The sequence below is a fragment of the Guptibacillus hwajinpoensis genome, assembly GCF_020171785.1.
Classification (GTDB): domain Bacteria; phylum Bacillota; class Bacilli; order Bacillales; family Guptibacillaceae; genus Guptibacillus; species Guptibacillus sedimenti.
Map to the genome: position 1 here is coordinate 115343 of NZ_JAIVAE010000002.1, position 115343 is coordinate 230685.

The window sequence follows — 115343 nt, forward strand, 5'->3', positions numbered from 1 at the left end:
AGGTAGTTCATCTTCTGGTGGTAAACAATCAATGTCTGCTAAATTATTAGGCCAACCATTTGGTCAGTGGGTTATTGGATTTATCGGCTTATGTTTTATAGGTTTTGGCGTTTATCAAGTAATTAGAGGGTATAAGAAATCATTTATGAAACAACTAAAGCAGTATGAAATGCATAACCAAGAAGAATGGTGGGGTAAGCGAGCTGGACAAATTGGTCTTGCAGCTCGAGGCGTTGTTTTTACTATGATGGGTGTGTTCTTTATTCAAACAGCAATTACAGCTAACCCTGATAAAACAAAAGGGCTTGATGGCGCACTGTCAGAACTAGCGAAACAACCATACGGCGCTATTCTGCTAGGATTAGTAGCTATTGGATTTATTGCTTACGGCATCTTTATGTTCGTTAAAGGGAAGAATAGAAGAATGAATTTTTCATAATCGCAACGATGTAAGAAGGTGATGGAACTGAAAAACGTTACACTTGAAGAAACAAAAGAAGGAATTGAGCAGAATCGCCTGTACTTTTTGTACTTATATGGTACGAATTGTTCCGTGTGTCATGCACTGTTGCCTCAAGTAGAGGAAGTACTAAAGGATTTCCCACAAATTACGCGGGAAAAGCTCAATGTTCATGAAATTCCTGAAGCCGCTGGAGCTTTTTCGGTTTTTACAATCCCTGTTCTTTTGTTGTATGTTAATGGAAAAGAAAGCATTAGAGAAGCTAGGTTTGTTAACATCGAATCTTTTCGTTCTTCGCTTAATCGAATCGTAACATTGTTGGACTAGAATCACTCATTTAGTGGTGCACCCCGAAAGTTAGAGTTGAAGACTAACTTTAGGGGTGTTTTTTGTTTGAAAAAACATATACACTCGAATGGAAAATTCAGTATACTGAACATAACTCTTTTGGAAAGGAATTATGTGACAGTAGAATGAATCACGCGAAACAATTAACTTCAACCTCTGAAACTTCTCTTTTTATTATTTTATTAGTATTTAGTATTCTCACGTATATTTTCTTGTTTTTTTCTGTTATTGGAATCGTGATTATCGCACTATTATGGTTGATTTCCTTTTTTAGCCATGGTCTTTTTCTTGGTCAAATTAGAAGTAATGGAGTGAAGATAACTGACAGCCAGTACCCTCAAATCCACCAAAAGGTTTGTGATCTATGTAAGGAAATGAATATTATTAAAATTCCAAGTGTTTATGTGGTGGAATCGGCAGGGATCTTAAATGCATTTGCGACGCGTTTGTTAGGTCGTAATTTTGTTGTACTCTATTCAGATATCTTTGAACTGATTGAAGAAGGTGCTGAGGATGAAGTGACATTTATTCTTGCTCATGAGCTCGCTCATATTAAACGAAATCACATTTTAAAGCAAATCCTGCTTTTACCAGGTAATGTCGTTCCATTTCTAGGTTCAGCCTATTCTAGAGCATGTGAATATACATGTGATCGAATGGGCGCGTATTTCATAGAAAATGGAGAGCGTGCAGGGAACGGATTAATGATTCTTGCGGTAGGAAAGCGCTTATACCAAAGTGTGAACAAAGATGCTTACATCGTGCAACTCCAAACTGAGAGAAGTTTTTTTGTGTGGTTAAGTGAACTGCTGTCGACGCATCCATCGCTACCTAAACGAATAGCTGCAGTAGAGACATTTATGAATATGCGGGAAGAAACGCATTTTCCTGCTCCTCGAAAGAAAATAGTTATTCTTTCACTAATCATTTTTCTTTTCTTTGTAGGTGGAGTTGGATCAGCGGTAGTTGCATCGGAAGTGATTATTCCGTCCCTTTCCTCAGTATTTGAGGAGGAAAGCGTGTTTGATGATGGGGAGGTTACCGACATTACCCCACTTATGGAAGCCATTATGTCAGAAGGTGAAGTGGAATTTCAGTCGCTAATCTCAACCGTCAATCTGGAGGCAACGGATGCTGACGGTTGGAATGCACTTCATTATGCTGCAGAATATCCGGAAGATGAAAAAATGCTTGAGACACTTCTGGAGCTTGGAATGAATCCTGATATAAAGGATGATTATGGTATGACCCCGCTCATGGTAGCAAGTCAAAATGGCTTTGTTTCTAAAGTTGAGCTTCTACTCGGGGCTGGAGCAGATCCAAATCTTGAAGATCAGGAAGGGTGGACCCCGCTTATTTATACCGCTTACATGGAGCCAACCAATCGATACAATCTTTATAAAGTGCTTCTTGCAGCTGGTGGGGACCCTTTAAAGAAAGATGAAGCAGGTTATACTGCAATTGACTATGCACGAGATGCAGGAAATGAAGCAGACGTTAAGTTGTTATCTCAATAATGGAAAAGTCACAGGGTGTTGACCCCTTTTTATGAAGTGACACTAATAGGAGAGGTGGAAGTAGAATGGATGATTCTCAAGTGTTAAATCAATATACGTTTTGGCGCTATCGTACGATTCAAGCGCTGGATGCTGTCACAGAAGAACAAGCTGATTGTCTGCCGGAAGGTTTTACGAATACGGTTCGTTGGAATTTAGGGCATATTCTTGTGACGGCTGAATTTGCTTTAGACCGCTTTACAGATAAGGAAAAAAGCCTGCCTGGAAATTACTCTCCGTTATTTAAAGCGGGAACTCGCCCACAGCAATGGGCGGAATCACCGCCTTCACTTGCAGAGATAAAATACTACTTATTAGAGCAAATTAACTGTATAAAGGAATTGGAAGGTAAACTTCACGATCCGCTTCAACATGAATTTTCAATAGGCTCTTATTTGGAACTCGAGACAATTGGAGAACTTTTATTATTTCTTATGAATCATGAAAATCTTCATCTTGGAACAATTAGTGGCATAAAACGAGCCCAAGGTATAAAAGAACTTTGGAAAAAAGCATCTGTATGAGTACAGTCAAAAACGCGTGTGTTTCACGCGTTTTTTTGTTTGGTTACAAAAAACGTCTTCTAAGGCAAGCTAAGACGCTAGGTATTTGTAAAAAACACAGGAATTTTAAATTTTCTAAAAAAAGGTTGAACACTTTTGAAAAGTTGTTATATAATACTAACAAATAAAACAAATTGTATTATAACAGATGGAGGGATTCAAAAATGGATTGTTACACTTGTTATGGAAATGGTGAACTTGAATGTCCGCACTGTCATGGGAAAGAAAGAAAAAATGAAGGTTGTCACCACTGTGAGGGAGAAGGATGCGTTGGATGTCACCGCTGTAATAGTAGCGGTAGGCTTGAATAGGAGGGAAAGCTGTGCTTGATGAAATTGTTGAAAGCGCTAACGTTCAAGGAAGTGACTTACTAACACATGAAGCGATGATGTTTCTAGAGAAGCTTCATCGTCGCTTTCATCAAGATCTACATCAGTTAGAAGAACAGCAAATATCGAATGGTCAACTTCTAATGGTAACAAAGGATATCAGAGAAGCTAGTTGGGAAGTAAAAGCTGTTCGTAAAGACCTTCAAGAGAGACGCGTCGTTCTCAAGAATTCGTCCTCTCCATTAGAGTCGTTACCTCAAAAATCTGGCGCCAATCTTTTTATAGCTGATTACTTTACAGAATCGCTTTCTTTCACTGATCGTTTGATTGCACAGGAAAATCTGAAGTTGTTTATTCAAAAGAATTTTTTTCACACGGTTCAAAAACCAATTGCTGTAATGATTACACCTTCTGACTGGAGAAGGAAAGATACGATTAATGGTTTGCAAATGTCAGCTAGTCTAGTAGATTTTGGTCTTTATGTTTTTCATCATACTGAGACTTTAAAAAGAAATGGTTCAGCTCCATACCTTTGCTTAAAAGGGCTAGCGACTTACGAGGAAGCGAAGTGGTGGAATAACGTTCTTACTTATTTAGAAAGAGAAATGAATTTGACAGAAGGCACAATGAAAGCAACAATCACGATCACAATGGAAAATGTTCATCAAACAGAAGAAATGCTTTATGAACTACGTAACCATTGTGCGGGGATTCACTTGATAGAAGGAAACAGGGGGATAACGGACGTAGCAAGATCTGTTATTAGTATTGGACACAAGCGAAAAACCCACGTCATTAGTGAGGGTAGTGAAAAGAAAAGACAGGCGGATCTTTTCGAAACACTCACTCGAGAAGCGGTAGAAGGATTTGATGGTAAATGCGTCACAGACGCTAGTTTGATACAGATGATAAAAGGCATTTGGAATCATTATATGCCTGAACCAAATCAAATCTGGAAAAAGCGAAATGAATATTTAAGTATATTGGCTGATTTGAACCAAACAAAAATTGTCTAACTTAAAAAAATTAGGGGGAATTAATTATGACAAAGCAAACGGCAGCATCACTTCAAGAAAATTGGAAGCAAGAACGTTTTAAAGGAATCGAACGCCCATATTCACCTGAGGAAGTGTTGAGGTTGCAGGGATCCATTCAAATTGAGTACACCCTTGCAAAGAGAGGGTCAGAAAGATTATGGAAGCTCGTTAACGAAGAGGATTTTGTTAACGCGCTAGGTGCTCTTACTGGTAACCAGGCAGTTCAGCAGGTGAAAGCTGGCTTAAAAGCCATATACTTAAGCGGTTGGCAAGTAGCCGCAGATGCGAATGTATCAGGTCAAATGTATCCGGACCAAAGTTTGTATCCTGTAAACAGCGTACCACAAGTTGTGAAACGAATTAATCAAGCGCTCCAACGAGCGGATCAAATTGAACATTCAGAGGGTATTCACGATCGGGATTGGTTTGTGCCAATTGTGGCAGATGCTGAAGCTGGTTTTGGTGGGGCGCTAAATGTTTTTGAACTTATGAAGTCCATGATTGAAGCCGGTGCAGCTGCTGTCCACTTTGAGGATCAACTTTCTTCAGAGAAGAAATGTGGTCACCTTGGAGGAAAGGTTCTTCTTCCAACACAGCAGGCGGTGAAAAACTTAATTTCAGCACGTTTAGCAGCAGATGTGATGGGCGTACCAACCTTAATCATTGCGCGGACGGATGCGAATGCAGCCAACTTAATTACGAGCGATGTTGATAAATATGATGGTGAATTTTTAACAGGTGAACGCACACCTGAAGGCTTTTTCTACACGAAACCAGGTCTTGATCAGGCGATTGCAAGAGGCCTTGCTTATGCGCCGTACGCTGATCTTATCTGGTGTGAAACGTCTGAACCTAATTTGGAAGAAGCTCAGAAATTCGCAAATGCTATACATGAGCGTTTCCCTGGAAAATTGCTAGCTTACAACTGTTCGCCTTCTTTTAACTGGAAAAAGAAGTTGGATGATGAAACGATCGCTAAATTCCAACGCGAATTAGGTAAGATGGGCTATAAGTTCCAATTTGTTACACTTGCTGGTTTCCATGCGCTCAATCATAGCATGTTCGAACTTGCACGAGACTATAAGGATAATGGAATGGCAGCTTACTCAAGACTTCAGCAAGCAGAATTTGCTAGTGAGGCAGATGGTTACTCTGCTACAAGACACCAGCGTGAGGTTGGAACAGGTTACTTTGATGCTGTATCACAGGTTATTACAGGAGGAACGTCTTCTACGACTGCTTTAAAAGGTTCAACGGAAGAAGAGCAGTTTACTTCAACGAAATAAGAGAAAAAACCGGCTGAAATTCAGCCGGTTTTTGTGTGGAACGCGTTTAAATAGAGAAAGCGGACTAGAAAACGGAAGGGTAATGAGGAAAAAACACTTATTTCCGCGATCGTTCCAAGAATTCCGCGAAACGTGCTCATAATTCCGCTAAATTTCGAATATATCCGCGAAAATAGAATTAATTCCGCGAAATTGGTTTTGGATCTCTCAGGGACGGCTTCCGCTTTTCTTGTCTAGCTGCGCGGGCCAAATCCTCCGGCTGTTTCGCCCTTTCGATTGAGACAAAAAGCGTCTCATTCGAAAGGGCTCCAACATCCTGCGGATTTAGGCAGGCCCGCTCCGCTTTTCGTGAGATCCAGCTACGACTCGCAGAAACTGCGATATTTCACTCTTTCACCAGAACACAAAGGGCGTGTTCTAGTTCAAGCGCTCCAATATCTCCGTTTCTAAACGCTCGTCTCCGCTTTTCGTGTCTAGCTGCAGCGCCCAGACACTCGGTCACTTCACCTTTTCATCCGAACACAAAGACCGTGTTCAAATGAAAAGGCTCCAGTGCCTGCCGTGTCTAAACGGGCGCTTCCGCTTTTCATTATTTAAACTTAATTCCTGATTCTTCTACGTTTCCGCCTTCTTTGGCTTCGACTAGGGTGTCGAGGGCTTTGTTTAGGACTTGTTTGTGTTGTTCTTTGTTGTTAGGTTGTCCTACGGCGCTGCCGAATGGGAAGCGGTTATATAGGGAGCGAGGTACGTTAACTTGTTCGCTGATTTCTTTAGACATTGTTAATGTGATTGTTGGTATGCCGTTTTCTTCAAGTACGCGTGCGACCAGACCGGCCGACTGTTGACAGACTGGTCAGGAAGGCACCAACAAAGCGAAGTCTACGTTTTCCTTAAGTAACTTTTGCGCCACCTCTTGAGCTGTCACATTTTTTAGTGGGTGAGGTGTTGGGATATATCCCATAAAGCTATAGTGCGTTTCGGCAAGTTCACCAATACGTCCTTCTTCTTGAAGTTCTTTCATGACATCAAGAGGGAAGAGGACGTTTGCATCTTGCCTCGCATTTGTTTGATCATAGTGCTCATGAGAGATAGAAAGATCTTTTAATGAAGTTGAAACAGGGATCTCACGATAAGATGGGTCACCAAGTCCATAGTTATCATTAAAAGGTGTTTGTCCTTTTACATAAAAGCCACCAGTTGAGATCAAAGCACCTTTGGCATTACTTAAGTCTTTATTAAAAGGTGTAAAGGGACTCGTTTCATTCTTTTCGTAACGAAAAGAGGGTACCCAATTTTGTTGAACGGCTTGTTCGACTTTTTCAATCATAAATTCTCCTCCTTCATATAAAATTTATGTTACCTGTTTGTTTTAGCATGTATGCAAAAAAAACAAAAGTAAAACGTCTTGACCAGCATAAACGGCTTCCTTATGAAATAGGATGAATAGTAAAAGAGCAAGGAGGGACAGGCCGCTATGATAAAGAGAAGAAACGCCATAATCAAATGATCATTCGCTTCTTCACTTTCTTAATCGGATTTGGTCTCTCCGTTGCGGGCGGTGTTACGTTAATTCTTCAACTAAATTTAATTATTATTGGACATAGCTTGTTTGAATATTTTGCGTATATATCACAAACTACGGAACTTTATTTATTTGTGTCGGGGGTTATCGTCGTTTGGTTTAGTGTTTATTGGCCGAGGTTGTAGCTCTTAAGAATTCGAATATCTCCGCTAATGCCCCTTCCCGAATAAGAAACCTCTCATACCCTATACTGTAGGCAACCATCATTATAGCCGACAGGAAAGGGAGGAGACCTATGGACAATTATCTCCCCTCACAGGGGAATTTCTTTCAATACCCAGAAACAAGATTGACTCATGAAATGAGACAATATGCTTACCAGCGACCATATCCCTTTATTGGTGGGTTTGCAGGAGGGCTCGCTGGAGGACTTGCAGGGGGCTTATTAGGTGCTTTTTTAATTCCAGGATTATATGGTGGTGGATATGGCTACCCTCCGCCGCGACCAGGATATGGTTACCCAGGTCCTGGCTATGGTAATTATCCGGGATATCCAGGAAATCCTGGAGGACGCCCCCCTTATGGATATGGACCGTACTGATCATAATCGGAATAAAAAGCAAAGGATTTCCTTTGCTTTTTATTTTGTCATTTTAAAAAGGCTTCCATGTTAATTGACGAGCTTTCGCAAATCGCTTGTTAACTTCATTCCAATTAACAATACTCCACCAGTTCTCAATATATTGCTTTCGTTTATTTTCGTACTGTAAATAATAAGCGTGCTCCCATACGTCGATGGCAAGTAGGGGAACGACATCCCATTGGCTCAAATTTTGATGTTTCTCTGCCTGAAGAATTTCAAGTCTTCTTGATACAGGAGACCAAACTAAGATTGCCCAGCCGGAACCTTCTACTTTATTCGCAGCATTCGTAAACTGTTGTTTAAATTGATTAAAGGAGCCAAAACTCTTTTGAATTTCAGATAGGAGTTCACTATCCGGTTTTCCCCCTTTAGGACTCATAACACTCCAAAATAATGTGTGAAGATAATGCCCCGCCCCATTAAAAGCTAATTCACGTTCCCAATGTTTAATAAGGTCAAAATCATTGTTCTTTCTAGCTTCCTGTAAGGCAAGTTCCGCCTTGTTTAATCCATCCACATAGCTTTTGTGGTGAATATCATGGTGTAATTCCATAATCCTTGCACTAATTGCTGGTTCAAGTGCATTGTACTTGTAGGGCAAAGGAGGGAGTGTATGTTCCCCGATTGGAACGGAAGTCGTATTCTCTTGCAAGTTTCGCCATTGATCATATAAGTCGTGAGCTACTTCATACCAAGCTTTTTCTTGGTCACCACCAAGACGCTCTTCTGATTGTTGCATGTTGCCTAACCACTTTTCTGTTCGACGAAGTAAGGGGGATTTCAATTGTTCATGAGCTTTACTAGCTAAGATTCGATTTCTTAGTAGATATCCCCATTCAAGCAGTTCATCTGACAATTCTCTCATCCCCTCAATTCTTATTTAGACGTTATTACTATATGAGTCGTGTTACTAAATTGTTTCAATCTCTTAATAAATGTTTTTAATATGAAACATTTGGGTAATCCCTCTTTATGGAGTTTTACGTTAAGGGGGATTATTATGGGGAAAAAAATGAATGAAGAGCCACATACAGCAAAAAACGATGGGTTAAGGAAAAAGAAGCGTTTTGCTCGAAATGTATTATTAACAGCAGCTTTTTTAATGGTGTTTGTCTTAACTTTTGGGGGTTACCAAACGTATGCGTACATTAATGAAGCACCAACGCTTGAAGGAAATGAACTTAGCTTACCGCAATCTTCTACTTTATTTGATGCTGAAGGAAACAAAATAACTGACATCGTCGGAAAAGAACATCGAAAAGTTGTTTCATTTGATGAAATTCCTGAACATGTTGTCAATGCTTTTATTGCAGTTGAAGATGTAAGGTATTGGGAACACAATGGCGTTGATATTAAACGGATTGGTGGAGCCGTTGTCGCAAATATTCAAGATGGATTTGGGGCAGAAGGAGCAAGTACGATTACACAACAGGTTGTTAAAAATATGCTTCTTGAACCTGAAAAGACTGTAAAGCGAAAAGTTCAGGAAGCTTACCTTGCAATGGAATTAGAAAAGCAGTACTCCAAAGAAGAAATTCTAGAAATGTATTTAAATAAAATTTATTTTGGTCAGGGAGCTTATGGTGTTGCAACAGCAGCTGAAACATATTTTAATAAGTCACTTGAAGAGTTAACGACGGCTGAAGCTGCTTTATTAGCGGGACTTCCACAGCGTCCGTCTGGATATGATCCATATAAACATCCGGACATTGCTACTGATCGTCGAGCAACGGTACTAAGCTTAATGGAGCAACATGGGTTTATTACTGTTCAAGAACGTGAAGAGGCGGCTTCCGTCGCTATTGAAGATACAATTGTAGAGAAGAAAAATCAGTCTACCACGAACGATGCTTTTATTGATCAAGTGATCGATGATTTAGAGAAAGCAGGTATCCCTGAAGAGGCTCTTTATTCAGGAGGATTAGAAATTCATACAACGCTAGACGCTGAAGCACAGAAAATTGTCGACGAGTCGCTTACAACGAATCAAGTAGTTAAATACCCCGATGAGGAATTTAGAGCGGGTATCTCACTTGTTGATACTCAAACTGGTGCTATTCGTGCCATAGGCGGCAATCGTCAAACCGGGGAAGACGACGTGCAAAAAGGGTTTAATTATGCAACTCAACTAGAACGGTCACCAGGTTCTACGATCAAGCCAATTCTTGATTATGCACCAGGTATAGAAAAACTTAAATGGTCCACAAATCAACAGTTTATCGATGAAGAACTTGAATTGAATGGAAAAGAATTTAGTAATTGGAATGACGAGTTTCAAGGCAGCGTATCGATTCGAGAAGCACTACAATGGTCTTATAATATTCCTGCTATTAAAGCATTTATGGAAGTTGGAGGAGAAGAAGCTCAAAGCTTTGCAGAGAAGCTTGGCATTTCAATTGAAGAAACATATCCGGCCTATGCGATCGGTGGCTTTGCGAATGGTATCTCCCCTTTACAGCTTTCAGGAGCGTATGCAGCGTTTGGTTCTGGTGGGACTTTTCACGAACCATATAGTGTAGAGAAAGTGGTCTATCCAAACGGAAAAGAAATGCAACTTTCCTCAAAACCTGAAAAAGCAATGAGTGAAGGAACAGCCTATATGATTACAGATATGCTACGAACCGTCGTTAAAGAAGGGACGGGCATGCAGGCAGGTGTAAAAGGGTTAGATATAGCTGGAAAGACGGGAACAACGAGTCTTGAAGAAGGCATTCGTGGAGACGGTGTATCAGATGCATGGTTCTCTGGATATACAACGAACTACACTGCAGCAGTGTGGACTGGATATGATAAAACCACTCAAAGTACGTACATTCATAAAGAAGATGATGACATTGCAAAACTGTTATTCCAGCATGTCATGAGAGAAGTATCAAAGGGAAAAGATACACCGGATTTTGAACAGCCTGATTCAGTTGAAGAGATTGAAATTGATAAAACATCTGGACTACGTGCAAATAATGCAACGCCTTCATCAAATATTATTAAAGAACTTTATTTTAAAGGAGAAGAGCCGAAAAAAGCTCCGTTGCCTAAAAAGAAAGAATCATCAAATGATAGCGAAAGTGATCAAATTAATAAGAAACGCGAGACCGAAAAACCTGCAGATAACGCCGCAAAAGAAAAAAAGCAACCTGAGAAAAAAGTAGAAGAAAAGCCACAGCCGAAACCAAATAATTCTGTCAAGGAAAAAGAAAAACCTAAGAAACAGAAAGAGCCGGAAGTAAAACAAGAGGAACAAAATGAACCAGAAGAAAAAAAGGAGGAACAGAATAAACCAGAAGAGTCATCAACTGATCCAGTAGAAAGTTCAGAGTCTGATAGCTCTGGAAATTCTGATGGTGAGAGTACCGGTGAAAGTGAGACGACACCAGATCCGAATAATAGTGAAACAGGTAATGAAGACGCAGGTAATGAAGAAACGAGTGAAGATGAAACTAGTACCGAAGAAAATGGTGACAACTCAGGAAACGCTGATCAGTCTGACGAAACGGGAGAAGGTACGACTGGCAATGACTCCTCTTCAGGTACAAATGATGACAGCGGAAGTAGTGAGGAAGGCGAACAGTCAGAACCTGTGGAAAGTGAAGAAGCAAGTGAACCAACACAAATTCAAGAAAATCAACCTTCTGAAGAAGAGACTTCCTCTTCTCAGAAGAACAATGATTCTACTGTAGAAGAAAAAAAGGAAGAAAATCCAACTGAATAACCTCAATTTGTGACGAATGTAACAGTCGTAGAAAGTAACCTCCATTATGATGAAGAAGGAAAAGAAAATTCATCATATGGAGGTTTTTATTATGAAAGCAGCCGTTGTACATGCATTTAAAGAGCCCTTATCTGTTAAGAATGTGGACAAACCTGTTATTGGTCATGGTGAAATATTAGTGCGTATTAAAGCATGTGGCGTATGTCATACGGATTTACATGCTGCACACGGAGATTGGCCAGTAAAACCTAAGCTACCGCTTATCCCTGGTCATGAAGGTGCAGGGATTATTGAGGAAGTAGGAGACGGCGTCACACACCTGAAGGTAGGAGACCGAGTTGGTGTACCGTGGCTCTACTCTGCGTGTGGCCACTGTGAATATTGCTTGACTGGACGCGAAACGCTTTGTAAAGAGCAACAAAATGCTGGCTATTCTGTAGATGGTGGCTATGCACAGTATTGCAAAGCAGATGCTGATTACGCAGTTAAAATTCCAGATAACTTAAGCTTTGAAGAAGTAGCGCCAATTTTTTGTGCAGGAGTTACAACTTACAAAGCTCTTAAAGTGACGGAGGCAAAGCCTGGACAGTGGGTCGGTATTTATGGAGTTGGTGGCTTAGGACACGTTGCTGTTCAATACGCAAAAGCGATGGGACTTCATGTCGTTGCGGTTGATACGCATAATGAAAAGCTTGCTTTAGCAAAAGAACTTGGCGCAGATCTTACAGTGAATCCGCTAGAAGAAAATTCAGCAGAATTTATTCAACGAGAAATTGGAGGGGCCCATGGTACGGTTTGTACAGCTGTTTCTAAGCCTGCTTTTAGTGAAGCTTATGCTGCTGTTCGCCGTGGTGGAAGTGTCGTTGCAGTTGGACTACCACCAGAAGAGATGCCGATTCCTATTTTTGATACGGTCCTAAATGGAGTGAAAGTAATTGGTTCTATTGTTGGGACGCGTAAGGACTTGATGGAAGCTCTTCAATTTGCTGCTGAAGGGAAAGTGAAAACGATCATAGAGACTCGTCCACTAGAAGAGATTAATCAAATTTTTGAAGAACTCGAAAATGGAGATATTAATGGAAGAGTTGTTCTTACGTTCGAATAAAAAAAACCGCCATTGGCGGTTTTTTTTATGTTGGAGGGGCTAATGGTACATATGGTGTTGTTTCAGAAGTTTGTGCACTTGGAAGGTCAGGAGCGGGTTCAGTATATCCCCCCGTGTTATAGAGGTTCGAAAGTGGTTTAATCATACCAGCACTACCAATTTGGAGAACGGAAGAATTCGAGATTCCATCAACCCTTAGCTGGTGAATGACGATGTTTTGGTTCACAAAGAAATTCACGAATCCTCAGCTCCCTAATTGTTAGCAGTGATGTTCTCGTCGGCAACGTCTGGATCAAGCGAATTTGTTAAGCTAAATCCATTGTTTACAATATGAAAATCCCCTGTATTGAATCCTCCTGAACCAGCATATGTTTTAGAAGTTGATTTCGGTGTTGTGTTAAAACTGTCGCCAAAGTTAACAACTCCACCTGCGCTATTAATTTTAACTGGTCCTACGATTGAAGGCATGGTTGAACACCCTTTAATTTGTTATACAGTAGTGTATGTGCTTGTAAGCCGATACGTTCTTAATCTTCGTCTGCATAAGGATCTGAGAAAAATTCGCGGTTATGTTTTACTCGAGCTTCTGTCCGAATCGTTCTTGTAGATCCTACGTGAAGAACAGATGACGCAGCGATACCTGTGATACGTATGCTACCAACTTTAATTATTGGATTCTCATGGATCGTCGTTTGCTTTAGATCTTCAGTAAGAAGAGGAAGGGGCAGGGTTTGTGAGTAAATTGGGAATTGTGTCAGGTCTTCAACTTCATTGCCATTAAAAATGGGTTGTTCTCTTTGTAAGGCATAAATTTTTGTGTCAGGTGTAACTTGATTGCTATCACCAATTTGAACAATGCCACTACTATCGAGTGACGTGACATAAACCCAGTTTACAAGTGAAGATCGGCTATACATAAAATCATATCCTTATGACGTTGATAGCGGTACAAAAGGCCTTGAGATGATTAAAGATTCCGGAGGCGTATCAAAAATCGATGAGCAAACAATCGATTCGGTGTCCCCTACTAGAAATACAGACGAACTTGCGACCGCCGTAACGTCGATATGACCCACTGACAACCCCCTGTTAATAACGGTGTAATTCACTTTAAATCAGTCCTTCCAGGTAAATTTTTTAGGAAAGCTTCCATACCGTTTGAGATGTCTCGCTTAATTTTTGCTGATACATCATCTACTAGTTTCTCTATATTCCCGTCTGGTGAGCGCGTCGCTTGTTGGTTCACATAATAATTAATTCTTTGGTCAAGCTGCTTTTGAATGTCATTTAAAATAAAGTGGCGGTATGGATCGTCAAGTGGATACTGATAGGTCTTTTCTAATTCGCCTAGTTTTTGTAACGCACCATTTTGCATATAGGACTGCACATTCTGTTGAATGGATTGGATTGCTTCAGGTGGAACATTAGAAGGATTCATCCCATTTCCGCCATTGACGGTGAAGTCATCAAGCACATCGGCCCCTCCATTAGGTGTTAGGCCAATGTTTAACGTGCCATCCAGTCTTTCAATTTTTAATTGATCGAATTTGTATTCGATTTTTTCGATATTGGTTTTTGGAGACTTAGATAATTCATTGCAATTATCTCTTAACTCATCAATCATATCTTCAAGCATTTTGATACGATTGTTTTGTTGTTCAATGCTTTGTTGCATCCGCTGTAAGATCGCGTAGAAATTATCGTTTGGATACATTGACCATCAACTCCCGTATCAAAATGTTGGTTTCACCTTATTTAATTGTATGTTGTAAATAAATTTAGGTGAATGCCCTCTTATATATTCGCAACAACATTTTGATCCGCAACATCACTATCGTTTACACTTGTCACGCTATAAGAACTGCTCACGTTTAAGCCATCCCCAGTATTAAAAGACCCTCCACCTGCAAAAGTTCTTATGGCACTGGTTGGAGATACAATAAAGACATCGCCGACGTGGAAAACACCACTACTTCCGATCGTGTTTACTTTAATAGCTCCGACGATTGCCGGCATGGTTTCACATCCTTATAAACAGATTTCACTTATTACTGTATGCGGGATAATAGCGTATGTTCGAAAAGAAGAGATATGGTAAACTACCTGAGTAAGGTAGGTGTGCAGAATGAATGAAGTAAGCCAACTAAATATAGAGCTCGTCCGTATGATTAAAGAATGGGATCCGCTATCCATTGGAACCGATGATTATGATACAGAAGCAGCGGATGTGGTCCAGCTTGTTCATCAGCTAGATGATGTCGCCGAGTTAGGCAAAGAAATTCAAGTCATTTATCATTTTTCGTATGAAGAAGTGATTCCACTTTCGAAGTGTGACCAGATAGCCGCTCAACTTCTTGCGCTAAAAAACACTACATCATGTGAGGGATGAACACGAAGCAGATCCTAAGAGGGTCTGTTTTTTTATGAATAATATTTTTCTTACGGTAAAAAATAGGCAAGTCACCAAACAAAGGAGAAGGGATGTAATTTGTATGAAATGGATATGGAGTTTCATTATGGTTGTTGCGCTTTTAGTAGCCGTCTCTCCACAAAGTTTAGCAGCGGAAAAGAATAACAATGCGAACGTTCGAGTCATTCATGCTTCACCAGATGCGCCAGCAGTTGATATTTATGTAGATGGGCAACCAGCCTTTAAAAACGCAGCTTTCAAAGATGTGACAGACTATGCAATGTTGGCACCAGGTGAGAAGACAATTCAAGTATTTGCATCCTCTGCTAATGGAGAAGGAAAGCCAGTTCTTGAACAAAAATTATCCGTAGAAGCTGGAAAGAATTATTCCGTACTGGCGGTCGGAAAGCTCGAGAATCTTGCCTTAAAAGTACTAGAAGATCAAAAGGGATCAGGAGAAAAAGCTGGTTTAAGAGCAGTCCATGCATCACCAAATGCGCCGGCAGTTGACATCGGGGTTAAAGGTGGAGATGCCCTTATTAAAAACCTTGCTTTTACCCAAAACTCGGAATACCAGTTTATTGATCCAGCAACGTATAATCTAGAAATTCGACCAGCAGGAACGGATAAAGCCGTGTTAGATCTACCTAATTTACCAGTAGAAGCTGGAGTTAACTACACCGCGATTGCATTAGGTTTATTAGATGGAGATCCATCATTAAATGTTATTCTTCTAAAAGATGGGAAATAATGATAAAGCCGCAGCTTAGCTGCGGTTTTATTTATCTATAAAATCGATAAAGGAGCAGAAAGAAAGATGCATACTAAACATACTGTAAGGTACATTTGTGAACGCTATTCTAGCGGAAATTGTTACTATTACAAACAAGAGCTTATTACACATGATTCCTGGCAAAATCCAGCTTCAATTAACTGGTCAACGAAAAGACCAATATCTAGTAGAACGTTTTTTGCTAAGGAGAGGGAAGGGTATAAAACAGTCAACATTTTGCATTGTAAAAAACCAGCTGAAGTTCTTCCATTCTCAAGAACATAAGAAGGTTTATGTGATTAAGAAGGAAAGAATGTGATAGAAAAAGGGGGAATTAATGATGAAAACAATTTATCATGTTCAAACTGGAAAGACCAAATCATGGGAGCTGAAAAAAGAAGGAGCCGAACAAGCGACAAAATCGTTTGAAACAAAAGAAGAAGCTTACCAGTTTGGCAGGAAAATTTGTGATGAAAATCGCCCTTCAGAGTTAGTCGTTCACCAAGAAAACGGTCAAATTGATGATCGAAGTCTTTATAATAGCTAGACATTTCTTTTCGATTCGTACATATTTTTCAGCTTATGAATAAACATAGTACTAACTACTATCCTGATGAAAGAAGGGAATATTCATGGATTTTATAAGTCCAACAGCTGGAAAAGTAACGATCGAACAGGTCACACAATTGATTAAGAATTATACGAAAGAAGATCCTAAGGGAACCTATCGGATTGTTATTGGAACCGATTCACAGACAAGCCGCAAAGCAACGCAGTTTGTGACAGCGCTTATTATTCACCGTGTCGGCAAAGGAGCAAGGATATTCTACCGAAAAGTAAAACAAAAACCGATTCATGAGCTCAGGCATCGTATTTACAAAGAGACTGAAATGAGTCTTGAGCTCATGGAATCGTTAAAAAATGAAGGATTTGCAGAACTATTAAAAACGTGGCCAATTGAAATTCATCTTGATGTTGGAAAACAAGGTGAAACGCGGAAAGTGATTCAAGAAGTCGTGGGTTGGGTTACTTCTGTAGGATATATCGCACGCATTAAGCCTGATTCATATGGAGCAAGTAGTGTTGCAGATCGTTACACGAAATCTATTAGCTAAACTGGCCGAATGTGCCAGTTTTTTTGTTGTGAAAATAGGATGAAATGCACAATGATTGAAACCTCATCTCTGCTCACTCGTATTACTAGTAGAGTAAAAATATAGGAGGAGAGCTAAATGAAGTTTCGAATGATTGCAATGGTTAGTGCACTCATGCTTATCTTGGCTGCATGCAGTGGGACAACGGAATCTGGTGGAGAAGTGAGCGTGGAAGAAGGTGTCGATGCCAAAGAAGTTTTTGAGAAATCCATTTCAGCTCAGGAAGACATAGAAAACTTCCATATGAAAGCGGATATGATTCAGAGCATCGGTTCAGGTGAAGAAGAGATGGAAGTGAAGAGCGTGATTGATGCTGACATGGTGATGGACCCGATGGCTTTTCATCAAATGATTGATATGACAGCCAATGGCGAAAGCATGCAGGTAGAATCCTACTTTACTGAAGAAGGCTTTTTTATGAAGCAAGGTGAACAGTGGATGAAATTTCCTGATGATATGACGGACACGTTGATATCTCTTCAAGAAACACAAGGGGATCCACAGGAACAAATGGAAATGTTAAAAGAATTTGTTGATGAATTTACGTTAACAGAAGAAGAAGATACGTATGTAATGACACTCAAAGCATCCGGTGAGAAATTTCAAGGTCTAATGGAAAAGACAGCGGAAGAAATGGGTGGACAAAATCAAATGATGGAAGAAGCAATGGATCAAATGAACGTAAATGAAGTTGCCTACACCTATACAATTGATAAGGAAAATTACCTTCCTATGCAAATGAAAATGACGATGGACAGTGAGATGACCATGGAAGGTGAAACGATTTCAAGTGTGATGAAAATGGACTCCACGTATGATCAATATAATGAAATTGAAGAAGTAAAGGTGCCGGAAGAAGTGATTGAACAGGCCAAAGATATGCCAGGGATGAGTGAGTAATCATGCGAGTGCTGTGTAAAACAGCACTTTTTTTGATGTTGAAAACTGAAGAAATGTGATATTACTGGAAAAAAGTGAACGAAAGCGTTACGATTAGCTCATTCGTATTGTTAGAAAGGAGCGAAGATAATGCCATCAGAAAACCTTGTATACGATCAATTTAAACGTCCGCTAAGGGATCTTCGTATATCAGTTACAGACCGGTGTAACTTCCGCTGCCGTTATTGTATGCCTGAAGAAACGTTCGGACCAGATTATGAATTTCTTCCAAAAACAAGTCTCCTTCAATTTGAAGAGATTACAAGGCTTGCTCGTTTGTTTGTTGGAATGGGGGTTGAGAAAATTCGCCTTACTGGTGGCGAACCGCTTTTAAGAAGAGACTTGGATGTGTTGATTACCATGTTATCTGAGATTAACGGGTTAACTGATATAGCGCTTACGACAAATGCTTCGCTACTGAAAAAGCAAGCCTTCAAGTTAAAAGAGGCAGGGCTAACTCGAGTGAATGTTAGTCTAGATGCCATTCATGACGAAACATTTGGAAAGATGAATGGAAGAGGCACAAAGATTAAACCTGTCCTTGAAGGAATTCAAGCAGCGGCTGATGCCGGTCTTCAAGTCAAAATCAATATGGTGGTTCAAAAAGGTGTTAATGACCATGAAATTGTACCTATGGCTTCTTATTTTAGAAATAGTGGTCACATCGTTCGTTTCATCGAGTACATGGACGTAGGAAATTCAAACGGATGGAAATTTGATCATGTGATGAGTAAAAAGGAAATCATTGATCAATTATCAGCAGTTTATGAGTTAGAACCTCTTGATGCTGCATACTTCGGAGAGGTCGCGTCCCGATACCAATACAAAGATGGTAGTGGGGAGGTTGGCGTCATTTCTTCTGTTAGCGATTCATTTTGTTCAAGTTGCACAAGAGCGCGTCTTTCTGCTGATGGTGCTCTGTACACATGCTTATTTGCTTCAAAAGGGACTAGTCTTCGAAACCCACTAAGAAACGGAGCTACTGATGAAGAGCTAAGGACCATGTTAGCAAACTTATGGAATGGACGAGATGATCGGTATTCAGATGAGCGAACGGAAGAAAGTGTATTAAAACGAGAAAAGATTGAAATGTCCTTTATAGGTGGTTAACAATGGGAAAACACTTAACAGATAGAACCGTATTAAGCTTTCGTGAAGGCGAATGGGTAGAAAAAAATGATCAAATTGCATTAGAAAAGCCGTTCACCATTCGAGTGAATCGTACAGAGTTTGCAACGCTCGTTTGCACACCGGATCATTTAGAAGATATGGTGACAGGTTTTTTAGCATCAGAGGGAGTCATCCGGTCTTTTGAGGACATCGAGGAAATGCTCTTTAATGAAGGTCAAGGAATTGTGAATGTTAAAGCCAATGTTCACATTCCTTTAACATCTGAAACGTACACAAAACGAGTGATCGGCTCCTGTTGTGGGAAAAGTAGACACTTTTATTTGCAAAGCGATTCCAGGACAGCTAAGACTATAACAAGGGCGCCACAGCTAACAGCGCAAGAATGCCTCGGAAACATGAGGGCGCTACAAAGCCAATCAACGACTTTTAAAACAACCGGTGGTGTACATAATGCGGCTATCTTTCTCAATGGTGAGCTTTTAGCTTCTCGAACCGATATTGGAAGACACAATGCGCTGGATAAATTATATGGTTATGTTCTTCGTCAGCAGCTTAAGCCGTCCGATCTTAGCGTAGCCTTTAGTGGCAGGATATCGTCTGAAGTCGTCATTAAACTTTCTAAAATGGGGATTGGTGTTCTTCTCTCCAAGTCTGCCCCTACTGAGTTAGCGATTCAATTGGCAGAGGATTTAAACATAACAACCGTAGGTTTTATCCGAAACGGAGGATTTAATGTCTACACAAAGCCCGAACGCATTAAACGCTAAACACCTCAATTTTTGAGGTGTTTTTTTTGATGAAGTCGTTCATACTACAGAACAAAAGGCGTTTAGAGAAAGGCGGATCAAGTATGGCTTGGACAATAGCTGTCGTTTTTTGGGTTGCTGGTGTTGCGTTAGTAGGAAGTCCCCGGTATTTGTTTCATCGCCTTGAGGCGATGAAATCTAATACGGCTGGCCGTGCAAGAGCCTCTGAAGCTTCCAACAAAGATGAAAGTATTTTTTTCTTTATTGAAACAAAAGCCCTTGACTCAATACCATGGTGGGTTGTAACCATCACTTGTGTGACAATAGGACTTTTTTTCATTGCGTTCGGTGTCATCGCCTTAGTTTTTTCATACTAAATTGAAACTTTCTTGTTCTTTTATTCGTCATTAATAGAGGGAGGAGACTGTGATCGGTTTGGTTTCCCTTCTTTAGTGGTAAAGAAAGAGAAAGATCGTTTGAGATAGGGAGATATGAGGGGTGCATAATTGATGGATGTAGAGAGAAGAAAAGAAAAGGATTTGTGGCGATTTTATTTTTTATTAATAGCGTTACTTTCCCTAAAAACCTACCTTGTTTATCGGTTTGAATTTACTTTTTCGTTAAACGGTATTGGGGAAGAGCTTTTCCTGATGATAAATTCAATAGGATCAATTGCATTACTGCTAGGTATCGGTCTATTTAGAAAGCAGTCAAAACCAGGCCTGATGCTAGCAGTTTATTTTGTTTTGTCAGCACTACTTTATTGCAATATTTTATACTATCGTTTTTACATAGACTTTGTGACAGTACCCGTCCTCTTTCAGTTTGGGAATGTTGGCGGTCTTGGTCAGAGTACAGTTGAGTTATTGAACTTATATGATCCATTCATTGTTTTTGATTCAATCGTTTTATTTTGGTTACTAAAGCGTAAAGGACTAAATAAATTAGCTCTTTCCAAGAAACTTAAGAAAAGGACAGCGATTAGTAGCGTCGCAGTTCTTCTATGTACAGCTACTTTAGCACTTATCATGCATCCTCTTTTATTTGAAAAATCATATGATCGAGAGCTTTTTGTTAAATCGTTAGGAGCCTATACGTATCATGTTTATGATATCGGGTATAATTCTTTTACGTCAATTAATAGTGCATTTGCAGATGATACAGAGCTATCTGAAATTGAAAAGTATGTGAAAGATAAGGAAGTCGAACCTTCCTCTTATGAAGGAATCGCAAATGGGAAGAACCTTATTCTTATCTCACTAGAATCGACTCAAGCATTTATGCTTAATGAGAGTGTTGATGGAAAAGAAGCAACACCTTTTTTAAATACGTTAAAAGAAGACAGTTTTTTCTTTCCAAATTTCTACCATCAAACCGCACAAGGAAAAACTTCCGATGCTGAATTTATGATTGATAGTAGTTTATACCCTCTTTCAGGAGGCTCTGTTTTTGTAAGAAAGCCACAAAACGAATTTCTCTCTCTGCCAGAGGCATTAAATAACGAAGGGTATACAACAACATCTTTTCACGGAAATGATCGTGAGTTTTGGAATCGATCAGAAATGTATGAGACCCTCGGTTATGATCGCTTTTATTCCAAAAAAGACTTTGACGTTAGTGATGAGAATTCCATTAACTATGGCTTAAAAGACATTCCGTTTTTTAAACAGTCGATTCCTTATCTAAAAGAGTTGGAACAGCCATATTCTGCTAAATTCTTAACGCTAACAAATCATTTCCCTTATTTATTAGAGGAAGAAGATACACTTATTACTCTTCCTGAGACGGAAGAAGAGGTAGTGAACCGCTATTTTGCAACGGTGCGATATGAAGATGAATCGATTAAAACCTTTTTTGAAGAAATGAAAGCAGCCGGTTTATATGAAGATTCGATTTTTGTTTTATATGGCGATCACTATGGTTTATCTGAAACGTACGATACAGCGCTAGGCGAATATCTTGGTAAAGAAATTGGGCCGGTTGAACACGTTGATCTCCAAAAAGTTCCTCTCATCATTCATATTCCTGGAGAGGATGGAGAAGTCATTGATACGGTTGGAGGACAGATTGATCTTAAACCAACAATTTTAGAATTATTAGGTGTAGAAGAAAGCAAGAGTTTAAATTTCGGAACGAGTCTTTTTTCAGAAAAACGAAAAGACCTTGTGATTTTTCGAGATGGAAGCTTTATTACAAAGAACCTGATTTATACAAAAAATACGTGTTATAACAAAGAAAGCACGTCAAAAACGAATCGAAACAAATGTGCTCGTTATTTTGGTGATGTTCAAGATGAACTTGATTATTCAGATCAAGTGATTTATGGTGACTTATTGCGTTTTATTCAATAATTTCAGTGTTTTTTCTGACAAATTCATGATAGGATTTAATTGGATATACTTTGCAAAGGGATGAGGATATATGGACTTACAAAGACTGCAAATACTCACTGAAGTTGTAAGAGAGTACAAAACCGCTCTTCATATGGATCAAAATAAAGATGAAGTTGGAAGAGAAGTGCTTGATATTGTGATGAACTCACAGGATCTTGTTTTATACGGTCATGTAAAAAGAGCAAAAGACATAGATAAATTTCCTGGTGAAGCAATTAAGCATCTTGATCAGGCAACCTCATACCTTCATGAAAAAATAGATGAACAATTAAAACACTCCTAGTAGGTGGTGCACCTCGAAAGTTAGAGTTAAAAACTAACTTCCGGGGTGTTTTTTTGCTTATCTTACTTCGTGTTAATATGTGAAAAATAGGAATAGTTTGCATTTTGAAGAGAGCGTTGTAACAGTTGCAATAGAATGTCATATAGTGATAAGCTTTTGCTGTTTACTAGATTAAAGGAGAGTGAAATAAATGACGAATTTCATAAAGCGACTGGCTCCTGTTCTTTTAATGGGACTAGTTGTTTTTGTTATAAGTGCTTGTTCGAACGGTGGAAATGATTCGAATGGAGCTTCAGGCGAAAAAGAAGCATCGAAATGGGAAGAAATACAAGAAGAAGGCAAACTTGTCGTTGCCACTTCAGGAACGCTTTATCCGACATCTTATTATGAAGAAGGATCGGATAAAGTGACGGGCTACGAAGTAGAAGTTGTAAGAGAAATGGCGAAACGCCTTGATCTTGATGTAGAATTTGAAGAAATGGGCTTTGATGGGATGTTAACAAGCATTAATTCGGGGAAAGTTGATTTAGCAGCCAACGATATTACATCAACAGATGAAAGAATGGAAAAGTTCACTTTCTCTGAGCCTGTTAAGTATTCTTATGGTACAGCGATCGTAAGAAAAGATGATCTTTCCGGTATAGAGTCTCTTGATGATCTAGAAGGAAAGATTGCGGCTGGTGCTTCTACAACGGTTTATATGGAAGTTGCCCGTGAGCATGGTGCAGAAGAAAAAATTTATGATAATGCGACGAATGAACAGTATTTACGTGATGTATCGAATGGTCGAACGGATATTATTTTAAATGATTATTACTTACAAACACTTGCTCTTGCTGCTTTTCCTGATTTAAACATAACCATCCATCCTGATATTGAGTACTATCCTAACAACCAACATATTGTAATGAAAAAGGATAGTGGCGAATTAGAAACAAAAGTGAACGAGACGATAAAAGAAATGAAAGAAGACGGCACGATGAAAGAACTATCTGAGAAGTTCTTCAATGGAGCTGACGTATCGGTTAAGCCAGATTTAGATATTGAAGAATAAGTGGGAGTTGTAACAAGTGGGGGAAATACACTGGGAATATTTATTTGATGCAGGTCTTGCGCTAAAATCATTTCCCTATGTGATCCAGGGTCTTGGGTTAACGTTATTAATTGCATTTGTTGGAATGATTATTGGTTTGGGTATGGGCTTATTTCTTGCTCTTGGTAGAATGTCCAAATGGAAAGCGCTCAGATGGCCAGCGCGCCTCTACATTTCCTTTATGAGAGGAACGCCAATTCTTGTTTTTCTTTATATTCTTTATTTCGGACTACCGGTAGTAGGAATTCAATTCTCAGCGTTAACGTGTGCTTTAATAGGGTTTAGCTTAAATAGTGCGGCATATATTGCAGAAATTCAACGCTCGGCTCTTTCATCAGTTGAAAATGGCCAATGGGAAGCTTCGACTGCTCTAGGTATGACTTATTGGACGACGATGAGAGAAGTAGTTTTGCCACAAGCAACGCGAATCGCCATACCGCCTCTATCGAACGTCATGCTCGATCTGATCAAAGCGTCTTCTTTAGCCGCAGTTATTACCGTTCCAGAACTGCTCCATCATGCGAAAATTGTTGGCGGAAGAGAATTTGATTTTATGACAATGTATATTCTCGTAGCTTTTATTTATTGGGGAGTATGCGTTTGTGTTTCCTTTTTCCAGGAACGACTAGAAAAGCGATATCATTATTTACACTAACCCTGGGGCTCTTTCCAGGGTTTTTTCTTTCGATTCATTTAATAGAGCGCTCAATTGAATCAGCACTCTTATTAAAAAAACAAAAATATCCCATATTCTTCATGAAGTTTTTTTAAGAATGTTATACTAAGTAAAATAAACAACATAGACGATTCGTCATATTGGAAGGGAGTTCATCAATTGCATGAAAAAATATCTTAATTTACTATTGATTGTTGGGGTTCTAATGCTTGCTGCTTGTAGTAATAATAGTGAGGCAACGGACGAAGAACCTGCTTCTGAAGATTCAGCAACTGTAGAAACGCAAAAAGAACTTGAAGCGATGAAGGTAGAAGAAGACAAGGTCGTCGCAACAGTTAATGGTGAAGAGATCAAAGGAAAAGATTATAATTCTATGCTTGTACAAACTCAGCTTCGCTATACGATGAGCGGGGAAGATCCATCAGATACTGAGGTAGCGAAATCGATTGAGCAAGAAGTGATGGACAATTTAATAGGACAGGAACTTTTACTTCAAAAAGCGAAGGAAGAAGGTTTCTCTGCATCAGATAAAGAAGTGGAAACAGAACTTGAACAAATTAAAGCGCAATTTGATGGCGAAAAGGAGCTTGAGAAAGCGTTACAAGGTCAAGGGATAACTCTTGAGCAGCTTGAAAGCCAGTATGCGGATATTGTAGTTGTTGATAAATTTGTAAAAGAAAAAATTGGTACACCTGAAGTATCTGATGAAGAAGTAAAGGCATTCTATGATGAGCAATTCTCAAAAGATGCTGAAAACCCCCCTTCTTTTGACGAAATGAAAGAGCGGATAAAAGACTATTTAGTTGAAACGAAAACACAAGAGAAAGTTCAAGAAATGAAAGCTGAACTGATGAAAGAAGCAGAAGTGAAAGAGAATTTATAGGTCAGCATAGAGCTGGCCTTTTTCTATGATTAGCCACATTAAATTGAAACAGGGAGAGATTAAGATATGGATCATGTCATCGCTGAACTTCGTACGTATGTGAAACAAAAATTAGAAAAGGAAGGAAGTGGACATGATTGGTACCACATTGATCGGGTCGTAAAACAAGCGCGCAGTATTGCGAAAGAAGAGGGGGCTAACCTCTTCATCTGTGAAGTTGCCGCACTTGTTCATGATCTTGCTGATGATAAAATCGCTTCATCAGAAGAAGCTGGATTAGAAGAAGTAGAGCAACTGCTAACCCCTCTAAATAAGGCGGATCTTGAGCACGTATTGGAAATCATTACAACCATTTCCTTTAAAGGCGGGAATCGTCCACCTGTTCGTAGTCTCGAAGCAAAGGTTGTTCAAGATGCCGATCGTTTAGATGCGATAGGTGCGATTGGAGTTGCCAGGACGTTTGTTTATGCTGGCTCGAAGGGAGATTTAATTTATGATCCATCCATACAGCCGCGTGAGCACATGTCAGCTAGCTCGTATCGGAATGAAAAGTCGACAGCTATCAATCACTTCTATGAAAAATTATTGAATTTAAAAGATTTAATGAATACGCATACCGGTTTAAGAATTGCTGAAGAGCGACATGAATTTATGACATCATTTTTATCACAATTTCATGGGGAATGGGAAGGGTTAAAATGATGATTATTGAGCCAATGACAGAGGATACTGCAAAAAAGATCCAAACGTGGCAATATGATGAGCCCTATTCTTTGTACAATCTAAATGGAGATTCAGAAGTGTTATCAGAACTTTTGAACGGCTCTTATTTTTTAGTTACAGAAAACAACAAATTAATTGGCTATTTTTGTTTTGGTAAGTCAGCTCAAGTTCCCGCTGGTTATAAGGAAAATGCTTATGCGGATTCTTTCCTTGATTTTGGGTTGGGTCTCCACCCGATGTATACTGGAAATGGAAAAGGTCTTCGCTTTGTTCAAGCGGGGCTCGCATATGCTTATGAGAAGTACAGTGGTAAGAGCGTTCGACTTACGGTAGCCTCCTTTAATAAACGGGCAAAAATAGTTTATGAAAGGGCAGGGTTTACATATGAGCAATCCTTCTTAAAGGTAAGTGATAGCGGTTCGACAACTTTTGAAGTTATGGTAAAAAAGATAGGAAAATAGGGAGAAATAGGCTGTGGTCACAAACCCTGGATTAAACTGTGCAAAAGCGGGAATAACAGAAGTATACAAGCAAGAAAGAACAGGAGGAAGGTTTCATATTCATAGTGCTATAACTAAAATAGAATCGAACCCTATTGGTTCAACTTGTCTTATTCTTACTAATTCTGACAGACTATAGGAAGTTTGGTCGAATGCGTTTTGATTCCTCCGAGATTTGGGCATAATGTTAATGTATTGGCATGAGGAGGAATGAGCATGTATGATGCAATTGAAAGAAAGCGTAAAGAAATGTTCGATATGGCGGGACGTTACGGCTTTGCATCAGAGAGAACCATTCGCTGTAGTCAGGAGTTGGACCGATTATTAAATGCCTTAATGCAAACGAAACAACATAATGAGGAAGTATTGTGAAACTTAAATCTAATTTTTTCTTCCTGTAGGGTAAAATAAAGGAGGAAACCTTATGAAGTTTGATCTTAAATCAATTCTCACAAAAGAGTTATTTGATTGGATAGAAGAACATCCTAAGCGCAATCAGTTGATTGAATCCATTCAAGGAGAAATCTTTCAATCCGTGGTACATTTTCGTGAGTGGAATGACTCTGATTATAATGGGAATGATGACTGGATACTTTTTGCGCTTCGAAATGAAGAAGTGTGGCAAGATGAAGTCGATCCGATCGATCAGTGTGAAAGCCGTTAGAAGCACGGCTTTTTTTTGTGGTATTTTAGAACTTAATGTAGATTTAAGCAGGAATCATTTGCTTGGAAAGAGAAAAACTACTTACTATGGAATTTATCCGGTGTACGTAGGGGGACTTATGGTGAAACATTCACAAGACGTTCTTATAGATAAGCAAGAGCTTCATGAACTTCATAGAAATTATCAAACGTACAAATCGCTATTTGCCCATTATCCAGGTATGATGTACCTTTTAGATCATCATGGACTCATTCAAAATATTAACCATTTCGGTGATGCCATATCAAAGCATTACAATGTCAGAATTAAAAGCAAGCATTATACAAACTTTATTCTAGCTTCAGAACATGACGAAGTGAACCACTTTTTTTATAAAACGCTTCAGGGGCAAGTTACACATTTTAATACGGTTTTCCTTACACCCGATCAAGAGCCGTTCGAAGTTGAATTGGTAAATATACCTGTTTATGTTGACCATGAAGTAAAGGGTGTATTTACGTACGTTCGAGATATTACGGAAGAACGAGCAGCAGCATTTGCTCTTCGAGAAAGTCAGGAAAAGTACCGGCTGATTGCTGAGCATACATCAGAGTTAATTAGACTAGTGAATGTCGAGAGCGGGATCATTACCTATGCTTCTCCTTCCCATGAAACCATTCTTGGTTTTAAAACTGAAGAGTATACAGGTCAGTCGTTTTATGAGGACATTCACCCTGATGACCATGATGCCGTTATTCATTTATTACATAGTGCAAAAGATAAGCCAGCCGTCGCAGAATTTCGACGGAGGCATGTAAATGGAAATTGGATCACGTTAGAAGATCGAGCAAGATCCATCCCTTATGGCGTCAATGGAGAAAGAATGAATGTTGTCGTCTCAAGAGACATTACTGAGAAAAAACGAGCGGAACAGGAGCTTCAAAGCACGCTAAAACAGTTAAAAGATTTAAAATATGCCCTTGATGAAAGTGCTTTAGTTTCTGTGACAGATGAGTCTGGGAAAATTACTTCTGTGAATGAGAAATTTTGTGAGATAACGGAATATACCGAAGGCGAACTTCTCGGTCAAACACATATGATTCTAGATTCAGGGTATCATCCGCAGTCTTTTTTTGACGAAATGGACGTGCAAATTCAATCAGGGTCAGTCTGGAAAGGCGAAATCAATAACAAAACGAAACATGGAAACGATTTTTGGGTCGATACAACAGTGGTGCCGTTCAATGGTGATAACGGAGAACCGTACCAATATGTTTACATTCGTAAAGATATTACAGATCGTAAGCGCGCCGAAGAACTTCTTCGAACGTCCGATAAATTATCCGTAATAGGTGAACTAGCTGCTGGCGTTGCTCATGAGATTCGAAATCCATTAACGTCTCTTAAAGGTTTTACCCAAATTTTAAAATCTAGGCTAGATAGTGACAGTGATCAAGAGTTTATTAGCATTATGCTTGATGAATTGGATCGCATCAATATGATCGTCAATGAATTTATGGTGCTGGCGCGACCGCAGGCTTTAGCTCATGAGAAAGCGAACTTACAAGATTTACTACAAAATGTTCTTACCTTGATTGAAACGCAGGCAACGTTAAACAACGTGCAAATCATCACTAGAGTAATTGAAAACATTCCTAACATATCTTGCAATGAAAATCAGATCAAACAAGTTCTCATCAATATTATAAAGAATTCGATTGAAGCAATGCCGAACGGTGGAGAAATCATACTCTCCCTTTTTCCTGTTGAAAATGAAGTATTCATTGAAGTGAGAGATAATGGAGAAGGCATTCCAGATCACCAGCTAACCCATCTAGGAGAACCTTTTTATACGACGAAAAAAAAGGGGAACGGCCTTGGTTTAATGATTTGCAGGCGAATTATTCAAAATCATCAGGGGACCTTGTTAATCGATAGTAAAGAAGGGGAAGGCACTGTGGTCACAATAAAACTCCCTTATCGTCCTTCTGATGAATCGCGCTGAGCCAGCGCTTTTTTCTTTTATTCAATTCTTTACTTTAATTAAGTAAGCGCTTACAATTATGAAAAGGATAGTTAAAATAAGGGGCGTGTTGAGAATGAGAAGCGAGACGAGTTATCGAATGCTTGCCTTTGAAAAGTTCAACGCTGAAAAGAATTGGTCAGAAAACAATCGCCTTTTTAATTATGCCATTGTAGGATGCGGAACATTATTTTATATTTTATCGAATGTATTTTAACGAACAGTACGAAGGGGCTTCTCAAAAAACGAACTTCTTTTTATTAAAAGAGAAGTTCCTTTTTGAGAAGTCTCTTTTTATAATGGTCGTCTATTCATTATGACTAAAGTGAAAGGTTCGAACCTCAAATGGAGTCGTCTGATAAGCTTTTGCGATTCCTTCAACTGCTACTAATTCTTTCGGAACTCGCTTTAATCTAACATGAAACGAGTGCTTTTCATGAAATAGTGGGTATGAGATCTGAATGTTTTCCTTAGAAAGCCAGTGTGTAAGAAGGGCATTATTTGTCGTTAGAAAATAGAAGGATTGTGAAAAGCCTTTCTTAAACCACGAAAGTTCTTCGCTTTTTGAAACTCCAGGTTCTTGAAAGCAAACGTATAGTGACAAGTCATCACAAAATTGTAGTAATTGATAATGAAAAGTAAGAAGGGATTCCGAAATACGAAAAGTTTCTAACAGTTGATTCTGTCTAGTATCTTCTTCAGCATAAAACGTTTTAGCTTCCATAGATGTCGCATTGTGAAAAAATGATTGATAATGTTTGCTACAAAGAAAACCGCCGTAAGTCGTCTTATTAATAACATCTTCTAATCCTTTTTTGTAAAAGGTTAACTTGGGAGCGAGTGGGAAATCTAGAAAGGTATAGGGGGCCTCGCGTCGATCGTTCCAAAACGGTACGGTATCGAGCGGGATCCATCCACAATCATGATAGCGAATCGCATGTAAGACCTCTTCACGATAAAGCGAATCGGGCCAATAGTCTTCTCGTAACGCTTCTGCAAACTGCCCCGACAAAAGCGCATGATCATGCTGACTAGTCATCACAAAACAATCATTCTCCTCATAAACAATCATCCAATTCATCCTTTCAAGAAAAGCGTATTTGAAGCAATTGCGAGGCTGGTTAAAGAAGCTAACCAAACAGTGGACCGTTTAGTCTCGACAAAACAAGGGGCGGAAATCCCTTATTTGTAAGCGCGAACAATTAAATCGAGACAAAAAAGCGAGTCCATTAAGGAGCGCTTTTTTGAATTTCTTTAAAATTAACGCGTGCGTTCGTCATATCTATTTTTGAGATAACAATTGGTTTTGTAATCGCTTGGGTGACCATATCATCTTTTTTAGGATCGGTATAATAATAAGTAACGAGAAGTTCATTATTTAGTTTCTCGATGCTTTCGATGTTAACCGAATAGCCGCCTGTGGGCATCTCACCGCGAGTAATGATAATATACAGTTCTTCACCTGATGGAACCGTAAAGGTCGATTTCTCTAACCACTTTTGTTGAACGGTCGTTTGAATGTCTTTTGGCGCATTTTGCATTTCTACTGTTTCAAAAGTGATTTCCTCCTTCATTTCATCTCCCCCACTTGAATCGTCTGTAGACTGTGATGAATTATCTCCACATCCTGTCAAAATGACAAAGACCAGTGATAGTAGCAATAATATTGAACGCAATGTCTTACCCCTTTCTTCTCGTAGCCTCTATATTTAGAAAATGATTCTATTGAATTATAACGCTATCTTAAGTTTAGCGAATTTCAATAAGCTTGGAAAGAGTCAGGAGATTAAACGATTACATTTTCTTTACATAGGGTATTGAATAATTGTGAGTAAATGGCGTAAAAAAAGGAGAGTAGACATGCAAAAAGAAATTATAAGCTTTTTAAAGAACGTAGAAGAACCTGTGACAACAAGAGAGATTATGGAATATTTATCTGGGAAGGGATACAATCCCGATGAAGGAGAGCTTGTCCGTGTTATAAAAGATATGCCTCAAGGTGTTGTGAAAGAAGAATATGATGCATCTGTAATTGATCCGTCCCCATCAGTTGTTTATAAAGCAGGACCAAACGCTTAAGAATTCATTTTCGAAAAAGATCGACGAAATACAAACCAATGATTAGAAAAAATACGATTCCAACTCCATAGAGGATATCCATGATCAAGTCCATTCGATAACATCCTTTCGAGAAGCTTAATGTAAGTGTACCAAACGTTCTTATTCCTTTCCGATTTTTTTGTTTTGTTTGAATGAGGAAATGATATAATAGTAGCATTGAGTTAAGCATGGAAGGATGTCGTCATGAAGAATTGGAAGTTTGATAGCTCTAAACTGATCATCTTATTTTTTATTGTGTTTATTATTGTAGGCGCTGTCAACGTCATATTTAGCGACCGGAAAATGAATACAAGTGAATACTTACTGAGTGAAAACCAACGAGATGTTGTTTCGCGATCTGAAACGCAGCCTAAAGTACCGGTTGGAGCCCTTGTAAATAGCAAGCTCGCTGAAAATAATGCTATCACTCTTACAGCTAAATTGAAATATGAAGGAAAAGAAGAAACGGGAATAAAGGTAGTCGAAAATAGTATGTTAGATTATCAGATTACGGAACATGAAACAAATGATATTGTTATCCCTTATACATCCCCTGATCCATCTGTCCTGAAAAACGTCTCAACAGATGATATAGTTGAAGGAGAGTCACTAAAGACTGAACCACTTGACACTGGTGCTTATCAAATAGAAGTAAAGGTGCCAATTATAATGGATGATAAGGAAGAGAGTTTCCTATTTCGTATTCCTGTCGAAATAACGCCATAGTAAGCGCTAAAAAAAACTTCCAATTAGGAAGTTTTTTTAGTGACTGTTTTTGAATGGCCGACGTAGGGTTAAACATAATAATACAAACTGATAGAATAGAAGTATATGACAGAAATGGGGGGCTTTATGAAGAAATTAAATCTCTATAAAATTATTGGAATTTTCGTATCTTTCGCTTTGTTTCTTGTCATTTTTAATCAACTCAAGAGTGGAGAACCGAATTTTAAAGTTGATGAATCTTTGTTTGAGGTTTATGAATCCGCAAATCAATGGGAGGATTCCATGAATGAAATGATTCCTCAGCTTCAACTAGCTAGAGAGATCGGAGCATTAAATAGCAGTGATCGCCTTATCCCCATATTGGAAAATGATCGTGATCTTATTATCCATGATGTGATGGTCATTAATTTTGGAGCTGTGTACATCACATACTCTTTTTCATTGAAAGAAAATGATCAGCCGTTTAATTTACCGACCTTTCATATCGGTTCCTTGCGATTTGACGGTACCAGCGATAAGGATCAATCCTTTTTAGTTAGTCAACAGGAAGTTTTAAGCCAGCCAGAAAAACAGCCAGCGGTTATTAATCATCGTATTTATCGAGCAGAAGTTCTATATCCGAATAGCGAAGAGGCTGATTTCATTGAAGAATTTGCTCGCTTTTCAGATGCAGATTCGGTTATCTTGGAGAATGTGTACGCACAAATTGAAGATGAGAAAATAAAACTTGAAAATCAAGAGCTAGCTTTGGAAGGTGATTTTTCGCACAACATTTATGCCAAAGCAGATCTGAATGAAACAATTCATACAAATGAAGGCGATTTTACTTTTACCCATTTTGAAGCGGGTCTTAATGCGAATAAATTATATATGAAGGGCAATGATGATCTACCTACACGACTCGTTATGACGAATGCAACAGAAGAAGATTCTTATCCATTTGAACGGGTTCTATTAAAAGATGAGAAAGGGACTTATGTAGCGCTGGAACCGTTTCGTACCTTACAAGAGACGTATTCTTATAAGGTAAATGAAGTCGTTTTTAATAAAAATGGCCTCATTTCTAAGAAGATTACAAATGAGGATTGGGAAGCTATACAAAATGGGAAGAAGGTCAGCCTTGGAGACTATAGTGGGTTAACTTATACTGTTCATGCCCAGAGTAGTGGTGAGGGCAATCAGCTGATAATTAAAATAGATGGAAATAAAGATCACTCGCCTAAATTATTGAATCAGATTTACATGGAAAGCAGTCAAGCTTATGAAGAACGTCTAGGTTCTATACCGGAAGAAGAGCGAGAATTTTATGAACAACAAAAGCCTGTATTGTTAGAAATAAAGGATAAGAATAAAAGTGATATTCTGATTTATCAAACCTCTTCTACCGAATCACCGAAAGAATTTCGGATTGATCTTGATTACGAGCATTTTTCTTCTTCGTTTCCTGCGGTTATCACCTTATCGTACTTACCAAACTTCGAGACTGTGGATGTTGATTTAAAAGGATCTCTTCAGTTAAATGAAAAAATTGATTAGCATTTATCAATTTGTAGTTTGGTTTTTAGAGAATCGGGAATATTCTTTTACAAACCCCCTAAGTAGTTTGAAAGTGATTTTCCCCCTGTTAACCGTGCTTAAATGAGCACGGTTTTTTTTATTATTTTTCTCATAAGTAGTGGGATTGTGTGAAGCGTTTCCATTATGCACAATTCATGGTAATCTTTTAGAAGAGAGTCGATAATAGTAAGTGAAAGGATGAGGCATTTGGCGAAGAAAGGAATTTTGACGGAACTTAATGAGGATCTTGTATCTTTTTTTGAAGGAGAGAAGCTTGTTATGCTTTCAACGATTGATCATGAAAGCCATACTCCAAACGTATCTGCCATATCGTGGGTGAAATGTTTAGATAAGAACAATATTCGGTTTTCAGTTACAACAAATTCACGTACGATTCAAAATGTGAAAGAAAATCCTCATGTAGTATTCACGATCATTGGATTGGAAACCGTGTATTCCATTCATGGAAGTGCCTCAATCCTAGAAGATGCCATGAAAGGTGTTTCACTAAAGCTTGCGAAAATTAATGTAAATGTCAATCAAGTACTTGAGACAATGTTTTGGGGAGCTAAAATCACAACAGAACCTCAATACGAAAAAACATATAATCAAAAGAAAGCAGAAGAGCTGGATAAAGAAGTGTACGAGGCCTTGTTGAAATAGCACTAAACTTTCTTATCGCAATTTTTTGTGATTTAATGGTGTAAACAAGCATTTCGTGCGATCACTCTGACGAAGGCACCAGGAAACGAGGTTGATTCCCAGATGGAGTGGGAAATGATTAAAGACTTTTTAAATGAAGAAACAATCAAACAATGGCTCGGTCAGTATCGTGCTCTTGGACCATTGCCAGGAATTTTGCTTCCTATGCTAGAAGCAGTTATTCCGATATTGCCGTTATTTCTATTTGTGGCAGGCAATGCAGCAGCGTATGGTTTCTGGTACGGCTCGTTGCTTTCATGGCTTGGTGCATCTCTTGGTGCTCTGATTGTTTTTATGGTGGTCAGGCGGCTTGCAAGACAGCGATTCATGCGAGTGGTAACAAAACACGCCAAAATAGAAAAAACACTGCGCTGGATTGAGCGACATGGGTTTGGAATGGTGTTTTTGCTTCTGTGTTTTCCATTTACGCCCTCGGCTTTAATCAATGTGGTAGCAGGTCTTTCGAATATGAGTATTCGAAGCTTTGTACTCGCTGTATTACTTGGAAAAATGGTGATGATCTCGATCGTTTCTTTTATTGGACATGATGTTTTTGCGTTAATTCACCAACCTCTGCAAATGGTTCTTATCCTAGTAGCGATCGTTCTTCTTTGGGGGGCAGGCAAATTAATTGAAGTGAAACTAAATCAGCGTCCTCGTAAGCATCGCACGGAGGATCAGGCGAGATAGTAGAAAAGCCATGCCGGTTTCGGCATGGCTTTTGCATGTGTATGGAATGGAAAAGATATGACTAAGAGTTCTAACTATCATCCGTTTCTAAACGCTCGTCTCCGCATTTCTTGAGATCCAGCTGCAGTGGGCAGGGTCTCGATCGCTTCACCTTAACAAATGAAAACAAAGACCGTGTTCTTTTGTTAAGGCTCCAGTGCCTGCCGTGTCTAACCGCCCACTTCCGCCTTTCGAACTAAAATATCCTTTTCTTATCTCTTTCTTCTTTAAGTATTTCAACGGCTTCTCGGAAGCGTTGGGAGTGGATGATTTCGCGTTCTCTTAGGAAGGCGAGGGAGTCGTTTAGGTCAGGGTCGTCTGAGAGGTCAATGATCCATTGGTAGGTGGCTCTTGCTTTTTCTTCTGCGGCTATGTCTTCGTAAAGGTCAGCGATGGGATCGCCTTTTGCGGCGATGTAGCTTGCTGTCCATGGAACACCTGCTGCGTTGGAATAGAAGAGAGCACTGTCATGATTGGCATAGTGGGCGCCGAGTCCGGCTTCTTTCATTTGGTCTGCTGTGGCATCTTTCGTTAATTTGTATACCATTGTGGCGATCATTTCTAGGTGAGCGAATTCTTCTGTGCCGATGTCCGTTAATAAACCAACAACTTTATCTGGAATCGTATAGCGTTGGTTTAGGTAGCGGAGAGCGGCAGCTAGTTCACCATCGGCTCCTCCATACTGCTCGATTAAAAACTTTGCTAGCATGGGGTTACATGTGCTTACTTTGACTGGGTATTGCAATTTCTTTTCATACACCCACATATCATGTACTTCCTTTCTGAGTTAGACTTGCCACGGCCATGGTGCTTCTTTCCAATCCCATGGATAGTTTGAATAACTGTTCCCATATTGTTGCAATGGACCATATTCTTTTTCGTATCGCTTCTTAAGTTGTTTTTTCATTTTTGCGTATTCATTGAATTGTTGAATGGCTTCATAATCATTTGGATGGGTATCAAGGTAAAGGGTGAGGTCTACGAGAACGAAATCCACAGCCTGCAGTTCTTCCAGTAGCTCATAATACTCTTTGGGCAATTGTTTTTGAGACATGGTTTAGTCCTCCCGCTTTGAAGGATAAGGGTACGGATCATAGAAAGCCTTCCAGAGCGTTCCTTTACGTAGCGCTTCACGTGCAGAGTATTGTTCAAGACCAGGCGGCTGAAAGCCCATGTAGAGGTTAGGGGGAGTTGAATAAGATTTCACTCGAATCGGAGGACATGGATCAAACGGACTAACATATGGCTCGTAAAACTTCCTGTGTGTGTACATTTAGTGACCTCCTTTTGTACGAATCTCTACTCTTAAGATGTATGAACAAAAAAAGAAATCATGAATGACAAATAAAGAAGCACTTCCAAAAGTGGAAGTGCTTCTTTGGCTTTACATTTTATTAACTGTATTGTTCCAGGTTGCTAGCATGTTCTTTAAGTCATGAAGGTCCGATTTGAATGGATAGTCGGTTGAAACACTGCGTTTCTGCCCATCATCTAGCTTTTCATAACTATGAACAAATTCGGTCATGTCTCGTGTTAACCGATTTAATTCCCATTTAAACGTTTCAAATTCCTTTTCCATTTTGAAAACTCCTTTATGATCAATTTCTTATGAGTACTATACCCGTGCGTCTGTAGGAGGAAACCATCAAGTCTTCCATTTGGCATAATTTGTAGGGTGATATACGAACGTATCTTCCTATTTGCTATTCAATTTGTTGAAAACATGAGATAATAGACAAAGAATTTACGGTGTAGGAGGTAGAGGAAATGACAGTGAAGTTTGTCATTGGTCGTTCAGGAAGTGGGAAATCGAATCATTGTTTAACGGAAATGCAAAATGAACTAACCGATCGGCCAATCGGACAGGATATGATTTACCTCGTTCCTGAGCAAATGACGTTTCAATCAGAGTATGAATTAGTACATAATAGAGGTTTAAAAGGAATGATTCGAGCGCAGGTTTTTAGTTTCACAAGACTTGCCTGGAAAGTACTTCAAGAAACTGGAGGCATGGCTCGTCCTCATTTAAGTAGTGTTGGAACAAGTATGATGCTTCGACAGATCATTGAGGAAAATAAGCAGCAACTACGAATTTATCAGCGTTCATCTGAGAAAACAGGATACGTGGAACAGCTAAATGATATGGTAACGGAATTTAAGCGGTATTGTCTTGAACCAGATGATATTAAGAGCTTTGCTGATGATTTTTATGTAGAAGATGAGCGGAACTTACTTCGAGATAAGCTCTATGACTTGCATCTTGTTTACGAAGCTTTTCAAAAGAAGATGATCGGTCACTACCTCGATTCAGAAGACTATTTGGCGCTGCTGGCAGAGAAAATTGAGGAATCAGACTATCTAGCGAACGCTACCATATGGATAGACGGCTTTCATAGTTTCACCCCTCAGGAATTACTGGTCATTCAATCTTTAATGAAAAAAGGAACAACCCTTACGTTTACGATTACGATGGATTCTGAAATGATCCCTTCCGCTATTCATGAACTCGACCTGTTTCATGAACCAGGTAAAACATATCAAATCCTTCAGGGACTGGCGAATGAACAAGGGGTAGAAATCGAGGAACCTCTCGTTTTAACAACGCAGAAGAGGTATCAGAACAGTGAGATCTCTCATTTAGAAGCCAATTATGGTGAACGGCCGCCGGTTGTTTATCGTGGGGAGTTGCAGCACATACAAGTTCATCATGCGGTGAATATACGTTCTGAAGTGGAGGCAGTAGCACGAGAAGCGCTAAGGCTTGTGCGAGATGAAGGTTATCGTTACAGGGATATTTCAATTATGGTACGCAATATGTCAACTTATTATGAACTTGTGGAAACGATATTCGAGGATCACGGGATTCCAATTTTCTCAGATCAAAAGCGGACAATGCTTCATCACCCGTTAATTGAGTTGATTCGCTCAAGTTTGGACATTATCCAGTACAACTGGCGCTATGAATCTGTTTTTCGATGTGTTAAAACCGAGCTATTGTTTCCAGACGATACGGGGGAAAGTATGGAAACTATCCGTGAACGGATGGATGAGCTTGAAAATTACGTTATAGCAAAAGGCATCAAAGGCTATCGTTGGAAAACTGGCGAACGATTTAAAGCAAATATTTATCGTCAGCTAGAAGATAAAGAAGTCATCACTTCCGATGAACTCGAAAAAATGGAAGATCGTCTGAATGAAACGAAAGACTGGATTGCGACGCCGCTTGAGAAATTTGAGAGACACATGATCAAAGCAAAAACAGTTGAAGAAATGTGCGAAATTCTTTATTATCTTCTTGAAAATTGCCACGCAGCAGAAAAAATCGATCGGTTAAAAGAGCAGGCAGAAAAGGCCGGTCACCTTGCCAAAGCACGTGAACATGATCAGGTTTGGGACGCGGTGATTTCGCTACTTGATGAAACAGTGGAATTAATCGGTGATCAGAAACTCTCCGTGGAGCAATTTACAAAGTTGCTTGAAGCGGGAATGGAAAATATGAAATTTGCTCTCGTACCTGCTTCACTTGATCAGGTAGTGATTGGAAGCATTGATCGTACAAGATTTACTGATGTAAAATGTGGCTTTCTTCTAGGTGTTAATGAAGGTGTCTTACCAGCTCGCATTCAGGAAGATGGACTTTTAAGTGAGCAGGATAGAGAAAAGTTAGAAGAACAGGGAATTCAGTTAGCACCTGGGTTGAAGCGCCGTTTGCTTGATGAGGAATTTTTGATTTACCATTCGCTCGCAACGCCTTCGGATTCTTTATGGATCAGCTGTCCACTTGCTGATGAAGAAGGAAAGGGACTGCAGCCTTCTATCGTCATGAATCGATTGCAGGAGATGTTCCCGGATCTTGAGATCGGTCTGAAATTTGCAGAGCCTGGGGAAGAAGCAACGGAAGAACTCTCTTTCATAACAAACCCATCGAAGACAATAGGGCGACTTACGGGACAGCTTCGACAATGGGACCGAGGGTATCCGATCGATCCGATTTGGTGGGATGCATACAACTGGTTTATTTCGGCTCCAACTGAGAAAGATCGCGTACGCTTGATTGATAGTCTTTTTTATCGGAATAAAGCGGAACGTCTAACTGAATCTACGAGTCGAAAACTTTATGGTCACCAAATTCAGACGAGTGTTTCAAGAATGGAACGCTATAAATCTTGTGCTTTCTCTCAGTTTGCTTCTCATGGTTTGCGCTTAAAAGAACGAGCGACATTCAAGCTTGAAGCGCCTGATATCGGACAGCTGTTTCATGCGGCGCTTAATATGATGGCAGAAACGATTAAGCAGCGTCACTGGGATTGGGCGAAACTCTCATCTAATCAATACTATGAGCTTTCAGGACAAATTGTTGAACAGCTCGCACCAAAGTTACAGAATGAAATTCTATTAAGCTCAAATCGCTATCATTATATTATGAGAAAGCTAACGCAAGTTGTTGGCCGGGCCTCGTCCGTTCTTGGACAACAGGCAAAGAAAAGCGGGTTTCAACCAGCAGGACTTGAATTAGGATTTGGGCCCAATCAAGAGCTCCCTCCAATCGAGTTCACGCTTAAAAATGGTGTTAAAATCCAGCTCATCGGACGTGTCGATCGTGTTGATCAGGCACTGAACGGAGAAGAGCTTCTCCTTCGTATTATCGACTATAAGTCTAGCGGTACTTCTCTTGATCTATCGGAAGTGTATTTTGGACTCGCGCTACAAATGCTGACGTATCTCGATGTTGTTATATCCAATGCGAGCGTCTGGCTTGGAAAAGAGGCAACTGCTGCAGGTATGCTTTATTTTCATGTCCACAACCCTATCCTCCAAACATCAGCGCCTGGACAAGCAGCCATTCAACAGGAGCTTTTCAGAAAGTTTAAGATGAAGGGACTTCTCCTTGCGGATAAAGATGTTGTGAGCTTAATGGATACTGACATAGAAACGAAGAAATCGGATATTATTCCGGCAGCACTGAAAAAAGATGGTAGCTTTTACAAAAATTCTTCCGTCTTATCTTCTGATGATTTCCATGCGCTTCGTTCTTATACAAGAAAAACGATTCAATCGATTGGAACAGAAATTTCAGATGGCCGTATTGAGATAGATCCTTACAAAATGAAAGATCGAGTACCATGTACGTTTTGTTCATACCGTTCCTTTTGCCAGTTTGATCAGGCGATGGAAGATAATGCTTATCGTTCTATTACTGCTCAGGATGACGAAACGATTTTAAAACGCATGAGAGAGGAGGCAGATGATGATAACTAAACCTGAGGGATCAAGATGGACCGATGAGCAGTGGGAAGCCATTGCTTCAAGAAATCAAGATGTTTTAGTAGCCGCTGCGGCAGGCTCCGGGAAAACCGCTGTCTTAGTTGAACGAATTATAAGACGTTTAGCCGATGAGAATGATCCGGCTGAAGTTGATCGGATTCTAGTCGTAACATTTACAAATGCTGCAGCTGCGGAAATGCGCCACCGCATTGGAGAAGCGCTTGAAGAAAAGCTGAAGGAAGATCCTTCTTCGCTATATTTAAGAAGACAGCTTTCTATGTTAAATCGTGCTTCGATTTCTACACTACATTCGTTTTGTATGGAAGTTCTTCGCCGCTACTATTACAAGATCGATCTTGATCCTGCTTTTCGAGTCGCCGATCAAACGGAAGCCGCTTTACTTCGTGAAGAAGCGATGGAAGAGCTCTTTGAGGAGCACTACAGCAAGAAGGAAAATGAAGCCTTTTATGATCTCGTTGACCGCTATAGTAGTGATCGGAGCGATGTCGATCTTCAGCTTCTAGTTGAACGACTTTTTCATTTCTCTTCAAGTCATCCTTGGCCGAAACAGTGGTTAGAAGATAGTGTGAATTTATATAAAAATGCAAGTAATAAAAGCTTCGATGAGCTGATCTGGGTAGAGGAATTAAAGAAAGATGTTGTGCTTCAGTTAGAAGGAATGCGTGAAGTGCAAGAAAAGGCCATTTCCATTTCATCTTCCCCAGGTGGTCCAGAACCGTACCTTTCCACGTTAGAAGTCGAGCGCGAAATGGTGAGTGGACTTCTGCAGGCTTCTAAGGAATCATGGGACGCATTAAAAAACGCGTTTGAAGCTGTTTCATTTGGACGCTTAAAGCCTTGTAAAGGTGACCAGTTTGATCCTGAGCTTATAGATACCGTGAAAGGAATGCGTGATCGGGTTAAGAAAACCGTTCAAAGTATGAAAGAAGATCTGTTTCAGCGGGAAACAGAGGAGTATCTTGAGGATATCCAAAAACTTGCGCCGGTTCTTGAAACGTTAGCTTCTCTCGTAAATGAATTTAGGGATAAGTATGCGGGTCTAAAAAAGGAAAAGGGACTTGTTGACTACAGTGACCTTGAGCATTACTGTCTTTCGATTTTATTAGATGAGGCCTCAACACCTGATAACCCTATCGCTTCGAGTGCGGCGAAGGAATATCAGACGCAGTTCGCTGAAGTGCTCATTGATGAGTACCAGGATACGAACTCTGTTCAAGAAACGATTCTTAATGCCATTAGCCGAACATCCGAAAACGGTGGGAATCGTTTTATGGTAGGGGATGTTAAACAAAGTATATACAGGTTTAGACTTGCTGAGCCCGGGTTGTTTCTAGCAAAATATAAGTCGTTTGGCCGCTCTTCAGAGGAGCCTACTAAACGGATCGATCTTGCGCGAAACTTTCGAAGTCGTGAGGAAGTTCTAAATAGCACCAACTTTATTTTTAAACAAATTATGGATGAACGCGTTGGAGAAATTAAATATGATCGTGCAGCTGAACTTATTCCTGGTGCAGAGTATCCGAGTTCTCAATCGGTGGTACCAGAAGTTCATGTGATTGATCAAAGCTCTGATGAAGAGGAAGAAGAGGTCGAAAAAGTCCAGCTTGAAGCACGTCTGATCGCATCTAGCATTAAATCGATGATGGGAAAGAGCGAAAACGAGCGAACGAAAATATACGATCGAAAAGAAGATCGCATGAGACCTATTCAGTACAGAGATATGGTGATCTTAATGCGCGCCACTTCTAGCTGGGCGCCGGTTATGATGGAGGAATTAAAGCAGGCAGGTATTCCGTCTTATTCTGACCTTGCAACAGGGTATTTTGAAGCAACAGAAGTGGCGATTATGATGAGTCTCCTAAACGTAATCGATAATCCCTATCAGGATATCCCGCTTGCATCTGTCTTGCGATCGCCGATTATTGGGTTATCGGAAGAAGAACTTGCATTGATTCGGATAAATGAGAAGCAATCAAGTTATTATCTCGCTATGCAGGCTTATTGTGAGACAGAGTCAGATGAGCTTTCAGAGAAAATAGCACGATTTATCGATGATTTAAATCGGTGGCGAGAACAGGCAAGGCAGTCGTCGTTAAGCGAATTAATTTGGCAACTTTATCGTGAAACGAATTACTATGAATTTGTCGGCGGAATGCCCGCTGGTTTGCAGCGCCAGGCGAATCTGCGTGCTTTGTATGATCGTGCAAGACAATATGAAGCAACGTCATTTCGGGGATTATTCCGTTTTCTTCGCTTTATTGACAGAATGAAGGAGCGAGGAAGTGATCTTGGAACAGCCCGTGCGCTTGGAGAGCAGGAAGATGTTGTGCGCGTAATGACGATTCATAAAAGCAAAGGGCTTGAATTCCCTGTTGTCTTTGTCGCAGGCATAGCAAAGCAATTCAACATGAGAGACATGGCAAACCAAATGCTTCTTCATAAAGAATTCGGTTTAGCAACGAAATACATTGATCCAATCAATCGCATTAGTTATCCGACGTTACCTTACTTTACATTACAAAAGCGAATGAAACTAGAGCTATTGGCTGAAGAAATGCGGGTACTTTACGTTGCTTTAACAAGAGCAAAAGAAAAATTAATTTTAGTTGGTACGGTGAATGACTGGGAGAAAGAATTACTTTCCTGGGCAGAGGCACCAGGAGAGGAGTGGCTCCTTTCTGATTATGAGCGCTCAACAAGTAAAACGTATTTAAACTGGATTGGGCCATCTATTATCAGGCATCAAGATCTTTCTTCCATAACAGACGGCATTGCTAGCTTCCCGAAACATGATGAGGTTTTTCATCACCCATCACGATGGTCGTTAACGCTCCATCAAGCGTCGGATTTTTCTCAGGTTGAAGCGGAAGACGTTAAGAAACACGAGGAATACGAGGAACTCCTTAGAAGGAAAGCCTACGTACCAGAAGAAAGTGCGTTTAAAGACGTTGTTCATAGTCGTCTTAATTGGACATATCCACATCAGGCAGCTGCTGAAACAAGATCAAAGCAGTCGGTAACGGAAGTGAAGCGTCAGCGAGAAATTTTCCAGGACGAACGGAGTGACGATCGCCTTGTAAAAGGCTTTAGCCAATCGTTAAAAGAACGCCCGCGCTTTCTTCAAAGTAAAAAGCTTACGCCTGCTGAGCGTGGAACCGCGATGCATATCGTTATGCAGCATCTTGATTTGCACCAACGCCATGAAGAAAAGGATATTATAGAATTAATCGCAAAGCTTGAAACGAAAGAATTATTAACGAACGATCAGGCTCAAGCCATTGATGTGAAACAAATTAAGCACTTGATTGATTCTGATCTAGGTGACAAGATGAGAAACGCGGTTGAAATATATAAAGAGGTTCCCTTTAGTCTTGGGGTGGATTCGAAGTGGATTTATCCGGAATTCAAAGGAGACCAAGAAACGGTCGTGTTACAGGGGGTTATAGATTGTATCCTGCGCGATCAACACGGAGAATTACTGTTAGTCGATTATAAAACAGACGTGATTGAAAATCGTTTTTCTTCAGAGCAACAGGCAATGGAGACAATGAAACGTCGTTATACAACGCAGATTCAACTATATGAAAAAGCGATTAATGAGATTTGGGGTTTGCCGTGTAAAGAAAAAATTCTTTTCTTTTTTGATGGTGGCAAATCACTCTTAATCGATTAAGGATAGCCGGGCGATTGTCCGGCTTATTCGTTTCAAAAATAAACTGATAAGGAGTGAGAAACATGAAATTGCTTCATACCGCTGATTGGCATCTTGGAAAAACATTAGAAGGTAGAAGCCGCCTTCCTGAACAGCGAGCGTTTCTTGAAGAGCTTCAAATGATTGCAGATGAAGAAAATGTAGACGCGATTTTAATGGCCGGTGACGTGTTTGATACCGTCAACCCCCCAGCAGCCGCAGAAACCCTTTTTTATGAAGCTGCTGTGAAATTGACGAGCAGAGGCGAGCGTCCACTTATTATTATTTCGGGCAACCACGACAATCCAGAACGCTTATCGGCTTCACGTCCGTTAGCTCATACAAGTGGCATCACCATTATAGGATTTCCGACAACGGATCCCGTTGACATTACAGTTCGTAATGGCCAAAAGCTTTCCATCGCGGCTCTTCCTTATCCGTCGGAATCGCGATTAAATGAATGCTTAACAGAAGGTCAGGAAGAAGATGCGCTTCAGCTCGCTTATGATGATCGCGTAAAAAAACTATTTAGCGATTTATCTGAGGCAGGTGATGAGGATGCTGTTCACATTGCGATGAGCCACATTTACGTAGCTGGAAGTCGTGAAAGTGATTCAGAAAGACCGATTCAAGTTGGTGGCGCTTATACCGTGTCTGCTAATTCCTTGCCAGAAAAAGCGCAGTACGTGGCCCTTGGACATTTACACCGCCCTCAGACCATTACGAAAGGTTCTGCCCTTGCCCGCTATTCAGGCTCTCCTCTCGCATATAGCTTTTCGGAGGCCAATCAAGCCAAATCAGTGACGATTATTGATGTTGAGCCGGATGGACTAGCTCACATTAGTGAAATTCCTTTACAGTCCGGAAAACCACTTGTGCGCTGGGTTGCAGATGAAGGAATCGAACAAGTGTATACATGGTTAGAAGAAGGAAAAGACGAGGAAGCGTGGATCGATCTTGAAGTGCATTTAAGTGATACGCTTTCTATTGAAGAAATCCACCGTCTTCGCAGTCAACATAAAGGCTTTATACATATTAGACCCGTTTTCAAAAAGAAAGAAGAGCAGCGTGAAGTGTCGTATGCGAATTTACCAATAGAAGAGCTTTTTAAACGGTTTTATGAAAAGCAAACAGATGGTGCTGTACCAGATGATGAACTTGTTCAGCTTTTTCTAGATTTATCACAGTCAGAGGAAGAGGAGTAAGAGAGGAGTGAGCAAATGAGACCAATTACCTTGTCCGTTTCAGGACTGCATAGTTTTCGTGAAAAACAAGAGATAGACTTTGAAACGCTTTGTCAGGGAGGGATTTTCGGGATTTTTGGCCCAACAGGTAGTGGGAAATCCTCTCTTCTTGATGCGATGACGCTTGCTCTTTACGGCAAAGTTGAACGGGCAACAAATAATACCCAGGGGATTATGAACCACGCTGAAGACACCTTATCTGTGTCATTTACGTTTGCACTAAGTGACTTACGCTATCGTGTAGAACGTACGTATAAAAGGTCAGGCGATGTATCCATTCGCTCTGCTAATTCTCGTTTGATCGAAATTGGTGAAGAGAATACGGTACTAGCAGATAAAGACCGCGATGTCTCTCAAAGAATCCAGGAAATTCTCGGTTTAACAATTGATGATTTCACACGAGCTGTTGTTCTACCTCAAGGGAAATTTGCGGAGTTTTTATCACTTAAAGGAACAGAAAGAAGGCAGATGCTTCAGCGCCTTTTTCAACTTGAAAAATATGGTGATCAGTTCAACCGTCGATTAAAATCACGAGTGGATGAGAAAAAGCATCATTTAAATGAAGTATCCGCCGAGCAAACCGGCCTTGGCGATGCCTCAAAAGAATTTCTTAAAGAAGCGAAGAATGCTTTGGATACGGCTGATAAAGCAGCTCAAAAAGCGAAAGAAGATCTCATTTCAGCTGAAAAGCAAAAAGAAGACGTGATGGAAATTTGGAATCTTCAACAACAGCTTGGAGACCTCCAAGCTAAGAAAGACACGCTTTCAAAAGGTCAGGCTGAAATCGATGCAATTGAAGAAAAGATCGCCCAAGCAACGGCGGCTGCGCAAATAAAACCCTATTTAGATGCGGTTGAAGCGACTGAGAAAGAAGTACAGGATGCAAAGAGTCGTTACGAAGAGACGAAACGTGTATTAGAAGAAATGAAGTCCTTCTTTCAAACAACGAAAAAAGCATACGAGGAAGAACGATCGAACAAAGAGAAGCAAGAGCCGCTCCTTATTAAACAACTAAATGATCTTGAGCGAGGTTTAGCTCTCGAAAAAGAAATCAATCAGATTACCAAACAGTTAAAAGATATGGAACAGCAGTCTACCCAACATGACAAAGAAGCGAAAGCGGCTGAAGAGGAAACATCAAAAGCGCAACAAGATTTGAAGAAAGCCCGGACGCTTCAGTCTGAGTTAAATGAAGAACTTACAAGCCTACAGGTTACCCCAGAAAAACGAAAGAAAGTGGGAAGAGCACAAAGTTTAAAGCAGCAGTTCGAGTCGCTCAGTAAACAGCTTGAATCGGCCCAAATTGAAGAAAAAAAGCAGGACAATGAACAAAAACGACTGCACCCTCTTTATGAGGAAAACATAAAAAATCTGAATGAAATGAGAGAGCGGTATACACGCTATTACCAAGCTGTGCTTTCAACTTACCATGCTGTCTCTTCCCACAAATTAACGCTCGAACAGCACATCCAAACGATTCAAGAGGACGTTGAACATAACGAGCGGAAACTAGATGAAAGTCGAACGCATGCCATTGCGATTCAGCTTGCAAAAAGGTTAGAAGAAGGCGAGGCATGCCCTGTATGTGGAGCAAAGGAACATGTTCACCTCGCAGATGGAGAAGATCATACAGCGGAGATCAAAGATCTCCTACAGAAAAAGGAACAAACCCGTGATACGTTAAAAGATAAGCTCCAATCAGCGAAGCAGCTTCAGTATCAGCTAGAACAAATGTCTGATGCGATGACAACGCAAGAAGAAGGAGTGTCTAACGTTCAGAAGGACCTGAACGAAGTGAAGCGTAACTTTTCAGTAGAAGAAATTCTGACTGAGATGAAGTCCCTTGCTCAAGATGTACGTGAATTAGAAGAGAAAGTGAAGCTTTTAGGGAAGAACCTTCAAGAGAAGCAGTCAACAGTTTCTGAGTATGCTTATCAGCTGACGCAAGTTCAGAACGAGCTTAAATCCAAGACTGAGAAACGGATGGATCTAAGCAAAGAAACGGCATCGATTGAGGAAACCATTCAGAAAGAATTATCTCTTTCCGTTCACCAAGTTGAAGCGGAAGTGGTTCATATTGAAAAAATGGATCAACAAGCAGACGTTATTCGTGAAAGACTTTTGAAAAGCGGTCCTTATATCGAAGCAAAAGAACAACGTCTTCAAGACCTTCAGGAAAAGATGCAGCAGTATTCTGTCCGAAAGGTAGAGTTAACAAGTTCGATTCATCAACTAACTGAACAATTGAAAAAAGCAGACGCAGATTATGTGGCGATTGTCGGAAATACGTCTGCACAAGAAGGTTTAGCACAAGTCAATAAGCAGCTAAATGAGATTCGTCAGGCTGAAAAAGATTCGCTCGAGAAACTGGAGCATGCACAAGAACGTCATCAGGAAGTGGAAAGGCGTGCCGCAGCTGATGAGAACTATAATAATGATGCGCAACTTCGTTTAAAGAAGGCTATCGAAACTTATGAAGCGGCTGAAGCATCTTCTATATTCGAAAATCGAACCCAGATTCGAAATGCTGAAGTATCGCAGGAACAGAAACTTAATTGGGAAAAGCGTGTGGAAGCGTATTGGAATGAATGGAAGCAAACGGAGTACTCCATCGGTGAGCTTAACAAAAAGCTTGCGGGAAGAACGATCTCAGAAGATCATTACAAGGAAACGATCCAGCACGCAACAAAAGCAAACGAAGTTCGAGAAGAAGCGCTCTCTCAATTTGCGGCAGCACGTCATCATCTCGATGATGTGACAAACCGACATGAGCGGTATATGGAACTCGAAACGATCCGAAAAACGGTAAGTGAAGAACTTGAAAAGCTTGGTAAGCTTCAAACAGTTTTCCGAGGAAATAGTTTTGTTGAGTTTATTGCATCTGAACAGCTCGAACAAGTGAGTCTCGACGCCTCACAAAAACTTGGTGATTTAACCTCCCAAAGGTATGCGATTGAGGTTGATTCAGCTGGAGGTTTCTTAATTCGAGATGATGCGAACGGAGGAGTAAAGCGACCGGTTTCCACCTTATCTGGAGGCGAAACGTTCTTAACCTCTCTTGCGCTCGCACTTGCTCTTTCTGGACAAATTCAACTAAGGGGAGCACATCCACTGCAATTCTTCTTCCTGGACGAAGGGTTTGGCACATTGGACGAATCGCTGCTAGATACGGTGATCACGGCGCTTGAAAAGTTACAAAACGAGAGTTTATCCGTCGGGGTCATCAGTCACGTACCAGAACTTAGGGCAAGGTTGCCGAGAAAAGTGATTGTCTCTCCCTCAGAACCATCTGGTCGAGGAAGTCGTGTCGAAATGGAATCGTTGTAAGGGCAGGTATGGTTGCGAGAATAATTCTTGTTAGCCAATAAATTGGTGCTTTGGCTAATATATTTCGAATTTGGCCAATAAAAAGGAAAAATGGCCAATATATCAAGATTTTAGCCAATAAAGTGCCATCTTGGCCACAAGCTGTACTAGTATATAGCAGAGGTATGCATGTCTAGGTGCGTCTTAACAGAGAGAAAACATGTCCATTCAACATGTTTTCTCTTTTTTTCTTGAAAGATACTGTCAAAATACGAGAGTTTATGTAAAAATATGAATAGTAGTTGAGGTAACTTACATAGGAGGAACATGGATGTCGCATTCTATGAGACTAGTTTTAGGAAGTTTTAAACCTTATTCACACTTTCGACCACTTCATTCAGCCTATCGGTTGAAAGGATCGTGGTGGCGCTTAATTTTACTCACTATTTTTTCTTTTCTAATTGTTGGCATTACATCATTTATGAACATTAAATATGCTGGAGAAATGCCAGAATATACAGGTATTGCCCCTGACGAGCGCATGCTTTTTGTCCTCAGTGAAGTCATCACAGATGGTTTACTTGGTGTTCTGACATTAATCGTTATTGTGGTAGGAGGTGCGCTACTATACTGGCCGTTTTTCCAACAAGTTGGCTTCAAAAGACTTGCTTACATACATAGCTATGTTGTCTTTATTCTTTTAATCGGTATGCTTCTACAGCTACCCTTTATCCCATTTCTTCATGAACCGTCGCTCATTTCCCCGTATAGTCTAGGTGTTTACGTTGATTTGTTAACAAACATTCCATTCTGGCTGTATTTTAGCTATAGTTTGTCGCTATTTCTTGCATGGGGCACGTTTGTTCAGTATGCGGCAATTAGGCAGAGTACTACGGTCTCAAGAGGCTACGCTCTTTTCTGGATTATCATCTTAAACGTATTTATAGTTGCGATTACGGCTTATATGAGAACGGCATTTTAATGAAAAAGTTGGAGGGTCAATCTGTGAAACGTAAGTCACTGTGGATTAGTATTAGCGTTACGCTTGTTATCCTTCTTTTTATTACTGCGAACACGCTGATTATACAGAGTGTGATTGCAGGAGAGAAGAAGCTTGAGACTGTTACGGTAAAAGGGAAGACGTATCAGGAACTTTCAACTTTCGAAGGGATCCTTATTCCGGAATTAGAGGAATCCTATTATTATCAATCATCTCGAGGGGATATCTCGAATGTGCTCGTAAAAGAAGGAGACGATGTTTCAATAGGTACGTCCCTGTTTGAATATGATAATGGGGAGGCCGTTAATGTATCAGATTTACAAGCCCAATTGAACAAGGCAGAAACAGCTGTCTCTGTCCTTGATGATCAGCTAAACGACCTTGCTTTTCAGTCATCTAGAATTGAATCAAACGAAGATCTAGAAGATGAGCAAAAGCTTCAATTACAGTTAGACGTCGAAGAACAAATAAGAGATACAGAGTATAAGAAAAGACTTGCAGAGCTTGATGTGAAAGAGTTGGAGCGCCAGATTGCTGAGGTAGATACTGAACAAGTAGAATTATCCGTTGATTCAACCCTTGATGGAACCGTGGAGCAAGTAAACCGAACGCCAGAAGACGGGGAGAGCGTCGTAACACTATTGTCAAACAAGCTGACGGTTCAAGGTTCGGTTAATGAATTGAACTATCCGACGCTAGCTGTGGATCAAGAAGTGGTTATTCGTTCAGGGGCTTATCCAGGACAACCAGCAAGGGGCCGGCTGACAATACTAGAAGATCGACCTTATGAAGTGGATGAAGAGACGGGTCTCAGTATGTATCATTTTAACGTTATATTAAGTGAAGAAAGTGATATGAACGCAGGTACGCACGTGGTCATTGACATCCCTCTTCATCAAAATACCAATGCTCCTTCTGTACCAGAAGAAAGTATTATTGAAAAAGATGATAAGAGTTATGTTGTTGTTTATGAGAAAGATGAGCTTCATTTAAGAAAAGTAGAGCAAGGTCGAATTGAAGGTGGCAAGGTTGAAATTCTTTCAGGTCTACAATTAAAAGAGAAAGTGTTAACAGAGCCTAGAGAAGCCTTTACGGAATTGCTTTCAGAGAAGGAAGAGAAAGAGCAGCAAGAGCAAGATCAAGAAGAAAAACCGGACATCGACACTGAAAGCAAAGGGTGAGCGGAAGACCTGTAGAGATACAGGTTTTTTCTATACTCTCATCTATTTTACAGAATTTATTGAAATATTCATGAAAGCAATGTGGCGTTCATGTCATAATAGATTTGTGTTTGTTAAATCGATTATTTAAACGTTAAAAAAAGGGAGAAGTTTATTATGAAATTTGTGTCTTTTAAGGACAAAGAAGCAGCTGGGTTTGGGATTTTAGATGAGAAGAATGAGCAAATAGTTAATTTGAAAACTTACTATCACGATCAAGGAATCGATATACCTGATTTGCGTGCGTTTATCCAACATGAGGAATTGCATTTAGATGATTTTCACGAATTTTCAGCTCAGTATAACGTTTCAGTCGAAGATGTGGAGATCATAGCTCCTATCATGAAACCTGCCAAAAATATCGTTTGTGTCGGAAAAAATTATCGCGACCATGCTATTGAAATGGGGAGTGAGAAAGACATTCCAAAGCATCCAATGATTTTTACGAAAGCGCCGACAACCGTGAGCAGCCCAGACCAAGTATTAACATTTGAACGTGAGCTAGCTGAAGCGCTTGACTATGAGGGAGAACTTGCGATTGTGATCGGTAAGGAAGGAAAAGGTATTAACATGAATGAAGCCATGGAATACGTTTTCGGCTATACGATTATCAATGACCTTACAGCGAGGGATCTTCAAAAAAAGCATGGTCAGTTTTTTGTAGGGAAAAGTCTTGATCAGTCCTGTCCAATGGGTCCTGCTATTCTACATAAATCTTCCTTAGTCGATCCTCATCAATTAACGATTGTTACGAAAGTAAATGGAGATGTGAGACAAAATGGCAACACGTCTGATTTCATTTTCACTATTCCTGAGCTGATCCACGTTCTCTCAAAGGGCATGACGTTAGAGCCTGGTGATATCATCGCAACCGGGACACCGGCTGGGGTAGGCAAGGGATTCAATCCGCCTAAGTATTTGGTAGATGGAGACGTCATCGAAATTGACATAGAAGGAATCGGCACTTTACGTAATGAAATAAGTATAAGATAACGTTCTCGTGTTTAATTTATTCTCAAAAAAGGAATTGTTATCCAGAGAACCGACTAGGAGGGCTAGCAAATGGAAAAATTTCATTACATTAATGGTGAGTGGACAGGTCAGGATCTAGAAAAGCTTGAAGTGAACAACCCGGCAACTGGAGAACTCGTTGGTACTGTTCCGGTAGGTGGTAAATCGGAAACGAAGAAGGCAATTGACGCTGCACACCAGGCATTTCCAGCATGGTCAAGCCTCACTGCCTATGAGCGGTCATCATACTTAAAGAAACTGCATGGCCTTATGATGGAGCATGAAGATGAACTAGCTGAGTTGATGACGCTTGAGATGGGGAAGCCGCTTCATGAATCAAAAGGGGAAGTAGCGTATTCCGCTTCTTTCGTTGAATGGTTTGCTGAAGAAGGAAAGCGAGTATATGGACGGACAATTCCTCCACATAAAGAAGGGCGCATGATGGAAGTCCGCAAACAGCCGGTAGGTGTTGTTGGGGCGATAACCCCATGGAACTTTCCGGCAGCAATGATTGCGCGTAAACTTGCGCCAGCTTTAGCTGCAGGGTGTACGTTTGTCGTTAAGCCGCCTTCTGCAACGCCACTAACGGCCGTAAGACTTGTAGAGCTTTGTGAAGAAGCAGGAATACCAAAAGGGGTCGTTAACCTCGTTACGGGAAAATCTTCTGAAGTCGCAGGCGAGCTCATGAGTAACCCCCACGTTCGTAAAATGACGTTTACAGGATCAACAGAGGTCGGTAAGAAATTGATGGAACAGGCTGCAGAAACCGTGAAAAATATTTCACTTGAACTCGGTGGACATGCCCCAATTATTGTACTAGATGATGCGGATATTGATAAAGCGGTAGATGGCGTGATAGCGTCGAAATTTCGGAATGGCGGTCAAACGTGCATATGCGGTAATCGCGTTTACGTACAAGAAAGAATTTACGATGAGTTTATTTCAAAGTTCGCTGATAAAACGAAAGATCTTAAGGTAGGAAACGGATTGGAGAAAGGGACAGACATTGGCCCAATGATTGATAAAGATGGTTACGAAAAAGTGGAAAAGCACGTCCAAAATGCGCTTAGTCAAGGCGCTGAATGCGTCGTTGGTGGAGAAGGATATGAAGAGAATGGATCCTATTTCTACCGTCCAACAATATTGAAAGATGTAACGCCTGGCATGCTCATTATGAATGAAGAAACGTTTGGACCGGTTGCACCGATTCAAAAGGTGGAAACGGATGATGAAGCGATTAAATATGCGAACCAAACACCATTTGGTTTAGCGGCATACGTCTTTAGTGAAAGCGTTCGAAGAGGAAATTATGTGGTTAATGCGCTTGATTATGGAATTGTTGGCTGGAATGACGGCGTGCCGTCAGCTGCGCAGGCTCCGTTTGGTGGCATGAAGCAAAGTGGCATTGGTCGTGAAGGCGGTCATGAAGGGATAGAGGCGTATCTTGAAACAAAATACGTTTCAATCGGGTTATAGAATAGTAGAAAGCCTCGCTAAATTTAGCGAGGCTTTCTTTATTGCTATTGTACAGATAATACTTCAGTAATTTGTTCGATTGCCCAGTTTAAGTCATCTTCACTAATGATTAGCGGAGGAGCAAATCGAATGACCGTTTCGTGCGTTTCTTTGCAGAGTAAGCCTTTTTCTTTTAGCTTCTCGCAATATGGACGAGCTGCTTCATGAAGTTCAACACCTATGAAAAGACCCCGGCCGCGCACTTCTTTAATGACAGGATTGTTGATGGCTTTCAATTTATTTTGAAAGTAGTTTCCTAGTTCAAGAGAGCGATCGGCAAGCTTTTCATCTTCGAGAACTTCTAATGACGCAACCGATACGGCACATGCCAGTGGATTTCCTCCAAATGTTGAACCGTGTGAGCCAGGAGTAAATACGCCGAGTACTTCTTCGTTGGCTGCTACACACGAGATTGGAAATACACCGCCACCAAGTGCCTTACCGAGAATGTACATATCAGGTTCAACGTTATCCCAATCACATGCAAAACGCTTACCAGATCGACACAGTCCGGCTTGAATTTCGTCCGCAACGAATAGAACGCGCTGCTCTTTACAATAGTCATAAGCTTCTTTAAGGAAACCTTCAGGAGGAATGTTAATACCAGCTTCACCCTGAATCGGTTCAAATAAGAAGCCAGCTGTATTTGGGGTGATTGCTTTTTTTAACGCCTCAAGATCACCATATGGAATCAATTTAATTCCTGGAAGCATCGGACCAAATCCACGCTGATACTCCTCTTCAGAAGAAAGAGAGACAGCCGTCATTGTACGACCGTGGAAGTTTCCTTCACAAGCAATGATTTCTGCTTTATCTTTCTCTACGCCCTTCACTTCATAAGCCCAACGGCGCATAGCTTTTACGGCCGTCTCAACTGCCTCTGCACCCGTATTCATTGGAAGGATCATCTCTTTGTTCGTAAATTCAGAAACTTTTTGGTAAAAAGGAGCCAGTTGATCGTTATGGAAAGCACGAGAAGTTAATGTTACGCGATCAGCCTGATCTTTCAAGGCCTGAATAATCTTTGGATGTCTGTGTCCCTGGTTAACTGCTGAATAAGCACTAAGCATATCCATATAACGATTACCTTCAGGATCTTTAACCCAAACACCCTCTGCTTCTGCAATAACAATTGGCAGTGGATGATAATTGTGTGCACCGTATTGCTCTGTCATTTGGATAATGTCTTTTGTTTGTACCATATTACCTTTCACTCCCATTCGTTTAATTCTTGCTTCCTTTCTAGTATAACAATGAAATCGCTTCCTTCCTATCATTTGAGGGAAATTAGGAAGGATGTTCCATTACCTGCTCAGAACAGTTTTTCGTGATATGATGAGTAAGATACTGTGGTAAAAGGAGAGATCATGAATGCTACATGCCCATTATACGGCCTGGGGGTTAACACTTATTCTTTTTCTTGTAAGCTACTTTTTGATGAGAGCTGGAAAAGGAAAATCGCAAAATAAAATTCATCTGGTTCTTCGGATATTTTATATTCTTACAGTTATTACGGGGATGTTCCTTGTTGTAGGGTATCAATTTTGGGGTCCTTCCATTGTAAAAGGTGTGGTTGCGCTTTGGCTCATTTTTTCAATGGAAATGATTCTGGTAAGAGGAAAAAAAGAAAAAATCATTTGGCCATTTTGGCTACAATTTATGTTCGCTTTTCTCCTCGTTGTATTTTATGGGTATTCTGTACTGCATCTTTATCAGCTATAAGTCCCGAAACCACCTCATTAGAGGTGGTTTTTTTCTATTAAACGTTTCATTTATTTGTGCCGATATAGGAAGTAGGGTAGATTGGCATATTTCTGGAATAGATGTATTCGTACATTCGAGTTTTTGATATTATAGACATAATAAAAACTTTCGAATTAAAGGCATTGAAGGATGAGGTGTGAAAAGCTTGAGAACATTTTCAGTTAAGGTCTCGCACAAAGAAAACCTGCGCGAATATATGGTGAATCACTCGGAATTGTTTCAGGCGCATGCCGTCTTCGTTCAACTATATAGCTTTTCGCATAACAAAGAGCGTGCGGCTGGTGTTGCACAGACGATAACGACTTTCATACCTCATGCCGTGCTAATTGGGACGACCGCGGAAGCCGCATTTTATGAAAGTAGCTCGGTAACAGAAGGCATTCTGGTTTCTTTCACAACGTTTGACCATGCAAAAGTGAAACCATTTGTCATTGAAAGTTCCACTTTCTCTAAACCGTTTGAAGGGGATCCAAACGAAGTTGTTATTTTATTTAATAGTGGAATCGATGATCAAACTGTTTTAGCAATGATGGGAACCACACCATTTATAGGTGGTAAAGCTTCTGGAATGAACAAGGCTTCTTTCGTTGTAGCAGGTCAGCAAATTCTATCAAATGGGATTGTAGGCGCCCGCATAAGTGGACAGAACCTGCAAACAAAAGTGTATGAAGAAACCTTTTGGAAACCAGCAGGACGATCGTTCGAGGTTACAAAAGCGCTTGGCTCCCGTCTTTTTGAAATAGAAGGTCTTTCTTCACTAGCATTCTATGAGAAGTATTTAGGGTATGATATGGCGAAACGGCTACCTGAGTCGTCCGCGCATGTGCCTTTGCTTCACTTACTAAATGGAAAAGAAACGCCAATTTCCGTTTTAAAAAAACACCGAGATGGTTCTGTGACGATTAACGCGTTTCTTGCTAAAGGATCGAGGTTACAGTTTTCTTATGGAGACGCCACGCAAATGGCTCACTCTTATGAAAGAATTCAAAAACTCGCTGAAATGGATGGCATAGGAAGTCTTTTTTCTTTCTCATCTGCTTCACTTCCGAAGCTTTTTGCAAACGGGTTTGTTCGTTATTTTGATAGTCTAGAGGAACTTTGCACACATACATCAGTTTTACTTGAATCTGAATATTACTCAAATGGCACTGATTTTCACTACGAAGAAAACAGGATGGTCTTTGCGCACTTCAACGAAAAAGATGTCGAACAAAAAGCTGTAAGGCATCTACCATTACACAATCAGGAGATGAATGACTTGGATGGTTTAATGGCACTATCACATTTAATTAAAGCTTCCACAGAAGAGTTAGAGACGTTAAACACCAATCTTCAGCAGTCAGAGCAGCGCTTTAAATCTCTGTTTGAACAAAACCCGAATCTTGTCTACTCTGTTGATGTATACGGTAAAATTACGAGTGTCAACCCGGCACTAAAATCGTTACTTGGATATGCTTCTGAAGAAGTGATGAGTAAGCATTCCCTTCAGTTTGTCTCTTCCGAAGATGTCCACATGACAAGAGAGAAATTTTATCAAACGTTCCAGGGGATGGCTCAAACGTATGATGCTCATCTTGTTCATAAATCCGGAGTCAGCGTGTTATTTACCATTACAAATATCCCGATCATTGTAAATGGAGAAATTACAGGTGCGTACGGAATTGCCAAAAACATTATGAATCAGCGAAAGGCTGAAGAGAAAATTGCTCACCTTGCGTATTATGATGTTCTTACAGAGCTACCGAATCGCCTATTGTTTGAGAAATTATTAAATGAATCATTAAAGAATGAAGAAGAAAAACTAGCGGTGATGTTCATCGATCTTGATCGGTTTAAGTTAATCAATGATAGCCTTGGTCATCAGCGTGGAGACCAAATTCTAAAACAAGTAACATCACGTATAAAAGAGGCCATTAAAGATGACGCCGTTCTTGCAAGATTTGGTGGGGACGAATTTACCGTTCTCCTTCCAGGACTTACGTGTGAAAAGGATGCGTTAATGCTCGCAAAACGTGTTGTTGATCATCTAAAACAGCCAATTCTCTTTGATGATGTGGAGTACTTTATGACAGTTGGCATCGGGATTAGTCTGTTTCCACTGGATGGACAGGATTTGGATACGCTCATGAAAAATGCTTATATCGCATTGGATCGAGCCAAACAACAGGGTGCTAACTATATTGAGTTTTACACAGATGAAATGACAGATGAAGCTTTTGAACGCTTGGAACTTGAAAGTTACTTAAGAAGAGCGCTTGAGAAAGAAGAGCTCACGTTATTCTACCAGCCTCAAGTGGACCTTGATGAGAAGAAAATTTATGCTTGTGAAGCTTTGATCCGCTGGAATCATCCGAAGCTAGGTCTCGTTTCTCCAGCTCAATTTATACCGCTCGCAGAAGAAACTGGTTTGATTGAAGAAATTGGCATTTGGGTGTTAAATGAAGCGTGCATGCAAACGAGCAGGTGGCAGGCGCTTGGATACGACGATTTATCCATTAGTGTTAACGTATCTGGTCGGCAGTTCCAGAGTGAGCGGTTCGTTGAATCCGTTAGAGAAGCTTTAAGAGCTTCAGGACTCTCGCCTCATTCGTTACATCTAGAAGTAACGGAGAGCACAACGCTTGTCAATACCGATTACAGTATTTCGATGTTAAATGAATTACGAGGAATGGGAATTAAAGTATCGATCGATGATTTTGGTACTGGTTACTCATCTCTTAGTTATTTAAAAGATTTTCCGCTTGATATCCTTAAAATAGATCAATCCTTTATTCGAAACCTTCAAGAAAATAACGCAGATGCAGCGATCGTAAAAGCTGTCATCACGATGTGCGAAGGGTTGAATTTATCAATCGTGGCAGAAGGAATTGAAACGAAAGAGCAGGGAGACATAATTCGAAGTTTCGGCTGTAATTTTGCTCAAGGATTTTTCTATAGTAAACCTTTGAATAAAGATCGTTTTGAAAAGCTTCTTCTATCAAAGCGATTTCCGCTAGCAACGTAAGGAAGATCGGCCCACTGTGGTCGGTCTTTTTTTATAGGTTATTGCACTTGAAAAATCGGTTTAAGAGGCTCAGCTTTAAAACGATTGTTCTATTCGCCGCAGGGACTATTCTCGAATGTGCTTCGTCTGTTTCAAGCATCAATTGGAAGGGAATAGAAAAAGTAGCGAAAAAGAGGTGATGGTACATGGATTACGATGTGATGATCATAGGTGGGGGCATATCAGGACTTACACTCGCTGTGAAATTAGGACAGTGTAATGTGAAAACGCTATTAATTGAAAAAGATAAAAAGAGTGGGTTGATTTATAAAGGAGAACTGCTTCAGCCAAAGAGCCTTGAAGTTCTTGATCGGATTAATGTGTTAGAAGTTGTGAAAGAGAACGGGTTTCTTTTACCTTCGATCGAGTTTTATGAATATAACCAAACTGAAGATGGTTCGATGGAACAGCTTAGCGCAAATGAATTCCGCTACGATGTTATTCCCTCTCCATACAACACGTCACTTATGATTCCACATGAGCGACTAAAAGAACTTTTGTTTGAAGAGGCTTCGAAATATGATTCGGTTGACTATATACAACCAGCTAAATTAACGGGTTTTACTGAAGAAGAGCCCGAGAACAGGAAAGCCATTATTCAAACGAAAGATGGAGAGCGTGAAATTCACGCTAACTTTTATATTGGCGCCGAGGGAAGGGCGTCTCCGACAAGAACGGCAATGGAAGTTGAAATGAAGAATACGAAATACAATCACCATTTTTTAACAGTTTCGTTTCCCAGACCAGAAACGCTCGATCAGTCAACGATTATTACGACTCAAAATAAATTTGTTGGCCTTTTCCCACTTCCAAACAACGAAGTGAGAAGCGTTCTTTTAATTAAACCAGGCGAATTTAAGACGATGCGGGAAGAGGGGCTAGAATCGTTCTACCGTGCCTATTGTGAACTCATGCCTGAACTGGAAGGATACGTGCAACAGATTGATACGTGGAAAAAGATTCAGCTCATGATTCCGGTCAGACACAATGTTTCACATTACGTGAAGAACAATTTGATTTTGACCGGAGATGCGGCACATAGCGTTCACCCTATGGCAGGTGAAGGGATGAACCTGGCGATTCAGGATTCAGATGTGTTAGGAGAACTTCTCTGCTGGATGTTTGAAACGGATCAAACGGATTGGAAGCATCTAAAGTGGTATGAAAAAGTAAGAAAGCCGCGAGCAGAATATGTTTCAACATTAAGCCACCAGGCTGCATTGCTTTACTCATTTCCTTATCGTCCGTGGCAGAAGCTTCGTATAAAGGGAGTGAACCAAACAGAGCATTCCCCGCTCCTTCATTTTAAACAGATGCTGAATACATCGGGGCTGGGGATTTGGAAATTCACCTTATTGGATCGTATGAAACAAGCAGGATTCATTCCAGCTTCGATAGGGAATGGGAAATTAAGTAAGTATCCTGAAGAGAAAATGATGTTTACAAAAGAAGATGACTATCCGTGGTATCGCAAATGAGACGGGAGGAAGTAAAATGAAAGAAATAAAAAAAATCTGGCGTGCTCGAAAATGGATGAAAAGTAATGAGCCCTTTTTATATGCCTGGCACGCTCACGTAGGATATGTACATGATTTATTTGATGAATTCGAATCCGGCTCAACCGTCTCAAGCGTTGCGACCAAACGAGACATGAATGAACTGCTTCTAACAAGGTGGGCCGATGTTGGTGTGGCAATCGGTCATTTAACAACTGAAAAGAATGGAAACATTCGTTCAAAGAAACATATGGTAGAGTCTATCTCCAAAAACAGTGACCAGTCTGTTGGCATTTTATTAAAAGAAATGATGGAATTACATATTCCGATTCTGCTTTCTTATCCGGATTTACTAAACAAAGATCAGCATGCCTTATATCAGGATGAAGATTATGGTGGAACTGTTGCAGCGACATCAAGCTTTATTGAACGGTTTGCTTTTCCAAAAATTTATCAAGCTATTAAATCAACAAATGCAACTTCTGTCATTGATTTTGGTGCAGGATATGCAGGTTATTTATCGCGTATTGGGGCGAAGCTTGAACATATGAAACTTGTTGGAATTGAGAAAAATCGATCGGTTTGTTTGGATGCAGAGGAGAACATCCATTTTCCGTTAAAATCACCGATTAACCTGTATCCTGATGATATGATGACGTGGAAATGGGACGGGGAGCCATTTGATGTAGCCATGATGAACAATTTACTTTACTATTTTGCCCCTGAGGATCGAGTGAAGCTGTTTGAGAAAGCCTATGAAGTAACAGGGAGAAATGGTCAGCTTCTCATTATCACTCCAATGCATGAATCCAAGCATGGCCTTGCCTTTTCAGCAGCGTTTAATAGCTTCATGAGTGCACACGATAATCTTTTTCCGTTGCCGAGTCGCAAGGAAATGGAAGAGCTTGCTGCTGAAACTGGATTTCAATTAAAGCAGGTAAAACCCGTTGTCAAAGAAGGCGCATGGTACTTCTTGCGTTTTCAAAAAGTGTGAGACCTTTTAAAAGGTCTCTTTTTTTCGTTGTAACTGAGACATTTTGCACGAAACTTAGGCGTATGCATAATGTGAAAAGAGAGCAATGAGGGGAGGAAGATCTTTTTGTGTGGGATAACGGGATGGGTGGATTGGAAGAAAAGTCTAACAGGCGAAGAGAAAGTCCTCCAGCATATGGCGCAAACTTTATCAAAAAGAGGACCTGATGCATCAAACCATTGGGTTGATGGTCATTGTGGATTTGGTCATACGCGTTTAGTCGTTGTCGATCCGGCTGGTGGAAGTCAGCCGATGACAAGAAAGCATGGGGAAATCAACTATACCATTTGTTATAACGGTGAGTTATACAATACAGAGGATTTACGCAAAGTTCTCCTCGGTAAGGGGTATACTTTCCAATCTCATTCAGATACGGAAGTTCTTTTAACATGCTATGTTGAGTGGGGAGAGCAGTGCGTGGATCATTTGAATGGTATATTTGCCTTTGCGATTTGGGATGGAGAACGTCTCTTTCTTGCAAGAGACCGACTTGGAGTTAAACCATTATTCTATCGTCAAAGTGGAAGTTCGCTTCAATTCGGATCTGAACTTAAAGCGATACTTACGCATCCAGACGTCAAGAAGGAGATCGACCGAGGTGGTTTACAAGAAATCTTTGGCCTAGGTCCATCTCGTACGCCAGGTCACGGTGTTTTTCGTGGAATCAGTGAGCTCCGGCCGGGATTTGCTATGAAATTTGAACGGAGCGGAATTCGAATTTGGCGTTATTGGAATGTTGTCAGTACCGAGCACACGGATGACCTTGATACTACGGTGGAAAAGGTTGGCGATCTTTTAAAAGATTCGATTAAAAGGCAGCTTGTAGCGGATGTTCCCGTTTGTACGTTTTTATCCGGCGGGGTAGACTCTAGTGCGATTACTTCGGTTGCTGGGCGCGCATTTCAGGATGATGGGAAAGGTACGCTTCGCTCTTTTTCCGTAGACTATGTGGATAATGATAAATACTTTAAGAGTAGTGAATTTCAGCCTAATTCAGATGCACCTTGGATTAAGAAGGTTTCAGCAGAACTTGCAACAGATCATACGAACTGTGTGATTGACACAGCTCAGCTTGTTCATCATCTAAAAGAAGCGATTGAATGTCGTGATCTTCCAGGCATGGCTGACGTCGATTCATCTTTGCTATGGTTCTCAAAGGAAATCAAAAAACACGCAACTGTAGCGCTATCTGGTGAGTGTGCAGATGAGATCTTTGGTGGTTATCCTTGGTTTCATAAACCAGAGCTATTAGATCAAGAACAGTTCCCATGGATGCGGTCCACTCTTGAAAGACAGGCGATGTTAAAAGAAGACGTTCGGAATAAGTTGAAATTAGAAGACTACGTGATTGAAAGGTATCGTGAATCGATTCAAGAAACCCCGGCGCTTGATGGCGAAAGTGAAATCGAAGCAAAAAGAAGAGCCCTCTTTTATTTAAATTTAAATTGGTTTATGACAACGTTACTTGAACGCAAAGATCGTATGAGCATGGGGGCTAGTTTAGAAGTTAGGGTGCCGTTTTCCGATCATCGCATCATTGAATACGTTTGGAATGTACCGTGGGACATGAAGATGCTTGATGGAAGAGAAAAAGGGCTATTGCGTAAAGCGATGACTGGAACACTCTCGCATGATGTGCTCTACCGTAAAAAAAGCCCTTATCCTAAAACGTATAACCCGGCTTATACGAAAGCTGTTTCTTCATGGCTTCAAGATACGCTCAATAATAAGCAGGCGCCACTCCACGAATTAATCGATCAAAAAGTTGTTCAAGAAATTATCGATTCAGAAGGGAAAGCATTTAAAGTGCCTTGGTTCGGTCAGCTAATGGCGGGGCCACAATTAATTGCTCACCTTGCTCAAATCAATTACTGGATGGAACATCATAACGTGAATTTAGTGGATTAAGAAAAGGACCGGAGCGATGGGCTCCGGTCCTTTTCTATTGGTGTTTATAGTTTAGGGCTCCAAGTGCTTGTTGTTTCTAAACGGGCGCTTCCGCTTTTCGTGTCTAGCTGCGCGGGCCAAATCCTCCGGCTGTTTCGCCCTTGCGATTGAGACAAAAAGCGTCTCATTCGAAAGGGCTCCAACATCCTGCGGATTTAGGCAGGCCCGCTCCGCTTTTCATAGATCCAGCTGCAGTGGGCAGGGTCTCGATCGCTTCACCTTATCAAATGAACACAAAGACCGTGTTCTTTTGATAAGGCTCCAGCGCTTGTGGACCCTAAACGCCCACTTCCGCTTTTCGTAGATCCAGCTGCGACTCGCAGAAACTGCGATATTTCACTCTTTCACCAGAACACAAAGGGCGTGTTCTAGTTCAAGAGCTCCAATATCTCCGTTTCTAAACGCTCGGCTCCGCTTTTCGTGTCTAGCTGCAGCACCCAGACACTCGGTCACTTCACCTTTTCATCCGAACACAAAAACCGTGTTCAAATGAAAAGGCTCCAGTGCCTGCCGTGTCTAAACGGGCGCTTTCGCTTTTCGTTTTACCCACTAGTTTTTGCTTCGGCTGGTTGTTCTTTTACTCCTGGTTCGAGTCCGTTGAGTCGCTCGACTAGGCCGTGGCCGAATGGAGAGGGGGAGGATGGGCTTTCGTTGTTGTTAAGGATACCGCCTCTAAGTTCGTATGCTGTTGAGCCGTGCTCTGCGAAGTCAAGTCCTTGAATTTCTTCTTCACGCGAAACGCGGATCGAAGAGAAACGAGTATAGATGAATAAAAAGGTGCCGACTGTTCCCATTGTCCAGGCCATAACAGCTAGAATTCCAATTGCTTGAACGAGGATGAGGGATGCGCCGCCTCCATAGAATAATCCGCCATCGATAGCAAATAGTCCGACTGCTAGAGTTCCCCATACCCCACACACACCGTGAACGGCAATTGCTCCAACTGGATCATCCAATTTCACGCGACGGTCGATCAGTTGAACGGCTTCAATTAGAATAACTCCAGAAATGAGACCGATAAACATGGCGCCAATCGGGGACACGCTTGCTGTTCCTGCTGTAATGCCGACTAATCCAGCTAATGCGCCGTTTAGTGTTAAGGAAGCATCAATTTGCTTGTAGCGCACGTAAGAATAAAGGGCACTTCCAATGACACCACTTGATGCTGAGAGAAGAGTGGTTGCTACGATAGTAGGAATAAGTGCGTCGCTTGCTGAAAGAGTACTCCCTGCATTAAAACCAAACCAACCGAACCAGAGAATGAATACGCCAAGAGCGCCGAGTGGAATATTATGTCCTTGAATAACATTGACCTTGCCGTTCGAATATTTCCCAATACGTCCGCCGAGAAACGCTACGGCAACAACGGCTCCAAGCGCACCAGTCATATGAACGACCGTTGATCCTGCAAAGTCCGTGAAGCCTAACTCTGCAAGCCATCCGCCACCCCAGATCCAGTGGCCTACGACTGGGTAGACAAATCCAATCATGATCACTGTAACAGCGATATAGCTAATTAGTTTCATTCTTTCAGCTACTGCGCCAGAAATGATCGTTGCACAAGTTGCTGCAAAGACGGCCTGGAATACAAAGAATCCAAGATTTTCAGATTGTCCAAAAAGAAAGAAGCCATCACTCCCAATAAACCCGCCCGCTGACGAACCAAACATGAATCCGTAACCAACAATGAAGTAAAGAACTGCACCGATCGACATCGTTAGTAAGTTTTTCATTAAAATGTTTAATGCGTTTTTCGAGCGAGTAAATCCAGTTTCAACCATTGCGAATCCTGCGTGCATAAAGAATACGAGAAATGCAGCAATCATAATCCAAACCGTATCCATTGAAGCACTCAAGGCACTGACTTCTGTAGCATCACCTGCTGCGAAGACATGCCCACCTGAAAGAAGGAAGAGAAGAGCGAACAAACCAGTCATTTTTTTCATCGAATTTATCATCCTTTTCTTTTTATTTAAATGCCGTTAGTCCATGTTCACCAGATCGTATGCGAATAACATCCTCGACGGGATAGACAAATATTTTCCCGTCCCCAACTTCTCCAGTTGCACATATATCTCGAATATTCTTCACCACATGATCAAGGAGGTGGTCGTCAAAAATGAGCTCTACTTTAATTTTTGCTTGAAGTGAGACTTCGAAATGACTCCCTCTAAACACGCCTGTTTGCTTTTTTTGTAACCCGCATCCGGCTACCTCGGAAACGGTCATACCTGTGATTCCTTCATCTCGCAATCGATCTCTCAGATCCTGGAATGCTTCAGGACGAATAATGGCTTCTACTTTTTTCATATAAGACCCTCCATGTCAGTTTTTCTAACATTGCCTTTTTTCTATATCCTCATGTTATGCTCAGAAAACATGAAATTCAAGCTTATTTTTAGAAAATTTAAAATACTTTGTTAGAAAATCTAACTATGACAGAAGTGAATTATCAGAATATTCGAGGCGGAATAAGGGTGGTTGCGCTTACAGAGTAGTTAGAGAGTTTGAAGCAAAAAAAATCTCCCGGATTCAATATCCGAGAGATTCGTCCTTAACTTAAAAGCAAAATCGCATAGCCAAATGATTTGAGATGAAGTGGAGAGCCATGCTCATAGCGACTGCCCAATAGACTTTTAGGTTCTTCATGGAAAGAAGATAGATCAATATCTACTTCATCGGATGAATTGTTTAATAGAAAAAGAAGTGTTTCATCTTTCCCTTGCTTCTTGTATTGAATTAGCGTTTCATTTGAATCGACGATTTTAAAATCTCCGCCATTGCTAAATGCTGCATACTGTTTTCGAAGAGAAAGAATTTCTTTTAGAAACTCATATAGCTCGGTATCCTGTTCGCTCTTTTCCCATATCATACATTCGCGGCATCCAGGATCTGCGCCACCTTTCATTCCAACTTCGTCACCATAATAGATGCATGGCGTTCCTGGGAAGGAGAATTGAAGGATGTACATTAGTTTGACAACTTCTTTATTTTCTTTCGCTAACGTTAAAAGTCTTGGTGTATCATGACTTCCTAATAAATTAAACGCAACCTTATTGACGTTAGCGGGGTAAGAATGAAGAAGTGAGGAGAGACGGTCTCCCATCGTTTCGGCAGTGATCGTGTTAGAGGCGTAATGGTCAAGAAGGGCGGACGCTAGCGGATAGTTCATTACAGCGTCAAACTGATCCCCTTGTAGCCATGGCATCGAATCGTGCCAAATCTCCCCAAGAATATAAAGCTCTGGTTTAACTTTCTTTACTTCTTTCCTAAATTCGCGCCAGAAACGATGATCAATTTCATTGGCGACATCTAAACGCCACCCATCAATATCGAATTCTTCAATCCAATAGCGACCAACTTGAAGTAAGTACTCTCTTACTTCTGGATTTTCTGTGTTTAGTTTAGGCATCTTGGCTTCGAAAGCAAATGTATCATAGGAAGGTAGTGGCTTTGTTTCAATTGGATAAGAGCGGACGTGAAACCAGTCTTTATAACGGGATTGTTCAGCGTTTTTAAGTAAATCTTGAAACGGTTCGAAGTAATAGCCGCTATGATTGAAAACAGCGTCAAGCATCACTTTGATTCCCCGCTCATGACAGGCATCGACGAGTTTTTTAAACGTTTCTTTATTTCCAAATTGAGGATCAATCTCCATATAATCAATCGTATCGTATTTATGGTTTGATTCAGCTTTGAAAATGGGGGTGAAATAAATCCCATTTATTCCAAGCTCGATCAAATGGTCAAGGTGGTCTAAAACTCCTTGAAAGTCGCCACCAAAAAAGTTATTTTGCTGAGGAGGGTATTCACCCCATGGCAGTGTTCCTTTCGGATTTAGCGAAGCATCACCATTTGCAAATCGCTCAGGGAAGATTTGATACCACACTGTATCCTTCACCCAAGAAGGCGCAGTGAAAACATCAGCACGATGGAGAAAAGGAAAACTAAAATAGTCATTCGTGTCTTCGGGTTGTTTTTCATAGAAGCCTTTTTCTGTATAGAAATACGCTTCATCCTTATCTTCAAGATAGAATCCGTATCGTAAACGGCGATAAGGCGGTTGGATTGCAATGATCCAATAATCGAAGAGCGAATCTGAACCGCTTATCTCGAGCGGTTCAGAAGAGAATTGCCATTTGTTATTTTGCCAGTCGTAGGGGTCACCATAAATGAGTGAGACTGAAGTAAGATCGTCTTTTTTTGTCCGAACCATAACATGTAGTGTTTCTTGATCATTAGCATAAGCATAATTGTTCTTTGGACGGTGATAGATGGCTTCTTTGAGCATTAAAAATATACCTCCTCGTGCAATCGCTTGCATTTAGTTTTAAAAAAATTACCCTAGCTTTTTGTAATAGAAGAAAGGCTTGCAATGTTCCTTCTCTATCAAATGTAGAAGATCAATCGCTTCTAGTCAAATGTAAAAAACAAGGAGGAATTAGTATTTCAAAAAAATTTTGAAAAAACTTTGTGCAAGCGGTTGCGAAAAAATAATAGGCATGTATAATAGGTTATAGATAGTCAGTGCAATCGTTTTCACGAGAGTATATGAAAGCGCTTGTATGATGATCGAAAATTTAAGAGGGGGTTAACACATGAAACGCTTTTTCGCTTTGTTTCTTACACTAGTTCTTGCAATCGGCGTTCTTGCAGCATGCGGACCGCAAAACAATGAAAACGCTTCAAGTAACGGTGGAGGCAGTGATTCTGAAGGGGATGACGCTAACAAACCTGAGAAGCTTGTTGTTTGGGAAGATACAGATAAAGGGATTGCGCTTGAACCGGCAATTGCTAGTTTTGAAGAAGAGTATGGCATTAAAGTAGAATTTAAAGAACTAGGTATGGCGGATGAAATTAGAGAACAAATTCGTCTTGACGGCCCAGCAGGTACTGGACCTGATGTTATTACACTACCACACGATCAAATTGGACAAGCTGCGGTTGAGGGACTTATTTCTCCAATCGAAGTTGAGCAGTCCGTTGTTGATACGTTTACAGAATCTTCTATTGAAGCAGAAAGCTTTGATGGAAACCTATACGGACTTCCAAAAGCAACAGAAACACCTGTTTTTATTTACAACAAAGAACTTATGGACAAAGCACCAGAATCTATGGATGAAGTCTATGATTTCGCAAAAGATTTTACAAAAGACAAGCAGTATGGCTTCTTAGCACTTTGGGATAATTTCTATTTTGCAAACGCTGTCTTGGCTGGTTATGGCGGCTATGTCTTTGATCGCACAGATGATGGCCTGAATCCGGAAGATATCGGTCTGAACAATGAAGGTGCAGTAGAAGGTACTGAGTACATCCAGAAATGGTACGAAGAAGGGCTATTCCCTAAAGGTCTTATTGGTGAAAATGGTGGATCTACGATGGACGGTCTCTTTAATGAAGGTAAAGCGGCTTCTGTTATGAACGGACCATGGTCTTTCCAGGGTTATAAAGATGCTGGAATTGATATTGGTGTAGCACCAATGCCTAAACTTCCAAATGGCGAAAACTTTAAAACATTTATCGGTGTTAAAGGTTGGCACGTAAGTAATTTCTCTGAGAACAAAGAGTGGGCTACAAAGCTCGTAGAATGGTTAACTAACGAGGAAAATGCGAAGATTCGTTATGAAGAAACAGCTGAAATTCCTCCAGTTAAATCACTAATTGAAGACCCAGTTATTGCTGATAATGAAGGTGCTTCTGCAGTTGCCGTTCAATCTCAATATGGTGTTCCTATGCCGAATATTCCAGAAATGGCAGAAGTATGGGAGCCAGCAGCATCAGCTCTTCAACTAGTGGCTACGAAAAAGCAAGAGCCAAAAGCTGCACTAGATGAGGCAACTAAAACAATTAAGTCTCAAATCGAACAAAATCACAGCAACTAATGAGTTGAAAATTCAAAGCGGTACTCCGGAAACGGGGTACTGCTTCTCACTTTAAAGCTAGAAAAGTGGGGAGAAGAAAGGGGATTGCCATCACGATGGAGGCAACTGAACGTCAAACCAAGCATCGCAAAACAGCATTAGCACTCTCAATCATACCTGGATTTGGTCAGTTTTATAATAAGCAAATCCTCAAAGGACTCATGTTCTTTATTCTAACCGTTTCCTTTGCAGTTGCTTTTGCTGACTTAATCAACATTGGACTATGGGGGATCGTTACGCTAGGAGAACAGCTACCGCGAGATCATTCCATCTTCTTGTTAACTCAGGGAATTATCGCTGTCCTTGTTATCCTAATTGGATTGGTTATTTACTTCTTAAACCTGAGGGATGCGTACTTGAACGGAAGAAATCGTGATCTTGGCATTCCTCTAAATTCTGTGAGAGAGCAATATCGAAATGTTGCAGATCAAGGTTTTCCTTATTTAATGTTAACGCCAGGCTTTTTCTTGTTAATCTTTGTTGTTATTTTTCCAATATTGTTTGTTATTTTGCTTTCATTTACAAACTACGATCTCTATCATTCTCCACCAGCTAATTTAGTTGACTGGATCGGGATTCAAAACTATATTGATATATTTAAATTAGATATTTGGCGCGATACATTTTTGGATGTGTTTTCGTGGACGATCGTTTGGACATTTGTTGCAACGACTGGACAAATTGCGATTGGAATTTTTCTCGCTGTCTTAATGAATCAGAAAGACCTTAAATTTAAAGGCATATTTAGAACAATCTTTATCTTGCCATGGGCCGTACCAGCATTCGTATCTATTCTTGTGTTCGCAGGGATGTTTAATGAAACGTTTGGTGCGATAAACAATGACATTTTAGCAGCGTTCGGGATCGATGCAATACCTTGGCTTACAGAGCCATTCTGGACGAAAATTGCTTTAATTTTGATACAGTTCTGGCTTGGATTCCCGTTTATATTTGCAATGGTGACAGGTGTACTGCAATCGATTCCAGATGAGTTATATGAAGCTGCGACGGTTGACGGAGCAAATATGTGGCAGAAGTTCAGAGGGATTACACTTCCAATGGTCCTGTTTGCCATCGCTCCCATCTTAATTACGCAATACACGTTTAACTTCAATAACTTTAATGTGATTTACCTGTTTAATGGCGGGGGACCTGCCGTTTCAGGTCAAACGGCTGGTTCCACTGACATTTTGATTTCGTGGATATACAAGCTAACATTTACTTCCGCACAATATGGAAAAGCTGCCGCAATTACAATGATCCTATCAGCGATTGTTATCGGTGTTGCACTGTGGCAGTTTAGAAGAACGAAATCATTCCAAGAAGAGGATATGATGTAATATGAGTCCAAAAATGCAGAATACCGTACGCTTAACCTTGTCCTATATTGCGATTGCAATTGCATGCGTCATTATTTTATATCCAGTTCTCTGGATCGTAGGATCATCGTTTAATCCTGGAGACAGCTTATCTGGATCATCGATTATTCCAAAAGATGCAACGCTCGATCACTACAAATCGTTGTTTAATACAGAAGAAAGTGACTACCTACTCTGGTACTGGAACACGCTTAAGATTTGTATCATTACTATGATTCTAGCCGTAGCTATGATTTCTTGTATGGCCTATGCTTTCTCTCGCTATCGTTTTGTTGGTCGTAAAAATGGCTTAATGACGTTCTTAATCCTTCAAATGATTCCGAACTTTGCGGCATTGATCGCAATTTACGTACTGGCTTACATTACCGGATTATTAGATACACACTTTGCCTTAATCCTTGTTTATGCAGGTGGGTTACTTCCGATGAATACGTGGTTAGCGAAAGGCTATTTTGATACAATTCCTAAAGAACTTGACGAGTCAGCGCGTATTGACGGAGCAGGGCACTTTCGGATTTTCTGGCAAATCATTTTGCCACTTGCGAAACCGATTCTTGCTGTTGTAGCACTATTTAGCTTCATTACGCCGTTCACTGACTTTATCCTTGCTCAAGTTATCCTTAGGAGTGAAGAGAAGTTTACGCTTGCTGTTGGTCTTTACAAAATGATTTCTGATCAATTTGGGAATGAGTTTACAACATTTGCAGCTGGATCTGTTTTGATTGCCATTCCAATTTCAATCCTATTCCTATCGCTTCAACGCTACTTTATTTCTGGCCTAACGGCTGGAGGAACAAAAGGATAGATCTCAGACTGGAGAAAGAAGATGAAGAGGAAAGCTTCTCTTATTCCTTCTTTCTCTTTTTTATCTAACCTTACGGGTGAAAACCAACCTAATAAATACCCATCGAAACATTTAGGATTGGGCATACGATTCTATAGGTTAGGCAGAGATGTCTTTTTATTAAGAAATCGTTTACAATAAATGATTAGGTCATGATTAATGAAAATGTGCTAGGCGCTAAAGTGCTACTAGCTTTGTATAGGAGGAATTCCAATGGCTGTAACGATAAAAGATGTAGCAAAACTTGCGAATGTCGCACCTTCTACAGTGTCACGTGTTATCGCAAACAATCCCAGAATTAGTGAACAAACGAAACGCCGTGTAAGAGAAGCGATGGAAGAGCTTGGCTATCATCCTAACTACAATGCAAGAAGTCTTGCCAATCGGAGTACCCAAACAATTGGTCTTGTGATGCCAAGTTCTGCCGATAAAGCTTTGCAGAATCCGTTCTTTCCTGAAGTTCTTCGTGGGATTAGCACGAAGGCGCACGAAAAAGAATACACGCTTTACCTTTCAACTGGCGCAACTGAAGAGGAAATGCTGCAAGGGGTTATGGGGATGGTCCACGGTCGGAGAGTGGATGGAATCGTCATGCTGTACTCAAGAATCGATGATAAAATCATGGCATTTCTTGAGCAACAGAACTTTCCATTTACAGTGATAGGTAAGCCGCTAGTAAATCCTGATTCCATTACGCATGTCGATAATGATAATTTTCGAGCCGCGAAAGATGTGACCGATCACTTTATAGGAAAAGGACACGAACGAATTGCGTTTGTTGGAGGAAATTTAGATCTAGTGGTAACAGTCGATCGACTAAGCGGGTATGAAAAGGCACTACGAGAAGCGGATATTCCATACAGGGATGATTATGTCGTTCATGTAGAGTTTCTGAAAGAGGGTGGACATGAAGCGGTAATGGAACTGTTTTCATTAGAACAACCGCCAACCGCGCTCGTGGTAGCCGACGATCTAATGGCCTTAGGAATCATGAGCAAATTAGATGAAATGGGATTATCTGTCCCTCAAGATGTTTCTATTATTAGCTTTAACAATGTCATGCTAGCAGAATATGCTAGTCCCCCATTAACGTCTGTCGATATTAATATCTTTCAACTAGGGTATCAGGCCGTTAATTGCTTACTTGAAAAAATTGATGACAATGAGATGGCGAGTAAACGAGTCTGCATACCGCATCAAGTCGTAGATCGCTGGTCAGTCAGAACGCTCAACGAAAGTGAAAAAGTAAACTAACCGTCTTATAGATGGTTAGTTTTTTTGCTGAGTAGCCAGTCTATTATTTCTTTAAAGGGTTGATGATCTCTTGCCTTTTCATAATCGCGGAATGGTCTCAATTTACGCTTTAACACGCGTTCCATTGAAAAATCAGTAGGCGTTAATCCATCTTTTAATTCATTCCATTCAATTGGTGCGGCAACTAACCCTTCAGCATTTCCACGAGGGGAATACGGTGCAATGATTGTTTTACCTGAAGCATGTTGGACATAGTCAACATAAAGACGCTCATTTCGGTTCTTTTTAAGACGCTCAATTGTGAACAAGTTAGGGTTCGTTTCAACTAAGAATCTTGCCATAAATGCAGTAAATACCTTTGTTTGTTCATAAGTGAAAGTATCGATTGGAAGCGGAATGTGAATTTGAAGTCCTTTGTTTCCTGATAGTTTCAAAAAACCTGTTACATGAAGGCGATCAAGGTTATCTTTTATTTGTTTTGCGGCGAGTACCGCTAGATGAAACGCCTGATTAGAAGGAGGATCAAGGTCAAAAACAATTTCGGAGGGCTTTTGGGTTTGATAGGTAGAGAAAGGAATATGAAATTCAATTGCAGCTTGGGTGCCAAGCCATAGCAAGGAAGGTAGATCAGAGCAAATCATGTAATTGTTATCGTGGTGCTCAACTGTTTTAATAAAGTCTGGAGCATATTCAGGACAGTTTCTCTGATAAAAAGCTTCTCCATTAATACCATCAGGATATCGAATGACCGTCAACGGTTTGTTATGTAGAAATGGAAGCATAAGGGGAGAGATTCTAGCTAAATAATTCAAATAGTCAGCTTTGGTAACGCCTTTCCATAGAAGCTTCTCTGCATTCGTAATCGTAAGCTCTACATCTCCCACAGTGATTGAATGTTGTCCCATGTACAATCCTCCAATGATCGATCAAAACAAAACTGATGAAACCTCGGGTGTCTCAATTTTTCTTTATATAGATCAAGGTATTTAAGCTGAATGACTATGCCTGGATCTACATACGTTAAACCAGCTTTTTGGTATACTTTATTACGTTTCATCACTTCAAATAAAGCTGTCCTTTCTTCTGAACGTAGCCCGTGTGTAAAATTCGCTACTGGATAAATGTCACCTGATCGCTTAACAGCTGTATGTAAATAACCGTTTGTTTGATCATATGCATGCAAAAAAACAGTAGCAATTTTCCAATTTTTTACCTTTAACCAGTACTTCGTTCGTTTTCCAGGCGAGTAGATGCTGTCAGCTTTTTTGCAAACCATTCCTTCCCCCTTGTTAGAGGTAATCAAATTCCATAGGGAATCGGCATGAGTGTATGAAGCAACATAATAAATACTGTTGTTCGAAGGGATTTTTTTAATGATTTTTTGAAGATATGTCTTTCTATTGATTAGTGGAGTTGATAAAAAGGTATCATTGTTTAATTCTATAAGATCAAACGCCATAAACGAAAGGTTATCTTCTTGACCGGTATGAAGGGCTTCAAAATTTGCGAAGTATTTATTTTTTAATACACACACTTCACCATCTAAAATGCAATATGAAATGTTAGTCTCTTTAAACAATTTGATAAGGGAGTGATGCAACAGTTGAAATTTCTTATTAAAATTGTGACCATTTCGACTCGTTAACGTTATCGTATTCCCATCCCAGTTTAAGAAAGTACGATAGCCATCATATTTTACCTCATACAACCAGTTTGCTGTATAGGGAATTGAAGCGGTAAGTGTAGGGAGCATAGGAAGATAGGTTGAAGTCATTTAGCGACCTTCTTTTTCCTTGGTGCAGCTTTTTTCTTTTTTGGGGGCGCCTTAGGACTTGTATCTAAGCTTGCTTGTAGGGCATCCATCAGATCGGCAACATTTCTTTTCGGTTTTTCTTCCACAACTTTTATTTCATTCCCAGAAATTTTGCTCTCAATAAGGGCTAATATCGCTTCACGTCGCTCATCTTTGTATTGAGAAGGGTCAAATTTTGTTGTTAGTTGCTCGATTAATTGTTTTGCTAACTTCTTTTCTTTATCGCTAACTTCGAGTTCTTCAGGTATATCTGGAACATTATCGATTTCCCTTACTTCATCAGGGAAGTACATCGTTTCAAGCATCAAACCTTTGTCATATACTCGCACCGCTGCAAGGTGTTCTTTAGAGCGTATCGTTATTTTAGCGAGCCCAATTCTCCCTGACTCTTCCATTGCTTGTTTTAACAGCATATACGGTTTACTCCCGTGATCATTTGGGCCGATAAAATAGGAGCGATTGAAATAGATTGGATCAATGTCATTTAATTCAACAAAATCTACAATTTCGACTGATTTGTTTTTTTCATGAGCCAGTGCTTCAATCTCATCCTTTTCCATGATGACGAACTTACCATCTTCATATTCATAACCCCGCACAATATCTTCTGATTCTAACGGTCGATCACAATTTGGGCAGCGCTTTTCATATTGGATCGGAGTATGACATTCCTTATGAAGGTAACGCATCTTAATATCCTTATCTTCTGTCGCAGCATAAAGCTTAACAGGTATATTAACCAATCCAAAGCTAATAGCCCCCTTCCACGTCGTATGCAACACACTCACCCTTTCCAATTCTTTTCACTTAGTTTCTCACAAGAATAAAAAATCATAATAGAAAAAAATGGTGGAGAGAAATGTAGGCTGGTAGCAAAAAAACCTCCACTGGAGATTTTTTTAAGAAGTAACGTACTGTCCGCCATTAATGTGGATTGTTTGACCAGTCATATAAGAAGAATCATCCGATCCAAGAAGGACGTAAGCGGCAGCTAATTCCTCGGGCTGACCCGGTCGTCCCATCGGGGTATTCGTTCCAAAATTCTTTACCTTTTCAGCAGAAAACGTTGAAGGAATAAGCGGCGTCCAGATTGGTCCAGGTGCAACGCTGTTCACCCTTATTCCTTTACCTACAAGTGATTTCGCGAGACTTCTCGTGAACGTTGTAATCGCGCCTTTTGTACTAGAATAGTCAATGAGCTGTTCATTTCCCTCATAAGCCGTAACGGAAGAGGTGTTAATAATCGCACTACCTTTCTTCAGGTGAGGAAGCGCTGCTTTCGTTAAGTAAAACATCGAAAAGACGTTCGTTCGAAAAGTCTTTTCAAGTTGCTCAGCTGTAATTTCTTCAATGCTCTGCTTAGGGTGCTGTTCAGCTGCATTGTTGATTAAAATATCCAATTGTCCGAAGTGATCAACCACCTGTTTGATCACGCTTGTCGCAAAGCGTTCATCACCAATATCTCCAGGTAATAACAAGCACTGAGTACCTTCATCTTCTATTTGTTTCTTCGTGTTCTGTGCATCTTCATGTTCGTCCAGGTAGACGATAGCTACATGAGCACCTTCTTTTGCATAAGCGATTGCAGCTGCTTCGCCAATTCCGCTATCTCCTCCAGTAATCAGGGCAACTTTACTTGTTAATTTTCCAGAACCCTTGTAGTCTTGGTCCTCTGTAAGGGGGAGGGGGTTCATTTGTTTTTCAGATCCAGGTTGGTGGTTTTGATGCTGAGCAGGTTGTCCTTCAGTTTGTCTAAAATCCGGTCGCATGTTAGCACTCCTTTTCCTTTGTCCTTATGTAAGAGTTTACCAATAAATATCTTTTCTAATCCTAATGTGGGAGAAGTAATGATGACCTTTCCATTACATGATAAAATGAAGCATACTTAAATGTAGTTTGTGAGGCGAAAGGCATGAATGTTGATTTAAAAGAATCGGAATTTAAAGAACAGCTCGCTACGTTTTTAGAAGAGAGTCAGCCCCTAATTGTTGAAAAATGGTTGGAGGGGGCAAAAATATCTCCTGATGATCCGTATTATGAAGAAATCATTAAAAATGGAAAGCGCACGGTTGAACTGATTTCTCGCTATATTCGAGTGCAGAATGAAAATTGGATCATCACGCTAACGAAAAAAATTGCTAATGAACGCATTGAGGCAAATGTTAATATTGGCGAATTTATTGCGAATATTAACTTCGGTCGATCCGTTGTGCTCTCCGTTCTACATGAGTCATCTTTTAACAGAAATGAATTGTCGCAAGGACTGCAAATCATAAATAATTACTTTAACGCTTATTCTTATCATTCGGTTACGGAATATACGAAGTTGAAAGATCATATTATTCAGGATAAAAATAAATTTATTCAAGAAATGCACAGCGACCGGTTAACCATTCTTGGCCAACTTGGGGCGAGTTTTGCTCATGAGTTTCGTAATCCCTTAACTTCAATTAAAGGGTTTTTGAAATTAATTGAAGATGAGTGTGAAGCGAATCACCCCTCAGGAAAGCATTATTTTGAAATTCTTAACAGTGAAATGAAGAGTCTTGAAGAAAAGGTAAGCCAATTTCTCTTTTTATCGAAAATGCGCGGTATCGATGATCACCCTTTGTCTTTAAACTTAAGTGGTTTATTACGATACACAATCGATATTCTTTATCCACGTCTTCTTGAATCAAATATAGAAGTCGATACTGACATTGCAGCCGATATTCCGTTATTTGGCGTCGAAGAGCAAATTAAACAGGTTGTTCTTAATATCATGATTAATTCCATTGAAGAGTTAAATGAAAACATCATCGAGAAACGAAAAATAAAGGTCAAGGCAAAAGAAAATAATGGAAGAATCACAGTAGAAATTTCGAATAATGGACGTCAAATACCATCGCATCTTGTGGAAAGCATCTTTCAACCGTTTATTAGCACGAAGAGGCTTGGAACAGGACTAGGGCTCTCGGTTTGCAAACAAATTATTGAAAAGCATGAGGGTGTCATATCCGTTACTTCCAATCCTGAACAAACCACTTTCGTCATCGAGCTTCCAGTGATGGTTGACAAAGGTGTCAAAGAAGAGTAGTTTAATAGTATCAACCGATTACATTTAAAGCTTTTATATATCCACTAGGGGAGTCATTTGAATGACTGAGACAGGTGTGCCTGGACCCTTTGAACCTGATCTGGTTAGCGCCAGCGGAGGAAAGTGGAGACGGATGCCACCGCAGCCGCTCCATTTCTGGAGCGGCTTTTTGACGTAGAAAAAACGTTGAAAGCGAGTTGCTTCAGAAATGACGGATCAACGGTATTCAAGCTCCTTTCCTCTTCATCAGGTGGATGAAAAGCGGAGAGGAGTTTTTTTATGTCATTTACGAAACAGTTAAGAGAAGAAGCGGCACCGATTTTTGAGGCGATTTTCAACCATCCATTTGTGAGGGGGATCGCTGAAGGAAAGTTAGAGAAGGAACAATTAGTCCACTACGTAAAGCAGGATTTTGAGTATTTGAATACGTTTGTAAGAATCTATGGGATTGCGTTATCAAAGTGTGAAAATCGAGAAGAAATGGCACTTTTCAATGAGCAAATATCTTTTGTCCTTCATAGTGAAATTCATCCACATAACAATCTATGTCGCGCCGCTGGCGTTTCTTATGAAGAGCTACAAGGCTATCCACTTGCGCCGACGGCACACCATTATACGAGACACATGCTTGATGCCGCCTATTCCGGAACGCTAGGTGAAATTGTTGCAGCGCTATTGCCATGTCCATGGACGTATCTTGAGATTGGCCAGCGCTTAATGGAAGAGGTCAATCCTAAAGAAGATCACCCTTTTTATGATTGGATTACGTTTTACGGAGAGAAGTCAATGGAACCAGTTACCGATCAACTTAGAGGGATATTGGACGCCTGGGCTGAAACGGCACCAGAACGAGAGTTAAAGCGAATCAAAGACTATTTCATACTTAGCTGTCAATTGGAATATGGTTTTTGGGAAATGGCTTATCAAGTGGAAGAGTGGCCAGTAGCGATACAAAAAGGTGAGCGCGTATGAAACGATTGAAGCTTTCAGATATTTTAATAACAATTGTGATTGCCCTGGTGTTTGGCATTATTTATAAACTGTGGGGACCGGTTTACGCCATTTTAAAACCTTTTGGACTACATGTTGGGGACGTCATTTACGGTATGTGGTTCATTGCGGGAACCGTTGCGATTCTTCTTTTACGTAAGCCAGGAGTCGCTTTACTAGCGGAAACGGCTGCTGCATCTGGGGAGTTTCTCGTTGGATCAGAATACGGTTTATCTGTTCTTCTATATGGAATCGTACAAGGACTGGGTACGGAATTAATGTTTGCTTTATTTGGTTACAAAAGATACACCGCTTTTGTTGCAGCACTTGGAGGAATTGCTGCAGCGGTAGGTTCATTAGTCATGGATGCTGCCTATGGCTATGTGATGGATCTCGCGCTTTGGAATTTACTTCTTCTTATCGGTGCCCGTTTGTTAGGTGGCTTTTTGATAGCTGGAATTCTTGCTTATTTTCTTGTTGAGGCTTTAGAGAAAACCGGCGTCACAACCTTAATTAGACCTGCAAGCGATGAGGATTACAAGGCGTTGGATCAGTAAGGGGTGGTAACATGAAAGTTGGCGTATCAAATCTTCGTGTAAAATACGCAGGAGCAAAAACGTTATTGTTTAACAACTTGTCACTTCAAGTTGAAGAGGGAGAAAAAGTCTTATTTCTTGGACCGAGTGGATGTGGCAAGTCGACACTGTTACAAATTTTATCTGGCTTAATTCCGAATGCCGTTCCAGTTCCGATGAAAGCGGACCAAGTGAAAACTCCTGAGTCTTCGGGCGTTGTCTTTCAAGATCCGGATTCTCAATTTTGCATGCCTTATGTAGATGAAGAGATGGCTTTCGTTCTCGAGAATCGAGCAATACCTCAACCTGAAATGAAGAAGTTGATTTGTCTCTATCTTCATAAAGTGGGTCTTTCCTTTTCTGATCCACATGTCGAAATAAGCTCTCTTTCTCAAGGAATGAAACAGCGTCTCGCCATCGCTTCTATGCTTGCTCTCGAACCAGACGTTATCTTTTTAGATGAACCAACCGCATTGCTCGATCCGGAAGGAACAACGGAAGTTTGGAATACGATAAAGCAAATCAATGAAAAACAAACGATGATCATCGTGGAACATAAAATTGATGAAGTAATTCACTTTGTTGATCGAATTGTGTTATTTGATTCAAAAGGAAAGATGATTGCCGATGCCGATCCTAAAAGTGTGTTTTCATTTTATAAGCCTAAACTAAAGGAATACGGCATCTGGTATCCGGGCGTTTGGGATGAACATAGGAAAGAAAATAATCTTCCAGCCCCTTATGTAAAAGGACAGCAACTGATGGTCATAAATCAGCTACAAGGCTACCGCGGAAAAACGCCAAAAATTGAAGTATCAGATGCGATTGCTCATGAAGGCGAATGGATTGTGGTTACAGGTAAAAATGGAGCTGGAAAGAGTTCATTTCTGTTAAGTTTGATGAATGTCATGAAAACAACAGGTACGAAAAGCGTAAGAGGGCAATTAAAAACAATCAAGGCATCGCGAGAGCAGCTTGCTTTTGTTTTTCAAAATCCGGAATTTCAGTTTATTACAAATTCCGTATATGATGAGCTTGCTTACTCACTTGAGATGATGGACGACAGGAACGTAGCAGAAAAAGTAAAGAACTGGCTCGAGGCTTATGATTTACATCACGTTCAAAACCTTCATCCTTATCAGCTTTCTACCGGTCAAAAGAGACGACTAAGTGTGGGGACGTCATTGTTTGGGGATCAACCTGTTTTGTTGTTAGATGAACCAACATTTGGACAGGATGCAAGCAATACATTTAAGCTTCTAGATTTATTTGAACAATTAAGGTCTAAGGGTATGCTAATTATAATGGTTACGCATGATGAGATGGTTGTGCAAAACTACGCTACGAGAGAGTGGGTCATACATGAGGGAAAGCTGATCGAAGATAGGAAGTTAGAACGTCGGGAAGAGGAGGAACGTTATGCAGTGGACTCTACAATATGAAGAAACCTGGCTTCATCGCTTAAACCCTGCCTTTAAATTGGTTTTCTTTCTTTCACTATTTCTCACTCTCTTGTTTGTTCATAATCCGAATGTGATGAGTAATTTAACCTTTGTACCGTTCATTCTAGTTTTATTTGCAACAGGACATCGAAGGATCGTAATAGCGCTATTGCTTATCCCGTTTTTATTATTATTTTTCTCAAGTGCATCGAGCATGATGTTTTTTGGGCAAGGATCCACAACATGGTGGAGGTGGGGAATTGTTCACATTACGGAAGAAAGCTTTTTTCGAGGGCTCCACATTGGATTTCGAGCGTTAAATTTCGCTCTATTAGGTCTGTTATTTGCGCTTACGACGCGACCTGTCTTTCTATTTTATTCTCTCATTCAACAGCTTAAAGTGCCGCCTAGGTTTGCCTATAGTTTCATGGCAGCTGTGCGAATTCTTCCCGTTATGGTGGAGGAGTTCCAACAGCTTAGGGCCGCTTTATTAATTCGAGGAGTGAAAAAGAAAAAAGGGTTGCGACGCGTCACGCAATCCATTATGCTCTACGCTGTTCCGCTACTCTCGCAAAGCATTCGTAGAGCTCATCGGATTGCTGTTGCGATGGAAGCGAAGCAGTTTAATAATAAAGAGAGAACGTATTATTACAAACAGACTTTTTCGAAAGTAGACATTTATTTTGTTCTCTATATCATAGCGGGCTTTTGTCTCTCATATTGGATCGGTTATACGTTCCCATACTTTGAGATAACAGATGTTCGAAATTAAGAAACCAGCTAGTTAAACTAGCCGGTTTCTTTGTGTGTTAAAGCCTTATAAATGATCGGTGTCTTTTGAATATTGATGTTTACCGCCTTCACGGTTTTCTTCCTTTAACCTGTTTTTTAACATTCGTTTCGCGTTTTTATCAACAGGTTTTTTGTTGTTATCTTTTGTCGATGACAATTCAAGTCCTCCCTTGCTGTCAGGATGGCCATGCACATTTATAGAGTACACGATAATGCGACATCCTATGTAAAAGGAAGCTACTTATTTAGGAAAAATAAAGCAAGCGTACCTGGACCCGAGTGAGAACCGATCGTTGCGCCTACTTCATGAATGACAAAGCGCTCGCTACCATATGTTTCTTGAATCGCACTTTTTAACTTTTCGGCACTTTCAAGATCGTCACCGTGAGAGATACCAATTAATTGGGACTGTAGATTGACGCCACGTTCTTGCATAATCTCAACCATCCGCTTTGTCACTTTGTTTTTTCCACGTATCTTTTCAATAGGGATAAGCTTTCCATCATCCACATGAAGCACTGGTTTGATTTTTAACATTCCGCCAAAGAAGGCAGAAGCTTTACTTACTCGACCGCCACGCTGAAGAAATTCGAGATCATCTACTGTGAAAATGTGCTCCATATGCGTTAAATAGTCGCTGTGCAAGCTCTCAGAAATATGCTCAAATGATTTTCCGTTCTCAGCAAGCTCTGCAGCATGAATCGCCATAAGGCCATAACCAAGTGATGCTGCTTTTGAGTCAATCACTTCCATTTGAACGTTAGGGAATTCTTCCTGCACTTCATTTTTTATAATAGCAGCAGATTGATATGTTCCAGAGATACCCGATGATAGAGCGATATAAATGAATGGCTGACCTTTTTCGGCATATTTCATAAACGTTTCTTTTATTCTTGCTGGAGGAATTTGCGACGTTTTAGCCATTGTTCCTTCACGTAACAGTTTGTACAATTCTTTCGCTTGAATTTCTTCTCGGTCGTAATATTCTTCCTCGCCAATGATAACCATTAAAGGCATGATTTCAATTTGGTGCTTTTTTACAAGATCCTCTGGTAAATCTGAGGCACTATCTGTAATGATTTGAACGTTCATATTGGACCATCGTCCCTTCATTAATTAGTAAATACGTATGTAGATTAAAGCTTGTTTTCTTAAAGTTTATCCCCTAGTCCATTGGAAATCAATCCTATTAAAGAAGTAGAATAGAAAACAGTTGACGTAGTTGAAATTGTTTGTTTAGATAAACATGGCTAAGTCGAAGGGTTAGTTTGTAACCAAACAATGAACGACAAAGTGTTTGAGTAGAAGCAAGATTATGTGAGAACTCAATTAAAATTCTGTAAACGAGTTAAAGCTCTGTTTCAAAAAGAAGGTGCTATGTTTGGAAGAAGTAAAAAAAATTATTGTCATTCTCTTAGGTGCGATTCTCGGGGCTGTGTCTCTTAACTTGTTTCTAATTCCTGCAAATGTGTATGCGAGCGGGTTTACAGGGATCGCGCAGCTCATTTCAAGCGTACTAAGTGATTATACACCTATTACGATCTCGACAGGTATTCTGCTCATGTTACTCAATATTCCTGTTGCCATTCTTGGATGGAAGAAAGTAGGGAAGTCCTTTACATTATATAGTGTGATTAGCGTAGGGGCTACCACTATATTTCTTGAAATCATTCCGGTCCAAGCGCTTTCAGAGGATATTTTGTTAAATGCAGTATTTGGAGGCGTCATTGCAGCGATTGGTATCGGTTTTACGTTAAAATGGGGGGCTTCTACGGGCGGAATGGACATTGTCGCTATGATCCTTTCTAGAATGAAAGATCGTCCGATTGGTACGTATTTCTTTAGCATGAACGCGTTGATTATTCTAACAGCGGGAATGCTGTACGGTTGGGAAAAAGCGCTTTACACGCTCGTTACCTTATATGTATCCTCTCGCGTGATTGATGTCATACACACTCGTCACGAAAAATTAACGGCCATGATCGTAACTGCGAAAGGTGACGAAATGCAAAAAGCTATTCACGATCGTTTAGTAAGAGGAATCACCAAGCTTCCAGCCAAAGGAGCTTACCGAGGTGAACCAAAAGAAATGCTCATGATCGTTGTCACAAGATATGAACTCTATGACCTTGAACACATCATTCAAGACATCGACCCAACAGCCTTCACCAACATCGTCAACACCACAGGCATATTTGGTTTCTTTAGAACGGATGGTTAGAAAAGCGGAGACGAGCGTTTAGAAACGGAGATATTGGAACTCTTGAACTAGAACACGTTCTTTGTGTTCTGGTGAAAGAGTGAAATATCGGAGTTTCTGCGAGTCGCAGCTGGACAAGAAAAGCGGAGACGAGCGTTTAGAAACGGAGATATTGGAAGTTTTGAACTAGAACACGTCCTTTGTGTTCGGATGAAAAGCGGAAGCGTCCGTTTAGACACGGTAGGCACTGGAGGCTTTTCACCGAAACACTTCCTTAAAGCTCTCATTAAAAAAACGAAAAACCCATCATCAACAAAAAAGTTCCTCAGGATAATTCCTGAGGAACTTTTTTCTATGCGTTATTAGAGATGGTTTCCTTTACTTCAGGAAGTAAAGTATCCCAATCCGCTTCAGGCATTTTGTTAATCGTAATGAAATCCTGGTAACCAAATACATTATCCACGCCGTCTAATTTTAGAAGGGCAGCTGCCATTGCGTGGTCAGGGGTGTCGTTCTTCTTAAAAGAGTGACTTGAAGACCCTTCAAAAAGCTGCTGATCAGCAGTGATTTTAACTGCATTTGGGTTTGGTGTACGGTCTACGCGTAGTTCCATAGTATACGCCTCCTTTCGCTTTCATTTATTAGTGTATCAGAAACGCTCTTTGCAGCAAATAACCATTCTTGTTAAGAAGAGAAAGTAAAGCCGTAGCGTTTTGAGATAATATCGTGAAACCCAAGAGAATTATACAAATGCTTCGTAATCGCATTGTTAATGCCCGTTTCAAGTTCGATGCCTTTAATGCCCTCATTTTCTGCCCAATAGATCACATGAAGAAGTAGTTTTCTACCAATCCCTTGATTTCGAGCATCTGGGTCTACGAACAATTCGTTTAACCAAATATAAGGACCTCCACTAGCGAGGCTAACTCCGATATTAAAAAAAGCTACGCCAAGTACATCATCGTCAGATTCTGCAATAACGATCCTTGAAGCTGTTTGTTCTTCAAGGGCAAGCTTTACTCCTTTAACGAGTTTTTCATAGCTTCCATTCTGATCAGAACGGGTAATTTGCTTCATTAGTAAGTTTGAAACCTTTTCAATCATTTCTTTATCTGTCTGGCTCGATAATTGGTACACATTCATTACCGTTCCACCTCCGTCATACTGTTTCGACCCCATCATCAACAATCCCTTTTATGAGGTCGAGAATAAAATATTAATTTAATTGCTGGTAATTTGAAACATTCAGCCATTTTCATTCGTCTATAAGATAGGGAAGGAGCTTACAAGATGAATATGATCTTTTCATGGAGCTCTGGAAAAGATAGCGCCATGGCTTTATACGACTGTCTTTCACACTCTCATTTTCAAGTGAGAGCGTTATGGACAACGGTGAATGAAACGAATAGGTCCATTCCATTTCACGGCGTCGATACCGCGCTGTTAAAAAAACAAGCAGATGCAATCGGTATTCCTTTAACGATAACCAATTTACCAGATAATTGTACAAATAAGCAATACGAGAAGCTTGTTCGGAAGCAATATCAATCATTTCGAAAAGAAGGAGTCGAAGGTGTCGCTTTTGCGGATTTGTTTTTAGAGGACATACGCCACTATCGCAACACTCTTTTACAGGACTATCAATTAAAAGCCATCTATCCCATTTGGAAACAGCCAACTTTACATACAGCGAAACGATTTCTGGCACATGGATTTAAAGCCATTATCACTACTGTCGATGAAACGAAGCTTCAGAGTGAATGGATAGGAGAGGCATTCGATGAAACTTTTTTAGAAGCGCTTCCGGAACACGTCGATCCGTGCGGAGAAAATGGTGAATTTCATACATTTGTTTATGATGGCCCAATTTTCTCTAAAGCCGTCTCTTTTGATATACAGGAGATTAGAAAAAAGGGATCCTTTCATACAGTGCGATTAACGTCGAAATCGAAAAGGTAAGGAAAGAAGGGGGGAGAAGAAAATGCCGGTACTTGTTTGTTTTGGGGATTGTCTGACGGCTAGAGAAGTAGACGATAAAGGAAACGAGCGACTGACGTCTCGGATTAGAGGAGCTCTTGATGAATGGATCGTCATCAACGCAGGTTCCACGCCAACTTCTCGTGAAGGAGTGTCGCGATTTCAATCAGATGTCTTAAGTTACCAACCGGATTATGTTACCATTTTTTTTGGTACACAAGAAGCTTGTTTGATCGACGGATCAGATATCAGTGAGTTTGAAAGAAATATAGGATATATGGTTAACAATCTTCCTCCGGAGCGAGTGATTCTGATATCACCTTCACCTGTTATGAATGAGGAGAATGCTTCGGTTACGAATCAGAAAATTGAGGGATATGCAGAACGGATTCGTTTTTTGGCTAGAAAGTTTGGGACGAGACATATTGATCTTTGGCAACTGATACAGGAAAGTCGAAAAAGTAAAACACTTTATGAAAAAGACGGTGTTCAGTTAAGTTCCAGGGGGTATAAACTGATTACGAAAGAAGTTTTAAAATCCCTTGGTAGAAAAACAAGGCTGAAACCGACGATTAAATTATTCTAATGAATCTGACGACAGAATTTAAGGAAGCGGCAAGTTCGAAAATAAAGAAACCCGTCACGAGTTGACGGGTTTCTTTTATGGGGAAAAAATTAAAAGGGTTTATTGGATGCTTCATGGCTAAGTTCTTGAATGACTTCCTGGTATGAAGTGAGCTGTTCTTTTTCAGCGCTAGTTGATTGATGGAAAGCGGCAGAAAGATTGTTAAGGGCCACGTTGATTTGATTTTGTGCATCTGGATGTCCGCTTGTAGCCATTTGTTCTGCTCTTTCTACCGCTTCACGGGCACGTTGGAAATATTGATTTCCCATCTTCATTCACCACCAGACAAATTTTCTTGTTGCTGTTTCTTTCGTTGCTGACTACTTAAACTTGTCAAGTCGTGCTGATCCATGTTTTGCACGGCACGATCCGCACCTTCTTTTATCATCCGCTTCGTTTTGCTATTCTTTGCCATGAGTGAATCCCTCCCTTTCCTTTATAGGATGAGTTCTTCAATCAGTTATTATTCTGCATTGATCTCTCCTTTTGAGAAAATAAAAAAGACAGCTTATGATAGCTGTCTTTTGTCAGAAATCGAGAGTTTCAGTCTTTTCTCAAGAAAAGTGGCAATCCCGTCTTCTTCATTTGTTACAGTCACTTCATTTGCGATGTTTTTTAACTCGTCAATTGCATTCCCCATCGCAACGCCTGTACCAGCATATTCAATCATTTCGAGGTCATTGTCTTCATCACCAAAAGCAATAATTCTCTCTTGAGGAATGTTAAAGTGAGTGGCTAAACGCTGCAAACCGACTGCTTTGTTTAATCCTGCTCGAACGATCTCGATGATATTTAATGGAGCAGCCCAAACCCTGTGCTCAATCATTTCCGCATGATGGTCTCTTAACATTTGGCGAAGATCCGCAAGCTGTTGCTCGTGCGGATGAATAAGAAGAGAGGTTGGATCATCCTTAAGATTTTTATGGATTTCCCCAGTGAAAATGGAAGAGTCATTCATAATCATATTTTGCATAATAAGCTCATCATGCTGATGCAGGTAAACATCATCAAGCACTTCAGCCATCATGTTTTTTACATTAATATCACTACAGGAAGAAACAATGGATTTCGCCGTAGTTAATTCCATTGGAGAATGATGAGTTCCAAAAGAGCGATCGAGTGGATGGTGAACAAATGCCCCGTTAAAATTAACGATTGGAGAATCAAGTGCTAGTTCGTTATAATAGCGAACGCTTGCCCGATAAGGGCGACCTGTTGCAATTGCGACGTGATGACCTTGCCTTTTCGCTTCAAAGATGACAGATTTTGTGCGTTCTGAAATATTCTTTTCGCTGTTTAACAACGTGCCATCAAGATCAATTGCGATTAGATGCGGTTTAGTTGTCATAGAAACTCCTTTGAAAAGTGTCTTTTGGTTGTAGCGCTATGCGTCTACAAACTTATTGTACATGGCATAAGATAACGTGTCTATTTTGTAATATTAAAATTTTGACAAGAATGTTAAAAGGATACGATAGTCGTTTGAGGAATTATTAAGTAGGGTACACTTTAACTATCATTCCATTGGAGGTGGCAGTCGATTATGACTAAGAAACAAACATGGCTAATATCAAGTATTGCGGCAGGGACAATCGGCATTTCATCCTATTTACTAAAGGATGAAGAAAAGAGAGCGAAATTAAAGACGAAGGCAAATGGTCTGCGTAAGCAAGTCTCAAAGAAATTCAGTGATAGCTTGCCAATCGAAAAAGCAGGCAACCCAACAACACCCGATCAATCCGATGATAGCGGAGATAGCAAGATGGTTTATGAAGGTTCACAGTTTCCAACTCAATATTACAATAAATTAGAAAATATGAAATCAGTTGAAAAAAGTCACGAAGAGCAAGTGAAAAATTAAGAATTTGACATGCAAGCTGTGCTTGCATGTTTTTCTTTGCTATCCTTCCTTCAAATTTCTCATGTAACCAGATGAATGGTACGATAGATAGGACGGTTACTAGAGGAAAGGGGTAAGCTAATGATTACAATTGTAAATGAATACATAGAGAATATACCCGTTCTACACGTTGTAGACGGTGAACTTGCTGATGAGAAACTTCCGCTCGTTATGTTTCAACATGGTTTTACTAGCGCAAAAGAACATAATCTACATATTGCCTACCTTCTAGCTGAAGAAGGGTATCGCGTACTTCTTCCTGACGCTGTTCATCACGGAGAACGCGAAAATGATCTATCAGGGAAAAAGCGTCAGTATGTGTTTTGGGAAATTGTCATTCAAAGCTTAACGGAGCTTGACCAACTGAGACAGCACTTTGTTGATCGAAATCTTGTTCAAGAAGATCGAATTGGCATGTCCGGCACTTCAATGGGAGGCATACTAACATTTGGGGCGCTGACGCAATATCCTTGGATTAAAACAGCCGTTTCCTTAATGGGGTCGCCGTCTTATTTTAAACTGGCGAACGCTCAAATTCGCTATTTGAAAGAAGAAGGATTCAGTCTTCCGATTTCTGAAGAAGAAATGAGAAAACAAATTGAAGGTTTACAGTCTTATGACCTTTCTTTACAAGAAGACAAACTGGATGGTCGTCCACTCATGATGTGGCATAGTACAGTAGATAAGGTCGTTCCTTATACCCTTACGTATGATTTCTATCACCAGATTAAACCGCTCTATGAAGGGAAGGAAGAGCATCTTAAATTTATTAAAGATGAGACTTCCGGTCATAAAGTTTCACGAGAAGCTGTTCTTGCTTTAGTGGACTGGTTTAAAACTCATTTATAGAATTAAGCCTTTTCGGTTTAAGTTAAATCTGAATTTGTTATAATGAAAGTTGGAAGCACATGTATGAAAGGAGAGATTTCAATGTCTGATCAAACAGATCAAGAAATGAGAGATAAATTATTTGAAGCTCTGGAGAATGTCATTGACCCTGAGCTTGGGATAGATATCGTAAATCTAGGCCTCGTCTACGAAGCCGATCTTAATGATGAAGGTGTCGCTCAAGTCGTTATGACGTTAACTGCAATGGGTTGCCCATTAGCAGGTACAATTGTTAACGATGTAAAACGCGCACTATCCGATGTGGAGGAAGTGAACGATGCTGATGTTAACATCGTTTGGAATCCACCATGGTCGAAAGACAACATGTCACGTTATGCAAAAATCGCACTTGGCATTACATGATTAGAAAAGGAAGAGGGGCTCCCTCTTCCTTTTTATTTTAAGTTTTGTGAGCAATTATAGTAAAATGACGTTTCTATTCTGTGCGTTCCACGACAATTTTTTCGCTAATCATCTTCCAAATCGCAGGGTCTTCCATCCCAAGTCGCCATAAGGCAACACCCTGGACACCAAGTTCATCGGCTAACCGAATTTTTGCTTCAATACTCTGTTCGTTTTCAAACCAGACTTCGTGCTTATTTCCTTCCTCATCTGTATAGCGAAAGAAAGGTGTTTTCCGTTCTTCATCAAATTCGACTTCGGCGTTGTACTTCTTTTTTAACTTCATTGCCATATCATAAGTGACGTACGTGCTTTTTTCTTTATCAAGATTAAAATCAAAACCAAACACAGAAATAGCGGATACTAACTTTTCAGGAGGAATTCTCGTTTTGGCATATGTCATGACTTTCTCCATCCACCCGGCGGTCACGGCAGGACCTGGAGGGCTACCTGGCCAGCCAAATTCGTTATAAAGCATCACGATAAATTGATCAACAGCTTTGCCAATCTCAGCATAATTAAATGGATCTGAAAATGGATTAACGAGTTCATCTGAAGCTCTTGAAGGAACACTTGCTGAGAAGAAATACCCTTTTTTACGAAGCTCTTCTCCGATTGTCTGGTAAAGAAGCGTTAGTTTATCCGCATCTTCAATATAGACGTCTTCAATGTCAATATCGACCCCATCAAAATTATATTTTTCGATTAATTTAACGAGATTTTTTGCAAATGCTTTTCGGTTTTCCTCGCTTGAAACGAGTGTCTGAACTACCTTCTTACTTGGTTCGGTGTCGCCCCTTTTATACAGTAAGTTATGCACAACAGGCATGATTTTAATGTTTTGATCATGGGCAAGCTGCACGAGTTTCTCAATTTCTCTATCGCTAAACTTGCCGAACTTCTCAATTGTTGTGGGGTTCTCCTGGCTGATCCGAAAAAGAAACAGAGCTAGCTGAGAAAGGTCGGATCGATTTGAAACAAATGATTTATAAGAAGAAGGGAGCGACGGGCCTTCTTCAAGCGTATAGTAACCGATAATTCGCGATACTGGCTTTTCATCTCCATACGCTTTAAATGTAACGAGGCTATCTGCTATCCACCCAGTCGTACCATCATATAACTGCACTTTGTACCAATTTCCCCGAATACCTTCAACCGCAAGCTTTGCTCCAGTTCTCATTTGAGCAATGATGTTATACCCTTTGCCTGGGCCAGTTCTTACGTTCGCTCGGTCAGCTTTTACAACGACTTCTGTATATACTGGAATTTTCAATGTTTGACCTATGGAGAGCGCATCTGATGTTAAATCATTCAACACCTGAATACTTTGAGCGGTCGTACCATAATTTTTGGCAATGGTGTATAGACTGTCTCCTGCTTTTACTGTATAGTCAATGCGCATTGATCGAGAACGGTTTAGTGGCAGTTCAAGGTGCTGACCAACATAAATAAGGTTAGATGGCAGTTGATTTAGCTCTCTAACTTCTTCAACTGGAACACGGTAATCTTCTGAAATACTTAATAATGTATCACCCTGTTTCACGGTATACGTATGGTTAGTTGAAGAAGAGGGGATGCGTAGCATTTGTCCAACGTAAATGATATTTGAATTAAGCTGGTTCATTTGCTTGATTTCGTTCACGGATTGATCGTGCGATTCTGCAATTTTAAGCAGCGTATCGCCAGGCTTAACCCAATATTCTTTTTGAGGCATGATCATCACTCCTTTCCATATAAGATGCATCACTAACAATCTATTCACGGCCTTCTTTATTCATTCGAGTTTTCCATTTAAACGAAATGAGCGAATTTTTGTTACAATGAAAAGGAAATTGTGAACAGATGGAGATGAGATGATGGTCGAGAGAAGAAAACCAATCACAGTGGAAGAAGCTGTTCAAAAGGTAATGAACCTCTCCTATGAAGGAACGCTTGAAACAGTGCTACTAGAAGAGAGCGATGGGCGCCATCTCGGAGTCGACGTCAAAGCCGATCATGATGTGCCACCATTTGATCGTTCCCCTTATGATGGCTTTGCGATCCGAGCGGAAGATACATATGAAGCTTCGAAAGATAACCCAATTACATTGAAAGTTATTGAAGAAATTGGAGCAGGCACTGTGGCCTCCAAAGTCCCTCAGAAAAACGAGGCGATTCGTATTATGACGGGGGCCGCTATACCTGAAGGGACGAATGCAGTGATCATGCTTGAACTTGTTCAAGAAATCGAGGAAGAAGGTCAGCCATTCATTCAGGTGAAGCGAAAAGTAGCTAAGGGAGACAACCTTTCTTTACGTGGAGAAGATACACAGGAAGGAACCGTACTTATTGAAAAAGGGAGTCTCATTACGCCTGGCGTGAAGGCGCTTCTTGCAACATTTGGATATGCAAACGTTCCAGTTGCTCGTAAACCTGAAGTAGGTATATACGCTACTGGTACAGAACTATTGGATCCTGATCAAGCGCTTCAACCAGGAAAGATACGGAATAGTAATTCACCTATGATCGAAGGACAGGTAAAGGAGGCGGGAGCAACACCGCTTTACTTTGGAAAATTAGAGGATAACTTTGAAACGAGTTTTTCATCAATCAAAGCTGCGTTGACAAAAGTAGATTTTCTCATTACAACAGGAGGCGTATCGGTTGGGGATTATGATTACCTTCCTGCGATCTATGAGAAATTAGGGGCCACGGTGTTATTTAATAAAGTAGGTATGAGACCGGGTAGTGTGACGACGGTTGCTGAATGGAATGGGAAATTACTATTTGGTCTGTCAGGTAATCCTTCTGCCTGTTTTGTAGGCTTTGAGTTATTTGCAAGACCCATCATTAAGCGTGCGCTCTTTTCGAAGTATCCTTATCGCATGAAAAGCCAGGGAGAGCTATTAATGAACTTTCCAAAACCTAACCCGTTCACAAGGTTTGTCCGAAGTAGAGTAGAGGAGAAAAACGGTCGACTTTATGTGAAACCAACGGGACTTGATAAATCAGGAAGCGTGACCTCTCTGGCCGAAGCAAATGCTTTTGTCGTATTACCAGGAGGAACACGTGGATTCGAGGCTGGAGATACAGTCGAACTACTCCATCTTCGTGAGAATGGATCAGCTACGTGGTAAAAACGCCGGTGATTCAGGTTGTAGGTTACCAAAATAGCGGGAAGACGCTTTTTGCTGAAAAATTGATTGAACAAGCGTCATCACACGGCATAAAGGTTGGCGTGATTAAGCATCATGGACACGGAACACCTGACGTATATGATGAGAAAAAAGATACAGGACGCCATCGGAATGCTGGAGCCGTTGTCACGGGGGTTAGCGGCGGCGGAATGGTATCCATTCATGCAACGCAGGGAAGCGAATGGGAACTTGAACAGTTAATTCGTTTATACGATTCATTTGATCTTGATTTTATTTTAGTGGAAGGGTTCAAAGAAGAGAGCTATCCAAAGATTGTGCTTTTAAGAAATAAAGATGATCTTCACTTGTTAAACAAAACTAATATCATTGGAACGATTGTGAAAGAAGCTCACGATGTTTCGGTTGATCATAGCTACTTATATGATCGAATGAACGACTGTATAGAAGATGTGTTGAAGCATGTTAGGAGAGGGTATTAATGGAATATTATAAGATAACTTCTGAAGAGATTGATGTTAATCAAGTCATAACTAGCGTGATCCGTCCTGAAGCCGGAGCAATCAACACGTTTATTGGCACGGTTAGAGAATTTACTGGTGAAAAGCAGACCGTTTCGCTACAGTATGAAGCCTATCCTTCTATGGCTGAAAAACAGCTGAAACGAATCGGAATAGAAATTCGCGAGCAGTGGCCGAATGTCCAAACGTCGATTGTTCATCGAATCGGAAAATTAGCTATTAGTGATATTGCTGTTGTGATTGCTGTCGCATCCCCTCATCGAGCAGAAAGTTATGAAGCAAGTCGCTATGCGATTGAGCGAATCAAGGAAATAGTCCCAATTTGGAAAAAGGAATACTGGACGGATGGGCAAGAATGGATAGGAGATCAGCTTGAAAATACGGCATACAAAAATGGAGCACCGAAGGAGGAGAAAGAATGATTACTGTTCTTTTCTTTGCAAAACAGCAGGAACAACTTGGTTTGGAAAAGGTAGAGCGCTCTGAATCAAAGCTCCCTGTTTCTGAGCTGAAACAAAAACTGATAGAGGATTATCCTGAGCTTTCTCTTGCTAATACGATGACAGCGATTAATGAAGAGTATGCGGAAGAAGATCAAATCATAAACGATCGCGATGTTGTCGCGTTTATTCCACCGGTTAGTGGAGGCTAAGTATCAAAACACCCAAATGGGTGTTTTTTGTTTGAGAAGGTGTTTGAGGCGTTTCGCGGATATATTCGTGTTTTCGCGGAATTATCAACCAAATTCGCGGAATAAATCAGAATATCGCGGAATTATTTAAAATATCGCGGAATTGATGGGCGAAAAGGGTGTGATATTAGCGATTCGCTCGGCTTTACATGAGATCCAGCTACAGTGACCGAGTGTCTAAACGCCCACTTCCGCTTTTTGCGAGATCCAGCTACGACTCGCAGAAACTGCGATATTTCACTCTTTCACCAGAACACAAAGGGCGTGTTCTAGTTCAAGAGTTCCAATATCTCCGTTTCTAAACGCTCGTCTCCGCTTTTCTTATAACCTACAAATCGTGATTGGGCAGTCTTCGCAGTGGATGGCGCAGCGGAGGAATTCGAGGTTGTGGATGGTGATGATTCCTTGTTTGACTGAGACAATGTTGGCTTTTTTTAGTTCGCTTAGGATACGGTTGACGCTTTCTCTTGTAAGACCGCAGAAGTTGCCTAATTCTTGATTGGTCAGGGGAATGTCGATTAGGATGTCGTCGTTTTTTTTGACGCCGTATGTATTGGATAGACGAATTAAAGTAGAGTAGAGAGCTCCTTTTTTTCCATGTAACAATAGATCTCGGAACTTAGATTGGTTTTTTCTAAAGTTTTCACCCATAAATTTCATGAACTGTGTGGCGAGGGTGGCATCGGTGGTTAATGTTTCTTCAAGGTGGGCCTGTTTAACGAATGTAGCTTTCACTTTATCAACCGCCCAGGCATTTGCAGAAAAGTTAAGCTGCCCTGTATAAAGCGCAAGTTCTCCGATAAGATCACCAGGCTGACAAATTTGAAGCGTTAGTTCTCTGCCTTCGGAGGTCAGTTTGTTTAATCGCACGTTTCCAGACTGTATAAGAAAAAGCCGATCCGCTTTCATCCCATCCATATAAAGTGGTTCGTCTTTTTGAAATGAAATTGATTCGCCTTCTTCAGCAATCCACTTTTTTAGTGCATCAGAGTTGATCGTATCTTTTTTCATTTTCAGCCTCCCTGGATCAATTTACGTACTATTATCCCACGTTACCTTTCTCCACTACAACCATCATTTCCTTGTAGTTGTCATATTCTATGTTATAACGCATATAAAAAAACCGGCATTAGCCGGTTAGAAAATAAGGACAAGTGCTCCTACGATAAAACAATAAATGGAGAAATAAATTAAATTACCTCGAGCCATAATATTCATAAACCACTTTAAAGAATAGTACGAAGCTGTAAGGGATAATAAGAAGGCTACAATATAAGGGATAAGCATATCGCCAAATTGAAGGTCGCCAATGCTAAGAATCATCGACCCTACGCTTACTGGAATAAACAATAAGAAAGAAAAGCGTAGCGCAGTTTCTTGCTTCATTCCAAGTCCCATGGCAGCTACAATCGTTGCACCAGAACGACTAATCCCAGGAATTAAGGCGACAGCCTGAGCTAGCCCTACAATTAGCGCATCTTTAAAGTTGAGAGCGGATTCGCCTTTTGATCCGCGCAAGTTACGAATAAGCCATAGCGCGATACCCGTAATAATCAAGGTAGCTCCTACTACTTTAAGACCTTTTAATTGTTCACCAATGAAATCTTCAAAGAGTAAGCCGAGAACCGCTGCAGGAATCGTTGCAACGACAAGGTAAACGATGAACATAAATTCGCTTTTGGACTCTTTATCTCGAGAGACAACGTAGCGTACCCCGTGAGAAGTGAGGCGAATTAGGTCATTGCGGTAAATAAGAAGAACTGCAAGCAATGAGGCAAAGTTCATTAAAATTTCGAAACTAAGTCCTTTAATTTCTAGTCCAAATACTTTTTGTGCTATAACAAGATGTCCACTTGATGAGATTGGAATTGGTTCAGTGAAGCCTTGTAGTAAACCAAGAAAAGCGTATTTAAGTAATTCCAACAGTTCCATGAGTAATGCTCCTCCAGTAATTGTTACAAGATAAATTGACACATGTAACCATTAAACACCAGTCCTTCCATTTTTGTAAAGGGAAATTTTTCGTCAAGTTACATAAAAGAGTATTCGCTGATGAATGCTGATAAAGGGGGCAAATTTAGACAAGTGGAAGGAGGGGGATGTATGGGCGGAGAAAATCGTCAGTTTACACCTGGGCAAAAAGCGCCAAACAATGGCGTATACATTGAAATCGGAGAGACAGGTGGAATGGTGAAAGATCCGAAACAAATTGAACTTCGTGCCGGTGAGGCGTTTCCTGAATGTTCAAATCAAAATCGGAAGTGGTCAAGGGAACCTAAACCGCATCACTAATAGCAAACAAAGATTGCACAAAAAAACAAGCGCCGCAAAAGGCGCTTGTTTTTACTGTTCAGCAGGATCGGAGATGAGACCTTCTCCTATTACCATTGCCGCTACGGCTATAGCTACTCCAAAAAGAGATGCGGCTCCAAATTCATAATGGCCACCTTGCATGGATGCAAGTACGTAGAAAATCATATTACTCAGTAGAAAACCCCAAATAATTGCCCATAAAAAACGCACGAAATTCACCTCATTTGTAAACGTATTCTATCGAATATCATACCACAAAACGATCCCGTTCATCTATGAATTTTAATTCATCGAATAAATTAGCCACGATAAATAAGTCGCAAAGGATGTCCAAAGGAAATAAGGGACTAATAACCAGCCTGCGACTCGATTTTGTCTGCCTGCAAGAAAGATAAGAATGAGCGTTGTAATTGCGATAAACAGTGCATCCATAAAGGTTGCAAACAGTGCGTGAAGATTAAATTGCAAGTAACTAAACGCTTGATTCAATATGTAGTTAATACCAAGCAGTGAAATGTACTCACTATTATGGCGATCAAAGCCGCGTTTTTGGTAGACAATCGCTGTCGACAATGCGATGAAACCAAAAAGAATTGCCCAAATCATGCCGATTACGGAACCGTCTGGTGTCCAGTCGGGCTTTGATAACGAGGTATACCAATCGGCGTCAAAAGGAAATAGGAAACCAGAAATACTAAAAAGAAGGTACACAGCTACAAAAACGAGAATAGTTGATTTTTTCATTCTTTATCACCACCTTCTTTTCAATACCCAAAAATATCCTAACTCATGCAAAGGTATAGTTGGAAAAACGGAACATATAATGGTGGAAGGGGTTTTTATCATTTTTCAGTAAGTGAAAAGGGGAAATTCCCGCTAAATAGGCACTTCACCCTTTCTTCCAAATGCCACTTGCATACGTTATACAGAAAGTGATAAAAGGGCGAGGGGAGAGTATGTGTATTCGTAAACGAGCCTATCAATTAGACGGGGAGTGGACGATCGTTCTCGTCCCTGAACGGCCTAACGGGTTTGGCATTTTCATAATAGGTGGTCTAACTCATTTTGTAGATGATAATACAAGTTTTTGGTTGCAAAATCACACCCGTCAAGGAATGATTGCTGATTTTCTTGATGCGGGCTATACCGTATACACAAGCAACTTGTATGGTCGGCACTGGGGTTCACCAAAAGCTGTGAAATTAACAGAAAGAATCTATAATCTAGTGCATAAACAAGAAATTCTTAATCCGAGGATCCATGTCGTCGCAGAAGGAATGGGGGTTCTTGCTGCAAATGCTTTTTTGAACAATCGTCAACCCCTCATTCGTTCAGCCGCACTATTCAATCCTTGTTTTGATGTGAAAAGTCTTGTTCACCAAGAACAGCTGAATCGGCTCTTTTATAAAAGGTTAGTAAAGGAAATGGCTCGAGCCTATGAAATTCAAAGTGAAGAGGTCATTTCTAAAATAGAAGAAAAAGAAATGATAACGTCTACTTGTCCGATTAAAGTATGGCATCATTCACTTAAAAGTCCATACTCGCTTGAACAAATTCGAGTGTATGAACGTGTTCAGAGGGAGATTGGCTATCCCATTGAACTTGCTCTATTAAGCGATAGTTATCGATCCCTAGGTAAAAAAATGGTTCGCTTTTTTCAAGAACATGAAAAGCTCTAAGGAACTAACGCTTGAGCCTTGTAATGTCCATTGCTGGATGATGCCCGTATAAAATAAGATCTTTAAGGATTTCAGCACCAAGCATACTGTAAACTGTACCGTTTCCACCATAACCAAGCATAAAATAGACGCCGTCATATTTGGGATGCTTCCCAATGTAGGGGAGACCGTCTTTCGTTGAGCCGAAGATAGCACTCCATTCAAAGGCAATTGACGTTTCAATGGAAGGAAACAGTTCATGGAGTTTATTTAACAATTGCTGACCTTGCTGTTCTAGCTTTTCTTTTTTATTTAAAGTGGCATCCAATCCGCCAATAAGGATACGGCGATCTGGCGTTGTCCTTAAATAGTAGTATGGACGATCCGTTTCCCAAATCAGTGATTGGTTGTGCCAACCAGGAAATTGATCAATGGGTTCTGTTGCGATAGTATAAGTGCGCTCTAGTAGGGCGCCTTTTGTTTTGGCAAACTCTTGTGTTCCATAGCCAGTTGCATAGATAACGTGTTTCGTACGAATTTCTCCCTTTTCAGTTTGGAAAATCAGTTCTTTGTTATGAAATTGATGTGAAAGCACTTCTGTATGTTCAAATATGTTAACACCGAGATCGGCTGCATGACTTGCAAGAGCTAGGGCGAATTTATAGGGATTTACTTCTGCCTCGGCTTTCGTGTAGATTCCCGCAGGTGCCTTGAAGGAGTAGAGGTTTTCAATAGCAGTGGAATCCAAATAATCAGCGTTAAAACCATGTTCTATTAAAGCATCGTACTCCTTTTTCAGTTTTTTAACATGGTGTTCATTACTTGCGAAATAAAGGCTCTCCGCCCGCTTGAAATCAGTTTTTTCTTTTAAAGTGGCGTTATACTTATCCAGTTCATCAATTGCCTTTAAACAAAGCTTATAGAAATAGACCGCTTTTTCTTTTCCGAACCGGTCGATAAGGTCTATTAACATGGCATCATTCGAAAATTGGAGCAGACCAGTGTTCGCAGAAGTACTTCCAGATCCTATCGTATTTTTTTCAATTAAAACCGTGTTGATATGGTAGTCTGCAAGCATTCTTGCCATAATCGATCCTGACATTCCTCCACCAATGATTAACACATCACATGTCATGTTAGTTGTAAGTTCTGGAAATGATCGTGCCTTTTCTACAGTTGTTGGCCAAAATAAATTTCCATGATGTAGCTCCATAATGAAAATCCTCCCTTTTCAATCAGCGACAATGATGACGTGACGCTATTAGAATGATCGTACTGAAAGAAAAGTATTCTTAAAGAAGTTGAGGTGGGAATATGAAGAAAGTGTTTATAACGGGTGGGTTAGGGTTTATTGGTTATCATTTAAGCGATTTTCTTTTAAATAAAGGAATTGAAGTCGTAGGAATCGATGGGAAAGTAGAAGAAAGAAGAAAAGCTGAATATGAGATGAAAGAAATGATGCTTCTGAGAAACGCGAATTACAAACAAATAAACAGTCGGATTGAGGAAGCTTCCTTAGATCATCTATCAAAAGACTGTGATACGATTTTTCACCTTAGTTCTCCAAAAATTACAAATATGAAACAAGGTTCAAAAATGATTGAAAATAGTCTGAATTGTACTCGAAGCGTAGTGGAAGTTTCCAAAGGAAAAGTGCTCGTTCATTTATCGAGTACAGAGGTATTTGGTACACGATATGGAAGTATTACGGAACGAACGCCTCATCATCCTCATTCGAATGTTGGAAAGCTAAAATCAGCAGAGGAACACATTCTTCTGAATCGAAAAAGTGATATCGTAAAAATTTTACGTCTGCCGCTTGTATATGGTCCGTGGCAACCGTCCCATCATGTTTTCCAACACTATTTCTTACATCATAAGCTTCCACTTAACTATGAGGAAGAAGGAATAAACGCTCATTTCGATGCTGTCTATGTAAAAGACGTTTGTGAGTCCATTTATCAAGCTGCATTACGGCGTGAACAGTCAGAAACGTTCAATCTAACGAGTGGAAGAGAAGGAGAATGGCAAAGAGGGGTCGAATGGTGTATAGGAGATTCAATAGACTCACATGGTGAGAAGAAATTAATGTGTGGGATTTCAAACAAACAATGTGCAAGTAAGCTTGGTTTTACCAACATCACGTCTATTGAAGAAGGACTGCACCAACAGCGTCTGCACACTGAAAAAATGATCGCATTTGATCCTTCAATCTACTTAACGTAATTTCACTGACTGAGAAGGGAAGATTTTGGATGATTGAAAAAACACTTGGTAATTATGATGTACATGATTCCTCTCACGGCCTTCAAGCATTAAAGGAAACGAGGGAAAAACTTCTTTCAATGGTAAGTGACATTGAATTTCAGGAACTTCACTATGGATACTCAAGTTTTCCTACCGTAGGAGCTTATTTACTTCATATTGCACAGATCGAACTTTGGTGGGTAAAAAATGCGCTTATGGGTGAGAGCGTAACAGAGGAAGAAAAAGAGCGGTACTATTTTCAAGAAGCACAAGTCATCGCTGCACCTGATGACAAAGAACTTTCCTGGTTTTTAGCTCGTCTTGCTGAAGCTCGTGATTATATCCGAGCGTATTTTAATCAGTTATCAGACGTAGAATACCGTAAGCCTGGACCAGAAATTACGATTAATGGGGAAACGCTTCGCTACTCTCCTGAATGGATTATTAGCCATTTGATTGATCATGAAGCATACCATAGAGGACAGGCTGCAATGGTATTAAAAATGGTTTCCGGACAGCGAGAAGCATGGGAGCATTTCAATACGCCGTATTTGTCGTTATAATAGAAGATGAGCCTTTTAGGCGAAAGTGAATTAGGAGTGAATGAAATGGATCAAAACATGAAATTTATGCAAATTGCAATGAAGTATTTACCTGAAGCGAAGCAATCGCTTGGTGAACAGGACATTGAACTAGATCTTGAAAAGATGCAGCCGCTACTTCAGCTCTTTCTTAAAGCGATGGATGATGCTTATGAGCTTGGAAAGCAGGATGCACAGGAGTAAGGAGAGTATAAAATGGGCCGTAAAGCTTTCTGGATCTGGTTTGTCCCACTTGGTGGCTTATTGATAGGCATCTTGATAGGCAGTTTTAGTTTGATGGTCATCTCTGGTATCTTATTATTTATTAGTGCGGGAAGCATGCTGTTTCTTTCCAAATGAATTGAAAAGACGTGAAGGCACGTCTTTTCAATTATTTTACGAAAAAGTTAAGCAATGATCCCATTTGTTTTACCATCGGTGTAATTTGTTGAACTGTATTCATCATTTTAGGAAAGTCATATTGGCCGTTTTGCTTTTTGAACTGGTTCATAAATGGCTGCCCACCGGGATATCCCTGATAAGGACCGTATGGTTGTTGGTAATAAGGATGGGGGTAGTAGGTCTGCCCACCGGGATGATAATTTTGCCCTTGCCCTTGATAGGGTGGTGGATAAGGCGGATAAGGTGTGAACGGCTGTTGCTGATACGGTTGATAGCCAGAGGGTTGCTGATAATAAGACGGTTGCTGATAATATGGATACATCCATCTATCCTCCTTCATTCAAGTTTACTTATAGCTTAGCTTATGAAGCGCAAGCGCAAAAGGTGTGTGCTAGGCAGTCAGGTGGACAAATCATTCAATATGGCTTAAAATTAGTACCAGCTACTAAAGATTGGTTTTAAGTACGAAAATATCCTAATAAAGGGGAAATTCAAGATGAACGCTGGTTTACTAGGTGTAGGACATTATGTACCAGAACGTGTATTAACCAACCACGACTTAGAGAAAATGGTTGATACATCTGACGAATGGATCCGCACACGAACAGGTATCGAGGAAAGAAGAATCGCAGATGATGATATGAATACATCGGATATGGCTTATTTAGCTTCAAAAAAAGCCCTTGAAAATGCTAATATAAAAGCGGAAGATCTGGACCTTATTTTAGTTGCGACCGTAACGCCAGACTATCCATTTCCATCAGTTGGCTGTTTGCTTCAAGAGAAACTAGGAGCAACAAATGCTGCTGCAATGGATTTAAGTGCAGCTTGTGCAGGTTTCATGTACGGCATGATTACAGCTGGACAGTTCATTAACAACGATACTTACAAAAACATCCTAGTTGTAGGGGTTGAAAAACTTTCGAAAATTACGGACTGGGAAGATCGAAACACCGCGGTTCTCTTTGGTGATGGTGCTGGAGCTGCAGTCATTGGCCCAGTAACAGAAGGAAGAGGGATCCTTTCATTTGAACTTGGTTCAGATGGGGCAGGTGCCAAGCATCTCTACCAGGAGCCAAATGGCTTTATGGCAATGAACGGCAGAGAAGTGTTTAAGTTTGCCGTAAGACAAATGGGTCAATCAGCTATTAATGTGATTGAAAAGGCTGGTTTAACAAAGGAAGATGTTGATTTCTTAATTCCTCATCAGGCGAACATCAGAATTATGGAAGCATCCAGACAACGACTGGAACTCCCAGTGGAAAAGATGGCAACAACGGTGAAGAAGTATGGAAATACATCATCATCGACCATTCCAATTGCGCTTTCAGAAGCAATGGAAGAAGGCAGAGTGAAGGATGACGATGTTGTGATTCTTGTTGGTTTCGGAGGCGGTTTAACTTGGGGAGCCGTTGCCCTCAAATTAGGACGCTAAAACGGTAGTAGTGAAAAAAGGAGCGCTGGTATAAATGAAGAGAAGAGTTGTTATTACCGGGTTGGGGACGGTTTCCCCACTTGGAAATTCATTAGAAGAAACGTGGACAAATGTATTGAATGGTGTTTCTGGGATCAACCCATTAACTCGTTTAGATAAAGATCAGTTCGCAGCAAAAGTTTCAGGAGAAGCGCTTGAATTTGATCCAGAAAAATTCATGGACCGTAAAGAAGCTCGTAAAATGGACAGGTTTACACAGTTTGCTGTAGCCGCTTCTCAAATGGCTGTTGAAGATGCTGGTTTAAAGATTAATGAAGAAAATGCTGAGAGAGTTGGCGTTTGGATCGGATCAGGTATAGGCGGTATGGAAACGTATGAATCACAATTCCGTACGTTCATGGATAAAGGCGCTCGTCGCGTTAGTCCATTCTTCGTTCCGATGATGATTCCAGATATGGCGTCAGGTCAAGTTTCCATTATGCTTGGAGCAAAAGGAATTAACTCATGTACGGTAACTGCCTGTGCTTCAGGAACGAACTCAATCGGTGATTCGTTTAAAGTGATTCAGCGAGGCGATGCGGATGTGATGATCACCGGTGGATCTGAAGCGCCGATTACAAGCATGAGCGTAGCTGGATTTGGTTCAATGAAAGCACTATCTACAAATGCTGACCCAGCATCTGCAAGTCGCCCATTTGATGCAAACCGTGATGGGTTTGTCATTGGAGAAGGTGCTGGAATTCTTGTCATTGAAAGCCTTGAGTCTGCAGAAAAACGCGGTGCGAAAATTTATGCAGAAATCGTTGGTTACGGTTCTACTGGTGATGCGTACCACGTTACGCAACCTGCACCTGAAGGAGAAGGAGGCGCAAGAGCCATGCAACAAGCAATTGATGATGCAGGCCTCTCTCCAACCGATATTGGCTATATTAACGCACACGGAACAAGTACAGATTATAACGACAAATTTGAAACTGCCGCGATTAAGTCTGTGTTTGGAGAGCATGCTTATAAGCTTGCTGTTAGTTCGACAAAGTCGATGACTGGTCATTTACTTGGTGCAGCCGGCGCGGTTGAAGGTGTGTTCTGTGCAAAAGTGTTAGAAGAAGGAATTCTTCCACCTACGATTAACTACGAAACGCCAGATCCAAACTGTGATCTTGACTATGTGCCAAATAAAGCCCGCAAAGCTGATGTGAAAGCTGTTATGAATAACTCACTTGGTTTTGGTGGTCACAATGCAACATTAGTGTTTAAGAAATTCGTGAAGTAAAGTACGTAACCTCTGGGGGGAAATCCTGGGGGTTATTTTTTTGGGTGGAGAGAGGTTGGTTTTTGAAATGCTTGTCTTTAGGGCGCTTGTCGACCCTAAACGTCAGCTTTCGCTTTTCATGAGATCTAGCTGCAGCCTCCAGACCAGACACTCGGTCACTTCACCTTTTCATCCGAACACATAAACCGTGTTCAAATGAAAAGGCTCCAGTGTCTGACGGGTCTAAACGCCCACTTCCGCTTTTATGTCTAGCTGCAGTGGGCAGACACTCGGTCACTTCACCTTTTCATCCGAACACATAAACCGTGTTCAAATGAAAAGGCTCCAGTGTCTGCCGTGTCTAAACGCCCACTTCCGCTTTTCGGTGTTCTATTAATCTTTTCTTAATAATATATTGATTATGGAATAATTTAACTTGGTCCTGACTATACTGTTTTTACAAACAGTAGCGAAGTGAGGGGTAGCCAGATGTTGTATTTGCGAGATGTTTGGGTGAACTGGTTTGAGGGCGAAGAGAATGGATACAATGTGTGTAATTTCCATGAGTGGCGAAAAGATGATTTTATTGAACTATTGGATCAAGTGCCTGTTATTAAGGTAGAATCGGTCTTGTATCATTATATCGAGAATGATCTTACTGAGCTTCCGGAGAGTTTACTTAATGATGTTTTTCAACAGAGCTATATTCGAAAGAACAATGAACGATCACCTTTAGAATATTGCTTCCTGGCTACGGATGGCAGAGGGGTTATCGTGATTGATACTTTAGGATATAAGATTCCGATTCGCAAAAGTCGAGTGATTCCAAGGCAGGAGAAAGCGGTTTATGAAATGGTGGCAGATATTGAAGCTACGCGTTATCCATTTGAAACGGACCAGCCGGTGAAAGAGCACCATATTCTTTCTCCAGGTCCAGACATCATGATGGGGCTAACAAGAAAGGAAAGACAGTTAAAACAGCTTTTGTTTATGGCACTCGATCAGCTCTACTCAAGTGGGAACTCAGCTGAAATTCGGTATTGGTTCACAGAATGCCAGCCAAAAAAATATGTGCAGATTCAAAACATGGAAATGGACGAGGCATGGGAAGGGCTATATCGAGAAGTGAAAGCAGGTTGGTCAGCAAAACATGAGCAAATTTGTGAGCGGATTATTAAAGGGCAACCGTATTTTGAGAAAATATGGGAACTTGAAAAGGGAACGCATGTAAACTAAAAGAAGAAGGCTGCCGTCGGCAGCCTTCTTCTTTGTTAATTGGATCAAATTATCTTCTTTTTCTCTCAAGGCCCATCGCACGCTCTGCTTTTGCTAGCATTTTAGAAGCTTTACGATTTGCTTTTTCAGCACCATGATCAAGAATGTCATCTAACTCGGCTGAAGCAATGAGTTCATTGTATCGTTCTTGGATCGGCCTTAACGTTTCAGCGATCACTTCCCCAAGTTCTGCTTTAAAGTCTCCATAACCTCGACCTTCATAAATCGATTCAATTTCTTCAACACTTTTTCCAGAACAAAGAGAGTAGATCGTTAACAGGTTAGAAATAGCTGGTTTCTCTTCTTTATCATATCGGACAATGCCGTCAGAATCCGTTACAGCACGTTTTACTTTTTTGATAATCGTTGAAGGCTCATCAAGCATAGAAATATAGGCATTTTGATTGGAGTCAGATTTACTCATTTTTTTCGATGGGTCCTGAAGTGACATAATACGCGCTCCAACTTTAGGAATGCGTGCGTCCGGCATCACGAAGATGTCGTTATATTTACGATTAAAACGCTCGGCAAGATTTCGCGTCAGTTCAATGTGCTGTTTTTGGTCATCTCCTACAGGAACAATTTCTGTACCATATAAAAGGATATCCGCAGCCATTAATGGTGGATAGGTTAGAAGACCTGCGCTTACAGCATCTTTCCCAGTAGATTTATCTTTAAATTGCGTCATACGCTCAAGTTCGCCTATATAAGATACGCATTGTAGCATCCAAGCAAGCTGCGCATGAGCAGGTACTTCAGACTGAATAAATAATGTTGATTTTTCGGGATCAATCCCTGATGCCAGGTAGAGTGCGGCAAGACTTCTTGAGTTTTGTTTTAACGCCTGTTTTTCTTGAGGGACTGTGATGGCATGTTGGTTAACAACACAAAAGTAGCACTCATTATCGTCTTGTAGATCAGTAAAATGTTTCATTGCTCCTAAGTAGTTACCAATTGTTAATGTACCACTAGGTTGAATTCCGGAAAAAATAACGCTCATTGTGTAGTGCTCCTCTCAATATCAATAAAATGGAATACAAAAAGGTCCATTCATCCCTTTATTGCTAGGGACGAATGGACCGTGGTGCCACCCTGCTTATCCAGTAAGACTGGATCACTTTATGGTAATGAATACCGCTAGTGGTAACGTGAATGCTCACGCCAATGCCTACTTACTCGTTCAGCAAAGGGGCTCAGAAGTCCATTCCAAAACGTGTGTTACCTGTTTTCACCAACCACAGGCTCTCTATAAACACATCAATTTGTACTACTCTTCCTCAAAGCCGTTCTGTATCCTTCTTCCTTACTAGTATAGCGCAATGATTTCATTCGATGCAACAAGTTAGCTACTGAATAAGAGCAATGGAAATGATAATCGTAATGATTGTACAAAAAGCACCAGCAAGTAGAAGAGGATAAGTAATGGGGTTATCATAATCCAGCTGATATTTAATTTCAGAATGATCTTCTTCAATCATTTGGCGTTTAGCTGTATTTCGAAAATAGCGTTTAAAGGAATAGACGATGCCATCGAAGAAGCCAGTCTGAACCACATGAAGAGTTGCACCAATTAGTAACATTCCGAGAGCAATCATAAAGAGAATATCGGATACTGGCTGTAAGGCAATTCCTTCATCAGATGTAATCGATATGATCATTGAAGCAACAATAGCCAGGAAAACCAGTATACTTGACTTAAATGTAAGTGATTTCATAGTAACCCCCAATTATCTTTCTATTATTAAGTATAAAAAAAGAATGGGTCAAGAACAATAAACAAAAGAAAAAAGCGTAGAATATGTAAGGACTTTACACACCGTTCATATTTCAGAATATTTTGCGACATGTATACAGTATACACGAACGTATACTATATACTTTCAGGTAAGGGGGGTAGATAGATTTTCATACATTTCTCTGTAAAATTTAAAATGTTACCCATAAACCAGAGAATTTATACCAGGACTAAAGAACTATTTTCTGTTATGCAAACGTAATGGTGACGCGGTTTTTGTAAATCAGTGTAAAAATTGTGTATGCAAAATAGTTAGAAAACTTGTATAATACGAGTTGTGGGCGAAACGAATCAAAAAAATCTCTCGTAAATTGTTGGATAATTTGATGAATTTCGTCATGCGGATTACTAGCTTTTATAGCTACATATTTTAAGGGAGGTCACACAGCATGAAGAAATCAAGATGGACGCTTGTCCTATCTCTTGTGCTTGTATTGAGCGTATTCCTGTCGGCTTGCGGCGGCGGCTCAAACAACGGGGGGAACAGTGGAGGAGAAGGCGACGGAGAAGGCGGTTCTGCTGAACAAGTACTTAACTTAGTAGAAACAGCTGAAATTCCTTCAATGGATACAACTCAAGCTACTGATAACACATCTTTTAAAGCAATGAACCAGGTTTTCGAAGGACTTTATCGTCTTGACGAAAATAACGAGCCTACACTAGGTATGGCTGCTGACGAACCAGAAGAAGAAGAAAAAGATGGTGAAACTGTTTACACATTCACAATTCGCGATGACGCTAAATGGTCTGACGGATCTGATGTTGTAGCAGGTGATTTCATCTATGCTTGGCATAAAGCACTAAATCCAGATACAATTTCTCCTTACGCTTCTATGTTTGGTACTGCAGGAATCAAGAACGGTAATGCAATCATTACTGAAGGCGATCCTCTTTACGGTAAAGTAGAAGAGCTTGGAGCTAAAGCAGTAGACGAGAAAACACTTGAAATTACTGTAGAAAATCAAGTTCCTTATTTCAAATCATTGCTAACTTTCGCAACTTTCTATCCACAACCAGAAGGTTATGCTGAAGAGCAAGGCGATAATTTTGCACTAGAAGCTGACACGATGCTTTATAACGGACCATTCGTATTTGCTGAGTGGAATCACGGTGAAGGCTGGACTTATGAAAAGAATCCTGAGTATTGGGATGCTGAAACTGTAAACCTTGAAAAAGTTACTACTAAAGTTGTACAAGATACAGCGACAACAGTTAACCTATACGAAACAGGCAAGATTGACCGTGCAGGTCTATCAGCTGACTTCGTCGATCAGTTCAAGGACAACGAAGAGTTCTCAACTCTTGTCGATCCTACAATGTACTTCATGCGTTTGAACCAAGAAAGAGAAGAACTAGCAAACAAAGATATTCGTAAAGCACTTTACCTTGCATATGACCGCGAAGGACTTGTAAATGTTCTTCTTAACAACGGATCAATTGCAGCTAAATATTTCGTTCCAAAAGACTTTGTAAAAGGTCCAGATGGCGATGACTTCCGCGAATTCGCTCCAGACGGTTTCTATGCTGATCAAGGTGAAGAAGAAGCGAAAGAAGCATGGGAAGCTGGACTTGAAGCGTTAGGTACAGATTCTGTTGAACTTGAATTCCTAACAACTGATAACGAGCTTGCTGCGAAAATTGCAGAATATGCAAAAGATCAGTTTGAAACAAAGCTTGATGGCCTTACTATCACAATCAACAAACAGCCTTGGAAACAGTTCCTTGAGCTTGAAGATTCTGGTGACTTTGATATCTCAACTGGTGGTTGGGGACCTGACTATCCAGATCCAATGACGTTCCTTTATATGTTTGAAACAGACGGTGAATATAATCGCATGGGTTACTCAAGCGAGAAGTATGACGAGTTAGTTTCAGGAGCTAAGAAAGAAACTGATGAAGCGAAGCGTTGGAAAATGATGCAAGATGCTGAGAAAGTTCTAATGGAAGAGGACATTGCAATCGTTCCTACTTACCAAAAAGGTAACGCAATCCTTAAAAAAGATTACGTAAAGAACTTCTATGTTCACTCATTTGGAGCTGACTCATCTTACAAATGGATTAAGATTGAAAAATAAGTTTAGATTTTCAGGAGAGTATATGTCATCCTGACATATACTCTCTTTTTTACCTGTAATAAGAAATATGTCGAAAAGTAACCTAGATATGAAATAGATAGAAAATTTATTCTAGTGAAATTCCATTTTTCGACTTATAATAAACAGGCAGGTATCTTTTGAGGAGGTTGGTTGTAGTGGGACGTTATATTGGCGGAAGAATCATCTCAATGTTGATTACCTTCCTAATTATTGCTTCGCTAACATTTTTTCTAATGAAGCTTCTCCCTGGTACACCGTTTAATAACCAGGATAAGCTAACAGAAACACAAATTGTTCAATTGAATGATAAATACGGTTTGAACGATCCTGTTCCTGTACAGTACTTCAATTATATGAAGAATCTATTATCAGGTGACCTCGGTGTTTCCTTCCAGCAGGATGGCCGTGAAGTATCAACAATTATCGGTGAGCGTATTGGACCATCTGCCTACCTTGGATTGCAGTCCTTAGTAGTAGGAACAATTATTGGTCTTTTCCTTGGAATCATTGCAGCATTAAAACACAATTCTTTCCTTGATTATGGAACAATGGTGATTGCCGTTCTAGGTATATCTATTCCAAACTTCGTTATCGCTGGCCTTATGCAATATTGGTTTGGTGTAAAATGGCAGCTTTTACCAGTAGCATACTGGGATGGCTTCGCCTATACGATCATGCCAACAGTTGCAATAGCTTCGATTGTTGTCGCAACAATAGCTCGTTTTATGAGAACGGAAATGTTAGAAGTTCTTGGACAGGACTATATTACAACAGCGAAGGCAAAAGGCTTAAGTAGCACAGCGGTTGTTATTAGACATACAATCCGTAATGCTTCTATACCTATCATTACCATTATGGGACCACTGGTTGTAGGTCTAATGACAGGTACTCTCGTAATTGAGCAAATTTTTGTTATTCCAGGACTTGGTGAAAAATTCGTTAACTCGATTTTAACAAACGATTTCCCGATTATTATGGGTACAACGCTTTTCTTTAGTATATTATTCATTGTTGTTATCTTATTGGTAGATATTCTGTATGGAATTATTGATCCTCGAATTCGTTTAGCGGGAGGTAAGAGTTAATGAGTATGAAACAAGAAAAACTACACGACCTCTCAGACGACATGTTTCAACCCGCTAAAATTGATTCATCTGAAAATGAACAAATTGCTCGTGAAAGTACTGGGTTTTGGAAAGATGCATGGAGAAGGTTGAAGAAAAATCCTGGTGCAATCACCGGGTTAATCATTATTGTTGCGATTATTTTACTTGCCATTTTTGGTCCAGGAATGAATGAACACTCATATTCTGAGCAGGAGTTAACGCGTGCAAAGCTTCCTGCTAAAGTACCGGTTCTAGAAAATATTGATTTCCTAGGTGTTAACGGTGTTGATATTCGTGGAACCGATCAGTATGAAGCAAAAGGTTATGAAGATGAGTATTTCTGGTTCGGTACAGATGAATTTGGTCGTGACCAGTGGACGCGTGTATGGCAGGGAACACGTATTTCACTATTCATTGCAGCAGCAGCAGCGTTTATTGACTTTGTAATCGGTGTCGCTTATGGTGGGATCTCTGCTTACTACGGGGGACGAGTTGATAATATCTTACAGCGCATAATTGAAGTGTTAGTTGGTATTCCAAACTTAATTTTGATTATCCTCTTTATTCTAATATTTGAGCCTGGAATATTCTCAATCATCCTTGCTTTATCCGTCACCGGTTGGATAGGAATGTCAAGAATTGTTCGAGGGCAAGTATTAAAGCTGAAATCACAGGAATTTGTTTTGGCTTCACGTACTTTAGGCGCTACAAGTGGACGAGTGATCGGAAAACACTTAATTCCAAACGTACTTGGACAAATTATTATTACGACAATGTTTACAATTCCAAGTGCGATTTTCTTCGAGGCGTTTCTAAGCTTTATTGGACTAGGATTACGCCCGCCAGAGGCTTCACTTGGCTCTATTATTAATAACGGATTTAGAAGTCTACAAATTTATCCGCATCTTGTGCTCTGGCCATCTATTATCATTTCATTGATTATGATTGCCTTTAACCTTCTTGGTGACGGCCTTCGAGATGCATTTGATCCAAAGCTACGTAAATAGGGGGGAATTAGAATGGAAAAGATTCTAGAAGTGAACAATTTGCACGTCTCCTTTGATACGTTTGCTGGAGAGGTACAGGCGGTTCGTGGAGTAAACTTCCATTTAAATAAAGGTGAAACATTAGCAATTGTAGGAGAGTCAGGATCAGGTAAATCCGTTACATCTAAAGCGGTTATGCGTTTGATTCCAAACCCTCCTGGACGTATTAAAGAAGGTGAGATCAAGTTCGGCGATCGTGATCTTGCTCAGCTGTCCGAAAAGGAAATGCAAAAAATTCGTGGATCTGAAATCTCAATGATTTTCCAGGATCCAATGACATCATTGAACCCAACCATGACGATTGGAAAACAAATCATGGAAGGGTTAGTAAAGCATCAAAACATGAGTAAGTCTGAAGCGAAAGAACGTGCGATCGAGCTTTTGAAACTTGTTGGTATTCCAAATGCAGAGGGAAGAGTGAATGAATTTCCTCACCAATTCTCTGGTGGTATGAGACAGCGTGTTGTTATCGCGATTGCGCTCGCGTGTAATCCACGTGTTCTTATTGCGGATGAGCCAACAACAGCTCTTGATGTAACGATTCAGGCGCAAATTCTTGAACTATTAAATGACCTTCAAGAAAAAATGGGTACGTCGATTATCTTTATTACGCACGACCTTGGGGTTGTAGCAAATATTGCAGATCGTGTAGCTGTTATGTATGCAGGTAAAATCGTTGAAACAGGAACTGTTGATGAAATCTTCTACAACCCTCAGCATCCTTACACTTGGGGACTTCTTGGTTCGATGCCAAGTCTTGATTCAACAGATGAAGAGTTAATTGCGATTCCAGGTTCACCTCCAGATCTTCTTGATCCGCCTAAAGGTGACGCATTTGCGCCACGTAATCCTTATGCGATGAAGATTGACACGGAGATGGAACCACCTTTATTCAAGATTTCAGATACGCACTATGCCGCTACATGGCTATTGCACGAGAAAGCACCTAAAGTAGAACCACCTGCAGCGATTAAAAAGCGGATGCAGGGTATGGCTCCAAGCGAGCCGATCATTGGCGCGAAAGATGGTGGGAAGAATGTCTAGTCAAGAGAAACTATTAGAAATCAAAAACTTGAAGCAGCATTTTAAAGTAGGCAAAAGCACTGTAAAAGCTGTTGATGGTTTAACATTTGATATTTATAAAGGTGAGACGTTCGGGCTTGTTGGTGAGTCTGGTTGTGGGAAATCGACAACTGGACGAACGATTATTCGCCTTTACGATGCAACAGATGGTGAAGTTCGTTTTAATGGTGAAGATGTTCATGGAAAGAAGTCTGCAAAAGAGCTTAAGAAGTTTAACCAAAAAATGCAGATGATTTTCCAGGATCCATATGCTTCGTTAAATCCGAGAATGACCGTTTCTGATATTATTGCAGAAGGAATTGATATCCACGGTCTTGCAACGTCTAAGAAAGCTCGTATGGACAAAGTGGTTGAGCTTCTTGAAACAGTAGGATTGAACAAAGAGCATGCGAACCGCTACCCTCACGAATTTAGTGGTGGACAAAGACAGCGTATTGGAATCGCTCGTGCTCTTGCTGTAGATCCGGAGTTTATCATTGCGGATGAGCCAATTTCTGCACTAGATGTTTCGATTCAAGCACAGGTTGTTAACTTGATGAAGAAGCTACAGCGTGAAAAAGGCCTAACGTATTTGTTTATTGCGCATGACCTTTCGATGGTGAAATACATCAGTGATCGTATTGGAGTAATGTATCGTGGTCAAATTGTAGAGCTAGCTGAAAGTGAAGAGCTTTACCGCAATCCGTTACATCCTTATACGCAGTCGCTCCTTTCTGCGATTCCACTTCCGGATCCAGAATACGAGCGCTCAAGAAGGCGTAAAATCTATGATCCTGAAAAGCATCTTCCTAAAAATGGAGAAGAACGTATCCTACGTGAAGTGATGGAAGGCCACTGGATTGCTTGTACAGAAGAAGAGTATCAAAAGTATCAGGTAACAGTTTAAAAGTTAAAGGACCGCATTTCAACTGAAATGCGGTCCTTTTCTATGATGCTTTTTTGTTTTTAAATTTTGTTACAAGATAAGCGATGTACAAGATGAGTGGTACGATCAGAAATCCTTTAATATAAAGGGATAAGTCAGTGTATAGCGAATAGTCTACTAAAATAAGACCACATAGAATAAAAGTGGAAATGAGTAAACTAAGTTTCAATTTAGACATAAGAGCTCCTTTTGGATGGTAAAGTTTTAAATTAAGCTAGCGGTAAATACAAAATAGGTCTTTTAAAGAGGAGGTATTGTATGATTTTTTACGCATTTAACTCTGATTTTGATAACGAAACACTCGAATCAATCAGGTCTGAAAACGTCATAAGAGTCGAAAAAGCACCTTCCCCTCATTCTACAATATACCTTTTTGAATCAAAAGATCAAACAGTTGGTTACGTGTGGATGGAAAGTTTATCAGAGTGCATGGAGTTATTAGAGTTTTTTTATAAAGGATCAGAAGAAAAAAGATGGGGTCTTTATGATTTTGTGGTTAAGTTAGCTGAAAAAAAGAGAAAAAAAGCAATTAGAATGAAAACGCCGGCTAATGAAATGGGAGAGAAGTTTCTTAAAAAGTGGGGAGGGATGGTGGTGGAAAGGGATGAAAGGGGGATGGTCATTGAAATCCCTTTCCTATGCGAATGGGAGTAAGTCTATACACTTTGCTGCCACTCATTTTGATTGTTTAAACCACTTTCAATCAAGTCATCTAATGCCTTAAGCTCAGCTCTTGCTTCTTCTTCAGACATCACTTTGTAATGGTGTTTGCCACCGGGCTCTTCGTCAGCTTCATCAGCCATAGCGACGACTTCTTGCAAAGCATTACGATTAACGGTACCCATAAAGTAAGAATCTGTATGAAAAAGAATGGCGACGGCAATTTCTTTAGCTGATACAGGATTTTCACCGAGGCGAATAAGCATTTTGTGTGCTCGCTCAGCTCCCTTAATTGCGTGAATGTCATTTTGTTTATATAAATTATAGTCCCACTGCCCATTGCGGTACCATGTATAGTGACCAATATCGTGAAGTAAAGCTGCTTTTGTCGCAAGATCGGGATTAACCTCATGCTTATTTGCAAAATGATAAGCGTGTTTGGCCACGGTAATCGCATGAGCCAGTCCAGCTCGTTTTAGGTATTTTCGTGCAAATGGAAGTTGGAAAATATCTGATAAGGTGACGTTTCTCATGTTAATGGCCTCCTAACTTTCTTGAATTTATTTTTCTAAACATCATACCATTTAGAAAAAAATAAATCAATCATAAGTGTTCACGAAAAAGACATGAGAAATTTTACTGGAAGTTCTTTCAAAGCCTGGTTATTCGTCTTATAATAGAGGAGGCAAACTAATTAAAGGGGAGAGAAGCTGTGCGTATTTTTAAACTTGGGTTGAAAAGCCTGCTCGCGTCATTTTTGCTATTTTCTGTGTTCGGACAACCTGTATTTGCAGAAGATGCACGATCCGCGACAAATCTTAAAGGTTTTGAATTAGAAAACAAAGAATTAACACTTCCAGATCGTCTTCCAAGATTTGTTTATGATTCTGGACTGGATTTTAAGTACCCAGATGCAGTACGAGGTATTTATGTAACAGGAAATTCAGCTGGGGGAAGTCGTTTTAGTAAGCTCACGGAGTTCGTGAATTCAACAGATCTAAATGCAATGGTCATCGATATTAAAGATGATTTTGGAAACCTTACATATGAACCAAAGAAGGACTCGCCATTAGCAGAGTATGAGATTGGGAAACCTTATATGAAAGATCCTCGCAGCGTATTAGAGGAAATGGAGAAAAATGAAATTTATCCAATTGCGAGAGTAGTAGTTTTTAAGGATACTGTGCTTGCGGAAGCGAGACCAGAACTTTCCTATAAAGAAGGTGGTTCTGTTTGGAAAAATGGACGCGGAGAAGCATTTGTTAACCCATTTAAAGAAGAAGTGTGGGATTATAACGTAGAAATTGCAATTGAAGCAGCTAAAATGGGCTTCAAAGAAATTCAATTCGACTACGTTCGTTTCCCAGAAGGATTTGAAACACGCGAAGATACATTAGAGTATTCGATGGGCAAGTATGCCGATATGGATATGGACAACGTCCAAAAGCGAGTTCAAGCTGTCACTGATTTTGTGGAGTATGCAAATGCTAAGCTTGAACAATATGATGTTGATGTATCGGTTGATATTTTTGGCTACTCAGCGACGATTCCTGAAGCACCGGGAATTGGACAAAACTTCTCTAAAATTTCAAGTAATGTTGATGTGATTTCGTCTATGATCTACCCAAGTCATTGGGGATCTTACTTTGGTATCGCTAAGCCGGATCTTGAGCCATACAACTTAGTGAACGAATATGCGAAGGTAGAGAACGAAGTGTTAGGTAAGCTTGAAGAAGCACCTACAAGTCGTCCTTGGATTCAGGATTTTACCGCGAGCTATCTTGGTAGCGGAAATTATTTAAACTATGGTAAAGCGGAAGTTGAAGCACAAATCAAAGCTTTAAAGGACAACGGCATTAATGAATTCCTACTATGGGATGCGAGTAATAGTTATACCAAAAACGTCGATTATACACCATGATTTCAAGAAAAGACCGCCAATGATGGCGGTCTTTTCTAATTAGTTAGGATCATTCGATAATTTCTTTCAGTTTTTTTGACTACGATGAAGTGGTTTCTGAAAAATATTCTTTTTCTTTTGGAAAAGGAGACGACCTGAAGCATTTAAAAATATTGCAATAAAAGCTGTAAAAGTAATAAGCAACGCAGCTAATAAAAGAAATTCACTAATAAAATTCATGTCCTTCCTCCTCCTTTCTTCTTATAGTCTGAGTGTACTAAATGTTTACTTATTTAAGAAGAGGGGAAAATAACGATTAGCATGTCTAGCACTATTTTACTGGATAAATGTGTTATACTGATAGTGAAGAATTAATTATAAGGGAGTAGATCAATGAACTGGTATGAGAAGCTGAAGCAATATTTCCCCATTGAAGAGATGAAATCAAAAGAGCATATGGACTTGCTATTGGAAGAAAAGGGTGACATTTACAATAAGGACGAGGGACCGCACCATGTTCTAATGTATGCCGATCTTCCTGATTTCATATTCGTGGACTATATTTTCGTTTCCAGGGATGCCAGAGGTCAGGGGCTAGGAAAGAAATTAATTGAACAATTGAAAGAAAAGCAAAAACCAATTATCCTTGAGGTTGAGCCAGTTGATTATGAAGAAACCGATACCGAAAAAAGACAGCGCTTTTATCTTCGAGAAGGTTTTAAACATGCGAAGTCAATTGGCTATCGTAGAAGATCCCTTGCTACGAACGAGATTAATGAAATGGAGATCTTATACTGGTCACCAAGTGAAGCTGGTGAGAAAGAAGTATACGAAGCAATGAAACACAC

At 40.3% G+C, this 115343-nt stretch carries 124 protein-coding genes, 1 riboswitch and 1 other annotated feature (2 of these 126 running past the window's edge); of the genes, 84 read left to right on the forward strand and 40 right to left on the reverse strand.

What is annotated here, in order from left to right:
* The 6 genes from LCL91_RS00995 to aceA form a co-directional block, all read left to right on the forward strand.
* A protein-coding gene (locus LCL91_RS00995) for a DUF1206 domain-containing protein (protein ID WP_224879202.1) crosses the window boundary here: on the forward strand, positions 1–439 show its 3' portion. 401 nt of this gene lie to the left of the window's left edge; 439 of the gene's 840 nt are visible here — the last part of the coding sequence; its start codon lies beyond the left edge, outside the window; its stop codon occupies positions 437–439.
* A 21-nt stretch (positions 440–460) separates the two neighbouring features.
* Positions 461–787: a thioredoxin family protein gene (locus tag LCL91_RS01000; protein WP_224879203.1), complete on the forward strand. Its 327-nt coding sequence runs from the start codon at positions 461–463 to the stop codon at positions 785–787.
* 62 nt (positions 788–849) lie between these two features.
* Positions 850–2325 (forward strand): M48 family metallopeptidase, encoded by a 1476-nt coding sequence (locus LCL91_RS01005; protein WP_224879204.1) that lies wholly within the window; start codon positions 850–852, stop codon positions 2323–2325.
* 65 nt (positions 2326–2390) lie between these two features.
* Positions 2391–2888: a DinB family protein gene (locus LCL91_RS01010; RefSeq protein ID WP_224879205.1), complete on the forward strand. Its 498-nt coding sequence runs from the start codon at positions 2391–2393 to the stop codon at positions 2886–2888.
* Positions 2889–3249: 361 nt separating this feature from the next.
* Positions 3250–4272, forward strand: coding sequence for a hypothetical protein (locus tag LCL91_RS22150; protein WP_224879206.1), 1023 nt, complete (start codon positions 3250–3252; stop codon positions 4270–4272).
* Between the two features lie 26 nt (positions 4273–4298).
* The gene (gene aceA / locus LCL91_RS01020; RefSeq protein WP_098443023.1) at positions 4299–5579 is read left to right on the forward strand and encodes an isocitrate lyase; all 1281 of its coding nucleotides are present in this window, start codon (positions 4299–4301) and stop codon (positions 5577–5579) included.
* 853 nt (positions 5580–6432) lie between these two features.
* Here aceA and LCL91_RS01025 read toward each other — a convergent pair.
* Entirely contained in the window at positions 6433–6906 is a 474-nt protein-coding gene (locus tag LCL91_RS01025) for a glycine/sarcosine/betaine reductase selenoprotein B family protein (protein ID WP_224879207.1), read from the reverse strand.
* Between the two features lie 176 nt (positions 6907–7082).
* Between LCL91_RS01025 and LCL91_RS01030 the strand changes: the two genes are divergently transcribed.
* Positions 7083–7286, forward strand: coding sequence for a hypothetical protein (locus tag LCL91_RS01030; protein ID WP_098443025.1), 204 nt, complete (start codon positions 7083–7085; stop codon positions 7284–7286).
* 110 nt (positions 7287–7396) lie between these two features.
* Positions 7397–7702: a hypothetical protein gene (locus LCL91_RS01035; protein WP_224879209.1), complete on the forward strand. Its 306-nt coding sequence runs from the start codon at positions 7397–7399 to the stop codon at positions 7700–7702.
* A 52-nt stretch (positions 7703–7754) separates the two neighbouring features.
* On the opposite strand, the gene LCL91_RS01040 is transcribed toward LCL91_RS01035, so the two are convergent.
* A complete protein-coding gene (locus LCL91_RS01040) occupies positions 7755–8609 on the reverse strand; it encodes a superoxide dismutase (RefSeq protein WP_425589646.1) in 855 nt (284 codons plus the stop codon).
* Between the two features lie 135 nt (positions 8610–8744).
* Here LCL91_RS01040 and LCL91_RS01045 point away from each other — a divergent pair, with 135 nt between their 5' ends.
* Together LCL91_RS01045 and adhP are read left to right on the forward strand one after the other, a co-directional pair.
* The gene (locus tag LCL91_RS01045) at positions 8745–11453 is read left to right on the forward strand and encodes a PBP1A family penicillin-binding protein (protein WP_224879212.1); all 2709 of its coding nucleotides are present in this window, start codon (positions 8745–8747) and stop codon (positions 11451–11453) included.
* A 91-nt stretch (positions 11454–11544) separates the two neighbouring features.
* Positions 11545–12558 (forward strand): alcohol dehydrogenase AdhP, encoded by a 1014-nt coding sequence (gene adhP / locus LCL91_RS01050; protein WP_224879214.1) that lies wholly within the window; start codon positions 11545–11547, stop codon positions 12556–12558.
* A gap of 25 nt (positions 12559–12583) precedes the next feature.
* Here adhP and LCL91_RS01055 read toward each other — a convergent pair whose 3' ends face one another.
* The 6 genes from LCL91_RS01055 to LCL91_RS01080 form a co-directional block, all read right to left on the reverse strand.
* Positions 12584–12796, reverse strand: coding sequence for a spore germination protein GerPB (locus tag LCL91_RS01055; RefSeq protein WP_166001318.1), 213 nt, complete (start codon positions 12794–12796; stop codon positions 12584–12586).
* Between the two features lie 14 nt (positions 12797–12810).
* A complete protein-coding gene (locus tag LCL91_RS01060) occupies positions 12811–13026 on the reverse strand; it encodes a spore germination protein (protein WP_098443029.1) in 216 nt (71 codons plus the stop codon).
* A 59-nt stretch (positions 13027–13085) separates the two neighbouring features.
* Entirely contained in the window at positions 13086–13475 is a 390-nt protein-coding gene (locus LCL91_RS01065; protein WP_224879217.1) for a spore germination protein GerPE, read from the reverse strand.
* 12 nt (positions 13476–13487) lie between these two features.
* Positions 13488–13667, reverse strand: a complete 180-nt coding sequence (locus LCL91_RS01070) for a spore gernimation protein GerPD (protein ID WP_224879219.1) — start codon at positions 13665–13667, stop codon at positions 13488–13490.
* On the reverse strand, positions 13664–14272 hold the full coding sequence (gerPC, locus tag LCL91_RS01075; protein WP_224879221.1) for a spore germination protein GerPC: 609 nt from the start codon (positions 14270–14272) through the stop codon (positions 13664–13666). Before gerPC ends, LCL91_RS01070 begins: the two co-directional genes overlap by 4 nt.
* 80 nt (positions 14273–14352) lie before the next feature.
* Positions 14353–14574 carry a spore germination protein gene (locus LCL91_RS01080; protein ID WP_160920091.1) on the reverse strand — a complete coding sequence of 74 codons (222 nt, stop codon included), beginning with the start codon at positions 14572–14574 and terminating at the stop codon, positions 14353–14355.
* Positions 14575–14683: 109 nt separating this feature from the next.
* Here LCL91_RS01080 and LCL91_RS01085 point away from each other — a divergent pair, with 109 nt between their 5' ends.
* From LCL91_RS01085 to LCL91_RS01180, 20 genes are all read left to right on the forward strand, one after another.
* Positions 14684–14947 (forward strand): DUF1871 family protein, encoded by a 264-nt coding sequence (locus tag LCL91_RS01085; RefSeq protein WP_224879223.1) that lies wholly within the window; start codon positions 14684–14686, stop codon positions 14945–14947.
* 103 nt (positions 14948–15050) lie between these two features.
* A complete protein-coding gene (locus tag LCL91_RS01090; protein ID WP_224879225.1) occupies positions 15051–15719 on the forward strand; it encodes a DUF4397 domain-containing protein in 669 nt (222 codons plus the stop codon).
* A gap of 66 nt (positions 15720–15785) precedes the next feature.
* The gene (locus LCL91_RS01095; protein ID WP_224879227.1) at positions 15786–16025 is read left to right on the forward strand and encodes a hypothetical protein; all 240 of its coding nucleotides are present in this window, start codon (positions 15786–15788) and stop codon (positions 16023–16025) included.
* A gap of 55 nt (positions 16026–16080) precedes the next feature.
* Positions 16081–16287, forward strand: a complete 207-nt coding sequence (locus LCL91_RS01100; RefSeq protein ID WP_224879229.1) for a DUF2188 domain-containing protein — start codon at positions 16081–16083, stop codon at positions 16285–16287.
* Between the two features lie 85 nt (positions 16288–16372).
* Positions 16373–16855 (forward strand): ribonuclease H-like YkuK family protein, encoded by a 483-nt coding sequence (locus LCL91_RS01105; protein ID WP_224879231.1) that lies wholly within the window; start codon positions 16373–16375, stop codon positions 16853–16855.
* A 117-nt stretch (positions 16856–16972) separates the two neighbouring features.
* Positions 16973–17794, forward strand: a complete 822-nt coding sequence (locus LCL91_RS01110; RefSeq protein WP_224879233.1) for a DUF6612 family protein — start codon at positions 16973–16975, stop codon at positions 17792–17794.
* Positions 17795–17923: 129 nt separating this feature from the next.
* Entirely contained in the window at positions 17924–18943 is a 1020-nt protein-coding gene (gene moaA / locus LCL91_RS01115; protein ID WP_224879235.1) for a GTP 3',8-cyclase MoaA, read from the forward strand.
* Between the two features lie 2 nt (positions 18944–18945).
* Positions 18946–19731 carry a formate dehydrogenase accessory sulfurtransferase FdhD gene (gene fdhD / locus LCL91_RS01120; RefSeq protein ID WP_224879238.1) on the forward strand — a complete coding sequence of 262 codons (786 nt, stop codon included), beginning with the start codon at positions 18946–18948 and terminating at the stop codon, positions 19729–19731.
* A gap of 83 nt (positions 19732–19814) precedes the next feature.
* Complete coding sequence (locus LCL91_RS01125) at positions 19815–20087, forward strand: hypothetical protein (RefSeq protein ID WP_142329551.1); 273 nt, start codon at positions 19815–19817, stop codon at positions 20085–20087.
* A 132-nt stretch (positions 20088–20219) separates the two neighbouring features.
* The gene (locus LCL91_RS01130; protein WP_224879240.1) at positions 20220–22061 is read left to right on the forward strand and encodes an LTA synthase family protein; all 1842 of its coding nucleotides are present in this window, start codon (positions 20220–20222) and stop codon (positions 22059–22061) included.
* Between the two features lie 70 nt (positions 22062–22131).
* A complete protein-coding gene (locus tag LCL91_RS01135; RefSeq protein ID WP_224879242.1) occupies positions 22132–22386 on the forward strand; it encodes a hypothetical protein in 255 nt (84 codons plus the stop codon).
* Positions 22387–22576: 190 nt separating this feature from the next.
* Positions 22577–23440, forward strand: a complete 864-nt coding sequence (locus LCL91_RS01140) for a transporter substrate-binding domain-containing protein (protein WP_224879244.1) — start codon at positions 22577–22579, stop codon at positions 23438–23440.
* A 16-nt stretch (positions 23441–23456) separates the two neighbouring features.
* Positions 23457–24134, forward strand: a complete 678-nt coding sequence (locus tag LCL91_RS01145; RefSeq protein WP_224879246.1) for an amino acid ABC transporter permease — start codon at positions 23457–23459, stop codon at positions 24132–24134.
* A gap of 184 nt (positions 24135–24318) precedes the next feature.
* Positions 24319–25038 carry a SurA N-terminal domain-containing protein gene (locus tag LCL91_RS01150; protein ID WP_224879248.1) on the forward strand — a complete coding sequence of 240 codons (720 nt, stop codon included), beginning with the start codon at positions 24319–24321 and terminating at the stop codon, positions 25036–25038.
* Positions 25039–25104: 66 nt separating this feature from the next.
* Positions 25105–25740 carry an HD domain-containing protein gene (locus tag LCL91_RS01155; protein ID WP_224879250.1) on the forward strand — a complete coding sequence of 212 codons (636 nt, stop codon included), beginning with the start codon at positions 25105–25107 and terminating at the stop codon, positions 25738–25740.
* Positions 25737–26222, forward strand: a complete 486-nt coding sequence (locus LCL91_RS01160) for a GNAT family N-acetyltransferase (RefSeq protein ID WP_224879252.1) — start codon at positions 25737–25739, stop codon at positions 26220–26222. The genes LCL91_RS01155 and LCL91_RS01160 overlap by 4 nt, the downstream gene beginning before the upstream one ends.
* 249 nt (positions 26223–26471) lie before the next feature.
* Positions 26472–26633 (forward strand): Spo0E family sporulation regulatory protein-aspartic acid phosphatase, encoded by a 162-nt coding sequence (locus tag LCL91_RS01165; protein ID WP_373560754.1) that lies wholly within the window; start codon positions 26472–26474, stop codon positions 26631–26633.
* 52 nt (positions 26634–26685) lie between these two features.
* Positions 26686–26925: a hypothetical protein gene (locus tag LCL91_RS01170; protein ID WP_159782102.1), complete on the forward strand. Its 240-nt coding sequence runs from the start codon at positions 26686–26688 to the stop codon at positions 26923–26925.
* Positions 26926–27046: 121 nt separating this feature from the next.
* Positions 27047–28909 (forward strand): PAS domain S-box protein, encoded by a 1863-nt coding sequence (locus LCL91_RS01175; protein ID WP_224879254.1) that lies wholly within the window; start codon positions 27047–27049, stop codon positions 28907–28909.
* A 94-nt stretch (positions 28910–29003) separates the two neighbouring features.
* A complete protein-coding gene (locus LCL91_RS01180) occupies positions 29004–29144 on the forward strand; it encodes a hypothetical protein (RefSeq protein ID WP_224879256.1) in 141 nt (46 codons plus the stop codon).
* 90 nt (positions 29145–29234) lie between these two features.
* Here the strand turns inward: LCL91_RS01180 and LCL91_RS01185 are convergent, their stop codons facing one another.
* Together LCL91_RS01185 and LCL91_RS01190 are read right to left on the reverse strand one after the other, a co-directional pair.
* Positions 29235–29999: a DUF3891 family protein gene (locus tag LCL91_RS01185; RefSeq protein ID WP_224879258.1), complete on the reverse strand. Its 765-nt coding sequence runs from the start codon at positions 29997–29999 to the stop codon at positions 29235–29237.
* Between the two features lie 157 nt (positions 30000–30156).
* A complete protein-coding gene (locus tag LCL91_RS01190) occupies positions 30157–30603 on the reverse strand; it encodes a protease complex subunit PrcB family protein (protein WP_224879260.1) in 447 nt (148 codons plus the stop codon).
* A gap of 184 nt (positions 30604–30787) precedes the next feature.
* Here LCL91_RS01190 and LCL91_RS01195 point away from each other — a divergent pair, with 184 nt between their 5' ends.
* From LCL91_RS01195 to LCL91_RS01215, 5 genes are all read left to right on the forward strand, one after another.
* Complete coding sequence (locus tag LCL91_RS01195; protein WP_224879263.1) at positions 30788–31006, forward strand: hypothetical protein; 219 nt, start codon at positions 30788–30790, stop codon at positions 31004–31006.
* Positions 31007–31231: 225 nt separating this feature from the next.
* Positions 31232–31753: a hypothetical protein gene (locus LCL91_RS01200; RefSeq protein WP_224879265.1), complete on the forward strand. Its 522-nt coding sequence runs from the start codon at positions 31232–31234 to the stop codon at positions 31751–31753.
* Between the two features lie 126 nt (positions 31754–31879).
* Positions 31880–33289 carry a hypothetical protein gene (locus LCL91_RS01205; RefSeq protein ID WP_224879267.1) on the forward strand — a complete coding sequence of 470 codons (1410 nt, stop codon included), beginning with the start codon at positions 31880–31882 and terminating at the stop codon, positions 33287–33289.
* Between the two features lie 228 nt (positions 33290–33517).
* A complete protein-coding gene (locus LCL91_RS01210) occupies positions 33518–33973 on the forward strand; it encodes a pyridoxamine 5'-phosphate oxidase family protein (protein WP_224879269.1) in 456 nt (151 codons plus the stop codon).
* A gap of 102 nt (positions 33974–34075) precedes the next feature.
* The gene (locus LCL91_RS01215) at positions 34076–34702 is read left to right on the forward strand and encodes a TVP38/TMEM64 family protein (protein WP_159782110.1); all 627 of its coding nucleotides are present in this window, start codon (positions 34076–34078) and stop codon (positions 34700–34702) included.
* A gap of 235 nt (positions 34703–34937) precedes the next feature.
* Here the strand turns inward: LCL91_RS01215 and cotJC are convergent, their stop codons facing one another.
* From cotJC to LCL91_RS01235, 4 genes are all read right to left on the reverse strand, one after another.
* Entirely contained in the window at positions 34938–35507 is a 570-nt protein-coding gene (gene cotJC / locus LCL91_RS01220) for a spore coat protein CotJC (protein ID WP_098443059.1), read from the reverse strand.
* A 21-nt stretch (positions 35508–35528) separates the two neighbouring features.
* Complete coding sequence (locus LCL91_RS01225) at positions 35529–35795, reverse strand: spore coat protein CotJB (RefSeq protein WP_224879271.1); 267 nt, start codon at positions 35793–35795, stop codon at positions 35529–35531.
* Between the two features lie 3 nt (positions 35796–35798).
* Positions 35799–36014 (reverse strand): spore coat associated protein CotJA, encoded by a 216-nt coding sequence (locus LCL91_RS01230; RefSeq protein ID WP_224879273.1) that lies wholly within the window; start codon positions 36012–36014, stop codon positions 35799–35801.
* Positions 36015–36125: 111 nt separating this feature from the next.
* Positions 36126–36320, reverse strand: coding sequence for a hypothetical protein (locus tag LCL91_RS01235; protein ID WP_098443062.1), 195 nt, complete (start codon positions 36318–36320; stop codon positions 36126–36128).
* A 188-nt stretch (positions 36321–36508) separates the two neighbouring features.
* Between LCL91_RS01235 and addB the strand changes: the two genes are divergently transcribed.
* The 8 genes from addB to LCL91_RS01275 all read left to right on the forward strand — a co-directional run bounded on the left by addB (position 36509) and on the right by LCL91_RS01275 (position 52975).
* On the forward strand, positions 36509–40000 hold the full coding sequence (gene addB / locus LCL91_RS01240) for a helicase-exonuclease AddAB subunit AddB (protein ID WP_224879275.1): 3492 nt from the start codon (positions 36509–36511) through the stop codon (positions 39998–40000).
* On the forward strand, positions 39990–43700 hold the full coding sequence (gene addA, locus LCL91_RS01245) for a helicase-exonuclease AddAB subunit AddA (RefSeq protein ID WP_224879278.1): 3711 nt from the start codon (positions 39990–39992) through the stop codon (positions 43698–43700). Before addB ends, addA begins: the two co-directional genes overlap by 11 nt.
* Before the next feature lie 62 nt (positions 43701–43762).
* Positions 43763–44923 (forward strand): exonuclease SbcCD subunit D, encoded by a 1161-nt coding sequence (locus LCL91_RS01250; RefSeq protein ID WP_224879280.1) that lies wholly within the window; start codon positions 43763–43765, stop codon positions 44921–44923.
* Between the two features lie 15 nt (positions 44924–44938).
* On the forward strand, positions 44939–48289 hold the full coding sequence (locus LCL91_RS01255; RefSeq protein ID WP_224879282.1) for an AAA family ATPase: 3351 nt from the start codon (positions 44939–44941) through the stop codon (positions 48287–48289).
* Positions 48290–48599: 310 nt separating this feature from the next.
* Positions 48600–49250, forward strand: coding sequence for a hypothetical protein (locus LCL91_RS01260; RefSeq protein ID WP_224879284.1), 651 nt, complete (start codon positions 48600–48602; stop codon positions 49248–49250).
* 23 nt (positions 49251–49273) lie between these two features.
* Positions 49274–50449 (forward strand): efflux RND transporter periplasmic adaptor subunit, encoded by a 1176-nt coding sequence (locus tag LCL91_RS01265; RefSeq protein WP_224879286.1) that lies wholly within the window; start codon positions 49274–49276, stop codon positions 50447–50449.
* A gap of 156 nt (positions 50450–50605) precedes the next feature.
* Positions 50606–51481, forward strand: a complete 876-nt coding sequence (locus LCL91_RS01270; RefSeq protein WP_224879288.1) for a fumarylacetoacetate hydrolase family protein — start codon at positions 50606–50608, stop codon at positions 51479–51481.
* Between the two features lie 69 nt (positions 51482–51550).
* Positions 51551–52975, forward strand: coding sequence for an NAD-dependent succinate-semialdehyde dehydrogenase (locus tag LCL91_RS01275; protein WP_224879290.1), 1425 nt, complete (start codon positions 51551–51553; stop codon positions 52973–52975).
* Positions 52976–53019: 44 nt separating this feature from the next.
* Here the strand turns inward: LCL91_RS01275 and LCL91_RS01280 are convergent, their stop codons facing one another.
* Positions 53020–54216, reverse strand: coding sequence for an ornithine--oxo-acid transaminase (locus LCL91_RS01280; protein WP_224879292.1), 1197 nt, complete (start codon positions 54214–54216; stop codon positions 53020–53022).
* Positions 54217–54385: 169 nt separating this feature from the next.
* Between LCL91_RS01280 and LCL91_RS01285 the strand changes: the two genes are divergently transcribed.
* The 5 genes from LCL91_RS01285 (at position 54386) to asnB (ending at position 62258) form a co-directional block, all read left to right on the forward strand.
* Positions 54386–54736, forward strand: a complete 351-nt coding sequence (locus tag LCL91_RS01285; RefSeq protein WP_224879294.1) for a DUF1516 family protein — start codon at positions 54386–54388, stop codon at positions 54734–54736.
* Positions 54737–54923: 187 nt separating this feature from the next.
* The gene (locus LCL91_RS01290; protein WP_224879296.1) at positions 54924–57782 is read left to right on the forward strand and encodes an EAL domain-containing protein; all 2859 of its coding nucleotides are present in this window, start codon (positions 54924–54926) and stop codon (positions 57780–57782) included.
* 185 nt (positions 57783–57967) lie between these two features.
* Positions 57968–59299 (forward strand): FAD-dependent oxidoreductase, encoded by a 1332-nt coding sequence (locus LCL91_RS01295; RefSeq protein ID WP_224879298.1) that lies wholly within the window; start codon positions 57968–57970, stop codon positions 59297–59299.
* Positions 59300–59315: 16 nt separating this feature from the next.
* A complete protein-coding gene (locus LCL91_RS01300) occupies positions 59316–60311 on the forward strand; it encodes a class I SAM-dependent methyltransferase (RefSeq protein WP_224879300.1) in 996 nt (331 codons plus the stop codon).
* A 105-nt stretch (positions 60312–60416) separates the two neighbouring features.
* Complete coding sequence (gene asnB / locus LCL91_RS01305; protein ID WP_224879302.1) at positions 60417–62258, forward strand: asparagine synthase (glutamine-hydrolyzing); 1842 nt, start codon at positions 60417–60419, stop codon at positions 62256–62258.
* A 581-nt stretch (positions 62259–62839) separates the two neighbouring features.
* Here the strand turns inward: asnB and LCL91_RS01310 are convergent.
* The 3 genes from LCL91_RS01310 to LCL91_RS01320 all read right to left on the reverse strand — a co-directional run bounded on the left by LCL91_RS01310 (position 62840) and on the right by LCL91_RS01320 (position 66588).
* Positions 62840–64243 carry an ammonium transporter gene (locus LCL91_RS01310; RefSeq protein WP_224879305.1) on the reverse strand — a complete coding sequence of 468 codons (1404 nt, stop codon included), beginning with the start codon at positions 64241–64243 and terminating at the stop codon, positions 62840–62842.
* A gap of 22 nt (positions 64244–64265) precedes the next feature.
* Positions 64266–64607: a P-II family nitrogen regulator gene (locus LCL91_RS01315; protein WP_098443077.1), complete on the reverse strand. Its 342-nt coding sequence runs from the start codon at positions 64605–64607 to the stop codon at positions 64266–64268.
* A 244-nt stretch (positions 64608–64851) separates the two neighbouring features.
* The gene (locus LCL91_RS01320; RefSeq protein ID WP_224879307.1) at positions 64852–66588 is read right to left on the reverse strand and encodes a glycoside hydrolase family 13 protein; all 1737 of its coding nucleotides are present in this window, start codon (positions 66586–66588) and stop codon (positions 64852–64854) included.
* Positions 66589–66895: 307 nt separating this feature from the next.
* On the opposite strand from LCL91_RS01320, the gene LCL91_RS01325 reads away from it, so the two are divergent.
* The 4 genes from LCL91_RS01325 to LCL91_RS01340 all read left to right on the forward strand — a co-directional run bounded on the left by LCL91_RS01325 (position 66896) and on the right by LCL91_RS01340 (position 71695).
* Positions 66896–68179, forward strand: coding sequence for an extracellular solute-binding protein (locus tag LCL91_RS01325; RefSeq protein ID WP_224879309.1), 1284 nt, complete (start codon positions 66896–66898; stop codon positions 68177–68179).
* A gap of 95 nt (positions 68180–68274) precedes the next feature.
* Positions 68275–69558 carry a carbohydrate ABC transporter permease gene (locus LCL91_RS01330; RefSeq protein WP_098443080.1) on the forward strand — a complete coding sequence of 428 codons (1284 nt, stop codon included), beginning with the start codon at positions 68275–68277 and terminating at the stop codon, positions 69556–69558.
* Position 69559: 1 nt separating this feature from the next.
* The gene (locus LCL91_RS01335; RefSeq protein ID WP_159782131.1) at positions 69560–70402 is read left to right on the forward strand and encodes a sugar ABC transporter permease; all 843 of its coding nucleotides are present in this window, start codon (positions 69560–69562) and stop codon (positions 70400–70402) included.
* Positions 70403–70654: 252 nt separating this feature from the next.
* Positions 70655–71695 (forward strand): LacI family DNA-binding transcriptional regulator, encoded by a 1041-nt coding sequence (locus tag LCL91_RS01340; RefSeq protein WP_224879311.1) that lies wholly within the window; start codon positions 70655–70657, stop codon positions 71693–71695.
* 5 nt (positions 71696–71700) lie between these two features.
* Here LCL91_RS01340 and ligD (LCL91_RS01345) read toward each other — a convergent pair whose 3' ends face one another.
* The 4 genes from ligD (LCL91_RS01345) to LCL91_RS01360 form a co-directional block, all read right to left on the reverse strand.
* A complete protein-coding gene (ligD, locus tag LCL91_RS01345; RefSeq protein WP_224879313.1) occupies positions 71701–72600 on the reverse strand; it encodes a non-homologous end-joining DNA ligase in 900 nt (299 codons plus the stop codon).
* On the reverse strand, positions 72567–73469 hold the full coding sequence (gene ligD / locus LCL91_RS01350; protein WP_224879316.1) for a non-homologous end-joining DNA ligase: 903 nt from the start codon (positions 73467–73469) through the stop codon (positions 72567–72569). The genes ligD (LCL91_RS01345) and ligD (LCL91_RS01350) overlap by 34 nt, the downstream gene beginning before the upstream one ends.
* On the reverse strand, positions 73466–74290 hold the full coding sequence (locus tag LCL91_RS01355) for a Ku protein (RefSeq protein ID WP_425589652.1): 825 nt from the start codon (positions 74288–74290) through the stop codon (positions 73466–73468). Before LCL91_RS01355 ends, ligD (LCL91_RS01350) begins: the two co-directional genes overlap by 4 nt.
* A gap of 117 nt (positions 74291–74407) precedes the next feature.
* Positions 74408–75277 carry an SDR family oxidoreductase gene (locus LCL91_RS01360; protein ID WP_224879320.1) on the reverse strand — a complete coding sequence of 290 codons (870 nt, stop codon included), beginning with the start codon at positions 75275–75277 and terminating at the stop codon, positions 74408–74410.
* Positions 75278–75420: 143 nt separating this feature from the next.
* Here LCL91_RS01360 and LCL91_RS01365 point away from each other — a divergent pair, with 143 nt between their 5' ends.
* From LCL91_RS01365 to LCL91_RS01385, 5 genes are all read left to right on the forward strand, one after another.
* On the forward strand, positions 75421–76584 hold the full coding sequence (locus LCL91_RS01365; RefSeq protein WP_224879323.1) for a histidine kinase N-terminal domain-containing protein: 1164 nt from the start codon (positions 75421–75423) through the stop codon (positions 76582–76584).
* A gap of 36 nt (positions 76585–76620) precedes the next feature.
* A riboswitch (TPP riboswitch) is annotated at positions 76621–76723 on the forward strand.
* Positions 76724–76863: 140 nt separating this feature from the next.
* Positions 76864–77556, forward strand: a complete 693-nt coding sequence (gene tenA / locus LCL91_RS01370) for a thiaminase II (RefSeq protein ID WP_224879325.1) — start codon at positions 76864–76866, stop codon at positions 77554–77556.
* A complete protein-coding gene (locus tag LCL91_RS01375) occupies positions 77553–78131 on the forward strand; it encodes an ECF transporter S component (protein ID WP_224879327.1) in 579 nt (192 codons plus the stop codon). The genes tenA and LCL91_RS01375 overlap by 4 nt, the downstream gene beginning before the upstream one ends.
* 11 nt (positions 78132–78142) lie before the next feature.
* Positions 78143–79591, forward strand: coding sequence for an ABC transporter ATP-binding protein (locus tag LCL91_RS01380; RefSeq protein ID WP_224879330.1), 1449 nt, complete (start codon positions 78143–78145; stop codon positions 79589–79591).
* Complete coding sequence (locus tag LCL91_RS01385) at positions 79569–80363, forward strand: energy-coupling factor transporter transmembrane component T family protein (RefSeq protein WP_224879332.1); 795 nt, start codon at positions 79569–79571, stop codon at positions 80361–80363. Before LCL91_RS01380 ends, LCL91_RS01385 begins: the two co-directional genes overlap by 23 nt.
* Positions 80364–80408: 45 nt before the next feature.
* Here LCL91_RS01385 and LCL91_RS01390 read toward each other — a convergent pair whose 3' ends face one another.
* Positions 80409–80540 (reverse strand): DUF3941 domain-containing protein, encoded by a 132-nt coding sequence (locus LCL91_RS01390; RefSeq protein ID WP_098443092.1) that lies wholly within the window; start codon positions 80538–80540, stop codon positions 80409–80411.
* Positions 80541–80620: 80 nt separating this feature from the next.
* Positions 80621–81475, reverse strand: coding sequence for a DegV family protein (locus tag LCL91_RS01395; protein ID WP_224879334.1), 855 nt, complete (start codon positions 81473–81475; stop codon positions 80621–80623).
* A 289-nt stretch (positions 81476–81764) separates the two neighbouring features.
* Here LCL91_RS01395 and LCL91_RS01400 point away from each other — a divergent pair, with 289 nt between their 5' ends.
* Positions 81765–82604, forward strand: coding sequence for a YitT family protein (locus LCL91_RS01400; RefSeq protein WP_202407266.1), 840 nt, complete (start codon positions 81765–81767; stop codon positions 82602–82604).
* Between the two features lie 331 nt (positions 82605–82935).
* Here the strand turns inward: LCL91_RS01400 and LCL91_RS01405 are convergent, their stop codons facing one another.
* Both LCL91_RS01405 and LCL91_RS01410 read right to left on the reverse strand, forming a co-directional pair.
* Positions 82936–83196, reverse strand: coding sequence for a NifU N-terminal domain-containing protein (locus LCL91_RS01405; protein WP_224879337.1), 261 nt, complete (start codon positions 83194–83196; stop codon positions 82936–82938).
* A 71-nt stretch (positions 83197–83267) separates the two neighbouring features.
* Positions 83268–83762, reverse strand: a complete 495-nt coding sequence (locus tag LCL91_RS01410; RefSeq protein ID WP_224879338.1) for a GNAT family N-acetyltransferase — start codon at positions 83760–83762, stop codon at positions 83268–83270.
* 111 nt (positions 83763–83873) lie between these two features.
* On the opposite strand from LCL91_RS01410, the gene LCL91_RS01415 reads away from it, so the two are divergent.
* Both LCL91_RS01415 and LCL91_RS01420 read left to right on the forward strand, forming a co-directional pair.
* The gene (locus LCL91_RS01415; protein WP_224879340.1) at positions 83874–84542 is read left to right on the forward strand and encodes a diphthine--ammonia ligase; all 669 of its coding nucleotides are present in this window, start codon (positions 83874–83876) and stop codon (positions 84540–84542) included.
* A 22-nt stretch (positions 84543–84564) separates the two neighbouring features.
* Positions 84565–85146: an SGNH/GDSL hydrolase family protein gene (locus tag LCL91_RS01420; protein WP_224879342.1), complete on the forward strand. Its 582-nt coding sequence runs from the start codon at positions 84565–84567 to the stop codon at positions 85144–85146.
* A gap of 89 nt (positions 85147–85235) precedes the next feature.
* Here the strand turns inward: LCL91_RS01420 and LCL91_RS01425 are convergent, their stop codons facing one another.
* From LCL91_RS01425 to LCL91_RS01435, 3 genes are all read right to left on the reverse strand, one after another.
* Complete coding sequence (locus tag LCL91_RS01425) at positions 85236–85454, reverse strand: DUF3813 domain-containing protein (RefSeq protein WP_224879344.1); 219 nt, start codon at positions 85452–85454, stop codon at positions 85236–85238.
* Positions 85455–85456: 2 nt separating this feature from the next.
* Positions 85457–85600 carry a hypothetical protein gene (locus tag LCL91_RS01430; protein WP_159782149.1) on the reverse strand — a complete coding sequence of 48 codons (144 nt, stop codon included), beginning with the start codon at positions 85598–85600 and terminating at the stop codon, positions 85457–85459.
* 93 nt (positions 85601–85693) lie between these two features.
* Positions 85694–86533, reverse strand: a complete 840-nt coding sequence (locus tag LCL91_RS01435) for a Cof-type HAD-IIB family hydrolase (RefSeq protein WP_224879347.1) — start codon at positions 86531–86533, stop codon at positions 85694–85696.
* A gap of 195 nt (positions 86534–86728) precedes the next feature.
* Between LCL91_RS01435 and LCL91_RS01440 the strand changes: the two genes are divergently transcribed.
* From LCL91_RS01440 to LCL91_RS01450, 3 genes are all read left to right on the forward strand, one after another.
* Positions 86729–87046: a hypothetical protein gene (locus tag LCL91_RS01440; RefSeq protein WP_098443101.1), complete on the forward strand. Its 318-nt coding sequence runs from the start codon at positions 86729–86731 to the stop codon at positions 87044–87046.
* 120 nt (positions 87047–87166) lie between these two features.
* Positions 87167–87934 (forward strand): prolyl oligopeptidase family serine peptidase, encoded by a 768-nt coding sequence (locus LCL91_RS01445; RefSeq protein ID WP_224879349.1) that lies wholly within the window; start codon positions 87167–87169, stop codon positions 87932–87934.
* Positions 87935–88015: 81 nt separating this feature from the next.
* Positions 88016–88336 (forward strand): metal-sulfur cluster assembly factor, encoded by a 321-nt coding sequence (locus tag LCL91_RS01450; RefSeq protein WP_098443103.1) that lies wholly within the window; start codon positions 88016–88018, stop codon positions 88334–88336.
* Between the two features lie 73 nt (positions 88337–88409).
* On the opposite strand, the gene LCL91_RS01455 is transcribed toward LCL91_RS01450, so the two are convergent.
* The gene (locus LCL91_RS01455; RefSeq protein WP_224879350.1) at positions 88410–90089 is read right to left on the reverse strand and encodes a LysM peptidoglycan-binding domain-containing protein; all 1680 of its coding nucleotides are present in this window, start codon (positions 90087–90089) and stop codon (positions 88410–88412) included.
* A 142-nt stretch (positions 90090–90231) separates the two neighbouring features.
* On the opposite strand from LCL91_RS01455, the gene LCL91_RS01460 reads away from it, so the two are divergent.
* Genes LCL91_RS01460 through moaD form a run of 4 tightly spaced genes read left to right on the forward strand, consistent with a single transcriptional unit; the run spans position 90232 to position 92682 of the window.
* Entirely contained in the window at positions 90232–91491 is a 1260-nt protein-coding gene (locus tag LCL91_RS01460) for a molybdopterin molybdotransferase MoeA (RefSeq protein ID WP_224879352.1), read from the forward strand.
* Entirely contained in the window at positions 91485–91991 is a 507-nt protein-coding gene (gene mobB, locus LCL91_RS01465) for a molybdopterin-guanine dinucleotide biosynthesis protein B (protein ID WP_224879354.1), read from the forward strand. Before LCL91_RS01460 ends, mobB begins: the two co-directional genes overlap by 7 nt.
* The gene (locus LCL91_RS01470) at positions 91991–92452 is read left to right on the forward strand and encodes a molybdenum cofactor biosynthesis protein MoaE (RefSeq protein WP_224879356.1); all 462 of its coding nucleotides are present in this window, start codon (positions 91991–91993) and stop codon (positions 92450–92452) included. The genes mobB and LCL91_RS01470 overlap by 1 nt, the downstream gene beginning before the upstream one ends.
* Positions 92449–92682: a molybdopterin converting factor subunit 1 gene (moaD, locus tag LCL91_RS01475; protein WP_224879358.1), complete on the forward strand. Its 234-nt coding sequence runs from the start codon at positions 92449–92451 to the stop codon at positions 92680–92682. Before LCL91_RS01470 ends, moaD begins: the two co-directional genes overlap by 4 nt.
* 360 nt (positions 92683–93042) lie before the next feature.
* Here moaD and LCL91_RS01480 read toward each other — a convergent pair whose 3' ends face one another.
* On the reverse strand, positions 93043–93732 hold the full coding sequence (locus LCL91_RS01480; protein ID WP_224879360.1) for a Crp/Fnr family transcriptional regulator: 690 nt from the start codon (positions 93730–93732) through the stop codon (positions 93043–93045).
* A 126-nt stretch (positions 93733–93858) separates the two neighbouring features.
* Positions 93859–94653, reverse strand: coding sequence for an undecaprenyl-diphosphate phosphatase (locus LCL91_RS01485; RefSeq protein WP_224879362.1), 795 nt, complete (start codon positions 94651–94653; stop codon positions 93859–93861).
* A 171-nt stretch (positions 94654–94824) separates the two neighbouring features.
* On the opposite strand from LCL91_RS01485, the gene LCL91_RS01490 reads away from it, so the two are divergent.
* On the forward strand, positions 94825–95013 hold the full coding sequence (locus LCL91_RS01490; protein ID WP_098443110.1) for a YjzC family protein: 189 nt from the start codon (positions 94825–94827) through the stop codon (positions 95011–95013).
* A 51-nt stretch (positions 95014–95064) separates the two neighbouring features.
* Here the strand turns inward: LCL91_RS01490 and LCL91_RS01495 are convergent, their stop codons facing one another.
* Positions 95065–95244 (reverse strand): YjzD family protein, encoded by a 180-nt coding sequence (locus LCL91_RS01495; protein WP_098443111.1) that lies wholly within the window; start codon positions 95242–95244, stop codon positions 95065–95067.
* A gap of 72 nt (positions 95245–95316) precedes the next feature.
* Positions 95317–95778 carry a TspO/MBR family protein gene (locus LCL91_RS01500; RefSeq protein WP_098443112.1) on the reverse strand — a complete coding sequence of 154 codons (462 nt, stop codon included), beginning with the start codon at positions 95776–95778 and terminating at the stop codon, positions 95317–95319.
* Positions 95779–95990: 212 nt separating this feature from the next.
* On the opposite strand from LCL91_RS01500, the gene LCL91_RS01505 reads away from it, so the two are divergent.
* Positions 95991–96713 (forward strand): alpha/beta hydrolase, encoded by a 723-nt coding sequence (locus LCL91_RS01505; protein ID WP_224879365.1) that lies wholly within the window; start codon positions 95991–95993, stop codon positions 96711–96713.
* Between the two features lie 4 nt (positions 96714–96717).
* On the opposite strand, the gene LCL91_RS01510 is transcribed toward LCL91_RS01505, so the two are convergent.
* Positions 96718–97905: an NAD(P)/FAD-dependent oxidoreductase gene (locus LCL91_RS01510; RefSeq protein ID WP_224879367.1), complete on the reverse strand. Its 1188-nt coding sequence runs from the start codon at positions 97903–97905 to the stop codon at positions 96718–96720.
* Positions 97906–98006: 101 nt separating this feature from the next.
* Here LCL91_RS01510 and LCL91_RS01515 point away from each other — a divergent pair, with 101 nt between their 5' ends.
* Genes LCL91_RS01515 through LCL91_RS01530 form a run of 4 tightly spaced genes read left to right on the forward strand, consistent with a single transcriptional unit; the run spans position 98007 to position 99880 of the window.
* Positions 98007–98918: an NAD-dependent epimerase/dehydratase family protein gene (locus tag LCL91_RS01515; protein ID WP_224879370.1), complete on the forward strand. Its 912-nt coding sequence runs from the start codon at positions 98007–98009 to the stop codon at positions 98916–98918.
* Between the two features lie 29 nt (positions 98919–98947).
* Positions 98948–99502, forward strand: a complete 555-nt coding sequence (locus LCL91_RS01520) for a DinB family protein (protein WP_224879372.1) — start codon at positions 98948–98950, stop codon at positions 99500–99502.
* Positions 99503–99508: 6 nt separating this feature from the next.
* Entirely contained in the window at positions 99509–99724 is a 216-nt protein-coding gene (locus LCL91_RS01525; protein ID WP_224879374.1) for a ComZ family protein, read from the forward strand.
* Between the two features lie 12 nt (positions 99725–99736).
* Positions 99737–99880, forward strand: a complete 144-nt coding sequence (locus tag LCL91_RS01530; RefSeq protein ID WP_159782169.1) for a hypothetical protein — start codon at positions 99737–99739, stop codon at positions 99878–99880.
* A 31-nt stretch (positions 99881–99911) separates the two neighbouring features.
* Here the strand turns inward: LCL91_RS01530 and LCL91_RS01535 are convergent, their stop codons facing one another.
* Positions 99912–100244, reverse strand: a complete 333-nt coding sequence (locus LCL91_RS01535; protein WP_224879377.1) for a YppG family protein — start codon at positions 100242–100244, stop codon at positions 99912–99914.
* A 174-nt stretch (positions 100245–100418) separates the two neighbouring features.
* On the opposite strand from LCL91_RS01535, the gene LCL91_RS01540 reads away from it, so the two are divergent.
* From LCL91_RS01540 to LCL91_RS01550, 3 genes are all read left to right on the forward strand, one after another.
* Entirely contained in the window at positions 100419–101357 is a 939-nt protein-coding gene (locus LCL91_RS01540) for a beta-ketoacyl-ACP synthase III (RefSeq protein ID WP_224879379.1), read from the forward strand.
* A 34-nt stretch (positions 101358–101391) separates the two neighbouring features.
* Positions 101392–102630 carry a beta-ketoacyl-ACP synthase II gene (gene fabF, locus LCL91_RS01545; protein WP_166001454.1) on the forward strand — a complete coding sequence of 413 codons (1239 nt, stop codon included), beginning with the start codon at positions 101392–101394 and terminating at the stop codon, positions 102628–102630.
* 468 nt (positions 102631–103098) lie between these two features.
* Positions 103099–103845 carry a YjbA family protein gene (locus LCL91_RS01550; protein WP_098443121.1) on the forward strand — a complete coding sequence of 249 codons (747 nt, stop codon included), beginning with the start codon at positions 103099–103101 and terminating at the stop codon, positions 103843–103845.
* Between the two features lie 49 nt (positions 103846–103894).
* On the opposite strand, the gene trpS is transcribed toward LCL91_RS01550, so the two are convergent.
* Entirely contained in the window at positions 103895–104884 is a 990-nt protein-coding gene (gene trpS / locus LCL91_RS01555; RefSeq protein WP_224879381.1) for a tryptophan--tRNA ligase, read from the reverse strand.
* A 63-nt stretch (positions 104885–104947) separates the two neighbouring features.
* Positions 104948–105174, reverse strand: a binding site (T-box leader).
* A gap of 56 nt (positions 105175–105230) precedes the next feature.
* Positions 105231–105599, reverse strand: coding sequence for a DUF3899 domain-containing protein (locus tag LCL91_RS01560; RefSeq protein ID WP_224879383.1), 369 nt, complete (start codon positions 105597–105599; stop codon positions 105231–105233).
* A 469-nt stretch (positions 105600–106068) separates the two neighbouring features.
* Between LCL91_RS01560 and LCL91_RS01565 the strand changes: the two genes are divergently transcribed.
* The 6 genes from LCL91_RS01565 to LCL91_RS01590 all read left to right on the forward strand — a co-directional run bounded on the left by LCL91_RS01565 (position 106069) and on the right by LCL91_RS01590 (position 112589).
* Entirely contained in the window at positions 106069–107754 is a 1686-nt protein-coding gene (locus tag LCL91_RS01565; RefSeq protein WP_224879386.1) for a peptide ABC transporter substrate-binding protein, read from the forward strand.
* 176 nt (positions 107755–107930) lie between these two features.
* A complete protein-coding gene (gene opp3b / locus LCL91_RS01570) occupies positions 107931–108860 on the forward strand; it encodes an oligopeptide ABC transporter permease (RefSeq protein WP_369522931.1) in 930 nt (309 codons plus the stop codon).
* A 5-nt stretch (positions 108861–108865) separates the two neighbouring features.
* Positions 108866–109888 (forward strand): oligopeptide ABC transporter permease, encoded by a 1023-nt coding sequence (gene opp3C / locus LCL91_RS01575; RefSeq protein WP_224880151.1) that lies wholly within the window; start codon positions 108866–108868, stop codon positions 109886–109888.
* 12 nt (positions 109889–109900) lie between these two features.
* The gene (locus LCL91_RS01580; protein WP_224879389.1) at positions 109901–110971 is read left to right on the forward strand and encodes an ABC transporter ATP-binding protein; all 1071 of its coding nucleotides are present in this window, start codon (positions 109901–109903) and stop codon (positions 110969–110971) included.
* A complete protein-coding gene (locus LCL91_RS01585; protein ID WP_224879390.1) occupies positions 110964–111896 on the forward strand; it encodes an ABC transporter ATP-binding protein in 933 nt (310 codons plus the stop codon). Before LCL91_RS01580 ends, LCL91_RS01585 begins: the two co-directional genes overlap by 8 nt.
* A gap of 297 nt (positions 111897–112193) precedes the next feature.
* A complete protein-coding gene (locus LCL91_RS01590; RefSeq protein ID WP_224879391.1) occupies positions 112194–112589 on the forward strand; it encodes a hypothetical protein in 396 nt (131 codons plus the stop codon).
* Between the two features lie 2 nt (positions 112590–112591).
* Here LCL91_RS01590 and LCL91_RS01595 read toward each other — a convergent pair whose 3' ends face one another.
* A complete protein-coding gene (locus LCL91_RS01595) occupies positions 112592–113128 on the reverse strand; it encodes an HD domain-containing protein (RefSeq protein WP_224879393.1) in 537 nt (178 codons plus the stop codon).
* Between the two features lie 179 nt (positions 113129–113307).
* Here LCL91_RS01595 and LCL91_RS01600 point away from each other — a divergent pair, with 179 nt between their 5' ends.
* Positions 113308–114516: a putative glycoside hydrolase gene (locus LCL91_RS01600; RefSeq protein WP_224879395.1), complete on the forward strand. Its 1209-nt coding sequence runs from the start codon at positions 113308–113310 to the stop codon at positions 114514–114516.
* Between the two features lie 66 nt (positions 114517–114582).
* On the opposite strand, the gene LCL91_RS01605 is transcribed toward LCL91_RS01600, so the two are convergent.
* Positions 114583–114735 (reverse strand): hypothetical protein, encoded by a 153-nt coding sequence (locus LCL91_RS01605; RefSeq protein ID WP_224879397.1) that lies wholly within the window; start codon positions 114733–114735, stop codon positions 114583–114585.
* Positions 114736–114888: 153 nt separating this feature from the next.
* Here LCL91_RS01605 and LCL91_RS01610 point away from each other — a divergent pair, with 153 nt between their 5' ends.
* Positions 114889–115343, forward strand: the 5' portion of a protein-coding gene (locus LCL91_RS01610) for a GNAT family N-acetyltransferase (RefSeq protein ID WP_098443131.1). It continues 109 nt past the right edge of the window; only the first 455 of its 564 coding nucleotides appear in the window; the start codon lies at positions 114889–114891; the stop codon falls past the right edge of the window.

Coding starts and splice junctions, on each gene's coding strand:
- LCL91_RS01000 (WP_224879203.1), top strand. CDS start 461: ATGGAACTGAAAAACGTTACACTTGAAGAAACAAAAGAAGGAATTGAG.
- LCL91_RS01010 (WP_224879205.1), top strand. CDS start 2,391: ATGGATGATTCTCAAGTGTTAAATCAATATACGTTTTGGCGCTATCGT.
- aceA (WP_098443023.1), top strand. CDS start 4,299: ATGACAAAGCAAACGGCAGCATCACTTCAAGAAAATTGGAAGCAAGAA.
- LCL91_RS01025 (WP_224879207.1), bottom strand. CDS start 6,906: ATGATTGAAAAAGTCGAACAAGCCGTTCAACAAAATTGGGTACCCTCT.
- LCL91_RS01030 (WP_098443025.1), top strand. CDS start 7,083: ATGATCATTCGCTTCTTCACTTTCTTAATCGGATTTGGTCTCTCCGTT.
- LCL91_RS01035 (WP_224879209.1), top strand. CDS start 7,397: ATGGACAATTATCTCCCCTCACAGGGGAATTTCTTTCAATACCCAGAA.
- LCL91_RS01040 (WP_425589646.1), bottom strand. CDS start 8,609: ATGAGAGAATTGTCAGATGAACTGCTTGAATGGGGATATCTACTAAGA.
- LCL91_RS01045 (WP_224879212.1), top strand. CDS start 8,745: ATGGGGAAAAAAATGAATGAAGAGCCACATACAGCAAAAAACGATGGG.
- adhP (WP_224879214.1), top strand. CDS start 11,545: ATGAAAGCAGCCGTTGTACATGCATTTAAAGAGCCCTTATCTGTTAAG.
- LCL91_RS01060 (WP_098443029.1), bottom strand. CDS start 13,026: ATGCCTTCAATCGTAGGACCAGTTAAAATTAATAGCGCAGGTGGAGTT.
- LCL91_RS01065 (WP_224879217.1), bottom strand. CDS start 13,475: ATGTATAGCCGATCTTCACTTGTAAACTGGGTTTATGTCACGTCACTC.
- gerPC (WP_224879221.1), bottom strand. CDS start 14,272: ATGTATCCAAACGATAATTTCTACGCGATCTTACAGCGGATGCAACAA.
- LCL91_RS01080 (WP_160920091.1), bottom strand. CDS start 14,574: ATGCCGGCAATCGTCGGAGCTATTAAAGTAAACACGATCGGAAGTAGT.
- LCL91_RS01085 (WP_224879223.1), top strand. CDS start 14,684: ATGAATGAAGTAAGCCAACTAAATATAGAGCTCGTCCGTATGATTAAA.
- LCL91_RS01090 (WP_224879225.1), top strand. CDS start 15,051: ATGAAATGGATATGGAGTTTCATTATGGTTGTTGCGCTTTTAGTAGCC.
- LCL91_RS01095 (WP_224879227.1), top strand. CDS start 15,786: ATGCATACTAAACATACTGTAAGGTACATTTGTGAACGCTATTCTAGC.
- LCL91_RS01100 (WP_224879229.1), top strand. CDS start 16,081: ATGAAAACAATTTATCATGTTCAAACTGGAAAGACCAAATCATGGGAG.
- LCL91_RS01105 (WP_224879231.1), top strand. CDS start 16,373: ATGGATTTTATAAGTCCAACAGCTGGAAAAGTAACGATCGAACAGGTC.
- LCL91_RS01110 (WP_224879233.1), top strand. CDS start 16,973: ATGAAGTTTCGAATGATTGCAATGGTTAGTGCACTCATGCTTATCTTG.
- moaA (WP_224879235.1), top strand. CDS start 17,924: ATGCCATCAGAAAACCTTGTATACGATCAATTTAAACGTCCGCTAAGG.
- fdhD (WP_224879238.1), top strand. CDS start 18,946: ATGGGAAAACACTTAACAGATAGAACCGTATTAAGCTTTCGTGAAGGC.
- LCL91_RS01125 (WP_142329551.1), top strand. CDS start 19,815: ATGGCTTGGACAATAGCTGTCGTTTTTTGGGTTGCTGGTGTTGCGTTA.
- LCL91_RS01130 (WP_224879240.1), top strand. CDS start 20,220: ATGGATGTAGAGAGAAGAAAAGAAAAGGATTTGTGGCGATTTTATTTT.
- LCL91_RS01135 (WP_224879242.1), top strand. CDS start 22,132: ATGGACTTACAAAGACTGCAAATACTCACTGAAGTTGTAAGAGAGTAC.
- LCL91_RS01140 (WP_224879244.1), top strand. CDS start 22,577: ATGACGAATTTCATAAAGCGACTGGCTCCTGTTCTTTTAATGGGACTA.
- LCL91_RS01150 (WP_224879248.1), top strand. CDS start 24,319: ATGAAAAAATATCTTAATTTACTATTGATTGTTGGGGTTCTAATGCTT.
- LCL91_RS01155 (WP_224879250.1), top strand. CDS start 25,105: ATGGATCATGTCATCGCTGAACTTCGTACGTATGTGAAACAAAAATTA.
- LCL91_RS01160 (WP_224879252.1), top strand. CDS start 25,737: ATGATGATTATTGAGCCAATGACAGAGGATACTGCAAAAAAGATCCAA.
- LCL91_RS01165 (WP_373560754.1), top strand. CDS start 26,472: ATGAGCATGTATGATGCAATTGAAAGAAAGCGTAAAGAAATGTTCGAT.
- LCL91_RS01170 (WP_159782102.1), top strand. CDS start 26,686: ATGAAGTTTGATCTTAAATCAATTCTCACAAAAGAGTTATTTGATTGG.
- LCL91_RS01180 (WP_224879256.1), top strand. CDS start 29,004: ATGAGAAGCGAGACGAGTTATCGAATGCTTGCCTTTGAAAAGTTCAAC.
- LCL91_RS01185 (WP_224879258.1), bottom strand. CDS start 29,999: ATGATTGTTTATGAGGAGAATGATTGTTTTGTGATGACTAGTCAGCAT.
- LCL91_RS01195 (WP_224879263.1), top strand. CDS start 30,788: ATGCAAAAAGAAATTATAAGCTTTTTAAAGAACGTAGAAGAACCTGTG.
- LCL91_RS01200 (WP_224879265.1), top strand. CDS start 31,232: ATGAAGAATTGGAAGTTTGATAGCTCTAAACTGATCATCTTATTTTTT.
- LCL91_RS01205 (WP_224879267.1), top strand. CDS start 31,880: ATGAAGAAATTAAATCTCTATAAAATTATTGGAATTTTCGTATCTTTC.
- LCL91_RS01215 (WP_159782110.1), top strand. CDS start 34,076: ATGGAGTGGGAAATGATTAAAGACTTTTTAAATGAAGAAACAATCAAA.
- cotJC (WP_098443059.1), bottom strand. CDS start 35,507: ATGTGGGTGTATGAAAAGAAATTGCAATACCCAGTCAAAGTAAGCACA.
- LCL91_RS01225 (WP_224879271.1), bottom strand. CDS start 35,795: ATGTCTCAAAAACAATTGCCCAAAGAGTATTATGAGCTACTGGAAGAA.
- LCL91_RS01230 (WP_224879273.1), bottom strand. CDS start 36,014: ATGTACACACACAGGAAGTTTTACGAGCCATATGTTAGTCCGTTTGAT.
- LCL91_RS01235 (WP_098443062.1), bottom strand. CDS start 36,320: ATGGAAAAGGAATTTGAAACGTTTAAATGGGAATTAAATCGGTTAACA.
- addB (WP_224879275.1), top strand. CDS start 36,509: ATGACAGTGAAGTTTGTCATTGGTCGTTCAGGAAGTGGGAAATCGAAT.
- addA (WP_224879278.1), top strand. CDS start 39,990: ATGATAACTAAACCTGAGGGATCAAGATGGACCGATGAGCAGTGGGAA.
- LCL91_RS01250 (WP_224879280.1), top strand. CDS start 43,763: ATGAAATTGCTTCATACCGCTGATTGGCATCTTGGAAAAACATTAGAA.
- LCL91_RS01255 (WP_224879282.1), top strand. CDS start 44,939: ATGAGACCAATTACCTTGTCCGTTTCAGGACTGCATAGTTTTCGTGAA.
- LCL91_RS01260 (WP_224879284.1), top strand. CDS start 48,600: ATGTCGCATTCTATGAGACTAGTTTTAGGAAGTTTTAAACCTTATTCA.
- LCL91_RS01270 (WP_224879288.1), top strand. CDS start 50,606: ATGAAATTTGTGTCTTTTAAGGACAAAGAAGCAGCTGGGTTTGGGATT.
- LCL91_RS01275 (WP_224879290.1), top strand. CDS start 51,551: ATGGAAAAATTTCATTACATTAATGGTGAGTGGACAGGTCAGGATCTA.
- LCL91_RS01280 (WP_224879292.1), bottom strand. CDS start 54,216: ATGGTACAAACAAAAGACATTATCCAAATGACAGAGCAATACGGTGCA.
- LCL91_RS01285 (WP_224879294.1), top strand. CDS start 54,386: ATGCTACATGCCCATTATACGGCCTGGGGGTTAACACTTATTCTTTTT.
- LCL91_RS01295 (WP_224879298.1), top strand. CDS start 57,968: ATGGATTACGATGTGATGATCATAGGTGGGGGCATATCAGGACTTACA.
- LCL91_RS01300 (WP_224879300.1), top strand. CDS start 59,316: ATGAAAGAAATAAAAAAAATCTGGCGTGCTCGAAAATGGATGAAAAGT.
- LCL91_RS01310 (WP_224879305.1), bottom strand. CDS start 64,243: ATGAAAAAAATGACTGGTTTGTTCGCTCTTCTCTTCCTTCTTTCAGGT.
- LCL91_RS01315 (WP_098443077.1), bottom strand. CDS start 64,607: ATGAAAAAAGTAGAAGCCATTATTCGTCCTGAAGCATTCCAGGATCTG.
- LCL91_RS01320 (WP_224879307.1), bottom strand. CDS start 66,588: ATGCTCAAAGAAGCCATCTATCACCGTCCAAAGAACAATTATGCTTAT.
- LCL91_RS01325 (WP_224879309.1), top strand. CDS start 66,896: ATGAAACGCTTTTTCGCTTTGTTTCTTACACTAGTTCTTGCAATCGGC.
- LCL91_RS01330 (WP_098443080.1), top strand. CDS start 68,275: ATGGAGGCAACTGAACGTCAAACCAAGCATCGCAAAACAGCATTAGCA.
- LCL91_RS01335 (WP_159782131.1), top strand. CDS start 69,560: ATGAGTCCAAAAATGCAGAATACCGTACGCTTAACCTTGTCCTATATT.
- LCL91_RS01340 (WP_224879311.1), top strand. CDS start 70,655: ATGGCTGTAACGATAAAAGATGTAGCAAAACTTGCGAATGTCGCACCT.
- ligD (WP_224879313.1), bottom strand. CDS start 72,600: ATGGGACAACATTCAATCACTGTGGGAGATGTAGAGCTTACGATTACG.
- ligD (WP_224879316.1), bottom strand. CDS start 73,469: ATGACTTCAACCTATCTTCCTATGCTCCCTACACTTACCGCTTCAATT.
- LCL91_RS01360 (WP_224879320.1), bottom strand. CDS start 75,277: ATGCGACCGGATTTTAGACAAACTGAAGGACAACCTGCTCAGCATCAA.
- LCL91_RS01365 (WP_224879323.1), top strand. CDS start 75,421: ATGAATGTTGATTTAAAAGAATCGGAATTTAAAGAACAGCTCGCTACG.
- tenA (WP_224879325.1), top strand. CDS start 76,864: ATGTCATTTACGAAACAGTTAAGAGAAGAAGCGGCACCGATTTTTGAG.
- LCL91_RS01375 (WP_224879327.1), top strand. CDS start 77,553: ATGAAACGATTGAAGCTTTCAGATATTTTAATAACAATTGTGATTGCC.
- LCL91_RS01380 (WP_224879330.1), top strand. CDS start 78,143: ATGAAAGTTGGCGTATCAAATCTTCGTGTAAAATACGCAGGAGCAAAA.
- LCL91_RS01385 (WP_224879332.1), top strand. CDS start 79,569: ATGCAGTGGACTCTACAATATGAAGAAACCTGGCTTCATCGCTTAAAC.
- LCL91_RS01395 (WP_224879334.1), bottom strand. CDS start 81,475: ATGAACGTTCAAATCATTACAGATAGTGCCTCAGATTTACCAGAGGAT.
- LCL91_RS01405 (WP_224879337.1), bottom strand. CDS start 83,196: ATGGAACTACGCGTAGACCGTACACCAAACCCAAATGCAGTTAAAATC.
- LCL91_RS01410 (WP_224879338.1), bottom strand. CDS start 83,762: ATGGGGTCGAAACAGTATGACGGAGGTGGAACGGTAATGAATGTGTAC.
- LCL91_RS01415 (WP_224879340.1), top strand. CDS start 83,874: ATGAATATGATCTTTTCATGGAGCTCTGGAAAAGATAGCGCCATGGCT.
- LCL91_RS01420 (WP_224879342.1), top strand. CDS start 84,565: ATGCCGGTACTTGTTTGTTTTGGGGATTGTCTGACGGCTAGAGAAGTA.
- LCL91_RS01425 (WP_224879344.1), bottom strand. CDS start 85,454: ATGGGAAATCAATATTTCCAACGTGCCCGTGAAGCGGTAGAAAGAGCA.
- LCL91_RS01430 (WP_159782149.1), bottom strand. CDS start 85,600: ATGGCAAAGAATAGCAAAACGAAGCGGATGATAAAAGAAGGTGCGGAT.
- LCL91_RS01435 (WP_224879347.1), bottom strand. CDS start 86,533: ATGACAACTAAACCGCATCTAATCGCAATTGATCTTGATGGCACGTTG.
- LCL91_RS01440 (WP_098443101.1), top strand. CDS start 86,729: ATGACTAAGAAACAAACATGGCTAATATCAAGTATTGCGGCAGGGACA.
- LCL91_RS01445 (WP_224879349.1), top strand. CDS start 87,167: ATGATTACAATTGTAAATGAATACATAGAGAATATACCCGTTCTACAC.
- LCL91_RS01450 (WP_098443103.1), top strand. CDS start 88,016: ATGTCTGATCAAACAGATCAAGAAATGAGAGATAAATTATTTGAAGCT.
- LCL91_RS01455 (WP_224879350.1), bottom strand. CDS start 90,089: ATGCCTCAAAAAGAATATTGGGTTAAGCCTGGCGATACGCTGCTTAAA.
- LCL91_RS01460 (WP_224879352.1), top strand. CDS start 90,232: ATGGTCGAGAGAAGAAAACCAATCACAGTGGAAGAAGCTGTTCAAAAG.
- LCL91_RS01470 (WP_224879356.1), top strand. CDS start 91,991: ATGGAATATTATAAGATAACTTCTGAAGAGATTGATGTTAATCAAGTC.
- moaD (WP_224879358.1), top strand. CDS start 92,449: ATGATTACTGTTCTTTTCTTTGCAAAACAGCAGGAACAACTTGGTTTG.
- LCL91_RS01480 (WP_224879360.1), bottom strand. CDS start 93,732: ATGAAAAAAGATACGATCAACTCTGATGCACTAAAAAAGTGGATTGCT.
- LCL91_RS01485 (WP_224879362.1), bottom strand. CDS start 94,653: ATGGAACTGTTGGAATTACTTAAATACGCTTTTCTTGGTTTACTACAA.
- LCL91_RS01490 (WP_098443110.1), top strand. CDS start 94,825: ATGGGCGGAGAAAATCGTCAGTTTACACCTGGGCAAAAAGCGCCAAAC.
- LCL91_RS01500 (WP_098443112.1), bottom strand. CDS start 95,778: ATGAAAAAATCAACTATTCTCGTTTTTGTAGCTGTGTACCTTCTTTTT.
- LCL91_RS01505 (WP_224879365.1), top strand. CDS start 95,991: ATGTGTATTCGTAAACGAGCCTATCAATTAGACGGGGAGTGGACGATC.
- LCL91_RS01510 (WP_224879367.1), bottom strand. CDS start 97,905: ATGGAGCTACATCATGGAAATTTATTTTGGCCAACAACTGTAGAAAAG.
- LCL91_RS01515 (WP_224879370.1), top strand. CDS start 98,007: ATGAAGAAAGTGTTTATAACGGGTGGGTTAGGGTTTATTGGTTATCAT.
- LCL91_RS01520 (WP_224879372.1), top strand. CDS start 98,948: ATGATTGAAAAAACACTTGGTAATTATGATGTACATGATTCCTCTCAC.
- LCL91_RS01525 (WP_224879374.1), top strand. CDS start 99,509: ATGAGCCTTTTAGGCGAAAGTGAATTAGGAGTGAATGAAATGGATCAA.
- LCL91_RS01530 (WP_159782169.1), top strand. CDS start 99,737: ATGGGCCGTAAAGCTTTCTGGATCTGGTTTGTCCCACTTGGTGGCTTA.
- LCL91_RS01535 (WP_224879377.1), bottom strand. CDS start 100,244: ATGTATCCATATTATCAGCAACCGTCTTATTATCAGCAACCCTCTGGC.
- LCL91_RS01540 (WP_224879379.1), top strand. CDS start 100,419: ATGAACGCTGGTTTACTAGGTGTAGGACATTATGTACCAGAACGTGTA.
- fabF (WP_166001454.1), top strand. CDS start 101,392: ATGAAGAGAAGAGTTGTTATTACCGGGTTGGGGACGGTTTCCCCACTT.
- LCL91_RS01550 (WP_098443121.1), top strand. CDS start 103,099: ATGTTGTATTTGCGAGATGTTTGGGTGAACTGGTTTGAGGGCGAAGAG.
- trpS (WP_224879381.1), bottom strand. CDS start 104,884: ATGAGCGTTATTTTTTCCGGAATTCAACCTAGTGGTACATTAACAATT.
- LCL91_RS01560 (WP_224879383.1), bottom strand. CDS start 105,599: ATGAAATCACTTACATTTAAGTCAAGTATACTGGTTTTCCTGGCTATT.
- LCL91_RS01565 (WP_224879386.1), top strand. CDS start 106,069: ATGAAGAAATCAAGATGGACGCTTGTCCTATCTCTTGTGCTTGTATTG.
- opp3C (WP_224880151.1), top strand. CDS start 108,866: ATGAAACAAGAAAAACTACACGACCTCTCAGACGACATGTTTCAACCC.
- LCL91_RS01580 (WP_224879389.1), top strand. CDS start 109,901: ATGGAAAAGATTCTAGAAGTGAACAATTTGCACGTCTCCTTTGATACG.
- LCL91_RS01585 (WP_224879390.1), top strand. CDS start 110,964: ATGTCTAGTCAAGAGAAACTATTAGAAATCAAAAACTTGAAGCAGCAT.
- LCL91_RS01590 (WP_224879391.1), top strand. CDS start 112,194: ATGATTTTTTACGCATTTAACTCTGATTTTGATAACGAAACACTCGAA.
- LCL91_RS01595 (WP_224879393.1), bottom strand. CDS start 113,128: ATGAGAAACGTCACCTTATCAGATATTTTCCAACTTCCATTTGCACGA.
- LCL91_RS01605 (WP_224879397.1), bottom strand. CDS start 114,735: ATGAATTTTATTAGTGAATTTCTTTTATTAGCTGCGTTGCTTATTACT.